Here is a 115343-nt window from a genome sequence, read left to right on the forward strand (position 1 = left end):
GAAGCTGGGTATGGAAATACCCACAATGGCGATAAACATCGAAATATAATCCAGTGGTCGATTATGGTGTAAAGCAGCCAATGTTCCAAGCGCAATACCGGCTATAATCGCAACCACGATGGATTGAATACCCAGCAGTGCAGAAGGTGGAAAGCCTCTGGCGATAAGCATATTTACGTCAGTCGTTTTCGATTGAATAGACGGCCCCATATCCAGCACGAGCAGATTTTTGAGATACAACACATACTGCACAGCGAGCGGCTTGTCCAGATTGTACCTAGCACGCATGTTTTGCAATACGGCCTCCGGAATCGTCTTGGAATCGTTCGAGAATGGATCTCCCGGAATGATGTGCATGATAATAAACGTTAAAGTGACGATAATCCATAACGTAATGAGCATCGTGAAAAGACGTTTTAAAATGTACATGGGACTTTATTTCTCCTGTCTATCAAGCTGATTTACATTCTATTGCTGCTGAATCTTCGAAATAAATAAAAGTATATAAGAATACTAGGAAATGATAAAACGGATAAGGTAACATGTCAAGGTAAGGTTTTACATTATAGAACACAGGTCAAATTTTCGTCACAAGTTTTCCATGTTTATAAGGTTAAGATTCCGCTGATTCCTCTCGACGAGTATCCTGCGGTATGGTATGATGATACTCTGATAACGTGTTAACGAACTAAAGCGTTTGCCGCCTGTTTTTGAATACGGGGGTCACCATTGTTGGAGGGGAATAAGATGAGAAAAGCAGCCATGTTTACGATGATGATTGGGTTGATTATGATCGTGTTGGCCGGATGTTCCGGCGCTAAGGATAGCAGCAAGTTGATTATTGGAATTGATGATAAATTCGCGCCGATGGGCTTTAGAGATGAAAATAATGAGCTGACCGGTTTTGATATTGATTATGCGAAGGCGGCAGGGGAACAAATGGGCAAGCAAGTGGAATTCCAGCCGATTGACTGGTCTGCCAAAGAATCCGAGCTGAACAGTGGACGTATTGATCTCATTTGGAATGGATACACCATTACAGATGAGCGTAAGGAAAAAGTACTGTTCACGAAGCCATATTTGAAAAACAGTCAGGTCATTGTTGTTCCAGCTACCTCCAGTCTTTCCAAGCTGGCTGATCTGGCGGGCAAAACGGTGGGACTCCAGACGTTGTCCTCAGCAGCCGATGCATTGGATGCGAATCCGATTAAAAGTAAATTGAAGTCAGTGTCCGAGTACCCGGACAACGTTCTCGCTTTGACAGACTTGAAAACTGGTCGCCTGGATGCAGTTGTCATTGATGAGGTTGTTGCCAAGTATTATATGTCCAAGGAACAAGGGACGTATAAGCTGCTTGATGAATCACTGGCTCCTGAGGAATACGGTATTGGCGTGAAAAAAGGGAACGAAGAGCTGTTGACGCAACTGCAATCTGCTTTGGATGAGCTGCACAAGAACGGAAAAGCGGCTGAGATTTCAAAAAAATGGTTCGGTGAAGATAAAGTATTAAATTAATATGTAGTGTAATGAACTAAGGGTTTAGGAGTCGAAGGTTATGAGTATGGAATATATTTTACGAATTATGAAGCCTATGCTTGAAGGGGCACAGATGACGGTCATTTTATTTTTTATTACGCTCATCTTGTCTATTCCGCTGGGGTTTATCGTTACGCTGCTGGCCAAAAGTCGGTTTAAGCCTATTGCCTGGCTGATGCACACGTACATTTATGTTATAAGAGGCACGCCGCTTCTGCTGCAATTATTGTTCTTTTGTTTTGGTTTGCCGATGTTACCTGTCATTGGCGAGTACCTGGTACTGGACCGGACAACGGCTGCGGTACTGGCGTTTGTACTGAATTATGCGGCTTATTTTGCAGAAATTTTTAGAGGCGGGATGTTGTCGATTGATAGAGGGCAATACGAAGCTTCGCAAGTGCTGGGCTTAAGCAAGTCGCAAACGCTGATTAGAGTCATTGTGCCGCAAATGGTACGGATTGCTTTGCCTGCGGTAACCAATGAGGCGACGACCCTGGTGAAGGATACAGCTTTGCTGTATGCGGTAGCGGTACCGGAACTTCTGCATTTTGCTAATACAGCTGTAAACCGCGATTTTACGATTGTGCCTTATGTTGTAGCGGCCGTTATTTATTTGTTGATGGCTTTGGTGCTTACCATATTCTTCAGAGCGCTGGAAAAACGCTTTAAATTTGAGTAAAAGGAATGTCGGATATGAACACTAATGCAATAGAAGTAACCGATTTGAAAAAATCGTTCGGCCAGCTCGACGTTCTGAAAAGAGTGAGCTTTAACGTGAAGTCGGGCGAGGTTGTAGCTGTCATCGGTCCTTCAGGCTCAGGGAAAAGTACCATGCTCCGTAGTTTGGTACACCTGGAAGATGTGACGGGTGGGACGATTCGCATCCATGATAAAGCACTGGTGGAAAATGGTCACTATGCTCCGGCAGGCGACATTAAAAGCATTACTACCGGAATGGGCATGGTGTTTCAGCATTTTAATCTGTTCCCTCATTTGACGGTGCAGGATAATCTGGAACTGGCTCCAAAGCTGGTGAAAAAGGTGAGCAAGGCTGAGCTGCGACGCCAAAGCGCCGAGTTGCTGGCTAAAGTCGGCTTGGCGGATAAAGCGGATGCGTATCCGTCCCGATTATCGGGGGGACAGAAGCAACGTGTAGCGATTGCCCGGGCAATGATGATGAACCCTGATATTTTACTGTTTGACGAGCCGACCTCGGCCCTTGACCCCGAGCTGACAGGCGAGGTGCTGCGAGTGATCAAAAAGCTGGCTGAAGAGCATATGACGATGGTCATCGTGACCCACGAAATGAATTTCGCGAGAGATGTGGCGGATCGCGTCATTTTTATGGATAATGGAGAAATTGCGGAATCTGGTACACCAGAGCAGATCTTTGGCAATCCGCAGTTGGAACGGACGAAGGTGTTTTTGAATCGGGTGGAGGCTTAAAAACATAGTTCTTTCCAGGGGAGGCGCTGTGCGTGCAGATTGTTCTTCCGATCGCTGTTGCAACGGGATTTTTCATTTATATGACACCTGGTAAGGTTAAAATCCCGTTGCAAAGGCGAACGCTCCGCCTCTTCAGAACAATTCTGCCCGCTCCGCTCACCAACCACCTGGTATGTAATATGTTTTTAAGCAGGAAGTGTGAGTAGGAATAAGAGAAAGGGAGATGGCAAAGCGCCATCTCCCTTTTGCAGTTGTTAGGTTGCAATAAAAGCTGACACTGGCAACTTCATTCCTTAATCATAAAATCATTTCTAAATTTGCGGAATTCTTTAGGTGTTTTATTATAATGTTTTTTAAACGACTGAATGAAGTGATTTACGTGATTGAAACCCGCTCTGTGGGCTATTTCAGTGATGGTATATTGTGTTGAGGTTAGTAATTCACTGCTTTTCTTGATGCGGTATTTAATCAAATAATCATAAGGTGTCATATGAATAGTTCGCTTAAAACTACGAGTGCACTCTGAAATACTTAAATGTGCTATATCGGCAATTTCTTGTAGTGTTATGTTGTTGAAGTAGTTTTGATGAATAAAGCTAAGCATCAATTGAAGTCTTTCCTGTTGTATTTTCACGTATTTAGGTGCTTCCTCACAAGAAAGCGAAATATTAGATATTAAGATGAACCATAATTGTGCCGTTTTGATGGATACCTCATATTCCCAACCCCATTTTTTTTTCATATCAAACTTCTGTTTCATATCCCACAGCATTTGTAGCATTTGAATTTGCCATTCAGCATCTCCTTTAATTACAAGTGACAGTAAGGAAGAGTTTGTATAAGGCAGTACATAATTTTTTTCCATCGCACTATCCGCATAAAAGGCCAACAGCTTCTCTGGAAAATTAAAGCTGACATATTGACCGTGATGTGAAAGCTGGGTAGTCACGTGAAGAACACCCTTATTGATTAAAATAGCTTGACCTGTGTCTAATTCATGATCAATCCCGTTCACTTGTATAACAAGTTTTCCCTTAGTAACCAAAGTGATCTGTAGTTCTTCATGCCAATGTAAATCGTTAAATCCTCTACCTTTAGGAATACTTTCATGAACCGAATGGGTGTACATGATGTATGGAAATGAAACATCGGGATAGAGAATGGTCTCGTGCAGTTGTTTTTCCATTGAAGAGAAGGTCCTTTCTTATGACGATATTCCTATATAAATGAAAGATATACTTACACAAAATAAATAAAAGCGGTGATATTATTATACTCAGTTCAGTTTATTATTCAATTGTTCTGTGCACAGACAATGGGTCAAACACATCTGAGAGGGTCATTATGAAAATAAATAAAACATCGCTATCTTTGAATCCGTATTTTTTGCTGTTCATCAGTATTTTGTCGGTTTCCGTCTCTTCCATCATGATAAAATCTTCACATACTCCAACCTCCGTGGCTGGAATGTATAGATTGTATATGTCAGTCATATTAATGCTTCCTTTTGTACCCTGGAAAATGCTCCGCACCTCAGATATGACCAAAAAAGATTGGGGTACCGTTTTCTTGGCTGGTCTTTTTCTCGGATTACATTTCTTATTCTGGATGGAATCTTTGGTATATACCTCAGTTGCGAGCTCCATGGTCATCTTATCCTTGCAGCCTTTATTCGTAATGATTGGTTCATACTTTATGTTCAGAGAACGAGTAAACCTATTCACTATTTTTTGCTTGATCGCTGCTCTTATCGGTTCAATCATTATAGCTTGGGGAGACATAGGGACTTCGAAAGGGGCATTAATCGGGGATGGGTTATCCCTATTAGGAACAATCTTGGTTTCGGCTTATATGATAGCAGGACAGAAGGTAAGCCACAAAATAAGTGCAAATTTTTATAGTGTGATTGTCTTTTTTCTTGGCGGCAGTGTCCTGCTAGTCTACAATTTGGTGAATCATTGTTCCTTGATCGAATATGACTCGTCGGATTGGACGTATTTCTTATTACTTGCAGTAATTCCAACTATTTTTGGTCAATATATTTTTAATCTGCTGTTGAAGTCAATGGGGGCAACTACGGTGTCAGTGGGTATTATTGGAGAGCCTGTTCTCGCCATCCTTCTCGCCTACTTATTCTTGGGAGAAATAATGTCTGCATTTCAATTCATAGGTGGAATCATGACTTTATTCGGTATGGGGATGTATTTTTGGGCAAAATCGCTAAAGTTTGCGGTTGCAAAATATTAAAATTGTTTACGGTTTATCGTGAAATTTAAGAAAATAATGAGGAGAATACTTACATGGCAACGATTGATGATTTTTTGAAACTCGATGTTCGGGTTGGAACTATAATTAAAGCTGAGTTTTTTGCAGAAGCTAAAGTACCTGCTATGAAACTTGAAATCGATTTTGGACAAGAGATTGGAATAAAAAAATCGAGTGCACAAATTACAAAAAGATATATGGCGGAGGAGATTATAGGAGAACAAATCATAGCTGTAGTCAACTTTCCTCCTCGACGGATAGCAGGCTTTAATTCAGAGGTATTAGTCCTTGGAGGTATCCCCGAGAAGGGGGACGTGGTCTTATTGAAACCAGATATTAAACTACCTGATGGAACACCCATCGGATAATAAATTGTTCCTGTTTCATCTGTGACCTTTTCATGAAGAAGGGAATTGGTTGCGAGTATAGAATTAATACCTTAGAAAACTACTAAATTTTGGAGGTTGGTAGCATGTCTGTAGTAGCTCAATATCTTCAGGAATGGCTAAGGCACAGATCGGTGTTGCAAGAATTGGTTGAAGTCATTCCTGATGAGCATATTGACTTTAAGCCTTGGGACAATGCGATGCCCATGGGTTCCCTAATCGTTCACATAGCCAGTTCTATGAAAATGTTCGTGGATACCGTAAAAAATGGTACCTTCACTCCACCGACAAAAATAGACGAATATCACACAATAGCCGATGTACGCAACATCGTCGATCAATTGACGGAGGAAACAATCCGAGAATTGAAGGAATTAAATGCTCAACAGCTAGAACAGGAGATTGAATTTAGGAACTTTCTCGGCACTGGGAGCTTCTGGCTATCCATGGCGAAAGACCATGAGATTCACCATAAAGGTCAATTGTTTACGTATGTACGAATGGTTGGAGTAGAAAATGTGCCTTTTATGATTAAGCAACCACCTCAAAATAAAAACTAACGTTCGATGTATTATCTAACGAGCTCAACACCTCAAACAGTAGATTCATAAATATAATGAAACGGCAGCCATAAAAACGGCTGCCGTTTTCTCCATTAAGGAGCAGCTTTATCCTAATGCCTCTCCATAAGCTTAGCTTACTCTGAGAGCGGGATATCTTCTTTTGATTGGTTATTTGAAGAAGGCTTTTTATTGAATGCCAATAACAATATCAGTCCGATGATACATATTACACCTACCCATTGAAAAAAACCAAAAGGCTCTTTTAACCAAAACACAGTTGTTAGAACAGCAGCTAGAGGTTCCAGACTACTTAGAAAGCTTGTTTCTTTTGGTGAAAGACTCTGTAAGCTTTCTATATAGAACCAAAATGCGATCATTGTGCCGAATATGATCACGAACGCTAGATATAAAATGGTTTCTAGTGTCAAGGTTTTAAAATCGACCTGCCAAGGTGGATGAATCAAGCTTAATCCAAAACCGCCGATAACCATCGCCCAACCCACAATAACTAGGGAATCGTATTGCTTCAGAAGAGGAATTGCGTATAAGGTATAAAAAGCTAGGGCTATTGCTGATAAGATCCCCCAAACGATTGCGATCGTTGGAACGGATAGCTGAGAAATGGAGCCGTTTGTTAACAAGAAGAAACAACCCACTACAGCAAGGAAGATAGCTGATAAATCCTTTCGTGTGAAGACAGTGTGCTTTCGCAGAATTAAATAGATGATAATCATTATAGGCGCTAAATACTGTAATAGTGTCGCAACAGCAGCATTACCTTGTTGGATCGATGCCATATACGTATATTGAACTGACAGCATACCAACCAAACCGTAGACAACGAGTTGGAAAGCAGTCCTTCTATTTTTCCACACACCCCATATTTGTGTACGGTCTTTTATTAAAAATTGAAGGGCCAAGAGTAAAACACCAGCTATGAGCAAACGTGTTGTTACAAGCCAATTTACATCGATTTGTTGAAAAAGTTTTTTTGCAACGGTCCCACTGATCCCCCAAAATATAGCTCCTGTGATAACAAGAAATAATCCTGTTTTTCTAGCTGATTTATCCATGAATGTTCTCCACCTTGAAATATAATAATAGTGTTATAATAGGTGAAAAAAATTTTAAATTATACCTGAATTTGATGTTAAAATATAAATATATTGAGGTCGTGATGATTTGCAAATAAAAGATTTCATAATTGGCCAAAACCTGAAAGAACTAACCGAGCATCGGACGGTCGTACTACCGGTTGCATGTTATGAAACAACGATTAGCCAAAATATACATGGATACATACCACTTCATTGGCATGATGAAATTCAATTTGTTCTGGTTGTAAAAGGGGAGGCGATCTTCCAAATAAATGAGGATAAACGAATCGTACGACAAGGTGATGGGTTATTTATAAATAGTGGCTGCCTACATATGGCGGAAGATCAGAATCAATCGGGTTGCGTCTATGTCTGTTTAAATGTTTCTCCTCATTTCGTTTTATCACAAGAGCTTTACACACCTTACGTAGCTCCTTACATTCAAGCGACAAATTTACCTTATGTATACATAGATTCTAACGAGCTTTGGGGGAAAAACATTTTAGATGCCATGTTGAAGATTAATCAATGTATTCAACATAAATCTCCATACTATGAAATCGATATTACGATGTATTTAACATTAATTTGGAAAAACCTAGTCATGAATGGTTTTCCATTAGAATACGACCAGGTGGAAATGGTAAAGAATCAACGGATCAAACAAATGTTAAACTGGATCTATTTGCATTATGCTGAAAAAGTCACATTAGATGATATTGCAAAAGCTGGTCAATTGAGCCGTTCTGAATGCTGCCGATATTTCAAACGAATTTTAAAGGTAACTCCGTTGAATTATGTAATGGATTATCGGATTCAAAAAAGCTTAGTCTTATTGCAACAAGCAGAATCTAACGTTACAGAAGTTGCCTATAAGGTTGGATTTAACAGTACCAGCTATTTTATAGAAAGATTCAGAAAAGCGATGAACATGACACCATTAGCCTACAAAAAAATAAAAATGGATGATTGATATTCAGGGCTTTTTTATCTACCACGCTAAGTAGCGGCGGAATCTAAAAAGACAGGATCGGTTAATGTCCTTATCCTGCCTTCTTGCATGTTATATGTTTTCTACTGTACTAAATGATCCAGCTCTGGCTGCAATCTGTTCCGCAGAACATACAGCATAATAGCTCCAACAAGGAACGCGACGGCATCCGCAATGACGAGCGACCAGACCACCCCGTGGAAGCCACTCATTCGATTGGCAATGTATAGCACGGGGATCAGAGTAATTCCCTGTATGACGGACATAATAAACGCAGCGGTTCCCTGCGCCGTTGCTTGGAAAATCCCCGTAAACAACGTGGTCATCCCCGTAATGAACAAGGATAAGAAGGTCACATGCAGAATGTAGCTGCCCATTACAATTAATTGCGGGTCATTGGTAAATAAACCAATTAGATGGTCGGAAATCAGATAGACGATGATGCCAAACACGACTGCCAAGGCCAAAATCGCTTTGATTGTAAATCCAATAGTTTGTTTCATTCGTAATTTATTCGCTGTAAAACTAAAGGCAATCAATGGTACAACACCCTCGCATAAGCCCATCAAAATAAACTCAGGAAATTGTAATAAACGTGAGGAAATTCCGTAAGCCGCTATGGCCTGATCCCCATACTCGACAAGAAAATGGTTAAAGACGAGTGACATTGCACCCATGAAGAGACTCATAATAAACACGGGAACTCCGATTTTGAATACATTGCTCAGAATATCCTTGGTAGCCTTGAACCATTTTATGGAGATAGTTAAAAATTGACTCTTATATCCCATATGGAAGGCGTAGAATATACTCGCAACCACATTAGAAATAACCGTAGCTGACGCAACGCCGATCACGCCCCAATGGAAAACGAAGATGACCAGCGCATCGAGAAAAATATTCACGACAACACTGAGTATCATACCGATCATCGACGTAATTGCAGCACCCTCCGAGCGCACGATATTCTCCAGTGTGAAGAATAATACGACGAATGGCGAACCTATAAGCATAATCGTGACATAGTCCTTCGTGAAGCCGAAGGAGTCAGGTGTCGCCCCCAGACCCTGAACGAGTGAATCGATCAACGGGAGACCAAGGGCCATCAAGATAAGACCGAGAACTAAACTGCTGTAAAAGGCGAATGAAGACACATTCTTTACATCAGCATACTTTTTCTCTCCCAGCAATCGGGAGATAAATGCACCGCTGCCGATGCCAACCAAATTTCCTATCGCCATAATGGCCGCGAATAACGGCAAGGTTAGTGCGAGTGCGGTTAACATGGCGGTATTGTGGAGAGTGCCAAGGAAATAGGCATTTAAGATGGAATAGATGACACTCATTGACGTACCTAGCATCATCGGTACAGCGAAGTGAGCTACGGTTTTAGCGATCGGTGCTTTTTCAAAGTAATGGAGGTTTTCTGCATCCATGCGAGTCACTGCTTTCTTTATTTATTTGGCCTAATCTAACACCGTTAGATTGAACCTTACAGTGTTAGATGTTATCATGAATTAATAAATCTGTAAAGAATAAACTTACACTGTTAGATTAAAGGGCGGATAACCGATGAAAAAGCAGCAACCTCAGATTTCGGAAGGTAAGATCTTAGAAGCTTCGTGGGAGCTTCTAGGGGAGGATGGTATCGAGAAATTCAGCTTGAGACGATTGGCCGATCGGCTGGGGATTCAGGCTCCCTCTCTATATTGGTACTTCAAAAGCAAGCAGAATCTCTATCAGCGTCTGGCCAACCAGGTATCGAAAACGATTCTGGAGGAGTTTCATTCCGAGGGGGACTGGAAGGAGCAACTGAGGGAGCTGGCGGTAACGATGCGGAGTGTACTGTATCGGTACCCCTGCTCCACGCAGCTCATGATGATGACGCTGCCCCACGAACCGGACATCATCCGGTTCACCAACCGTATGCTGCTCTGCGTGGAGTCGGCGCCGCTTGAGCAAGAGCAGAAAATGCAAGTGGTTACAACGCTTGTGAACTATGTCTCCTACTTCGTCCTGGACGATTATCAGCATGAACGTAATGTCTCCGCGCTCCTTAAGGATAAGGACAAGGGAGCACTTCCGGGTGAAGAGATGGTTCACCTTCTGGATTCCATGAGTGAGACAGAAGTAGGACTATTCCGGCGGATGTTCAAAAATGGGCTGTTCGAACTGATGGGAACCGATAGAGCATTTGAGTTCGGATTGAAGCTGATTTTGTTGGGGATTGAGCAGGTGATCAAGGAGCAGGAAAGTAGTATGTAAAAAAACAGCCCATCCATTAATGGATGGGCTGTTTTAATTAGATTTGCGTTTACCTTAAATTGTTATTGAATATATAACTTTATTCCCCACTATAGCAGCTCAATATAAATTTCTTGAAAAAATCTCGTCGCAACAGTGAGCGGAAGCACAATCTGCACGCGCGCTCACTTCCTTCGTCGTAACTCATCCCACGACACGATTAGGTTGAAATCCTATATAAATCGGTTGAAAATGTTGATTTTACCAATGGACAAGGATTTGTACAATAGAGTTGTAGCGCTTACATTTCCAAGGAGGTTGCGGCGAAATGAAGAGACTTCAGGTGATTGGCAAGCAAATCAGGACCCCGAGATCAAAAAGGAGGCCGTGTTGATGAAATTTAAGGGAATATTGGCGGCGTTTTTGTTTTTAACCACAGCGTCTGTGTTGTTTGGGGCGCATACGGCAGAGGCTCATGAGCTATCCAATGACAAGCTGACGATTCAGACAGGCGAGCATGGCGAGATTTCATCTATTCGTATTAAAGGAGATGCGTTTCCGACTGAATATGTCATGAACGCATCGGTGACACCTGAGCAGAACACGGGAGATCATCAGTGGCTAGGGGAGCTAATGTTCACGTACCGACTGGATGAAGGTAGCTGGACGAAGGCATGGACAAATAAGTCGGCAGACGCACGTAAGATTACGACCAGCGGCAACCGTGTTACGGTCACGTACGAGAACTCAAATAATGCAGAAGGCATACGTAATTTTAAGGTCATTGAAACCTATTCGGCGGAGTCGAATGGTTCGGTGCTGTGGAACATACAGGTACAGAATACGAGTGGCAAAAAATTAGAGATTGGCGATTTTGGATTGCCTTTACCTTTTAATGAGCAGTGGACCTATGGTGATGCGATTTACGAAACGAGAGTCGTGACGCATTCCTTTGTCGGCAATAACGGCTCCTATATTACAGCTGGGCGTCCGAGCGGCATTGGTTCTTCGCTGCTACTGATTCCTGATTCCACAACAGGAGCAGGCTTTGAATATCAAGATCATTGGCGAGATGAGGAGCATCCGGGCAGCAAGTGGGCCTGGAATCCGGCCAACGAAGGCAAATGGCTGGAGGGATTGAATGTATTTTATATTCATTCCAATGTCATCAAGTCCACCAACCGTGGATATTTACCCAACACAAGCCTGATCCTGAATCCCGGTCAAAGCAAAAACTATGGCTTCAAGTTTCTGGCGGTGAAGGACGAGCATGATGTAAAAGATACGTTGTATCAAGAAAACTTGGTGGATACTACGGTCGTACCAGGCATGATTGTGCCTACGAATCAAAAGGCGAAGGTGGATCTGCGTACCAAGCAAACGATCAACAAGGTGACCTATCCAGACGGAACCGTTATTCCGCAGACGGATAGCAAGGCCGGAGGACACCACATTTATGAACTGAAATTTACTAAGCTGGGCCCGAATTTCATTACGGTGGAATACGGCAATGGCAGCAAAACGGTTTTGCAATTCTATGCCATCGAGCCGATTGATCAGGCGCTACAACGGCACGCTACCTTTATGGTAGACAAAACCCAGTGGAACGTGCCAGGTGATTTGCGCGATAAGGTATTTGACGATTGGATGATGCATACCAAATCCAAACGCAACATTTTCAACGGCTATTGGGGCTGGGGGGACGATTGGGGTCTGACCCACGGACAGTTCCTGGCTGAGAAAAACACACTCTCTCCAGTCGCCAAAGAGGTGCGGGCTGTGGACGATTATTTGGAGACGGCAATCTGGACGAATCTGATGAATGGACATCATGAGGACTATTTAATTCATGATTTCCTGATGCCGGAGCCAAATGATACACCGACCTACCGGGGATATGCCTACCCGCATGTATACAACACGTATTTCAGTATGTATAAGATTGCCAAGGAATACCCGGATCTCGTCACTTACAAGCATCCGAAGGAAACCTATTTGCTGCGAGCCTATAACATTTTCAAAGCATTATATGAAGGACCCGTTGCGTACAACTGGGAAACAGGTTTGATGGGTGAGCTGACCACACCGGATATTATTCAGGCCCTTCATGATGAGGGCTACGATGATGAAGCGAATGATCTCAAGGAAAAAATGGATCGCAAATATAACAATTTTAAAAATACAAAGTATCCTTACGGTTCTGAATATAGCTACGACAATACAGGCGAAGAGGCTGTATATACGTTAGCCAAGCAGAATATAGATACAGAGGGCGAGCAAAGTAAAGCCCTGGAAATGATGGGGAAAATTAATGCCAAAACTCGTGCGTCACGCGGTCATATGCCTGTATGGTACTACTATACCGATCCGGTGACGATTACCGGGGAGAACTGGTTTAACTTCCAGTACACGACTTCACTTGCGGGATATGCGATGGATGACTGGATTCGTCATCATGAGGACAATCATCGCGAGGAGCAACAACGGCTGTCCTATGCTGCCAAAATTGCCAATGTCGGAGCGATTAACTCCGGGCAAATCAGCTCGGACCCTGAGAACATCGGGGCGGTCGCATGGACGTATCAAGCGGAAAAAGGCAATAACGGAACAAACGGCACCGGCGGCGGTAAAAACGTCCCGCTCTTTAACGGCTGGCGCGGCATGAGCGGTGAGGCTGACCTCGGATTGTTCGGTGCACTTAAAACCTTAAGCGCGGATATCGCGGTTGATCCGATATTCGGATTGACGGGCTACGGTGCAGAGGTGAGCAAAAGCGGTAACGTGTATACGATCAAGCCGCTGGACGGTTTGTTCAAACGGGTCAATTTGATCACGGAAAAGCTGTATATCGAGCTGGAAAAGGATCAGTATACTGAAGCCAAGCTGGCAACATCCAAGGATAATGTATGGCTTCAATTGAAAAATCAAACGCCGGGCCAAGCTCATTCTACGTACGTTACATTTGATGGTTTAAAGAAAGGAACGTACCTGGTTAAAGTGGGGGGACAATCGCAAGGCAAGTTTAATGCGTATGCACCAACCAATAAGCTTAAATTGGAAATTGGTACAGCATCCTCCTATACGGTAGAGCTGACACCAACCACACCAGATCCCAACAAAGCACCTGTCGTTGATGCAGGCAAAGATTCCAAGGTGAAGCTGCCGGATCAGATTATTCTGAAAGGTACAACTACAGATGACGGGCTTCCGCAAGGAAAAGTGACAAGCGAGTGGAGTCTGGTTGAAGGACCACAGAACGCGAAGGTCACATTCAGCAGCAAGACATCAATACGTACGAAGGTGGATGTTTCCGAGCCAGGAACGTATATCTTCAAGCTGACAGCCAGCGATTCCCAGTTATCAGGAGAGGCTAAAGTAACTGTGATCGCTGAACCGGCGGCACCGTTACCTGAACGGCTTGCCGTTTACAAGTTTGACGAAACAAGCGGTGCTCTTGCTGTGGATTCATCAGATAGCGGCAATGATGCTAACGTTAAGGGGACCGTGGCATGGGTTGCGGGTAAAACAGGCAATGCTGTCAGCCTGAACGGCAAGGACAGCTATGTGCAGCTTCCGGCAGGAATTGTCAGTCGGGCACAGCAATTGACCGTATCCGGCTGGGTCAAAGCGAACAGCCTGAGCGATTATGTGCGGATTTTTGACTTTGGCTCCGGGACCAATGAATATATGTTCCTGACCCCTAAAGCCGGGAACCGGATGCTATTTGCCATTACGAATCAGGGTAACGGGCAAGGACAGGAACAGACGATTGATGCCCCTGTATTGCCGACAGGCGTATGGAAGCATGTTGCGGTCACGCTTTCGGGCTCCACAGGTATTTTGTACGTGGATGGGAAAGAAGTGGGACGCAATACCAACCTGACCTTGAATCCAACCAGTCTGGGACAAACGAAAAATAATTTCATCGGTAAGTCCCAGTACCCTGATCCATATTTCAATGGTCTGGTGGATGACTTCCGGATCTACAGCCGCGCATTGAATGCAAACGAGGTGGCAGGTCTGGCCTCTGGTACAGCACAGAGTCTGGTGGCAACTGAGGACATCACTGCGTTAAAAGAGGTGAGTGTAACCACTCATGTGGGTGAAAAACCTGAACTGCCAAGCGTAGTGGAAGCTACGTATGGAGAAGGCTCCACGAAATGGGTAGCTGTGGAATGGGAGGATATGGACCCTGCACAATATGCTGCTCCAGGTTCGTTTGAATTGAAGGGCAAGGTGGAAGGGACGGAGTTGAAGGCAATAGCCAAGGTGACCGTAATGGAGGCAGGGGCCGTGGCTTCACCGGCAACATCAGTTAGCCCGGAGACTTCAACAACTCCGCCAACTACGACATCCCCGGTAACATCTGTCTTGCCGCCTCGGCTTATCAGCCCAGCTAAATCAGTGGGGGTATCCTGAGTGGGAGGCAACAACGCATAGTTATGGCTAATCTTTCCCATCGTCACTTTCTTCCTGCAAAGGGGAGAGTGGCGATGGGTATCCTTGCATTTGAGGTGCAAAGCTGCGAACAAAAAGCTGAATGGGGGACAAAGTATGAGCAAGATTACATTTCTGGGTGCAGGCAGTACGGTATTTGCTAAAAATGTACTTGGCGATTGTATGTTGACGCCTGCTTTGCAGGGCTTTGAACTGGCGTTGTTCGATATTGATCCCGTTAGGCTGAAGGATTCGGAAAATATTTTATCCAATTTGAAAAAAACAACGGGGAGTACCTGTGTGATTCGCTCTTACACTGATCGCAAGGAAGCACTGCGTGGAGCAGCCTATGTAGTAAATGCCATTCAGGTGGGCGGCTATGATCCGTGTACGATTACGGATTTTGAGATTCCCAAAAAATACGGTCTGCGCCAAACGATTGCCGATACGGTCGGCATTGGCGGCATTTTCCGCAATTTAAGAACGATCCCCGTGATGCTCGATTTTGCGGCAGACGTGCGCGAAGTATGCCCGGAAGCACTGTTCCTCAACTATACAAATCCGATGGCTGTGTTGACGAATGTAATGAACGTACACGGCGGTGTCCGGACAGTAGGGCTGTGTCATAGCGTACAGGCGTGTATACCGGAGTTGTTCAAAAGTCTTGGACTGGAGCAGGCAGGGGTAAAGGCGAAAATTGCAGGTATCAATCATATGGCATGGCTGCTCGAAGTGAGCAAGGACGGGGTGGATTTGTATCCTGAGATTAAAAAGCGGGCTGCCGCCAAGCAGCAGGAAAAGCATCATGATATGGTGCGCTTTGAAATGATGCTGAAATTCGGCTATTACATTACGGAATCGTCCGAGCATAACGCAGAGTATCATCCGTATTTTATCAAACGGACATATCCGGAGCTGATTGAACGGTTCAATATTCCTTTGGATGAATATCCGCGCCGCTGCGTAAGCCAGATTGAACGCTGGGAGACGATGCGTGAGGAACTTTTGGGCAATCAGGATCTGCGCCATGAACGGTCGAACGAATATGCTTCTTATATATTTGAGGCAATTGAAACCAATCAGCCTTTTGCCATTGGCGGTAATGTGATGAATACAGGTTTGATTACCAATTTGCCGAAGGAAGCCTGTGTGGAGGTGCCCTGCCTGGTGAATCGTAATGGGGTTACGCCGACCTTTGTCGGGGATTTGCCGCCCCAATGTGCTGCACTGAACCGAACGAATATCAACACCCAACTATTAACGATTGAAGCTGCGATTACGGGGAAAAAAGAACATATTTATCACGCCGCTATGCTGGACCCCCACACTTCAGCTGAGTTATCTATGGATGATATCGTTTCTCTGTGTGATGACCTGATTGCAGCGCACGGGACATGGCTTCCCGCTTATGTGTAAGGGAGGCCGATGAATGGGGGGCCGGGGTCGTCAAAAGTTTGCTGGGATTCCTACGATCCGTGGGAAATTTATTGTATTGACGCTGGTACTGACCGTCATTCCGATGGTAGTGCTGACCTTTACCTTTTACCGGATTGCGGCCCATTCTCTTGGTGAGAAGTCAGAAGCACTGGCAATGCAGTCCCGGCAAATGAGTGAAAATTACGTTAATGCGACACTCTCCGATTTGAATGATCTAACCAACGCCATTCTCAGCAATCCTGATGTGCAGTCCACACTGGAGACCAAGCCGGAAGATGATTATGAATACTTGCGGAACGACGAAACACTCAGCATGGTCGTTCGTACGCAAACCCAGACCAAGCCGTATATCACGTCCTCGCTCATCTATGCCGCCAATGGCGGACTCAAGCATTCTCTCTATCAAGGGAATGTTTCGGTCCGTTTTGGCGGCCTTCCTACATTAAAGGAAGCACGTGTGTACTACCGCCGTCTGCTCGCCGAGCAACCTATGATGTGGATGGCTCATCCGCCGTTTGAATCAGGACGCGGGATGGCGGAGGATCGTATATACGTTGGAAAGCTGCTGCGAAAAACGACTGGAGATTATGAGCCGCTTGGATTTTTGCTGTTGGAAATCGACAAGGCCAGTCTGTTTCGTGGGCTTGCTTTTCATGAAACAGACAGCAATACCCAGATGTGGGTGCTGAATCAGGAAGGCGAGCCTGTATACCGATTGCCGGAGCAGAGCATTGCGGACCTATCGCTATTGCGACAAATCGCCAAATCCGCTGTGGATAGACCCGTGCTTACGAAGGACTGGAGAACATGGAACGGCCGCCAGACGATGATTTCCTACGGACCGTTAAACGAGGGACAATGGACGCTCCTACAAAAAGTCGATCAGTCCGTGCTATTCGAGGACGCGCGGCAAATTGGGGCCTGGACCATCTGGACCTTTTTGATTGCACTGGTGTTGGGCTGGATGCTGTCTTATCGGCTAAGTGATACAATTCGTCGCCCCCTGCTTCAATTGAGCCGATTAATGGCGGTGGATGGGAGTGTGACCACCACGGCCTCAGCCCAAGCTCCTGAAGCTCCTGCTTCCGTTGTATTTAACCCTAAGGATGAGGTAGGGCAGATCGGGGAGCGATTTCTTCATATGATGCAAAAAAATCATGAGCTGTACGGGCAAGTATACGAAGCGTTGCTGTCGCGCAAACAGGCCGAGTTTCGCGCGCTTCAGGCGCAGATTAATCCGCATTTTCTGTACAACACACTGGAGTCACTGAAGGGAATGGCGCTGGCGAATGGGCAGCGGGATATGGCAGAGGTGATTGGTGCCTTCGGTAAATGCTTTCGCATTTCGCTAAGTTATGGTCGAGAGCAAATCAGTTTGGGACAGGAAGTCGAGCATGTAAGCGCCTATGTAAAGGTACAGCAGTTTAGGTTTCGGAATTCGTTCGAGTGGATTTGCGAAGTCGAGGAGGATATTTGCGGGTTTTACGTACCCAAGCTGATTCTCCAGCCACTCGTTGAAAATGCCATTTACCACGGTTTGAAAGGGCGTACCGACCGCGGCTATATTATGTTATCCGGTGCGAGGGAAGGCGATGCTTTGCGTTTAACAGTTAGCGATGATGGGGGCGGTATTGGAGCCGAGCGTCTGGACGATATTCGGAAATCGCTAGATGCCGAGCGGGGGAGTGCGATTGGCTTTGGACTCCGCAATGTACATGAACGTCTTCGGCATTATGGTCCCCAATATGGTCTGTCTGTGACAACCGAGTTGGGTCAGTACACCTCGGTTACCTTACTGGCACCCATTCGAACCGAATAAGAAAGGGGAGGATGGCATGTACCGGCTGCTGATTGTGGACGACGAATATCATATTCGGGAAGGACTGAGGCTGATGGTGGCGGAAAGTGGCCTGTCAGTGGAAGTCAGTGATATGGCGGAGGACGGCGCAACGGCATTACGGTTGTATACAGAGCGGCGACCGGACATGATTTTACTGGATATTAATTTACCGGATATGAGTGGGCTGGACATAGCCAAAACCATTCGGGAAAAGGATCAGCAGACCCCGCTGTTATTCCTGACAGGGTACGAATCCATGACGTATATTCGTCAGGCCGTTTCGCTTCAAGCGGTTGATTATTTACTCAAGCCAGTGACAAGCGAAGACTTTGAAGCAGCTCTGAGACGGGCTGAGGATCGCATTGCGCAATGGCGTAGAAGCGAGGAGGAAGCTATTCACCGTCATCGTTCATTGGAGCCATTGTACAGGGAGCACTTGCTGCTGGATCTGCTCCAGCAGCGGCGCCCCGCAGCCGAGGTCGTTCAGGAGATGGACGGGCTGGGATTTTTCGGCGAGACGAGCAGACCGCCTTATACTGTGCTGTGCTGTGAGCTGGAGGAGGCCTCGCAGCAGGTAGCATCCGCTCCTAACGAGTCGCAGAGTTCTGCCAATAAGAGCACGCATGTATTCGCTGAGTTGGCTTGGGAGGCTGCGGCAGCAGCCGGTACGAAGGCGCATGGTGCGGCGGTTTCCCGTGATCGGCGTGTTGTACTGCTGGCGGCGGCATCTTGCAGGGCAGCGGAGCAGACGGCCCGGCAGATTCGTCAGGCGGTGCAGGAACGATTGAGCCAGGGGATGTCCATTGGGATTAGCCGTCCCGTACAACGGATGGAGCAGCTTCCTGAAGCATATGAGGAAGCAGTACAGGCTGTGGAGCATCGGGGGTGGGTGGGCTATAGCCAGATCATCCCCTTCGAGAGCATTCAGGCGGCTGAGCCGAACAGTAGTCATTTGCTGGAGAAGGAATTGCTGATGATTACGGAAATTCGTGCCGGCAATGATGCTGCCGTACATGCGATTTTGCAGGAATGGTCTGGACAATTAGCGGGCTTGCCTGTCAATCAGGTGAAAATGATCGTCACTCAGCTTGTTCTGTTCGTTATGCGTATTGTTCAGAGCGATGCATCCGAAGGACAAACATCCATACAGCAGCAGGACCCATTATTGGAACTGTCCCGATTGCGGCACGGACCTGAGATGATTGATTATGTATCACGCTATTTTGTCCGGGTGGGTCGCCAAGTGCGGGAATCGCGCGAAAAGGGGATTCCGCGCAAATTCCAACGGGCCAAGGAATGGATTCGTGAGCACCTTCAGGAGGATGGCGGATTGAACCGTCTTGCAGCGTACATGAATATGAGTCCCAAGTATTTGAGTGCCCGTTTTAAGCAGGTTACAGGTGAAAGCTTCGCTGAGTACCAGACGCGTGTGCGCTTCGAGCGAGCCCGGGAATTGCTGTTGGACCCGAATCGCAAGGTGGCAGAGGTGGCGGAGGCTGTGGGCTTCGCAGATACGAACTATTTTAGTATTGCCTTTAAAAAGCATACCGGATTAACGCCAACGGAATTCCGCAAAACATTTTTGTAAACGCGCTGTTAAAAAAATCATACCAAAACAAAGAGAGTCTGGAGTCGTTAGGTGGTCGGCTTCGGGCTCTCGGCGCATAATAGGCTTGTAAGGAGAAACCAGTTCAGGAAGGGGCCGGTTGATTTGCGAAAACGAAGGTTACGGACATGGATGGCTCTGGTGATGACGGCGATGCTGACAGGGCTGACGGCGTGCAGTGGTAGCGCTGGCGAACCGGCTAATCCCAATGCGGTCGAACTCAAGTTTATGTACTGGGGGAGCAATGACGAAAAGCAGGCGATGGAAAAGATGATTCAAAGCTTTAATGCATCCCATCCGAACATTCGGGTGAAGGGCGAGCATGTTCCTGGTGACTACACCACGAAAATTAACACTTTAATGGCTGCCAATCAGCTTCCTGATATCGCCTACCTGGGCGATTCGCTCACGATGAAATGGGCAAGTGAAGGTAGACTCCTAGATTTATCCTCCTATTATGACGAATATCCCGAATTAAAAAACAAGCTCAAATCCTCCTATCTTTACAGCGAACCTGGCAAGTCTATCGGCAATTACACTGCGTTGGAAGTGATGCAGCTATTTTACAACAAGGAATTGTTTACAGAAGCAGGGGTACCCGTTCCTCCGGCTGATCCTGAAAAAGCGTGGACATGGGATGAATTCCTGGAGATTGCCAAAAAGCTGACCAAGGATCAGAATGGCAAGCACCCGGGAGACAGCGGATTTGATCCGAAAAATATTGTGCAATACGGCTTTGCCTTTGGCAACGACCGCAGCTCCTGGGGGCCGCTCTTAGCAAGCAATGGCGGAGGTTTAACCGACAAAACAGGCAAGAAGTATACTCTGAACCGCCCTGAGTCGGTAGAGGTGTTTCAGAAGCTGCAAGATCTGGTTTTCAAGGAGCATGTTTCTCCTGATTTGATCCAACAGCAGGACATGCCGTCCAATACGATTCGGCTCCAGACTAAAAAGGTGGCTATGGTGGTAGACGGAACATGGTCCCTGCTCGATTTTTCAAACAACAAGCAGCTGCAATGGAGTATCGGCGTTTTGCCGAAGCTTAAAGAGCCCAAAACGATGATCGTTGCGGGGGCCACAGTTATTTTCCAGAGCACCAAGCACCCGAAAGAAGCGCTCGAATTTTATTTGTACCATAACAATCCTGAAAAGGTGGATCTGTTCAAGTCCGGTCTGTGGATGCCTATCGAAGAAAAATATTATACCGACGAGCAGGCCATCCAGTCGTGGACGAATAATGCCGCACATCCACCGGAATTTCAACAGGCTGGCATTGAGTATGCCAGAGATTATGCGATCAAGCCGTCAACTTCGACTCTTCGCAACTGGCCTGATATTGGTTCCAAGCTGACCCCAGGGCTGGATCTAATCTGGACGAACAAGAAGACGCCGCAGCAGGCGCTGGATGAACTGGAACCCATTATTCAGCCACTACTTCAAGGAGTGTATCCGGATGAATAATGCGGCAGGACAGCTGCGAAAGGAGAACGGCCCATGAAGCGACCAAAATCAGGAATGATGCGCATGGAGCGAAACTGGGGTCTGCTATTCGCGCTGCCTGCCATCCTGGGATTAATGATATTTACGATTGGACCGATTGTGGCATCGTTCGTATTCAGCTTGACCGATTGGACGATTGGTGGACAGATGACCTTTATTGGATTGGATAATTACCGAACCATTTTGACCGAGGATACTACCTTTTCCCAATCCATGTTCGTGACCACGTATTATGCACTGGGCAGCGTACCTCTAGGCTTGGCGGCAGCTTTTATCATTGCACTGCTATTAAATCAAAAGGTAAAAGGTTTGTCGGTGTTCCGCACGATTTACTATTTACCTACCATTGTGCCGAGTATTGCCAACACGATGCTGTGGCTGTGGATGTTCAATCCTGATTTTGGTCTGTTGAATTCACTGCTGGAGAGTGTTGGCCTGCCGGGGAGCAAATGGATTTATGACGAGAATACTGCAATACCCTCGCTGATCATGATGAGCACCTGGGGGATCGGGAATACGGTCATTATCTTTTTGGCGGGACTTCAGTCGGTTCCCACCCATCTGTATGAAGCAGCTGAGGTAGACGGCGGCAATAGACTGCATAAATTTTTCCATATTACGATTCCCTCGATGACACCAACCATCTTCTTCAATTTGGTTATGTCTTTAATTAGCACCTTTCAGGCATTCAATCAGGCGTATGTCATGACAAACGGGGGACCTAACAATTCAACCCTGTTCTATGTGTTCTACCTGTGGCGCACAGCCTTTACGGAGACGAAAATCGGCTACGCCTCAGCGCTGGCCTGGATCTTATTTTTCGTCATTATGGTCCTAACTGTTCTGATTTTCTCCACGTCCAAAAAGTGGGTTCACTATGAAGGGGGGGAACGTTCATGAATCAGGTTACTTCTTCTGTCAAACCTTCAGACACACCGCAACATCCACTTCCACAGCCTGAACGCTCCCGAAGTCCTGCTACCGCCGCCCGTTCCAAACCATTCCAAATCAGTCGCATCGTACTGTATATCGTTTTAATGATAGGCAGTGTTTTAATGCTGTTGCCATTTGTATGGCTCATTCGTAGCTCTCTGATGGGAACATCGCAAATTTTCGTATTCCCGCCAGAGTGGATACCCTCTCCTTTTCAATGGAGCAATTACCCAGAAGCACTGACTTCGGTACCGTTCGGCAGGTATTTTCTGAATACGTTCATCATTGAGGTGTGTGTGCTGGCAGGAGTAATGATGACCTCGATTGTGTCGGCGTTTACCTTTGCCCGCCTGCGCTGGCCTGGACGTAATCTGATTTTTTCTCTGCTGATCGGATCGATGATGCTGCCTTATGCGGTGACGCTCATACCTACTTTCGTCATGTGGCGTGAACTGGGCGGGTTGAATACATTTCTGCCGCTGATTGTTCCTGCATGGTTTGGTGGAGGGGCGTTCAACATCTTTCTGATGCGACAATTTATGCTGACGATTCCGCGCGATCTGGACGAAGCCGCTTATATGGATGGAGGTACACCGCTAACTGTATTATGGCGCGTCATTATTCCTTTATCTTCGCCTGCATTGATCGTGATCGGGATATTTACCTTTATTGATGTGTGGAACGACTTTTTGGGCCCGATTATTTATTTGAGTGACGAAAAGCATTTTACACTGGCGCTGGGGCTGGCGACTTTTCGGGGATTGAACAATACCAATTGGCCTTACCTGATGGCGGCATCCAGCACGATTTTGGCTCCGATCGTCCTGATATTTTTTATCGGACAACGCTATTTTATTGAAGGCATCACACTGACAGGGATTAAAGGCTAGAAGGAGGCTGATGTAGCTTTGGATAAACCCAACGGTTCAGCAAAACGGTTACAGGGTGTTCCAGGCAGACTGGCTCGGTTACGCTCGGAATTCCCGGCTCTAGGGATAGATGCACTACTTATTACACATGGACCCAATCGACGATATATGACCGGATTTACAGGCTCCGCCGGAATTGCGCTCGTTACGCAGGAAGAGGCTTTGTTGGTGACGGATTTCCGCTATATGTTGCAGGCAACAGATCAGGCAGCAGAATATTCAGTTATTCGGCATGAGGCACAAATCTTCCAGACCATCGCTGACCTCACAAGTAAATTGGGTGTTCGTAGACTGGGTCTAGAGAGTCGGCATGTCTCACTTCAACAGTCAGGACAGCTTCAAGCCGCACTAGGATCGTTGGAATACGTGCCAACGGAGGATGTAATTGAACGGCTGCGTGACGTGAAGGACGAGGAAGAGATTCACACCATCCGTGAAGCTGCGCGCATTACCGATGCCGCCTTTACGGAAGTGCTGAATTATATTCAGCCTGGAGTTACAGAGCGGCGGATTGCGGCGGAACTGGAATATCAGCTCCGGCTCGCAGGCGCGGAATCAGGCGGTTTTGCGTTCATTGTTGCTTCAGGTGAACGCTCGGCCCTGCCCCACGGACTGGCCAGTGACAAGGAAATTGGTCAGAACGAGTTTGTCACGATGGATTTTGGCGCAAATGTGCGTGGTTATCTGTCTGATATTACGCGTACCGTATTCGTCGGCAATCCATCAGAACGGCACGAGGAACTGTATGCTATTGTGCTGGAAGCGAATATGACGACGATTGCAGGACTTCGCCCTGGCATGAGCGGTCGGGAGGGAGACAGTCTGGGACGGAATGTGATTGCCTCCTATGGCTATGGAGAACAGTTTGGTCACGGATTGGGCCACGGCTTTGGCTTGGAGATTCATGAGCAGGTGCGACTGTCCCGTGAGAGCCAATCTGTGCTTGTACCAGGACATGTCATTACCGTGGAACCGGGCATTTATATTCCAGGCTTCGGCGGAGTTCGGATTGAGGACGATGTACTGATCACAGATGACGGTGCCAAGGTGCTGACTGCCTCGCCCAAGGAGCTGCTTTTGTTATAAAACGCAGTGCATTATAGGTAACTATCCATAGTTTTAAAATCATCCCAAAAAACGAGATGGAGGGATCAAATGAACACGCGTAAAAGGAAAACCAAAGTATGGCTGATCACACTGGCAACTTCTCTCATTGTGGCTTTGACACCAGTTCTTCCGGGTCAACAGGCTTATGCCGAGGCAGAATCGGATGTAAAAGTCATCGACATCTTTAGCCGGACGGTGAACGACTATGGTATAGATCTGGTCGATTGGCAAGGGTATCTGGCGAACCCATATGTGAAGCTAAAAGTGAAGCCGCCTGCCAATGCCGCTTTTCCGTTAACCGTTACGTTAAAAGCGCAAGGCACGTCCCGACTGATGATGGATTTGCCAAGTACGCTGTCGGCGCAAGGAGCAAGCAAAACGCTGACCTTTGCCAATGCACAGGAGGAAAAGGATTTCCGGCTGGCCATTCATCCTGACCGGATTGGAGGAAACGGTGAAATAGAGAACTATACATTGTCTATGTCCGTTGCCGAAAATAACGGCCACACAACCACTCAGTCTATTCCGATTCGTGTGCTGGATCAGGACGATAATGAAGAACCCACAATCCCCCTCCATTTTGACTACAGATTCGATACGATCAAGCCTTATTTCAATGACGCGGCTACCAAAAAAGCCGCAGAGCTGGCAGTGAAGGACTGGTTCTATTTCTTTGATCTGAAGCCGTTTGATGAGGTTCCTGCCAATGCGGAAGTAAACCATCTGCCAGGAGATGATTGGCAAAATGAAATACAGGTGACGAATAACAAACCCTACAAAGGCATGTGGGTATTTATGAGAGGGCTAAATGGGCCGTATTCTACGGGCTTTCCGGCAGCGAATGGCAATTATCATACACGTAACGGTGTGACCGTCCCAGGGAACTTAAACCGTTCCTATAGTCTGATCCTGGATTTCTATGATGATGCCATTCCATTCACATCGGTGGACGATGAAGAATGGTATCAATCCGATCTGTCCAAGGTGACGGATGTGCATGGGCTGATCATGCACGAATTCGGTCATGCAATTGTATTCAGCGACACGTTCCCAGGCGTCAAGGCGCTGAAGGAAGCGGCTGGCAATGACCCCGATATTATGGCCTATCAGCCCAGACCGGCTGCATTGGACGACAGCTATCATCTCTCTGGAGAGCTTGCAGAGGTCGATAGATTGAGCGGACAAAATGGAGGCTGGCGCCACCTGTTCCCGACCCGGCGCTGGATGAACACGAAGCTTTCGCTGCTTGTAGCAGAAAAGGCAGGCTGGCCGCTGCGCAAGGACCTGACTCCTTTCCTCGCGCCAGAAATCATAACAAAGCAACTGCCAGCACCCGTCAAAGGAAAGACATACACGGCCAAGCTGGAAGCCAAGGGAGGCGTACCATTTTACGATTGGACGGTGACCGGCGGTCAACTGCCCACAGGCTTTACACTGAACCGCTTTACAGGAACGATTAGCGGAAAAGCAGACAGCGGAGCAGCCAACAAGACGTATACGTTCACCATACAGCTGCGGGATTATGACGAGCTGAGCAAGCCTGTCACACAAACCTTTACGCTCAAGCTGTAATGAATGCCCCCAAGAGGTGGCTGTCCCGAATGTCTTGACTGAACTTGGATGGGGCTGAATGACTATAAAGCAACTTGCCAAAATAGAGCTTTGGGGCAAGCCGCCGGATTGTTTTCCATTCATATGGAAACGGTTGAAGGGAGGGAAAACGAATGAAACACGATGCGGCGGATCTGGTCATTGTAGGCGGTGGAATCATCGGTACAGCTATCGCTTATTATGCAGCTAAATCTGGTATGAAGGTCGTGCTGGCTGAACGAGGGGAAATTGCTGGAGGTACTTCTTCCCGATGTGATGGAAATATATTGGCAATCGACAAAGAGCCCGGCTTTGACAGTCGGATGTCACTGTTATCACAGAAGCTGGTGGCAGAGCTGGCTAAGGAACTGGAAGATGAATTTGAGTATCGTGCGCCTGGAAGTATTCTGGTCTGTGAAAACGACCATGAGATGCAGGCCGCAGAGCAGTGGGTCACCCGCCAGCAGCAGGAAGGGCTTCCGTTTCGCATGCTGGATCAGCAGGATTTGCAAGAGGAATGGCCGCATCTAGCCAAAGATTTGCCGGGCGGACTGGAGTGTGCGACAGATTCTACTGTAAATCCGGTGCAGATGACGTATGCCCTGGCCAGGGCCGCGCGTCGGATGGGAGCCAGGCTATTGCCGCGCATGCCGATACAGTCGGTTCTCAAGGACGAAAGGGGAAACGCCTGCGGAGTGGAGACGCCAAACGGCGTGATCCATGCTGATGCAGTAGTGTTGGCCGCAGGTGTATGGACACGCAGCATCGGTGATTCGGTAGGTTTGGACCTTCCGATTATACCGCGCAAAGGACATATACTGGTGTCTGCCCGAATGCCTTCGATCGGAAACCGCAAGGTGATGGAGTTCGGTTATCTGATGAGCAAGTTCGGAGGTCAGCGGAGTGTAGATGAGGTTTATGAAAAATACGGTGTAGCGCTGGTATTTGAGCCCACCGCATCCCAGAACATTTTGATTGGCAGCAGCCGTCAGTTTGTCGGTATGGATACAGGTGTCGATCAGCAGGTGATTCGCTTAATCGCCCGCAGAGCCATTCGCTTCTTTCCTGCCTTAGCCAATGTGCCGCTGATGAGAGCGTATACGGGTTTGCGTCCATGGACCCCTGATCATTTGCCCATCATATCCGCAGTGGATGAAGTACCGGGGCTATTTATCGCTTCAGGCCATGAAGGAGATGGTATTAGCCTGGCGGCGGTTACGGGTAAGCTGGTGACCGAAATGGTACGCGGCGAACCCACTTGTATTCCGGTAGAGCCGCTGCGTTATGACCGATTCGGAGAGGCTTTTACCAGCCACGATATTCACGGGGAGGTAACTGGATGAGTGCAGCGGGCAGAATTACTACGATTGATACTCATACGGGAGGCAATCCGACGCGGACAGTCATCCACGGCGCGCCTAAGCTGGTAGGGTATACCATGCTAGAAAAGATGACTTATATGGCAGCGCACCATGATGATTTTCGCCGTCTGCTGATGTTTGAGCCGCGTGGTCATGAGGTGATGTCAGGCTGCATTTTAACAGAGCCTTGTCATCCAGCTGCAGATATGGGTGTGGTCTTTATAGAAACAGGCGGCTATTTGCCGATGTGTGGTCACGATACGATTGGCGTCTGCACGGCACTGGTGGAAGGTGGCCTGATTGCTGCGGATAAAAAATCTATATTGCTGGACACTCCGGCAGGCCCGGTTCAAGTACGGCTGGATATAGATGAGGGCAAGGTGAAACAAGTAACGTTCACCAATATTCCTTCCTTTGTGTACCGCCGTGAGGTGGAGGTTCAGGTAGAGGACATCGGTCGAGTTACTCTTGATATTGCCTATGGAGGAAACTTTTACGGCATTATAGAGGCGGCCTCCATCGGTCTTGTCCTGGATCAGAGCAATGGAGCAAAAATTGTACGAACAGCGGTACAGATTCGGGAGGCAGTGAATGCTGCTGTTGAGGTAGTACATCCTGAAAATCCGGTTATTCAAGGATTGACGCATATTGAATTTTACGGAGAACCCGTGGCTTCACAGGCCGATTGTCGCAATGTTGTCGTCATTCCGCCAGGCGGTATCGATCGCTCCCCTTGTGGCACAGGAACCTCGGCCAAGGTAGCGGTGCTGCACGCCAAGGGAAAGCTGGGCTTGCACGAGCCGTTTGTGCATGAAAGCATCACAGGCTCCATGTTTCGGGCTGAAATTGTGGGCGAGACGCAGGTAGGTCCTTATCCGGCCGTGATTCCGCAAATTACAGGCTCGGCTTGGGTGACGGGACATCATCAATTTGTGCTGGACCCTGACGACCCGCTGAGAGAAGGATTTTTGCTGATGTGAGCATTTTGCATCATTTAAATAAGAAAATAAAAATGGGAGAGGGTAGGTGAGCATATGGCACGTTTTGAAGGTGTATATGTGGCCTTGGTTACACCGTTCACGGCAGAGATGGAGGTCGACTACAAGCGTCTGACCGAGCTGTGCGAGCATCTGATTGCAAGCGGTATTAGCGGACTGGTACCTACGGGATCGCTGGGAGAGTATGCTGCTTTGTCTCCAGAGGAACGATCGCAGGTGGTGCATACGGTCATTGACGCTGCGGCGGGACGTGTTCCTGTTGTAGTCGGCTCGGCCGCTCCATCCACTAAACAGGCGGTACATTGGGTGCAGCATGCCAAGGATGCCGGGGCAGCGGGTGTCATGGCGTTGCCGCCCATTAATTATAATCCATTGCCCCATGAGGTAACGACTCACTATGAAGCATTGTCAGAGGTGGGCCTGCCGATCATTGCGTATAACAACCCCCATGATTACAAGGTTGACCTGACCCCGGATATTCTTGCGGACTTGTCACACATTGAGAATATTGTAGCAGTCAAGGAATTTTCCGGGGATGTACGGCGTATTCACGCTATTTTGGACCAGACAGAGCTGGAGGTCATGGTCGGAGTAGATAATCTGGCGATGGAGGGAGCATTGTTCGGCGCGACAGGCTGGATTTCGGGGGTACCTAATGCGTTACCAAAAGAAGGAGTAGAGTTGTTCCGGCTTGCGCAGGCGGGAAATTTGGCGGAAGCGTCCGCGTTGTATCGCAGACTATTGCCGCTGTTCCACTACGATGCCAGTCCGCAATTGGTGCAGTCCATCAAATATATGATGGAGTTGGCTGGATTCCCGGTCGGTCCGACACGGCCGCCCAGACTTGCGTTGCCACAGGCGGATTATGACCGGATTCGTGAAGCTTTTGAGGTGGCAGTTCGCCCGAGCGGGGTTTCATCTTGAATGGGGGTGAAGACGATGGAGAGCCGAAATTGGATTGGCGGTGAGTGGCTGAGCCCTTCCGGCGAGGAGATGGTGGTTCGTAATCCTTCGGCGTTGCAGGAAGAAGTGGGGGTCGTCCATTTCTCCAATGAGCGTGATATTGCCCAGGCCGGGGAAGCAGCACGACTGGCACAGGCAGGATGGGCAGCATTAAGCCCGGCAGCACGGGGAGCTTACTTGTTCAAAGCAGCCGGGTTGTTGGAGACAGCCGCACTAGAATTGGCTGAGCTGGCCAGCAGAGAAATGGGCAAGCCGATTACCGAGATGCGAGGAGAGGTGATGCGAGGTGTCCACCTGCTTCGATATTATGCGGCAGAGGGTGTACGTTCCATCGGTACAGTCATTCCTTCGAATGAGTTGGGAGTACTCCAATACACGAAGCGTATCCCGCTGGGGGTAACGGCTGTCATAACGCCGTGGAATTTTCCGGTAGCGATTCCGCTGTGGAAAATCGCTCCTGCACTCTTGTGTGGCAATACGGTCATTTGGAAGCCTGCCGAACATGCTTCATTAACCGCAGTACGGATCGCTGAGCTATTCGAGGCGGTGCAGCTTCCACCCGGCGTACTGAATCTCGTCATTGGGCAGGGGGGTCGTATAGGCGATGCCCTACTGGAGCATCCAGCATTGGAGGCGGTCAGCTTCACGGGTTCTACCGCTACAGGTTTGGGCATTGCTGAACGGTGCGCACGTCGGAACATCAAATACCAGACTGAGATGGGCGGCAAAAATGCTGCCGTGGTGCTGAAGGACGCGGATGTGTCGCAGGTGGTGGCGATGATTGCCAGCGGTGCCTTTCGATCAGCCGGACAAAAATGCACGGCCACCAGCCGGGTGATTGTAGAACGGTCTGCCTATGAGACGTTCACAGAAGCTTTACGCCAAGTGGTGGAAAAAATCCAGATCGCTCCAGCGCTTGACCCCGGTGCGTATCTCGGACCTGTGGCATCCAAGAGTCAGTACGAGAAGGTCATGTCCTATGTATCGCTAGCTCGCCGGGAAGCTGATATTTTGGCGGAAGGTGGAGCCGCCGCCGGGACAGATAACGGGTATTATGTGCGTCCACTGCTGGCGGCTGGTCTGGATTCGTCCCACACCTTGATTCAGGAGGAGGTTTTTGGCCCAGTCATCAGTGTCATACAGGCCGACGACTTTGAGGATGCGATTCGGCTGTGCAATGATTCTATTTATGGGTTAAGCGCTTCCCTGTTCACCCGCGATTTGCGGCTTGCTCATCGGTTTCTGGATGAAGCGGACGCGGGAATGGTACGGGTTAATCAGGAGACGGCGGGAGTTGAGTATCAGTCTCCGTTCGGTGGTCTGAAGCAGTCAAGCTCACATACCCGGGAACAGGGTCAGGCGGCGCTGGATTTTTATTCAGCGATTAAAACCTGTGCGATCAGCTATGCGTAAACGCGCGACGGAACGAAGTGTCACGGATAGGACGGAAGTGCAGGGGGAAAAGACCCATTATGCAGAAAATCAGTACGCAGAAAACCAGTATGCTGGATCTCCGGGTGTGCAATCAAAAACGTTTGGCGCGTCAGGCCATGTGCTTGTATGTCGATGTGAAGAAGTGAGTATTGCACAGATGGAGCAGGCTTGTCGCATGGGTGTGGATACTGTTCGCCAGCTTAAAATGGCTACGCGGGTGACCATGGGGGCATGCCAGGGCAGGGTATGCCGACAATTAGTGGAATCATGGTTTTACAATCAGGTTCCTGCTGCCCGCCGAGAGGCGGAGTTGTTATCACAAAGGCCCCCGGTGCGTCCCGTAACGTTCGGTCAGCTGGCAGAAGGAGGTTCCCTATGAGCCGTGCGCGTATTGTGAATCATCCGATTTTGGGACCCAAGCCAGAGCGGCGGCAGGTATCTTTCATGTTTGATGGTCGTCCCATGCAGGGATTGGCTGGAGAACCACTAGCGGCAGCGCTCCTCGCCGGCGATGTCCGTTTGCTGAGAAGGCATGAGGAATCCGGTACGGCCAGGGGCGTATACTGTGCTATTGGGCACTGTAACGAATGCCGTCTGACGGTTCATCCGTTTGGTACGGTTCGTTCCTGTCTGACCAAGCTGGAAGAAGGTATGGTGGTGGAAACCGGACGGCAGCTTTCGAATGAAATCACAGGGAGAATTGTGACATGAATAAAATGGCACATCTCATCGTCATTGGCGCAGGTCCGGCCGGACTGTCTGCAGCGGCATCGGCTGCTGAACAAGGATTGCCAGTCACGGTACTGGATGAGTTTACTGAGCCGGGTGGACGTATGCCCGGGCAATATCATGAGGAAGGCAGTCAAGGCTGGTGGATCGGAAAGCATGTTTCGGATGAGCTGATTACCCGTTGCGCGGAGCTTGGAGTGGACATTCGCTGTGGCGTTTCCGTACATGGCATGGAATATACGACAACGTGGGAAATTTCCACTTCCTGTGGATTGCTCACGGCTGAGTACGTATTGCTGGCAACCGGAGCGGCTGAGATTCCCGTTCCGCTGGATGGCTGGACGTTACCGGGTGTAATGTCCATCGGGGCTGCGCAGGTGCTGACCAATGTTCATTACGTCAAGCCGGGAGAACGCGGCATTATTGTAGGCATGAACGTATTGTCGATGGCGATTGCCCGCGAGCTGTCCGTCGCCGGGGTGAAGGTAGCGGCGATTACACTGCCGTGCGCGGGTCCGCTGGCTGGTGCAGCGGCAGATCCGACAGCCTCCGCGAAGCTGCTGCTTCAGCTGTCGGGGTTGGCGCCTGCCGCCTGGATGCGCGCCGGCGGCAAGCTGGCAGCGACGATGCGGATGGAGAAGCTCATCGCGCGCTGCTATCCCCACAGAGGCTTCCGTCTGTGGGATATCCCGATCCGTTTGCGGACAGCAGTGCAGTCCGTCAACGGGCAGGACCGGGTCGAATCCGTGACCCTGGTCCACGTTAAACCGGACGGCTCGCCGATTGCTGGCAGCGAGCGCGTCGAACCCGCCGACTTCGTGGCGCTGAGCGGCGGCTTGTATCCGCTCGCCGAGCTGGCGGCGGTAGCCGGGTGCAAATTCGTGTACAGCCCTGAGCTGGGTGGGCATGTTCCACTGCATGGTGAGCGAATGGAAACCTCGCTCAAAGGACTGTACGTTGCCGGCAATATTACCGGCATCGAAAGCGGGCTGGTCGCCATGGCTCAAGGGCGATTAGCAGCCGCTTCCATGATCCATGCTGCTGGACTTGGCGGAGCAGGCGGGGAACAACGGGTGCAGGAGGCGATCCGTGAGGTTCATTTTGCACGGAAACATGCGCTAATTCAATTTCATCCCGGCATTACAGAAGCGAGAACGCAGCTGTACCAGCAGTGGGGGCAAATCTCTTCTGGGAGCGGCGCGTAACGGCTCGTTAGGTTGAATATACGTTTTTTACTCCAAATTTGCCTTAAAGGAGGAACGGAAGATGACTCTTAAAGCAAAGGCTCATATGAAAGCAAAGCCGTTCGCACTGAACGAGGTGGTATTGGCTGAAGGTCCCTTCAAGCAGGCGATGGAGCTAAACCGATCTTACCTGTTGGAGCTTGAGCCTGATCGTTTGCTGGCGCGTTTTCGGGAATATGCCGGGCTTGCGCCCAAAGCGCCTCAATATGAAGGCTGGGAAGCGATGACTATTTCTGGTCATACGCTGGGACATTATTTGTCCGCTTGCTCCATGATGTTTGCTTCAACAGGCGATGAACGTTTTAAGGAGATCGCACATTACATTACGGATGAACTGGATGTTTGCCAGGCGGCGCATGGTGACGGATATGTATCTGGTATTCCTGGGGGAAAGGAACTTTTTGAAGAGGTATCTGCCGGAAATATTCGTTCGAAGGGCTTTGACCTGAACGGTGCCTGGGCTCCTTTGTATACACTACACAAGTTATTCGCTGGTTTGCGTGATGCGTATCATTTGACAGACTGTGACAAGGCATTAGGTGTAGAGTGCAAACTGGCGGACTGGCTCGAAGGAATTTTGAAGCCGATGAGCGATGAGCAGATGCAGCAGATGATGTTTTGCGAATATGGAGGCATGAATGAGGTATTGGCGGATTTGTATGCGGATACCGGGGAAGAGCGCTACTTGCGGCTGGCTGAGTGCTTCTGGCACAAGCTGGTGCTGGACCCGCTTAGCTCACAGGAGGATTGCTTACAGGGCATTCACGCCAATACACAGATACCGAAACTAATCGGGCTTGCCAAGGAATATGAGCTCACGAATGACACGAAGCGTCGGAAGACGGTAGAATTTTTTTGGGAGCGGGTGGTGGATCATCATTCGTATGTCATTGGCGGCAATAGCTTTGGAGAATATTTTGGCGCGCCGGATGGCTTGAATGATCGCATCGGACCGCATACGACGGAGACATGCAACACCTATAACATGCTCAAGCTGACTAATCACCTGTTTCAGTGGAATGTTTCTGCCAAGGAAGCGGACTTTTATGAGCGAGGTTTATTCAATCATATTTTGGCTTCTCAGGACCCGGTTCACGGGGGTGTTACGTATTTTCTGTCGCTGGCCATGGGCGGGCACAAGCATTTTGAAAGTAAATTTGATGATTTTACATGCTGTGTGGGCACAGGGATGGAAAACCATGCGAGCTACGGTAGCGGCATATATTTTCACGATCACGATAAGTTGTATGTCAATCAGTTCATTGCTTCTACGCTGGCATGGAAAGACACAGGTGTTATGCTAAAACAAACGACGTCCTATCCAGACACGGATCATACCACGCTGGAAATTCAATGTGATCAACCTGCACCATTTATGCTGCTCATCCGCTATCCTTATTGGGCTGAAAAAGGGATCACTATCTGTGTAAACGGCAAGGAACAGTCGGCTGAATCAGAACCGGGCAGCTTTGTCTCTATCGCTAGAACCTGGCTTGATGGTGATGTTGTTGAGGTGACAATTCCGATGTCGCTCAGACTGGAGCAGATGCCAGATAACCCGGATCGGGCGGCTGTCATGTATGGACCGCTGGTGCTGGCAGGTGATCTGGGACCTTTAGAAGATCCTAAAGCCAAAGAGTTCCTCTATACCCCGGTATTCATCCCTCCAACAGAAGAACTGGATCATTGGATACAGCCCGTGGAGGGCAAAACGAATACATTCCGTACCTTAAATACAGGGCATCCCCGAGATGTGGAACTGTCTCCGCTGTATAAAATGCATGACCGTACCTATTCAGTCTATTGGGACATTTTTACGAAGGAAGCATGGCAGGAGGCGGAAAAGGAATACACAGCAGCACGCGAAAAGCTGGCGATTCTGGAGCAGTGCACGATTGACTTTGCCCAACCCGGAGAAATGCAGCCGGAGCGGGATCACAACTTTCAGGGAGATGCTTCGACTCGCACCGGATATGTGAATAACCGACCTTACCGGAATGCGGGAATTGACGGCTGGTTCTCTTTCGATTTGAAGACAGATCCGATTGCTCCAATGCTGCTGGTTATCACCTATACGGCTACGCTGGAAATGCCAAACTGTGATTTTGATATTTGGATTAACGGTCATCTGCTTGAGCATTTTAGTGAAGGCTTTGATGAGGCTGACAAGTTTTACAACGTGAATGCCGCTATTCCGGCTGCATATCTGGAGGGTAAGGATATAGCCACAGTGACCTTCAAAGCCAAGCCTGGACAGCGTATCCGCAGATTGTTTGGGCTGAGGATGGTTAACAAGGATGTGTATGAGCAGCTATATCAAGCTGGGAGTCCAGGTGCACATGGATAATTTTTCGAGCTATTTCGTGAGAAAAAAGTAACGTTTGATTTTTAATCAGTAATGATTTAGAATGTAAGAAATATTGGATGATGCTGGAACAATCCATAGGGTATGAACTGATATATTCATAGTTTTTGCGCGTGAAGCACACGGGCTGTTTCTTCCTTCAGAGGGAAGAGGCAGCCCTTTTTTGACGAGATTTTGTAGAAATATAAGTTATATAAGGAGGCAATTCTATGATTTAGAGCGGGAGATTTCTCATAGGAAATGATTTTTAGAGTAGTTATATTAGTTATTTTTCTTATAGATTTTGTAATTGGGAAACCCTATAATATATAAGTTGTATCCAGTATTTTCCGAAAGTGGGGATGCGATGAGTTTATGAGATTAGAGTTGATATACATAGTTTATAAGTTTAAGCAGACAAAGGGGATCGAGAGATGAGTATGAAAAAATGGGTGTTGAGTTTGACCGCAGTCACGTTGCTATGGGGCGGGGCAAGTACGATTCCAATGGCGGAGGCGGCAAGTAGCACCAAACCCATTGAAGTCTTATTAAATGCGAAAAAAATACAATTCCCGGATGCCAAACCTTTTCAGGATAGTAACGATTATGTGATGGTTCCAATCCGGTTTGTATCCGAGGCATTGGGTGCTAAGGTGGGCTGGGAGAAAACAGGCGGCCAATTAGCCGTGTCGATTAATAATGATGCACATGCTGTTAATATGACAGTGGGGCAAAACACCGCTACCGTGGATGGGCAAACGAAAACGTATGAAACGAAGATTATCTTGAAGCAAAACCGTACTTTTGTGCCGCTGCGGTTAGTGAGTGAGGGTTTGGGACAGACGGTAGAATGGGATAAGGTCAGCCGCTGGGTCTGGATTGGGAAGAAGGAAATCGCTGCGCTAGAGGATACGGGGCATCAGGCGGTGAGTATTGAGCCGTATAAAAAGGCGATTGGGACAATGCCGGGACTTTTAAACAATGTTGTAGGTCAGCCGTATAACAAAGTGGTAATCTTTAAACGGTCCGACTTGCCTATTAAGTTGTTGCGCGACATTTATTCAGTCGAACCTTATACAAGTCCAAAGGGAGTTCCATACTTGAAAGTGCGGGCCAAAACGAAATCTACAGCAGGCAGCCTTTTTTATCTGACTAAAAGCAAGGATGTACGCCTTCGCCCTGCCCTAGACGAAATGACGCAAGACAATGGAGACGGTACAAAGATGCTCTATTACAAAATATATTCGTATGCTGACGCTAACCTTTATGGCAACAAGGATTATAAAACCTTTAAGCTGCAAGACATTGAGTACATTGGTTTTGACCTTGCATCGAGGGACTATATCCCAATGATGGTTAATCCTTGGAAAGGGGATTAACCATATGAGTAACACCAAACGCATTTTGGCCGTATTGCTGGTGGGGGTAATGTTACTATTGCAGCTCCCACCTTTTTATTTTCCCATCAATAAGGCGGCAGCCGATACAGAAATTACTCCGCTGTCCTACTATGCTGACAAGAATAATCGCTACTTTGTCGGTATGATGTATTTCGATATGTGGAAGAATATCGCAGGGTCGTGGGTTACAGATGGTGGTAAACAGCCTGGAAAAGGGATGCATGGTGAAGCTACTTTTACCTACAAGTTTAGTTTCCCGGGTAGAAAAATAAAAAGTGTTGAAGCATCACTTTATAAACCTAATGACGAGAAAAATAAACTGAATCCACTCTATATCAAATATTTTGAGAAATCCCGTTCTGATGGCTATGAAGAATATGTACGTTACATAAGTAAAGGCACAGTGAAGGACGATATTCGCCCCTATCAAATACAGGGGGTTGGAACAGACTCCACCATTATTCCAATTACAGTAAACATGATGCTTAATGCGGAAGTCATAGCCAAAGATATAAAAGAAGAGAGCTGTCCTACCTGTGCCAAAGAAGTAGAAGCTTGGCGCATCTACCAGCCCATTCTATTCAAAATCGAACTAGAGAGCGCACTCATCGTCAAGCATTTTACAACTGATGGAAAGTCACTTAACAACGTATTTACACCAATAGAAGATGAGCTAAAACCTAATCAACCGTATGATTTCACCCCGCCAACCAATCCGAAATATGAGTATGTGGGTTACAAGAAAAGCACGACAGGTAAACCGCCAAGCGGAGATATTTTGCCGGGAATTGTGCCTGGATTTACTTATGACGGTTCTTTTGAGCAGTTTACCGCTTATTTGTATTACAAAGAAGCTCAGGGCTGTCCTAAGCCTGGAGAAAGCCAAGAGGGAGCGCCCTCAGATTGCCAAGATCATGAACAGCCAACGAAAGGTGTTGTCTGCTCACGTCCCGTTCCAGGGTTGCGCCTGGAAACCGCCGAACTGGACCCAGTAGTATCTGCCGTGATCAAAGCGGACCAGCGTGGTCGGGAACGATTTGACGTATCCAAAGGTATTCCTACCTCTGAAAGCCTGTACGGTCATGTACAAGCCAAGAGATACCTTTTTCAACATAAGTTTGTGAACATGACGGGTCAGTGTACATATACGGTGAACGTAAAACGGGAATATCGGTTGACCTGGCGGCCTAAGAAAAAATCTCGGCGGAATGAGACTGTGAAGCGAACTTATACTTACCAAATCGTCCGTCCGTACTCCTATTGGAAGATAGACAATTTGGAGGTATATGGCATCAAGGAGGCTACACTCCGAAACTATGCGTTACCCAATGAAGCAATCACCCTGCGTCCGCAATCCTATACTCCCCCTTCTTATATTGCGGCGACCCAGGGTAACTTTTATCCGCCCCCTGCACCAGGCACAGTGGACGGAGGTAGTCGCAGCAAAAATGGCGGCAGCAGCAAGCCCAGTGTGCCTGATGATCGCAGTGTACTGAAATCTAAGGCAGAGGAGGCAGTTAAGGAAATCGAAGTGGAGAACGATACTTTGACCTTTGAAAACAAGATCATTATGAATCCAGAGCGCGTCAAGGTAAATGGCCCTAAACCAGGTGTGATTCCCTCTTCCGGAGCGATTGGGGCCGATGTGCTGTACAGTCCGAATCATGTGATTGATAAGCATAAGATCAATAAGCCCAACACGCCCAGCAGTGGTAACATCACTTACGCTATTCTCAAAGGAAATATCAATGGAGGTGCGGATAAAACGTTGCCGATACAGGGAATCAATACGGTGACTGTCCACACTCCCGTAGTGAATCTGTCTAAAGTGTCGGATGATGCTGCTCATAATCAGAAAACCCAACCTACGAAGGGGCGATCGGCACTTATTTTGGAGCGTCCTTTTCGAGTGACGATTTCGACAGCAGGTCCGCATTTGAATATTCCCGGCTATGGTGATCGGGAGTATGCCAAATATGTACGAACCAAGCAGGTGCGCTTTCCGTTCGATGTGTACGACCAAGGAAAGACGCATTTTTATCCGCGAGGTACCTGGATCGACATTCCGGTGCTGCAGTTGGACACAGACTTTTATTTACCCGTATGGGTCGATGAGGGGAATTATACAGTTGAGTTCCGCACCATTGCCGAAAATGCACCGGATGGATTTACCGAACAGCGCCATGCTAACACGGATATCGCCCATCATGTTGCCAATGATGTGGTGAATATTGAAGTCATCGGACGGATGTATGATTTTCATATCACGGATATTGCTGATTACCATTGGGAGCGAGTATTTCGGCAGCAAAAAGGAAGCCCAATGCATAGCGGCCTGTCCTATTGGACAGGGCTTGGCAATATTGACGGGTTGCCCAGAGGGAACACGCAGCCCTTCACATTGCCTGTTCGCCCAGGTAGTCACCCACATGAAGGTTACGCAAATGTGGCGGTCAAGACAGGCTACCATTTCAAGTTTGACCTCAAAACCAAAGGCAATATGTTCGGCGCACAGGATGGAATTCGTATTATGCCTTCATTTTATTGGGTGAGCAAAGATGGACGACAGCGCGAAGAGGTGGATCTGTATACACATGCCAGCAACCGAAAATTGATCCGTATAGGATCGGCCGAGGACCGAGAGAAGCGATATGTTGTTTTGAATGAACGGTTACGCAATGTCCCTATGGAGGAAATGCAGGATACAGCAGCCTATCAATATCAACATGGACTGAGTGAAGCAGAGCGAAGTCAGTTAATGCTGGAACGTTATGTGGCGCTGTATGTCCAGCGTATTACACGTAGCAAGACCTGGGTTGGACGCTACGACTGGCTAGTGCTGCCTGCTGCTGTGCGTACCTTGATCGGTCCAAAGACGGACCTGCCGGAGGGGGTTGATGCCGATCGTGCGAATGCGGCGATTCAGCGCTGGTATGGCGAGTATAGTCTGCCTGCTGATGTGTACGCCGTTACCAAAGGGACGGATTTACACGAGGTCAGTCACCGTCAGGAGCTAAACGAGCATACAGATATATTCAAGAAGACAGGCTTTATAGTGGTTCACTTTAATTTGGAATCACTCCGTCAGGGGGACACCAAGCATCCACATTTGCAATATATTAATGGCCCGCTTTTGAACCAATGGCAACTGGAGGGATATCGTAGAGAGATAAAGGACCCGTACGGACACACCTTTCATTTACAGGATGGAGATGTCGTGTTTTATCATGCAGACCAGTCCAGTCGGGATGATTTTCGTTCATTTGTCCCTCACTAATTGGGAAATATACAAATTAAAGATAACCTAAACTTATCCTTTGCTTGTATAACCAGTAAAAAACAGTTGAATAAGCAGGAGAAGGGACGGGTTAATGTAAATCGAGCCAAATGAGCAAGCCTGGATTCTCATCCAGGCTTCTTACTCTTGCATTGATGTTATTGGGCTGGCACAGGGATTTTCATTTCCAGTTCTTTGATATACGTTTTGTCGCCTTTCTTCACTTCGTTGCCAACCTTGTCATTCACTTGTCCCACAATGCTCCAGTCGGTAGGCTTGACGGTCAAAGTGAACGGCTTAATCGTCACGTATTTCGTGCCCGGCTTAAGAGCATCGTACAGCTCATCCACATGATATTTTGTCTTAGGCTTGCTGTGGAAATAACCGAATTTGCGCTGCTCTAGAATGTTGCCCTGATCATCTGCAATATCGTAATACATCATCGTTGGCGCATACTCTCCCGTCTGCTCCTGGGAAGCAGGTACTTCACCTGTACTGTCCAGCACTAGACGAGTTGTAGTTGAGGTAGCTTTCAATTCCTTCACGGTATAGCTGAAGTTATTGCTGGTCTTCGTCTCATTCGGTTGGACCACAATCATGGTGTTGTCGATTTTCACCGGAACTTTGAATTCATAGGGCTCGTTGACACCTGTCATCGAAGTTTTAACCGTCAACTCAAACTCGTCCGGCAAAGATCCTAACTGCATGAATTCCCCCATGACGGAATTCTTTTTATGCGGATCATCACCGTATATGAATTGTTGAGAGTCAACCTTTTTTTCATTAATCTGTACTTCGGGATGCTTAAAGTAGCCCTTAAGCTGATTCTTCTCAGGCACTTGATGGGCTTTTAACCATTCATCATTACCACTACTTTCAGCATTCATAGGTACATAAGGACTTATAGAGCCTTCCGGCATATTCTCGCCTTGACGCTCAATGGAAAAGGACAGGCGTGTACCGTCATACAGAACATCGCTTAATGTCAGCGTAATTCCGTCATGCGTCACACTTTCATTAGGATGACTGAGAATGCCCTTATCTACAGCAGTCTGAATTTCATCCGAGCTCAATCCATAAAAAATACTGCCAATTCCGGGAATCTGCTTGAGTGTAGCCGCCATCGTGGGTGATACAAACCCGGCGCCTACCACTCCTGCCCCTAATATGCCAACTACGGATGCCGCCAGGACAGCCCGTTTTGCAAACTTTGGTTTCGTCGTCTTTCTTTGTATGGCTCTATTTTCAATCTCCTTCATAATTTGATCACTCATACTGCCTCTGGGCATGACAGATTCATGGATCCAATTTTCCAACGGGTCCATTTCACGCTCATAAGGTGGTGTTAGATGTTTGTCCATTAACAAGTCCTCCTTTGCTTCTGTGGTCCAGCAGCTTGCGCCGAAGCCGCTCATATTTTTTGCGGATGGTTGCCGACTTTAAGCCCATGATGCTGCTAATTTCCTCAAAGCTGTATTGCTCGACAGCCTTCAGTAGCAGAATATGACGTTCTTCTGGGGTAAGATAAGTCAGCAGCTCTTCAATCACACTTTTATAAGGTGATACTTGGGCGATGGACTCTTGTTCCTTGACCTGCTGAACCAGTTTGAGCCAGCGGCTGTGTTTCCTTTTGATGTTCATTAAGTGATGATAGGCTATCTTGTATAGCCATGCCGAGAAGCTGGTCTGTCTGCTGTATTGATGAAGATGCTCATAAGCTCTGATAAAAATGTCCTGAACCGCGTCCTCTGTGGCTTCATGATTCTTCAAAATATAAAAGCAGTAGGTGTACATCTGACGCTCGAATTGCCGAATAATGATTTCATAAGCCTGCTGTTCACCAGCCTTGATACGTTCTATGGCCAGCTCAATCTGGCTGTATTTGTCCTGTGTATCCCCGGGGATGGTTGCCTGCAAGAGCTCACCTCCTTGTATTTATGTCTATATAACAATCGCAACGGGTCATTTTGTGACATCATTTTTGTGGAACCTTGATAGGTATGTATGTTTGATCACAGCTCGTTCATTTTATCATTTTATGATATTCGGATATTCTCACTTCAACTAACATGGTCGACTCACAAAATGGACCGTTTTAAACGGGCTAATGGGGTCATTTCAATAGAAACGGGCAACAACACGGATTTGTGTAGAGAAATACTCGGATATTTAAACGCGTTTGGGGGAACAGCAAAACTATAATAATAAGGAATTTAAATTATGTAAGCGCAATCATTTTCTGTATTTGCTTGTCATCACAATACAATTGAGGAGGACGAATTGGATGGCTCAAAGGAAAGGCGCATGGCAAAAGGGAACCTTGACCGCCGCGTTGGCAGCAATGCTGGCGATGACGGGCACGACTGGAGGAGTGGCTGCGGAAGACTTATCCGAACCCACGCTGCAGGCAGAATCAGCAATCGCAGTAGAACAAAACCGTAGTGGCAGCATTCAGCTGGAAAAGCTGGATCGCGGTCTGGTAGCTGCGGCGACGCAAGAGGGTGTATTTTTAAGCTGGCGGTTATTGGCCCAGGAAGTGAATGGCTACAGTTCAACAGGGCTGACAGGAGCGGACTTTAACGTATACCGTGATGGCAAGAAAATCGCGACGGTGACGGATAGCACTAATTATCTGGATAAGGAAGGAAACGGAAATGCGGTGTACAGGGTCGCTTCAGTCGTTAAAGGGAAAGAAAAGGATCGCAGTGCCAAAGTGAAGCCATGGCAGCAGGGTTATTATGAGCTTCCTCTGCAAAAGCCTGCTGATAGCGTAACACCCGCAGGTGAATCCTATACTTATTCGGCCAACGATATGAGTGTGGGGGATGTGGACGGAGACGGCCAATATGAATTTTTTGTAAAATGGGACCCATCCAACTCCAAAGATGTATCTCAGAAGGGGTATACCGGAAATACGTATGTCGATGCGTATACGTTCGAGGGCAAGCTGCTGTATCGGATTGACCTCGGTGTGAATATTCGCTCAGGTGCCCATTATACACAGATGATGGTGTATGATTTTGACGGCGATGGCAAAGCCGAGCTGATGTTCAAGACCGCTCCGGGGACCAAAACGATTACTTTTGACAAGAAGGGCAAGCCCAAAAAAGAAAAATATATTACCCTGCCCCGTGAGGATCGCAAAGCTGGAATTACACATAAGGATGATTATCGTTTGAGTCGTACGGATTATTATGAGCATGTAGTGAATATGTTCATGAACTGGACGAAGCATGAAGAAGTGGTGAAGGGGCAGTGGCCTGCTACGCTGGAGGAATGCTTTGGTATTGCTCCAAAGTATAGCTACCCGTTATCCCGCAAGGATGCGGAAAGCCTGACCGATTACTTTATGGATGTGTATGCTCCTGCGCGGAGCGACAAAAACAAGCTGAGAGAATATGAAGGTTTCATTGTGGATGGACCGGAGTATTTGACCATTTTTAAAGGGAAAACAGGTACCGAGCTGGAGACGATTCGCTATGAGCCAGAGCGCCATGATGACGGTCTTATGTGGGGAGACTACGCTATGGCCCGGATTGAACCTGCTAACCGTGTGGATCGTTTTCTGGCAGGAGTAGCATATCTGGATGGACGCAAACCATACGCCGTATTTGCACGCGGCTATTATACGCGTTCCACCTTGGTCACTTATACGTGGGATGGTCGCCATCTCCAAAAACATTGGATGGTGGACAGTGGCTGGGCACCGATGACCAATCCGTTTAATGATAGTCCGCACGGACGGGATGGAACGGACCCGAAATTCGGCACCTTGACTACACAAGGAGCGCATTCGCTGAGTGCCGCAGACGTGGATGGAGACGGCAAAGACGAAATCGTATATGGCTCCGCCACGATCGACCATGATGGCAGCCTGTTGTACAGCTCGTTTGATGTTATGCCTCCTGAAAGCGCAATTCCGGGCCAAACCGCCAGATTGGGACACGGTGACGCGCTGCATGTGACTGATATTGACCCTGATCGGCCAGGAAAAGAAATCTTTATGGTGCATGAAGGCGGCACCTATGCCCCTTATGGTTATTCGCTGCGGGATGCCAAAACGGGTGAAGTCATCTACGGTGGATATTCCGGTAAGGATACAGGTCGGGGGATGGTCGGTGACATAGACCCGAATCAGCGAGGACTGGAGACTTGGGCCATAGGCTTGTGGACCGCTGCGGGCAAACAATTGGATACCAAGATGCCGGGTACCAATATGAGTATCAAATGGGCGGCTGATATGACCACACAAATCGTGAACGGGGCGATCGACGTAACCCCAACCATTGAAGATTGGAAACGAGGCACATTACTCACCGCAGCAGGTACCAAAACGAACAATTATACCAAAGGAACGCCATCGTTGGTCGCTGACATTTTCGGAGATTGGCGCGAGGAAATGCTTGTCCGTACAGCGGATAGCTCGGCGATTCGTATCTATTTGAGCACTGAGCCGACAACGCATAAATTGTACACGTTGATGCATGACCCGCAGTATCGTGCGGATGTGGCGCGTCAAAATACCGGCTATAACCAGCCGTCCTACACAAGCTTTTACTTTGCATCCGATATGAATTGGGTGAACGTGCCGATTCCCAAGCTCTATACACCAAGAGCCTTGATGAATGAAGAGAGCAGTGACGAAGCGGATGAGGTAGAGGCAACGGAGGTAGATGAAAAAGAAGTCGATGAAACGAAAGTTGATGGAACAAAAGTCGATGGGGCAGAAATAGATGAGAAGGAAATAGAAGGAGAGTCAGCGGTCCCTGTAGTTCCTGTAGTTCCAGCAGAGGATCTATAAACGATTAGCCGGAGACTAAAACTGTAGCACCCCATCCATTAGTTAATAGACTTAGTAAAATGGCAAGCCTCTTAATCATCAGAGGCTTGCCATTTTACATTCTTAAAGTTTAAGAGTATAGACGTTTTTTCTTGCGAGTAAGCATCAGCGGTCGCCTTTATTTTTACAGATGAGGTCTCTTATATTTACGTATAAAGGCTCGGAACAGGCGCATGCTCAATCACTTCATCCAACAATTTGAGCATATGACCCCAAATATAGAAGAACCATCGGTGTTAGGAGTAATTCTCCAACACTGATGGTTCTTATTACATCTGATCACATATTAATTCCAACCGTGATTAGATGGTGAAAATATTGTCATTGATCCAGTACTGCCGCTTGTAAAGGCACTTAGGGGTACACATGAAATACAAAAAAAGAAAACTCCAAACCGGGTCAAGGTCGGAGCTTTCTTTGTTTTGTTTAGCTATTATTTGGCATCCGATGGAAGTGAACCGGCTACGCCCCATAATTCCACATTTACTTTGTTTGAAGCACCACGGAATTGAATTGTATATCGCCCGGAACGCATAGCATCAGCACTTCTCCAAACAGTTTCACTGTTTTTGCTGATTGTCTGGCCGTCAACATACGATTTCCCGGAATCGTTGTGCTCTACAGTAAAGTCAACGGAGGTATTAGCGTAGTTTCTAATGCGCAATTTAACATACCCGAAACCCTTAGGAACCTCGAAGCTGCCTGATGCAGTTGCACTTCCCCCTACAGTAAAGTTAAAAGAATTTCCCACGCTTTGAGGAGTTATTACATGGTCACCAGTAGTTGTATTACCAGCATCTTGGGTCGCCGTAGTGGATGTATTTGCAGAATCAGTTACAGCATCTGAATCCGCAAAGATCGCACTGGGCACGGCAATAGCTCCTCCTAATAAACCTAAAGATAAGGCTGATGCAATTAAATGTTTTTTCTTCACAGAATAATCCTCCTTGTAATTGTATAAAACTGCTACATCATTATACCAAAAGATTCCATCGAATGTAATATTTCGACAAAAAATATTAATATATTATCAATTACATTATTTATTTCTATATTAATCCTGGATTTAATATTCGGATTTACTCAAAAATCTGTCAAGTTCCACTGGATTCACTTCACTCTTACTACGCCGAAAATCCGAACAAATCGAGTCATCCTAATCCAAATTTTGATGATTGCGTCACGATAGTTGAGTGGGAGCTGAAATAGGAGCTGCAAGTGGTCTTTGGGTTGCTGCAGCGGGTGCGGCATTAGGGGCAGAATGTAAAAATCGTTTGTATATTTTCATAAGAAAGAGACAGTCATGTAAACGACTGCCTCTTCTGTTCTCAGCGTGACTGAGTACTTGCCAACAGCTGCCTGAAGAGACCGAATCACGGACCAGGTTTCCAGGCAGAACTGTAATATGCAGTGAGTGCGGCTGGCATGCCGTTAAATAATATCCGGATACAACAGCGATTGGAGCAACGTTCCGTTCGCGGAGCGTCGCCAGACCCCCTTTTTTACTTTTCTATTTGTAAAGGAGTCGATTCTCTAAATATCGGCTCAGTTCTGATATGCGTAATCTGATAAGGCCTGGAAGGATCTTTGACCCGCGCCAATAGCATCTCAGCCGCCATAATTCCCATTTCGTTGTTGTAAATATGCACGGTGGATAAATGAGGCTCTACAATCCGGGATTCAGGAGCGTTATCAAACCCAAACACAGCAATATCTTCGGGAATTTTCAAGTTTTTGTTTTTGAGCGCTTTCATGACACTGACGGCGATAAAATCATTGGCGCATACGAACGCAGATGGAAGCACGCTCATGCCCTCCAATTGTTTATCCATCCAATCCGATTCGGAGAAAAAATTTCGGTCCTGATCAACGATGCAGCAAGATAAATCCACACTTTGGCCTGCTTCGATTAAAGCACGGTTATATCCAACCCACCGCTCGTTGAAGCTTTTGCAATGTTTATAATCCCCAATAAAACCGATCCGCGTAAATCCACGATCAATCAGGCTTTTGGTAACAGAATAAACGCTATGTTCGTTTTCCATCAACAATAAATCCGCTTTCAAATCAGGACAAAAAATGTCCACCGAGCAATCAATAAAGATTGTAGGCAGTCCCAAACTCGTAACGAGCTCACTATACTGTGGATCGAACATTTCAATACAAATGATTCCGTCAACCTTAGAGGCTTCAAAATTATTAGGCAGTGTTCCCGCTTGGATTTCGTTTTCCCGCACAATATGAATCGACAAATTATACCCTTCTGCACTTATTCTTTTTTCCAGCCCACTGATCAGAAAGGAGCCAAAATGCGAGCTGTTCGGCAGATTGCATGTGAACAGAGCAATGTTACCTTGGTTCTTAGGGATGATACTGTCTGTTTCCACATAGGCAAATTGCTTATATTTGAGCTCGATCGCTTTTTTAATGACCTTGTTCCGAGTATCAACCGGGATGCTCTCACTACCGTTAATCGCTTTGGATGCGGTGTTTCGGGAGATTCCCAAAGCGTCAGCAATGTCTTGAATGGTGACTTTTTCTTTCTTCATAGACAGGTTCCACCTTCACTTAATAAATGGATTGCCTGAGAGGTACAGTTGCCTCTGCCAGCTTTCCGTTCAGACCTAAAATGTATCCTAAATGTATAATAGTTCGCATAAAATAGCAATGTTGAGATTACAAATGTATAAAATATTTTTACATTTGTAAAATTTATTTAATAGCCTGTATTTATCTTTATCAGATCGAAAAATGAACTGAAATTCAAATTTGTATAAGCTGGATAAAAAAATGCTCATTGAAACAGAGAGGGTACATTAGGGCCGCATAAGTGAAGCGGTCATTGTTAATGGGGAACTTTCAGATTTGGATCATAGGAGATGATTATTTTTGTTTTTGTTACAAAAGCTCAGAATGACAATAATATTTTGGTCAAATGTAAATAAAATATTTTACAAAAGTTATTGACGAATGATAATTTGATTTGGTAAATTGAAGATGAAAAATGTAAGCCTTTTCAGTTGTCTTGTACAGACGGTTATTACAGATGGGGGGAACGCAAATGGCAAACTTGGCTAAGGCAGCTCAGAGACATGCAGCACTGGGGGAGCAAAGGTCCATTCGCAGCAAGCTGGACTATATTCGCAAAAACTATTTTCTTTACGTACTGCTGGCGCCTGCACTGATTCTTACGATTCTTTTTAAGTATGTTCCGATGTATGGGGCCATTATTGCATTCAAGGATTTTAGCCCGCTTAAAGGGATATGGGGAAGTGACTGGGTTGGACTAAAATACTTCACTAAATTTTTAGAATCGCCCAATTTTACGGATATTTTCTTTAATACGCTGAAACTGAGCTTCTATGGACTTGTACTCGGGTTTCCTGTACCAATCCTGTTAGCGGTCATGCTGAATCAAATCCGCAAGGCGGGATTGAAAAAGAATATCCAGCTTGTGTTGTACGCCCCTAATTTTATTTCAGTTGTTGTCATTGTGGGTATGTTGTTTATTTTCTTGTCTCCGACAGGGCCCCTGAATCAAATCATTGCATCGGTGACCGGCAACCCAGTGATCTTTATGACAGAGCCTGAATATTTTCGCTGGATTTATATTCTGTCTGGAATTTGGCAGGGGGCGGGGTGGTCTTCAATCATTTATGTAGCTGCGCTCGCTAATGTTGATCCCGAGCTGCATAATGCAGCAAGTCTGGACGGGGCCAACCTGCTTCAGCGCATATGGCATATTGATTTGCCGACGATTAAACCGATTATGGCGATTGTTTTTATCCTGGCAGCAGGAGGAATTATGTCGATTGGATTTGAGAAGGCGTATCTTATGCAGACATCCATGAATTTGCCTACTTCTGAAATTATTCCTACCTATGTGTATAAAGTCGGCTTGCAATCCGGCAATTATGCTTATTCTGCGGCGGTCGGGCTGTTTAATTCGGTGATTAATGTGGTTTTGCTGCTGACCGTTAACTTTATCGTCAAGAAGCTCAATGAGGGAGAAGGGCTTTATTAGGAAAGGAGCCTCTTTATGCATGTCAAACATTCCAATCTGGACCGCTTCATCCTAGGTGTGAATTACATTGTGCTCACTTTAGCTGTTTTGATTATTGTAGTTCCCTTGGGTTATATCGTGATTGCTTCGTTTATGGACCCGACCGTTTTGTTAAGCAAAGGCCTATCCTTCCGTATTTCGGATTGGAGTGTGGAGGGATATCGGAAAATTTTGTCCAACCCGGCGATGCTCCGTGGGTTTGCCAATTCGGTGTTCTATTCTTCATGCTTTGCCTTGATCTCTGTGACGGTTTCGATTTGCGCTGGCTATGCCTTATCGGTGAACAGCTTGGTAGGGCGGAATTTCTTTATGACATTGTTTATCATCACCATGTTTTTCAGTGGAGGTCTGATTCCAACCTATTTGTTGGTCAAAAATTTAGGGATGCTGGATACCGTATGGGCTATTCTTCTTCCCGGTGCAATCAATGTGTGGGATCTGATTTTGGCACGAACGTTCTTTAAAGGTGTACCTAATGAATTAAAAGAGGCCGCCAACGTGGACGGAGCCTCGGACTGGACGATATTTTTTAGAATTGTCCTGCCGCTGTCCAAACCCATTATTTTTGTCATTGCGCTATATGCCTTTGTTGGTCAGTGGAATTCTTATTTTGATGCCATGATTTATCTGGATAATGCACAGCTGCATCCGCTTCAATTGGTGCTGAGATCGATCCTGATCCAAAACCAGACGATGCCTGGCATGATTAGTGATCAATTAGCAATGGCGGAACTGAAACGTCTTTCGGAAATGATCAAATATTCATCGATTGTCATCTCCAGTCTTCCACTGCTTGTGATGTATCCTTTTTTCCAAAAGTATTTTGAAAAGGGCGTTATGGTCGGCTCTTTAAAATAACAGATGCCGCACACTTCATTTACTATATGTGCTTTTTACCATTATCCGATGGAGGTCATCCAGATGAAAACAGTCAAAACTGCCTCATTTGCCGCACTGGCGGCGATCTTAGTTCTTTCCGGCTGCGGCAGCAGCAATTCTTCTAATGAGAGCGATGCAACAGATGTGAATGGAAAAGTGACGCTCAACTTTATAACCCAAAGCTCTCCACTCGCTCCGGCAGACCCGAACGACAAGCTGATCAACAAACGGCTGGAAGAAAAAACGGGCATTCATATTCGTTGGAAGAACTTTACCAGTGACCAGTTTGTGGAAAAAAGAAATCTGGCTATTGCCAGCGGCGATTTGCCGGATGCAGTGTTCGACGCGGGCTACTCGGATTATGACTTGCTCAAGCTAGCCAAAGACGGTGTCATTATTCCGGTGGAGGATTTGATTGAACAGCATATGCCGAATTTTAAAAAGGTATTGGAGCAATCCCCAGAATATAAAGCGATGTTGACTGCGCCGGATGGACATATTTATTCCTTTCCGTGGATTGAAGAATTGGGGACAGGAAAAGAAGCGATCCAGTCCGTGGATGATTTGCCGTGGATTAATGTGGAGTGGCTGAACAAGCTGGGCTTGTCCATGCCAACAACGACCGAAGAGCTGAAGCAGGTCCTAATTGCCTTTAAAACAAAGGACCCCAACGGCAACGGGCAGGCAGATGAGATTCCATTATCGTTTATCGATAAGCCTGGCGGCGAGGATTTGGCCTTTTTATACGGGTCCTTTGGGCTTGGAGAGAACTGGGATCATACAGTAGTGACGAACGATGGGAAAGTCGTTTTTACAGCAGCGGATAACGGATATAAGGAAGCAGTCAAATATATTCATGATTTATACAAGGAAGGGCTGGTGGACATAGAGTCTTCCCAGCAGGATTGGAACACTTATCTAGCCAAAGGGAAGGATCACCGCTATGGTCTGTACTTTACATGGGATAAGGCCAATATTACAGGCCCGAATAAAAAATACGATCTCATGCCGCCGCTGGCTGGACCGGATGGACATGTGAATGTTACACGAACGAATGGCATCGGCTTCGATCGCGGGCGCATGGTGATCACCAGTGCTAATAAGAAGCTGGAAGCGACTGCCAAGTGGATTGACCAGCTGTATGATCCGATCCAGTCTATACAGAACAACTGGGGAACTTACGGGGATACCAAGCAGAAGAATATTTTTGAGTATGATACGGCAAAGGGAATGCTGAAGCATCTGCCGCTGGAAGGCTCGGCTCCGGTAGAAATCAGACAAAAGACGAACATTGGTGGACCGTTAGCTGTATTGGATGAATACTACGGAAAATACACAACCCAGCCAGAAGATGCGACATGGCGATTGGGTTTGCTCAAAAAGGTGATGGTTCCGCATATGCAAGCGGATCATAATTATCCTAAAGTATTCTTCTCTATCGATGAGCTGGATCGATTATCGACCATTGAAACCGATCTATTCGCCTATGTTCTTCGTAAACGTACGGAATGGTATCAGAACGGCAAGGTCGAAGAGGAGTGGCCGGAATATTTGCAGGAGCTGAATAGTCTGGGATTACAGGAATGGCTGCAAATCAAACAAGCGGGTTATGACAGAAGCACAAGTAAATGAATCTTTTTTCGAGGGAGATGAGTATATGAACGTGATTAGACAAGAGAAATACCGCCCATCCTATCACTTTTCACCAAAAAGCGGATGGATGAATGATCCGAATGGAATGGTTTATTATGAAGGACGCTATCATTTGTTTTATCAGCATCACCCATTTGGCACCACATGGGGACCTATGCATTGGGGGCATGCTGTCAGCACTGATTTGATGAATTGGGAGGAGCAGCCAATTGCCTTGGAGCCGGATGAGCTAGGAACGATTTTTTCCGGGAGCGCTGTAGTGGATGAACAGGATAGATCCGGATTTTTTGGCGGCAAGCCGGGCTTGGTAGCCATTTTCACCCATCATGCTTCGCTTCCGGGGACGAAACAGGTGCAGCAGTGCCAAAGCCTTGCCTATAGTACCGATTCGGGGAAAACCTGGATTAAATACACAGGCAACCCGGTGCTGGAGGATAAGGAATGCATTGATTTTCGGGACCCGAAAGTGTTTTGGCACAAACCTACAGAGCAGTGGGTGATGGTGCTGGCCTGCGGTCAGACGATTCGAATCTATCATTCTCCGAATCTGAAGGAATGGACTTTTGCCAGTGAATTTGGACACGGCATCGGTAGTCATGATGCGGTGTGGGAATGCCCGGATTTATTTCCGCTATATGTTGATGAGAAACGCGAACAGGTGAAGTGGGTCATGCTCGTAAGCATTGGCGATACCCCGGGGATTCGGGAAGGGTCTAGAACACAGTATTTTACGGGTGAATTTGATGGGGCAACATTTGTGGCAGATGCGGAAAGTGAAAAAGTCCGCTGGCTCGATTATGGCAGAGATAACTACGCAGGTGTGTGTTGGTCGGATATCCCGGCAGAGGATGGACGACGCCTGTTTATGGGCTGGATGAGCAACTGGAGATATGCCAATCAGACACCGACGGAGCGCTGGAGAGGTGCCATGTCCATTCCGCGAGAACTCGCACTGGAAACGAGAAAGGGCACAGTTGCGCTTGTTCAGCGCCCTGTTCGGGAGCTGGAGGGATTAAGAACCCCTGTCCTCTCACTCACAGAACCATCTTGGGAGGAAGTGCGAAACGCATTGTCTGCCTTGCAGCTGGATTGCTACGAACTTGTGGCTGAATTTGCAACCACTGGAGACTTTGGCTTTAAAGTGCGGGTATCGGATGAACAAGAAACACTCGTCGGTTACACTTCTGCCACGCAGGAGGTATACGTGGACCGGACACGGTCTGGTCGCTCGGATTTTCATGAAGACTTTGCAGGCAAACATGGAGCCTCATTAACAATCTTACCGGATCGCATGGACATCCGTATCTATGTAGATCGCTCGTCTATCGAAGTGTTTTTCGATCGCGGACAGGTAGCCATTACCGATTTAATATTTCCTGATGCAGAAGCTAAGGGTCTTGAAATATTCGCAGCAGAAGAGCGGGTTACGTTATTTTCGCTGGAGCTTTATGCGCTAAAATGAGGTTTTCTTCATAATCCGTACTGGAAGGTAGGAAATTGGCGATGAGGATAGAGCTCACAAACACGCGCACGAATTTGACGGACTGGCATATTAAAGGGCAGGGACACATAGAAAATAACATCCAGGGACTTTTGTTGAGGTCGGAGCCACAGGAAAACGTGATGGCTATGTCTGGAACCACATCACAGGATTTTACTTTTGAAGCGGATGTGATGGTCACAGACATACAGGCAGATGCTACCCTAGTTTTCCGTTCCAGTGAGGACGGATGTTCTTCCTATATGCTTCAAATCGTGCCAGATGCCGGATTATTACGGTTGCGCGATGCAGCCGGGGATATCGAAAGACTCAAAGAGGAACGGCCAGTAGAATTACAAAAAGGAGATATTTATCATCTCAAGGTGAAGGTAGAAGGCTCGCGTCTTAAAGTGTACTGGGATGAAGGGTATAGCCCGATTATAGATGTGGTCGATACGACGTATGCATCAGGATATTTGGGACTGAATGTCTGGAATGGGTCGGCATTATTTCAGAACATTCAAGTCAGTGATATGGATACGAATGTAGATGAACCGTTCTTGATCCGTGGAAAATGGCAACCGGACCTCAAAGGGCAAAAAGCTGAGGGAACAAGTTCTGAAGGAGCATTGAAAATATTTAGTACGACAGCTGCCGATCTGGTCATGGAAGGTAGTGTGACGCTGAACCCTTCCCAACCGGGAATGGAAGCAGGACTATTTTTCAGAGGGAATCAGGTGGGAACAGAGGGCTATATTGCTTCTGTGCAAGGAGAGAATCATCAGATCCGGATACATCTGAGAAAAGCGAACGGAACGTTGATTACAAGCTCGGTGATGACGTATCTGGATACATCGGGCAGTAAACACAGTCTAGAAATCATTACACACGGAGAGCGGATTTGCGTGTTTGTAGATGGCTACACGCCTGCGGCGATTGACATCGTGGATAGCAGTTATTCCGGTGGTTTTATAGGCATAAAGGCAACTGGGGGTACGGCTTATTTTCAGGATATCTACCTTACCTCCGTCTCGAATTACTATACAGAAAAATATCGTCCGCAGTATCATTATTCCCCTGCCAGAGGCTCGGCCAGCGATCCGAACGGATTGGTATATTTCGAGGGAGAATATCATCTATTTCATCAGGATGGTGGACAATGGGCACATGCGGTCAGTCTGGATTTGCTGGATTGGAAAAGGCTTCCCTTGGCATTAAAGTGGAATGATTTGGGCCATATCTGGTCCGGCTCGGCTGTAGCTGATCTCACCAATACTTCCGGCTTGTTCAGCGACTATGGCGGGAAAGGGCTGATTGCATATTACACCTCCTATAATCCCGATCAGCCCAAGGGAAACCAGAGAATTGGCCTTGCTTACAGCACAGACCGGGGGCGGACATGGCAATACCCAGTAGACCACTCGATTGTAATTGAGAATCCGGGCCAAAATGAAAACGATCCTGGTAACTGGGATTTTCGTGATCCGAAAGTGGTATGGGATGAAGCGCATCAGCGCTGGATTATGGTCGTGTCGGGAGGTGACCATATCCGCTTCTTTACCTCCGCCAACCTATTAGATTGGAGCTGGACGGATAATTTTGGCTATGGCGATTATATACGGGGTGGGGTATGGGAGTGCCCGGATCTATTCCCGCTCGCGGTAGACGAGGGTAACACCTCTAAATGGGTGCTGATGATTAGCACTGGAGCCAGTACGAACACTCAAGGCTCGGATGCGGAATATTTTATCGGTGAACTGACATCTGATGGCAAATTTCAAAATGATCTTCCGCCGGGGAAGGTGTTGAAAACCGATTGGGGCAAGGAATTCTATGCCTCGATGTCCTTCTCCAATGTACTCGGCGGGCGGCGTATCATGCTGGCATGGATGACGAATTGGGACTACCCGTTCAGCTTCCCTACTTCACCCTGGAAGGGGCAGTTCAGCATCCCGAGAGAGCTAAAAACAACCCATGAAGGCATCCGCTTGATACAGCATCCGATATCCGAACTGACTTCGCTACGCTCTCATTTATTTTCGCTAGAACATGCAAGTATCACGGAATCTTCTCCGAATATACTGGAAGGTTTAAAGGCGGGTGCCTATGAGATTGAGGCGGAGTTCGAATTTCCTTCCGTTGGGATGGCATCGACTTTTGGGTTTTGCGTACGGGAAGGCGGTGAGCAAAGAACGGTAGTCGGCTATAAAACAGATGTACAACACATGTTTATAAACCGTACCGATTCAGGGCTTACCGATTTCTCTCCCCTATTTTCAACGCTTCATGAAGCATCGTTGGCACCGGTCGGGAATCGAATTCAAATGCGTATATTTGTGGACGAATCCTCAGTCGAGGTGTTTGGTAACCATGGGGAAGTCGTATTTTCCGATGCCATTTTTCCAGATTCGGCGCGTAGAGGAATGAGCTTCTATGCTCAAGGTGGTGAGGTGAAAATTGTTTCTCTTCATGTGTATGCGCTACACAATAGCTGGAGGGTTACAGAGGCTTCACCCATCAGACTGATCATGGATTACACTCAGCTGGAGCTTGCGGAAGGACAGTCGAAACGTCTGTATGCGAGTGTGGAGGATCATTCCGGGAGAAAAGAACATTTGCTGAATTGGGAATCCAGCAACCCCGCAGTCGTCAAGGTGATCTCGTCAAATGAAGGCTACGCGATCACGGAGGCACTTTCCCCTGGAGAAGCCGTAGTTACAGCCTCCATTCCGGGAGATACGGTAAGAGCAAGTACCTCTGTCACTGTGCATGGCGGGAAGTTTTATACCAACCTTTCAGGTTGGGTGCCGGATGTCTCCGCATCCCGCTGGATGGTGACGACGGATGGTATGCGCGGAAGCTATATTAGCGATGCAAATTATATGGCTTCTGAGCAGGCGAAAGATTTTACGTATGAGGCTGATATGAAGCTGTATGGAAATGGGAGCGCTGGGTCCATGATTTTTCGTGCCAATGCTGACGGGTCGAGTGGCTATTATTTGAATTTGGACCCGAACATGAAATCCATTCGTCTTTTTTATAAAAAAGAGGGTCGATTTGAGGAGCAGCAAGTGCTGGCCAAGGTTCCAAGATTTGTACTGCCGGGAGTAACCTATCATATTAAAATCCAAGCAGAGGGATTACGCCTTCGTATAGAGATTGATAACGAACAGGTAATGGACTTGGAAGATGATACATTTGCCGAAGGGCATTTTGGTATCAATGTATTTGGAGGGCAGGCTTTTTACCAACATGTAAGGATCGAGAAAATGTGATATGAATTTCTTAATGTCAGAAGGAGAGCTGTATTTTACGAGCTCTCTTTTTTGTGCTTTTTTTAGCCGGAGCCTGCAATTTGCTGGTTAAACGAAAACCTTCAGGGGGGTATAATAAAATATAGTGCTATATCAAGTGCGTATACATGGTGTTACAGCAGATTTGGATTCATACAACCATTAGATGCTGATCTGGAAGGACGGCTAGGGGCCATTGGAGGAATGCTTGTGGGGATGATGTTCTCTTTTCTAAAAAAATATCGGGTTCCAGCTATCGCGGCGCTCGTGATGATGTTGCTGGAATTGACGGTAGAGTTATCGCAGCCGTATTTGATCTCCAAAATCATAGATGAGGGCATTCGACAGCAGGATTTGCCCGTCGTCTGGTTATGGGGCGGTGTACTGGTGGGCAGTGCCGTTATCGCTTTTATGGCAGGGATATCCAGTTCCTTTTTTGCTTCACATGCAAGTCAGGGTTTTGGCTATGATGTGCGGGAAAAGCTATATCAAAAGGTGCAATCCTTTTCTTATCCGGTGTTCAAACGGTTTGCTACTTCGTCGCTGATTACTCGCCTGACGGGAGATGTCACGCAAGTACAAGATACAGTGTTTATGAGCCTGCGATTTATGACACGAGTTCCGCTGGTGGTGATCGGCAGTATTGTGATGGCCTTGGTTGTACATTTTAGGCTTGGGCTGCTACTGGCGGTTATGGCCCCGGTGCTGTTCGTATTTGTGCTGGTGATGATGCGGAGGACTGTCACTTTGTTTAAAAGTGTCCAGCGGCGCTTGGATGACGTTAATGGAGTAATTCAGGAGAATCTGACAGGCATTCGGCTTATCCGGGTTTTTGTGCGGATGCGACATGAAATTGAACGTTTTGCTCATTACGGAAGTGAATTGATGAAAGGGACGGTGTCCGCTCTACGCTGGACAGAAACGACGATGCCGTTCATTTTGTTTACGATGAATGCAGGGATTATTGCAGTACTTTGGTTTGGGCGCGGTCAAATTTCCACTGGAGATGCCAGTGTAGGACAGGTGGTTGCAGTCGTTAATTATTCCCTGCGGACGATTGGAGCTTTGTCTGCTTTATCCGGTATCGTTGTGGTATTTTCCCGGGCTACTGCATCTACAGGGCGGATTCGAGAGGTTTTGGAAACACCTAATGAAGAGGGGAGAGAGCTGAAGGGTGTTCCAACACAGGATACACGGATTGAGGGACAGGTGGAAATGGATCGGGTGAGCTTTCATTATCCGGGCAGTGATTTGGCTGTATTAAAGGACATATCCTTTAAGGCACGACCGGGTGAGCGAATCGCTATTATGGGAGCTACTGGTTCGGGCAAATCCTCACTTGTACAGTTGATTACACGTCTATATGAAGAAGATGCAGGTCATGTGCGCTTTGACGGAAAGGACGCTCGTGAACTGGATGGCTCCATACTACGTGAGGCGATTGGCTATGTCCCCCAAGAGGTACTGCTATTCACCGGTTCGATTCGGGATAATATTGCCTGGGGGCTAGAGCATGCCAGTCTGGAGCAGATTCAAGAAGCCGCGCGCATGGCACAAATCCATCCTATGATTGAACGCTTGCCACAAGGCTATGACACCATACTCGGACAGCGTGGTGTTAATCTGTCCGGCGGACAGAAGCAGCGGCTGTCGATTGCCCGCGCACTGGTGCGTCAGCCGGCAGTGCTGATTCTGGACGACAGCACAAGTGCGCTGGATGTGGGAACGGAAACCGCATTGCTGAATGCACTCGATGGCCTGTCTTGTACGACATTTCTCATTACGCAGAAGATCAGTTCAACTGCATCAGCAGATCAGATTTTACTGCTGGATGAAGGGCGCCTGATCGCAAGTGGAAACCATGATCATCTCATGGATAGCTCGGATTTGTACCGGCGAATCTTTGAATCACAATACGGAAAGGAGGAGTCGCATGCTCAAGGAACTCATTGAACCGTTCCGTCAGCCTACGCCGGAATCCGGTGTGCTGCGAAACCCGGCTGGCGCTGAAGGACGACGCAAGGCCAAAGCGAAGAACTGGTCTGGCACGGTAGGGCGAATATGGGCTTATCTGGCCCGTCGCAAGGCCAAGCTAATGCTGGTCCTGTTCATGGTGTTGCTCAGCTCCGGGCTGTCGCTGTTGGCTCCATATCTGGTCGGTGTAGCGGTGGATGATTTTCTCGAAGGGCCGGGTGGACGCACGTGGATTTATTTTCTCATAGGTTTAGGGGCTGTGTATCTACTGAACTCGCTGACCTCCTGGCTGCAAAATATCTGGATGATCGAGATTGCCCAAGAGACGGTGTACCGCATGCGTTTCGATCTGTTTTCACATTTGCATCGACTCCCCATTCCTTTCTATGGCAAACGTCAGCAGGGAGAAATTATGAGTCGTCTGACCAATGATATCGAAAATGTCAGTTCTACGCTGAACAGCTCAGCCATTCAGATTTTTTCGAGCATATTGACGTTAATCGGTACACTCACTGTGATGCTGTGGTTAAGCCCGCTGATGACCCTGTTAACCTTTATCGTGGTGCCGTTAATGGCAGCCGGGATGCGCTGGATTACACGCCGCACCGGGCCTTTATATAAGGAACGGCAGAAGAACTTGGGCGAACTGAACGGATACATTGAAGAAACGCTGTCCGGTCAGCAGATTATCAAGGCATTTTCACAGGAGAAGAGAGTCATCCGTGGTTTTCGTGAGCGTAATGACCGTATTCGGCTGTCGGGTTTCTGGGCACAAACGATTTCAGGCTTTATCCCCAAGCTGATGAACGGACTGAATAATCTCAGCTTTGCTATTGTAGCAGGGATCGGCGGGATTTTAGCCATTCGCGGCTCGATTACGATAGGGACGATTATCGTATTTGTAGAATATGCTCGTCAGTTCACTAGACCGCTGAACGATTTGGCTAACCAGTGGAATACACTGTTGTCCGCCATTGCCGGAGCTGAGCGCGTATTTGAAATATTGGACGAAGACGAAGAGTCCAAGGATGAACGCGGCGCAGTAAAGGTGAAGCATGTGGAGGGAGCTGTACAGTTTACGGATGTTTTCTTCGGTTATGATGAGGGAAACGCTACGCTGGAAGCCATCTCTTTTGAGGCTAAACCTGGTGAAATGATCGCGCTCGTCGGCCCGACCGGGGCAGGAAAAACGACACTGATCCAGCTCCTTTCCAGATTCTATAGCCCAGACAAGGGAACGATTACGCTGGACGGGCGTGACATTACGACCATAGAGCGTGAAAGCTTGCGCTCCCGTATGGCGTTTGTGCTACAGGACACCTTCCTGTTTCAGGGGACCATTCGTGAAAATATCCGCTTCGGCAGGCTGGATGCCACTGATGAGGAGGTTGAACAAGCATCGAAACTGGCCAACGCCCACTCCTTTATCATGCGGATGAAGGACGGGTACGACAAGGTGCTGGAAGCGAACGGTAGCGGCATCAGTCAAGGGCAAAAGCAGTTGCTGGCGATTGCTCGTGCGATTTTGGCCAACCCTTCTATCCTGGTGCTCGACGAGGCGACCAGCAGCATTGACACCATCACCGAGATGAAAATTCAAGAAGGACTGGAACGGCTCATGCAGGGGCGAACAAGTTTCGTTATTGCACATCGGTTGAATACCATTCGTCAGGCTGACCGGATTTTGGTCTTAAAGGACGGTCGTTTGGAGGAGCAAGGTTCTCATGAGGAGTTGCTGGCTCACAAAGGCTTTTACAGTAATTTATATTATGGTCAGTTGAGAAAACAAAGCTCATAAGCTGGCTTGATCAACAGACTTACAGGCATACTTAAAAAGGGCTACCGTGGGGTGGCCTTTAAGTATGCCTTTTTATAGGTATGTATAATTAAAGACTTTACATAGATATTGCACAATCCGTATTTGTGATCAGAGACGTTTGAAATTGAGATACTTACTGATTTCACATTTAATTAGTATACCCATACCCCGTATATGTATGTTAACATGGGCGTGCAACAATAAAATTTCGCCTCAAAGGAGAGAGATCCTCATGAAAGTCGCCATCATGCTTTTCGATGGAATCACAGCATTAGATGCCATAGGTCCATATGATGTATTTGCTGCTACACTGAAATGTGAAGTGAAGTTTGTCGCTAAGAAAAAAGGGTTAGTCAAACTGGACTCAAACATGGGCTATTTGCATGCCGATTATAGTTTTTCTGAAGTACCTTCAGCTGACATTCTTGTTATTCCAGGTTGCAGTCCGCCAAATTATAAAACTCCAATGAATGACGAAGAAACATTAAATTGGATTCGCCAAATACATGAAACTACAAAATGGACCACATCGGTTTGTAATGGCTCTCTGATTTTAAGCGCTGCAGGCTTGTTAAATGGAACCATAGCCACAAGTCATTGGGGTTCCTTAGACCTGCTCCAATCTCTTGGAGCCATTCCAACAGATGAGCGAGTGGTCCGTCAGGGCAAAATCGTTACAGCAGCTGGTGTCTCCTCTGGTATTGACATGGCACTCCAGCTCATCGCATGGGAACTGGGAGAAGATATGAGTAAGGGAGTCCAATTGATTTTGGAATATGATCCTCAGCCTCCGTTTGACACGGGTTCACCCCAGAAAGCACCTGCTATATTGGTAGAACAAATAAGAGGTATGCTGCAAGAGTTTGCAAAACGGGAGCCTTATGTGTAAGTCCTGCATTAGGTTCTGTATTTTTATTTACAAAGCCCCCTAATTCAACTAATATGGTTTACACATAGTAAAGGATTACAAAATGTAAACCATTGGAGGGGGTTACAAACATGAGCAGCTTACCTAAGTCTGCTACATTTCCGCTTTTCATTTTGATGCTGAATCTGTTTATTGCTTTATTGGGTCAAGGCATGGTGATTCCCATTCTGCCTGAATATTTGAAACAATTTAATGCGGCAGGAGCTGCTGCGGGGTATCTTATTGCCGCTTTTGGAGCAGCACAGTTTATTTTTTCACCTCTGGGTGGGCAACTTTCGGATAGATACGGGCGTAAATCAATGATCATCACCGGTCTGTTTTTAACCGTCATTTCGGATCTCATGTTTGCTGTATCTACGACATTGCCCCTTCTATATATTGCTCGGTTTATTGGAGGGATAGGTATTGGATTAATGGTTCCTTCCAATATGGCCTATGTCGCTGATATTACCACTCCTGAAACTCGCGCTAAAGGAATGGGGTACTTGGGTGCTTCCATGAATTTGGGGATGGTGCTTGGTCCGGGGTTAGGCGGTATGATCGCTGAGTTGGGCATTAGGGTGCCTTATTTTTTTGCTGGTGGACTTGGACTTGTAGCAACGCTGCTTAGCTTATATATGCCAGAGACACTGCCCAAGGAACAACGAAAACCCGTTGGTCAACGGGTTCGTAGGGAGCCGATTCGAAAGCAAATTCTGAATTCATTTCGGACGTCCTATTTTCGTTATCTCCTCCTTGTATTGATCATGACATTAGGCTTGATGAATTACGAAACGGTGTATGCTCTTTTTGTGGAACGAAAATACGGTTTTGATGCCACTAAAATCTCAATGATCATTACGGTTGGTGCCATCATAGGCATCGTGGTGCAGGTATGGCTGCTTGATTACCTCATCAAGAGACTTGGCGAGATGAAGCTTATACGCCTCTCTTTAATTATGACAGCCATTGCTTTACTGTTCATGCTTATTAAGATCAATTTAGGTTATCTGCTGGTGGTATCGGCTCTGTTCTTTGCTTTTAATGCCTTCTTAAGGCCCACAGTAAGTACAATGATTGCCAACTCGGCTGGAGATCGTCAAGGATATGCCGCCGGACTGAATATGACGTATACCAGCCTAGGCAGTATATTGGGGCCTATTTTAGCGGGTTTGTTGTTTGACAAACACATTCATATTCCTTATATTTTTGGTGCACTAATCCTTGCATCTGCCCTTTTCTTAACCTTTCAAACATCAAAAAATGAGAAACGGATGGTTGCTAATGACTGAGAACTGGCACCAGAACTTGAAAAACAAAAATCGGGAAGAACTCATTGCGGCTGCGAAGGAACTTTTTATGAAGCAGAGCTTTCTCAAAGTGAATATTAAGGATGTATGCCATGTGGCTGGTGTAAGCCGGGTTACATTCTATAAGCATTTTCAGTCCATGAATGAAATAGTTTTTGAGGTCCAAATGGAGATCCTTGAGAGCATGACTGAATTTGTTAGAAGAGCACCTACAGCCGAAATGAATGGTAAGCAGATGCTTACTTCGATGCTTGATGCATGGATTGATTATGCGGGGCGACACCCGGAATATATCAAGTTTATTCTGTTATTCGACCTGCATTACGAAGGTTATGATTCAAATGAAGAACTCAAAGAACGATATAAACATTTTGTTAACCAAGGAAAGGAACGACATTTCCTGATAGATGCTCTGGAAGCTGGAATCCAAGATGGATCCTTAAAGTCGGATGCTGAACCTTTACAGACTGCTCATTTTGTCTTTACCTCTATGATGGGTTTACTCCAGAAAATGAGTCTAACTTCCAAGGAAGATTGGAGTGGCGAATCTCAGGATGTACAAATGGCTAACCGATTTGTAGGGATGCTGGTTCAGTATCTAAGTTCAGAAAGTGATGAATCCTCTATTTAAGACAGGTGGACGCCATAGAACAACAAGGCTCAGTCTGCTAAACTGTGAAAATAGAACGGGTACATATACGTTGCCATATTAGCCTGATTTATTTTGCGGAGGTGCGGGGATGAACGGAAGTCTGTTTGAGCCAGGACTGCGGGACGGGGATTATATTCCCCGTTTTTTTGCTTACTATTACAAGCAATGGCGTGACTATACGATGTCTTACCACGATCATCATTCCACTGAAATTATGTATATGATTTCTGGCTTGTGCAGGATAGATGTACAAACCGGAAAGAATACGGAAGAAAGCATTACGCTGCGCAAAGGCGAGTTTATTATGCTGGATGCAGGCGTCCCACATCGGTTGGTGGTGGAAGGAGAACAACCGTGCCGGATGCTGAATGTAGAGTTTGGTTTTAAGGAAGGGGTGAGGGTAGGACCATCTATCCAACAAATAGCAGCGGAGGAGCAGGAGGTCACGGCCTTTATGTCGCGACCATTCCCGTATTTGGTGCTATCAGACCCGGAAGAGGTATATTATGCGCTCAAAAGTCTCGTGCTGGAGCTGGATCAACGTAAAGAACAGCCGGGTGCCATGGCAGAAATGCTTTTTATGCAATTGCTTGTACGAATTGCACGTCTACGGGAAGAGGCAGAGCGCAGCAATACGCAGCAAACGGATATGTACGTCAAGCGATGCATTGAATTTCTCCATCTGAACTATGACCGGGATATTGCAGTCAAGGACATGGCCGCAGCCGTCAATCTGCACCCAGGGTATTTGCATCGAATTTTCAAAAAACATACGGGGCTAACGCTTACCGCGTATTTAACGATGCTGCGAATGGACAAGGCCTGTATGCTGCTTCAGCAAACGGACATTCCCATTCAGGAAATTGCCGATTATGTTGGCGTCGCCAGCAGACAGTATTTCCACATGTTGTTTAAAAAGCACACAGGCAAAACTCCTGTTGAATACCGCACCGCCGTCGAGCGTGATGTGAGGAATTATGCGGAGGAGGGTGGAAGCTAAAAAAAAACCTCTGAACCATTACCGATTTAGGTCGGTATGAATTCAGAGGTCGTGTGATTTCAAGCATTATAAAACGTATCAGGCTTCTTGAGAGCTAAAGTTTGGATCATTTTTCGAGCCACATATTTTCCATCTGTTCAAGTGATCTCCCCTTGGTTTCGGGAACTTTACGCCATATAAAGACTACGACGAACAGCGAGATGGCTCCGAATATCCAGAAGGTATTGGACGGACCAGCTGAACTCAGCAGAGGGGGGAATGCCTGGGAGACCAGATAATCGCCGGCCCATAATGCCATCGAAGCAATGGCGACAGCTTTGCCGCGAATACGGTTCGGAAAGATCTCCGAGATCATGACCCATACGATTGGCCCAAGTGATATAGCGTAGGAGGCCACGTAGATCAATATCATGATGAGCACGAGCGGTCCAGTGGTTAGACCCATTTTGAATGCGGCTCCAATAATGATCAAGCAGAGGGTCATCAGCGAGGTACCGATCATTAGTAGAACTTTTCGTCCCGCTTTGTCGATCAGCCATACGGATACGATGGTAAACAACACATTGATCAACCCGATCCAGATGGTCTGGGTCAAAGAAGCGTCCGTACCGAGCCCCATTCCTTTAAAGATGACCGGTGCATAATACAAAATGGCATTGATGCCGGTAATATGCTGCATAATGGCGAGCATGATACCGATAAAGAGAGCGACCCGAATACCGGGAGCGAACAATTGTCTCAATGAGTCATTCTCATTTTTGAACGATTCCTTGATATCAAGTACTTCCTGTTTAGCGGCTTCTTCACCGTGAATTTTCAGCAGAATTGGCAGCGCTTCATAAGGCCGATTCTTTTTGATAAGCCATCTCGGGCTTTCGGGTATGAAGAGCATCAGGAGCATAAAGATCAGTCCCGGAACAGCTCCTACTCCGAACATCCAGCGCCAGGCTGTTGAGACACCCCAGGCTTCATCCCCCAGGCTGACGATCCACGAATTCTGAAAATAAACAAGGAAAATACCCGTTACGATCGCCAGCTGATTTAAAGCAACCAAACGGCCACGGTATTTGGCGGGAGCGATCTCCGCGTTATACACCGGACAAATAGTGGAAGTGATTCCTATGCCGACGCCGCCGATCATACGAAAGATAACATACCCGGTGAACGTATCTTGAATTGCAGAGCAGATCGAGCCGATGACAAATAAAAATCCGGCGGCCAGCAATACCTTTTTTCTGCCGATCCTTTCACTCATGTAGCCGGAGAGAGCCGCACCCGTGATGCTCCCTACAATCAGACTCGACACCGCCCAACCGACCTGAAATTCGCTCAGCGAAAAACGCTGCTGTAGGAATTCAACTGCTCCCGAAACTACCGCGATATCAAAACCGAACAGTATGCCTCCAAGCGCAGCTACGATGGATACCAACGTCACAAAAAGCATATTGGGTTTTTCTGATTGAAGCGCTTTCTGTTGAGCGCTTTCATTATGGATGATTACTCCCATATGATCATCTCCCCTCCAGATTCCTAGAACCTCATTCCGTTCTTCGAGGAGAAGTATAACATGCGCTTATAAAAGAAAGGCTGGTGATCGTCTTCAATAAACGGACCTTTTCACGCACGATTTTGGCTTCGCTTCCCGAATTGGAGACGGAGGGGCTAAATCTAGCATTACCTTGTCATTCGAGCTTAAAAAAATCCATGCCGATGGTCGGCATGGACGAAGCTCTACGATTTTTGACCTTTGAACTCCGTGGGAGGAACGCCCGTTATCTTCTTAAAGACACGGCTAAAATAGTTTGGGTCCTTATAACCCACTTCAAAGCTGATTTCCTTCAGGGCAAGGTTGCCCTCCTTAATTAAAGCAATAGCTTTATCAATCCTTAACCTGGTTACGAAGTCGATGAACGTTTCTCCATATTCCTGTTTGAAAATTTTACTGAAGTAGTGAGGATTCAAGTGGACGAAATCAGCCACTTCTTCCAGTGAAAGGTCATCGTTGAACCGTTCCTCGATATACATCTTTGCTCTGCCCAGCATAGTCAGTGTTTGAACCTCCCGCTGTTCGCGTATCCGTTGTAATGCTGACATGACGTACGTCTGCTGAAGCATTCCATTCTCCTCTTTGACGGCAAGCACAGAGGCGTTTCCAGCCTCTGACGACTTCAGTTCATCAAAGTGGCAGTAACCTCCATCGCGCTTGCGTAGGGTGGAGGCAAAAACGGCTTCGAAATAGGACTTGCGAAGTCCTTCCTCGCCGCTATGAAGCGAGCCGATTCCAATAGCTGTCTTTATGCCAAATTGCTGCTGGGCCAGCTCGGAGAGCTGTTGAACAAGATGCTTAATCCGCTGTTGCCAGTCGTTTTCGCTGGTGGCAGGCGGCTTTTGTAAAAAAGTGGCCACATGATGGTCGATCAGGGAGCTCACAATGGAATTGGGGCCATGTGTTTTTACATAGCTTCGGAAATGATCGTAAATTTTCTTTTTGTCCTGCTCGTCTGCATATCCTTCAAAGGCAGCAATGATGGCGCTTCCCTGATCAAGAGGAAAGTCCAGCCATTCCGACAGTTGAGAAGCGCTCGAATCCACCGTCTGGTCGACCATAAGCATTAAAGCCAGCTCATTTTCTGCGAGCGGCATCAGCTGTGAGATTTTGTGCCTAAGCTCCAATTCTTCCGTGCGTGCTCGCTTCTCGCATTCAATTTCTTCAATCAGTCGTTTCAGTGTACTGATGATGAGTTCTCGCTTCGCTGGCTTCAGAATGTATTCTTTTACGCCCAAAGAGAGCGCCTCACGTGCATAAGCAAAATAATCATAGGCGGTGACGAGCACGAAACGGGTATCAGGAAGACGCTCCTTTAATTCACGAAGCGCCCCAAGCCCGTCAATTCCGGGCATATTAATATCCAGAATGGCAATATGAGGCCGGTTCTCTTCCGCATATTCGATCGCCATGCGGCCGTTGTCGGCATGAATAAACCGAAATACCCCCGGCATTGCCCGTTCCACTATCAATTCCAGTCCTTCCCTCTCCAAAGCTTCGTCATCCGCGATCAACAACCGATACATTCGTCTGCTCACTCTCCTTCTTGACTGGAATTCGTATTGTTATGGTAGTACCTAATCCGATATGGCTTCGGATTTCAACCATTCCTTCCTTTTCGTAGAACAATTGCAGCCGCCTAAACACGTTTTGCATTCCAAGTCCTGTTGAACTGCTGCTTTCAGCTCCACCTTCTAGACGGAGCACGGACAGTCGGGTTTCCTCCGTCATACCCTTTCCGTTGTCTGAAATTTTAATTTGCACATCCTCGCCCGCTCTCGACAGCGTCAATGTGATAATGGCTCCGTTTTCCATATCAGCTACACCATGAAGAAAGGCGTTTTCAATAAATGGCTGAATCGTCAAGGCCGGAATTTGCTGCTGAAGTACGGAAGCGTCAAAGTGAAGATCAAAGCGAATTCTGTCCCGGAAACGCGCCTGCTGGATGGTTACGTATTCGCTTATATGGTCTAGTTCTTCCTGGAGCGTTACAGGTTTGTCCAGCTTTTGCAGACTGTACCGTAGTAGATTGGACAGCGAAACGATCAGGTCGCTGGTCTTCTCCGCCCCTTCCAGGATCGCCAGTTTGGAGAGCACATTTAAGGTATTGAACAAAAAGTGCGGGTTAATTTGATTTTGCAGAGCCAAAAGCTCTAGCTCTTTCACAAGCCGCCGCATTTCCAGACTCTGTTTATCCTTTTCGATAAGGATGCTCAAATCAGCGGACATTTGCAAAATGGCGTCTGCCAATACGCCTAGCTCGTCATCTCGCCGCGGTTGGGGCTCGATATTCAGATCACCTGTGGCGATTCGCTTCGCCAGTCCGACCAGTCTGCCGACAGGGCCCGTAATGCTGCGCGAGACCCAGATGGCAAGCAAAACCCCCATCAGCGCGTTCATGCCGAACAACGCCACTCCCAATCCGTTCATTTGCTCATTCTTGTTCCGAATGTTCTCGATGAGCGGCTGGTAATAAGCCAGTTCAGCATCGATCAGTCGCTGGCCCTCCTCATGAATATAGCCGACGGTTTTCTCCGCTTCAATGTAATGCTCAAAAGCCGATTGAGGATCTTGTGCCTTTGCATCCAGAACTGCAGCTTGCTTCTGTTCAAGAAAGGTGGCTAACAGATTCATGTAGTCCTCCTCGGCAAAAGAAGGATCGGTCGAGTCAGAGACTTCCTGGATTCTGCATTTCAGCTGTTTCAATTGGTATTCCGTCGGGCCCTGCACACCCGTCTCGTCTCTTGGATTGAGCAGATAGGTGTAGAGGAGATTTAAGTTACTCTCCGCCGATTCGGAGGTTTGTTCGATGAGAAGAATGCGGCCAAGCATTTCATCGTAGCTCTGTTGGACGACCTTCCCGCTTTGGAATACAAAGTAAGCGATGATATTGGCGAACACAACTAGAAGAGGGATGAACAGAAGCAACTTCGTTCTGATCGTCATCGTCTGTCATCTCCAGACATGTTGTCAGGAGTGTCCGCATGCACTTCATATACCCTGGTGTATGTTAATTCCTGGGGATCATGTCCCTTTAGATAATCATTCAGCAATTTTATAGCCTTAGCCCCCATTTCCATTGGCTGTTGAACAAGGGTGAGCTCGATTTTGCGATGTTTGATAGCTTTCAACGTCTCGGCCATATCGTCAAAAGCGAAAATCTGCAAATTCCGCACGCCGCGCCGCTCCGAGGCTTCCAGAATGCCAAGGCCGTCCAGCGCACTGAATCCGACCATGTAGTGAATCTGCGGATAATGGGTGAGCATGTTCTGAGCTTGCTGGGCTGCCTGAAGCCGTGAAATGTTGGAGGAGCGAATCTCCACAATGCGGAGCTTGGGATAGCGGCTGATCACAGAACGAAATCCCGCAAGTCTGAGCCGCTGATTCTCGACGCGCTCGCTGCTGATCATAACTCCAATATCGCCATGCTCCCCAGAGGCCTTCGCCAACAGCATGCCCATCTGTTTTCCTGCTCCTTCGTTATCCGTTCCGACGTAAGCCAGCCTTCGGGAGTCCGGCTCATCCGTATCGATCGTGATGACAGGTATGCCAAGTGCGGCAGCCTTGTTGATTAATCGTCGATACTCTGGATCATTTATCCCTTGAACCAGAATCGCATCTGCCTTGGCGGCGATCGCTTTATCCAGCAGTTTGATCTGCTCGGACGGATTAATGCGGTCCGGTCCGATATAATCGAGCCTCATACCGTACTGCTCCGCTTCCTTTCGAGCTCCTTGTTCAATGGACCGCCAATAATAATTGTCCAGCTCTTGTGATATCAATACCACTTTTGTATCGGAACCCCCGTCGTTTGGTGAAACCGTCTTCAATTGTTCTGCAAATTGGTGAATTTGAAGAGAAGACAGAGTGAACTGAAACAACAGCCAGGCAAATAGCAGGAAGACGGGAATAAGGATAAATGTCCATTTACGGTTTGACATGTCTTGCTCCTTTGGGAATATTTAGAGACACAACTCATTATACAGTAAACAAGAGAAGCACACGCAGCTTCGTCAACGGCAAGTAGCATCTGTTGATGCGAAAGTTAGGATTTTTGACACCTAAGTTTGAATCTGGTCATGATTTTGATAACTCTTTCTACAGGCATATTGCTACAATGACGGTATATTACAATTCTAATTACCGGAGGTTGAATGCCGTGTCATTTAAAGTAGCTTTTATTGGAGCAGGAAGCATCGGTTTTACCCGTGGAATTTTGCGAGATCTGTTATCAGTACCGGAGTTTAACGATATTGAAGTGGCTTTTACGGACATCAGTCAGCACAATCTGGATATGGTTACTGAACTGTGTCAGAGGGATATTCGTGAGAATGGGTTGTCCATACAAATACAGTCCTCTACGGATCGAAAGGTAGCTCTAAAGGATGCCAAATACGTCATTTGTACAATCCGTGTCGGCGGTCTGGAAGCCTTTGCGACCGATGTGGATATTCCGCTAAAATACGGTGTGGATCAATGCGTGGGCGATACATTATGTGCAGGAGGCATCATGTATGGCCAGCGTGGTATCGCTGAAATGCTGGAGATTTGCAAAGATATCCGTGAGCTAAGTGCACCGGATGTGCTGCTGTTGAACTACTCGAACCCAATGGCGATGATGACCTGGGCCTGCAACAAGTACGGTGGCGTGCGTACGGTTGGTCTATGTCACGGCGTCCAGAATGGGCATCACCAAATTGCCGAGGCGTACGGTCTGGAGAAGCAGGATGTGGACATTGTATGCGCCGGAATCAATCACCAAACATGGTACATTCAGGCCTCGCATAAGGGTAAGGATCTGACAGCCGGACTGCTGGAGGCTTTTGAACAACATCCTGAATTTAGCCGCACCGAAAAGGTACGCATCGATATGCTTCGTCGTTTTGGCTATTACAGCACAGAGTCGAATGGTCATCTCAGTGAATATGTGCCTTGGTATCGGAAGCGTCCGAATGAAATTCTGGACTGGATTGATCTGGGCAACTGGATCAACGGAGAAACAGGCGGCTATTTGCGTGTATGTACGGAAGGACGTAACTGGTTTGAAACAGATTTCCCTAACTGGATGAAGGAAGATCCACTGGAGTACAAGGCAGAGCATCGAGGTGAAGAGCACGGCTCATACATTATTGAAAGCCTGGAAACCGGGCGTGTGTACCGGGGGCACTTTAATGTCGTGAATAACGGTGTAATTTCCAACTTGCCGGACGATGCGATTATTGAAGCTCCTGGATATGTGGATCGGAACGGTATTTCTATGCCGCAAGTTGGAGAACTGCCGCTGGGTCCTGCTGCCGTGTGCAATGTTAGTATTTCCGTTCAGCGTTTGGCTGTTGAAGCGGCTGTACATGGAGACGATAAGCTGCTGCGCCAAGCGTTTATGATGGACCCGTTAGTGGGCGCGGTGTGTAACCCGAAAGAAATTTGGCAGATGGTCGATGAGATGCTAGTGGCACAGGAAGCATGGTTGCCGCAATACGGGGCAGCGATTGCCGAAGCTCGCCAACGTTTGGCTGCAGGCGATCTGATTCCAACCCAATCTTATGAGGGAGCAGCACGGCTTAAGGTGAAGACAGTTGAAGAAATGCAGCTGGATCGGGATGCTGCCAATAAAAACGCAGGACAATCTGACAAAGGCAAGGATCGCGAAAAAGTACAGAACAGCAATGCGTAACAACTATTTGGTACAATTGCAGTAACGCTCATTCCATGGACCTGCTAATGAGCAGAGGGGGATTGAACAACAATAAAAGGGTGTTTTCATGGTCGTAGGCCTGAAACATCCTTTTTTTGCTGTCGATAGGTTAACGATTGGCGTAGATAGCAGCCTAAAGTTTATCCTTGTCGATTTGGGCTGACGGAAATTAAAGAATACAGTCTTGTTTTTTATGAATCCACACTTTTACTGTCGACTCTGAATCTCCTGAGGGCTTGTCATAGCAGGGAAGTTCAACAAATGATAGAACCAATCTCAAAAAAAGAGAGACCATGCCGAACCGTCGGTGTGGCAATTCATATGCCGAATTAATAATTGTAGTCCTTAATTTATTCAATTTACAGCAGATTTCCAGCTCACTATAATCTAACATAGGAGGTGACAAAAAGGGGAAAAATGTGAGCGCATGAACAAAAAGAAAGCGCTTACCTTTCGCAACTATGAACGCTACTTTTTCTAGGGAGAGAGTAGGCGTAACACACATTTAATCATATAACAATCAGGTGCCGACATAGGAAGATTCAACAAAATCTACGGAAAGATAGGTGAAGCAATTGAAAACAAAGCAAGTGCTTCGTAAAGGAATGAAGTATGCTTTTGCGCTATCACTCGTCGCAAGCAGCTTTCTACCAGGTGCAGGATTTACGGATAAAATACATGCAGAATCCCATGTCGATAATCCTTACCAAGGGGCGACAAAATACGTTAGCCCTGATTATGCAGCTAGTGTCGACACATCGATTGCCAAGGTTACGGATGCGAATCTGAAGGCAAAAATGCAAACGGTCAAAACATTCCCGACAGCCGTTTGGCTTGATCGTATCGCCGCTATTAACGGCGGTGGAGGCAAGCTTGGCTTGGAGGCACATTTGGACCAAGTATTGGCGCAAAAGAAAGGCAACACACCGATTACGGCGGAGTTCATTGTGTATGATCTGCCCGGACGGGATTGTCATGCCTTGGCTTCCAATGGTGAATTGCCGCTGACCCAGGCAGGTCTGGAAACTTATAAAAAGGATTATATTGACAAAATAGCTTCTATTTTTGCAAATCCTAAATATAAGGATATTCGTATCGTTGCGATCATTGAACCGGATAGCTTGCCAAATCTGGTAACCAATCTGGATGATCCGAAATGTGCGCAAGCCAAGTCCACAGGGATTTACGAAGCTGGTGTTAAATACACAATGAATAAGCTGAACGAGATTCCTAACGTGTACAAATACGTAGATATCGGTCACTCTGGTTGGTTAGGCTGGGATAACAACCGTTCAGCAACGGTATCCCTGTTTACAACTATTTTCAAAGACACAAGCAAAGGTCTGTCCAGTGTAGATGGTTTTATCACGAATACAGCCAATACTTCACCGCTGACAGAACCTAATTTGCCTGATCCAAATCTGAATATCGGTGGACAGCCGATCAAATCGTCCAAGTACTACGAATGGAATCCTAATTTCGATGAATCGGATTTTGCAGAGTCCTTGCATAGAGATTTTGTCAGCGCAGGCTGGCCAAGCTCACTCGGTATGTTAATTGATACAGGCCGTAATGGATGGGGAGGACCTAACCGTCCGACTTCCGCAGTCGGCAATGATATTAACTCCTATGTAAACTCCGGTCGTGTAGACAAACGCTCACACCGTGGTAACTGGTGTAATAACAGCGGAGCAGGTATGGGAACGCCGCCACAAACGGCTCCAGCTGGTCATATCGATGCCTATGTCTGGGCGAAACCTCCAGGGGATTCCGATGGTTCCAGCTCACTCATCCCGAACGATGAGGGTAAAGGCTTTGACCGTATGTGTGATCCTACCTATACAACCAAGGATGGCACATTAACAGATGCTTTGCCGAATGCACCTATTTCAGGAGCATGGTTCCATGATCAGTTTGTAATGCTGGTACAAAATGCGTACCCTGCAATCGTGCCTTCCACTGGTGGTGTAGACCCAGCGCCTACTGCTCCAGCAGTACCGTCAGGCTTAAAGGCTGTTGTGGGCAATGCTCAAGTAACGCTGACTTGGAATGCGTCTACTGGTGCCGAGAGTTACACGGTAAAACGCGCGACTAGTGAAGCAGGTCCTTTTACAACCGTTGCGCCTCTTGTAACGGAAAGAGAGTACACGGATAAGGGACTGACGAACGGAACAACTTACTTCTATGTTGTAAGTGCTACGAATGCGAAAGGAACAAGTAAGGATTCCGCAACGGTAAGCGCTGAGCCAAAAGGTACACCGACAGATCCAACGAATCCTACAGATCCAACAGGTGATCTGGTTGTAATGTATCGTGCTGGGGACACGGATCCAGCGAATAACGCTGCCAAGCCTTTCTTTAACCTCAAAAATAAAGGGACAACACCAGTGAAGTTGAGCGAGCTTAAAATCCGCTATTACTTCACGAAAGATGACAGCCAAGAGCTGCAATCTGCGGTAGACTGGGCGCAAGTAGGTAATGATAACGTGCTGCGTACCATTAAAGACAACTATATTGAAATTGGATTCAGTGCTGCTGCCGGCACGCTTGCTGCTGGGGCGCAAACAGGTGATATTCAGATCCGCATGAACAATAGCGACTGGTCTAATCTGAACGAATCCAATGACTACTCCTTCGATCCAACCAAAACCTCTTATGCTGAATGGAACAAAGTAACATTGTTCCACAACGATAAGCTGGTATGGGGAATCGAGCCTTAGGAATAGGTGAATATATACACTTGAATAACTGATAATTGTTGAAAAAGGGCTGCGGCACAACTGCTGTAGCCTTTTTTAACGTCTTCAAATAAAGAATTCGATGACCAAGGGAATAAGCATTCAAATTGTGTATAATGAAGAAAGAATACTAATCTACTGTGGGGGTCAACAACCACTTTTGGCAACATCTCGGTAGAGAAGGCAATCGCAACTCACTGCTGAGCGATTTTTGCGTCATTTTCTTAGCCGGGTGGTATAAAAAAATAATCTAGAGATTGCCGATGAACCTGCATCGGCAATCTTTTGTGCATACATGTTTTAATGTCTTTCATATAGAGGAGGAGATTCATTTGTTTTCTGCTGCTCAACGACTGCCTTTGCTGGAACATATGTATAATCATGCCCCGACAGGAATCGTGATTTTGTCGAAGGAGGGGAAGTGTCTTTATGTCAATCCCGCCTTTTGCAAAATGGTCGGATATGAGCAGGAGGAATTACTGGATATCCGATATTACCATCTCTTGTATAATGAGGCTCAGGATCAGCAAGGGCTGAGGGAGGCCTATGCAGGTTGGCTAAAGGCTACGGATCAAGTCTACAAGACAGAGCTGCGTTTAAAGCATAAACGGGGAACAACTGTCTGGCTATCGCTGGAATTAACCATATTTGATGATGAGGCTACCGAACAATCTTATTTGATTGCGTATGCAATGGATGTCACGGAGAAAAAGGACATGGAGCAGGTGCTTTCGGACAATGAGGATTTGTACATGTTGATTACCGAAAATACGCCGGATGTCATCTCTTACAGCACGGCAGACGGCATACTTCAATATATTTCTCCTTCGGTGGAAAAACTCCTTGGCTATACGAAGCAGGAAATGCTCGGCAAAAAACGGCTTCAATTTTACCATATCGAAGATGCCGATTACATGCGTGTACATGGAATGTTCAAGGAAACAGGCATCATGAAGCGGCGTGTACGTCATAAGGACGGGCATTATTTGTGGCTGGAAGTATCGTACCGTATTATTCGGGATGAACAGGGCAAGATCAAGCGAGTTCTATCCATCGGACGAAATATCACAGAGCGCCAGAAGAGCGAGGAGAACCTGGCAAAAGCTCAACAGTTGGCGATGTTCGGCTCATGGGACTGGGATCTGGTCAACAATGTTATGCATTTTTCCAAGGAATTTCGCAGCATATTTGGCTATCGTGTCAAGCCGGTTGAAACAAGTATTGACGCTTTCATGAAGGCAGTTCATCCCGAAGATACTGAACGGATGAAGCAAATTATCAACAACGTGATCTTAAAGGGAATTCACGAAGAAACCTTTTACCGGATTGTATTGCCCAATGGGGAACAGAAGGTACTGCGCTCGATCTGGGAAGCTGAGATGGACGAGCATGCAGGCAAGCCTGTTCAAGTAGTCGGGATGATACAGGATGTTACAGAGCACCGGGAAATCGAGCAGCGTCTTCGTGAAAGTGAAAACCGTTATAAGTCACTATTTCAGCATAATCCACTCGGGATATGCGCCATGAATATGGAAGGTCATATTTTGAGCGTGAATCCGAGTTTGGAGAAGCTTACGGGTTATACGAGGGATGAGCTGCTTGGAGCTGAAATACTTGTCATGGCTTCCTCTGAGGAACAGGACAAAATCAAACGACATATCGAAATGGCCAAACAGGGGGAGACACAAACCTATGAATCGGAATTCATACATAAGGAGGGGGAGCGTCTATTCATCAAGATGACGAATATCCCGATTTTCGTACAAGAAGAAATTGTAGGCTGTTACGGGATTATAGAGAATGTTACCCCTCTTAAAAACTATATTGCTCAGATTGAAAAGCTCAGTAACGAGCATTCGCTGATTTTGAATGCAGTATCCGAAGGAATTGTGGGTTTGAATACCGAAGGACATGTCCGCTTTATGAACCCGGCAGCTGTTGAGATGTTCGGCATAGGATCAGCCAACCCGCTGAACGGTTCATGTATAGACGTCATTCGCCATGCTGACGAAATAGGCAGCCATTTTCCGGACGAGCAGGCTTCTATTCTCCAAGCGATTCGCAGCGGCGCTTCTTATCAGGCAGAGGAAGCTGTATTTTGGAAAAAAGACGGGTCCAGTTTTCTGGCCTCCTATCGAATCAGCCCTTTGATGGATAACGGCGAACGAAAAGGAGCGGTGATGGTATTTGTAGACAGGACGAATGAAAAGGAGATTATTCGGGCCAAGGAGTCTGCCGAACGCGCCGATCGAGCCAAGTCAGAATTCCTTTCTGTGATGAGTCATGAGCTTCGTACACCGATGAACGGCATTATAGGCATGGCAGGATTACTGGCAGACACGGAATTAGATGAGGAGCAGCGTAGCTATATCGATATTATTACCAGCAGTAGCAACGCTTTGATGCAGATATTGAATGAGATACTGGATTTGAGCAAAATCGAAGCTGGCAAAATGTCGTTGCTGCATGAGTCTTTTGTGCTGGAGGATGTGGTTGGCAGTGTAGCGGACCTATTTATGACGCAGGCTATGGAAAAAGGCATCCAGCTAGAATGGCATATAGATCAGGAAATGCCAGGGATGCTAGTCGGTGATCATGTGCGTATCCGACAGATATTGGTGAACTTGGTGAGCAATGCGATCAAATTTACGGAGCGAGGGCGTGTAAATATTTTTGTGGAGAGAAAGGCTTACAGCCGCCGTAAAAAGAAATGCCTGATTGAGTTTAGTGTAACGGATACTGGAATCGGCATCCCGGCAGACCGTCAGCATTTGTTGTTTCAGCCTTTTTCCCAGCTTCATCCGGCACTGAACCGGAAATATGGAGGGACAGGTCTTGGCTTGTCCATCTGCAAAAACCTGGTCAAGCTAATGGGGGGTTCCATTGGTGTAGATAGTGACGAGGCCAGAGGAGCAACATTCCGGTTCCAACTGGATCTAAAACTGCCGGAAGGGCACACACTTGCGAATATAAGCCGTGATCAGCCTTATGATTCAAAGGAAGGCTAAAAAGAAATAGCCGTGATGCATTCTGCATCGCGGCTATTTTTTGTAAGAAATGTCCAAAGAAAAGATTGACAAACTGTTCTAACTGTACTATTAATGATAGTACAGTTAGAACAGTTGAACATGTATACATGAATTTGAGCCAGTGTTGAAAGGAGGAAGTCCATGTTCGAGCTGGATATCCGCAGCCGTAAGCCGATCTACGAACAGCTTATGGAGAAGGTTAAGGAAATGATCGTGTACGGATCGCTTCAGCCGGATGAGCAATTGCCTTCTGTACGGGCATTGTCCGCTCAACTTACGGTGAATCCGAATACGATTCAGAAAGCGTATCGCGAGCTGGAACGCGAAGGATATATTTATTCCGTCCAGGGCAAAGGCAGCTTTGTCACGCCTACCCAGCAGCAGCCGCAACAAATAAAGCGGGATGAGATTCGGGCGGCATTGTTAAAACTGATGATCGAAGCTGTCCATTTCGGTTTTACACAGCAGGAAGTGGACGACATATACGTGGAAGCTATGCAAACAAAGGAAAGGGGGGTGTCCCTTGATTGAATTAAGGGAAGTCACAAAGACATTTACGGAAGAAAAGGCTGTCGATCAGCTCGCCCTGACGGTAAAGAAGGGCTCCATTTTTGGACTGCTGGGCTCGAACGGGGCAGGGAAAACGACCTTGCTCAAAATCATTGCCGGGATTTACCGGCCGGATACTGGTAAGGTGCTAATCGGTGGACAGCCGGTGTATGAGCAGCCTGCAGTCAAGCAGCACATTCTGTTTTTGCCGGATACCCCTTATTTTTTCCCGCAAGCGACAATTCGTCAGATGGCCCGGTTTTACCGCTCCATTTATCCAAGTTGGAGTGAAGAACGCTACACACAGCTTACGGAGATTTTCAAGCTGGACCCGAAGCGCAAACTTCACCGTTTTTCCAAGGGGATGAAGCGCCAAGCCGCTTTTTTGCTTGCCTTGAGCTGCATGCCAGAGCTGCTGGTTTTGGATGAACCCATTGATGGTCTGGACCCCGTGATGCGTAGAATGATCAAAAATCTCTTGTTCCAAGAAACCGCAGCACGTGAGATGACCGTCGTGATCTCATCTCATAATTTGCGTGAGATTGAAGACATGTGTGATCATGTCGGCATTATGCACCAAGGTCGGATGCTGTTGGAAAAAGAGGTGGATGACCTTAAATCCGATACGCATAAGGTGCAGGTTGCCTTTCGGGACAGCATGCATGAGGAAGCTGTCTGTGGCCAACTTTCGGTTGTACATAAGGAGCGGAGGGGCAGTGTTCTGCTGCTTATCATCCGGGGTGAGCGAGAGCGGATTGCAGAAACGATTGAAGCGTATGAGCCGCATGTGTTCGATTTGCTGCCGTTGACGCTTGAAGAAATTTTCATTTATGAAATGGAGGACGCAGGTTATGACATCCAACCGATTCTTCTGTAGCGGCGGCGTAATTCGCCAATGCCTGAGACAGCATGGCTGGATCGGTCTATTGTACTTGGCAGGATTGCTGTTTACAGTACCGCTGCCACTGTTTATGAGCACTGGTGATGAACAACCGCGAGTGGTTTTAAAAAGCTTGTTCGATAGCACAAACTCGGGTAATGAATTGCAAAAATTAATTTTAATGACCGTACCCGTGCTGGCAGGTGTGATGCTGCTTCGTTTTGTTCAGCGACAGGGGCCATCCGATTTGTATCATAGCCTACCTTTGCGTAGAGAGCATCTATTAACGTCACATTTAATTAGCGGTCTTGTTCTTTTACTTGTACCTGTATGGCTGACTGCGGGAGTAACTGCTTGGGTTAACACGTCAGTCGAACTGCCTTATATTTTTCAAATTAATGACGTTGGATCGTGGGCTTTGGTTGTGTCCGTCCTTACGATTTTCTTGTTTACTTTTACTGTGTTTGTAGGGATTTGTGTGGGACAATCGTTGCTACAGACCGTAGTAGTGTATGTTTTGCTGCTATTGCCTCAGTTTCTATTCATGATGATAGGGCGTTTTCTGGAACGTAATTTATACGGATATGTGCGGGTGCGAGAAACCATTGTTCAATATATTAATGGCTCGGAGTTTCGCAGCAATAATAATGTTTGGGAAAACTTATCGCCGTTTGTACGCATTATGGACAACTTGCCACAGCGCGCCTTTTCTTACATGGAGCTACTCGCCTATCTAGGTATCTCTGTGCTGTTTGTCGCCTTGAGTTATGGTTTGTATCGTAAACGCTTGGTCGAAAAGGCGACTCAGGCTATAGCGTTTTCTTTCTTTCAACCTTTGTTCAAGGCAGGGGTTATACTATGCGCCATGCTTGTACTAGGCGATTATTTTTATAATGCAGGTACAAGAGGAGCTAATTGGTCGATTTTCGGGTATGCACTTGGAGCTATTTTAGGCTATATCGTTGTAGAAATGGTCGTCCGCAAGACGTGGCAAATTGTGCGTGTTCGTGCTTTGGTGGAAATGGTCGTTTACGGTGTGATCATGGGGCTGGTACTGTATATCCCGATTTCAGGTTGGTTGGGTTATGAGGGACGGATTCCAACAGCACACTCCGTAGAAAAAGTCTATGTCGGGCAAGAGGAGCCTCTAGGGGGAGATGCAGAAAAAGAAGCTTATTACTCCCAAGATAGGGCCTATATCGCCTCTGTACTGAATTTACATCGAGAACTCGTACGTGCACATGCAGCTGGCGAGAAAATGTTGTCCAAAAACCTGGCCGTCGAATCGGCATTCATAGTCTACCGTTTGGATGATGGTTCCACCATGACTCGCCGCTATACATTCCCGGAGAAGCCTTTCCGGACAGAACTGACTAAAGTGATGGAAGCAGAGCCTTATAAAACGGTAAGATACAAGCTGGATAAGCTGCAAGGAAAAGCAGAGACGATCAATATCGAATCTGTAGATGATAATGAAAGACGAGTGGTTTTAACCAATCCCAAAGAAACTCGTGAATTTGAAGCTGTACTCAGAGAAGAAGTATTAAATATGAGTTATAGCGAAATGCAATCACATCGATACCCTCTGGGGAATGTTTCTATTACAAATAAAGAGTCATCCTCTACCAATAACGAACCGAGCTGGCATCGTGAAATTTCATTTAATTGGCCGGCTTCATATCACAAGCTTACAGATTGGCTAGAGCAAAAAGGGTATGCGGATAAGGTCATCATTGATTCCAAGGATATTTTTTCGATACGGGCTGTTCCTATTATTTCTCAGGAAATGGAGCCTTATCAACCCAATCAATATATTGAAGACTATAAAATATTTAGAAGCATTCAACAAAAGCACAAAGCAATAACGATTGAAGATCCGAAGCTGTGGAGCACTGTACTGGAAAAGCGTAGATCTAATAGCTATACTCCAGATATGGCGAAAGGAACTTACTTGGTTCAAGTCAAGATCAAACCTTTATTTAGTTCAGATCCCCATACACGCTATTACTATTTTACTCCGAACGATATGACACCGGAGCTTGCCAAGGCATTACCGGCAGTTCCTTAAGCTCCTACGAGGGACAGTATCTGGTTTAGAGGGAATATGGACGGAGGTAGATGAACATGGGATGGTTCGGACACGACATATAACAACCTCATCGACGGGCAAGAGCTCCTCCACATTAGAACGGACATAAATAGAGACCAGAGTGATACAACGTAGAACATACAGAGAGAAGAGTTCAATATTGTACAGTCCAATAGTGGAGGAGCAAAAAAATATGAAATATACAGAAGATCGTGAATTTCTACAGTTGTTGGATCATCATAAACAGTCATTTTCCGGATGGGATTTTTCATTCATTTCGGACACGGGACGAGTGGCGAGCGAACCTTTGGACTGGTCTTATGCCAGCAAGGCTTTGGCGTTGATGCATGCCTCGAAGGCGATGCTGGATATGGGAACAGGCGGGGGAGAGTTCTTGTCGCAGTTGCGCCCTTTTCCAGAGATCATATGTGCGACAGAGGCATATGCACCGAACGTACCTATCGCCAAGCGAAGATTGGAGCCGCTGGGTGTGCGCGTGATGGCTATTCATGATGACGATTTTCTTCCGTTTGACGATGCTGGGTTCGACCTTGTGCTGAACAAGCATGAGTCATTTTCGCCAGCGGAAGTGCACCGTATTTTGCGTTCAGGAGGTACGTTTTTGACTCAACAGGCAGGAGGCTTGGATTGTGCAGGCCTTAACGCCCGCTTGGGAGCACCTGATTACGTGTATGCGGACTGGACTCTTCCTCAAGCAATTGCAGGTTTGAAAAGTAATGGTTTTGAAATCGTAGAGCAGCGGGAACAGTTTCCGATCCAGCGCTTTTACGATATTGGAGCGATTGTCTATTACTTAAAAGTTATTGAATGGCAGATTGCAGACTTCCAGCCAGAGAAATATATAGAACAGCTGTATAGTCTGTATTTGGATATTAAACGTGATGGTTATTGGGACGTGAAGCAGCATCGTTTTTTAATCCATGCCAGAGCGATATAGAGAAGATTCGATACCAAAGAGGCCTATCCTGTAGGGGAGGCCTTTTTGTCATTTTTACTACCCTTTCGTATACTAATCTTTACCATAATTGTACAATGAAGAAGCAATAGCTTACAGACTCATTTCATTTATAAGATATAGGGGGATGTACATGTCTGAACCAAAGGAAGTTATAAGCAAGCCGAAAGAGGGCAATTCTGTGCGGATAGCATGGTTTTGGCCATGGCTGGTCGGTACGTTTATGTTTGGATTGTTTTCAGTCATGTTTAATATTATTTGGAGTATGGTTGTAGCACCTCAAGTGCAGTATTTGCTGAGGCATGAAGGTGTGACGGATATAACCGTGGTTGTAATATTGCTGCTATATGTATGGCTGGTCGGTCTCATTTTTGCAGCTTATGGTGCTTTGAGTGCGCGTATGTCCAACATGGGCAAGCTTCCGTTGATGCTGACAGGGCTAGCATCCTTATTATGCGGGCTGTGGTTGTGGATTATAGGACTACGAGGATCTGGCGGCCAACTTGCCGAAGTATCTGGAGGAGCGTGGGAGCTTTTTTCACTCTATCACGCTTGGGCGGAACCTATACTGGAAGTATTGGGGTCATATACACAGCTCGGTGGAATCTGGTTTCTGCTGACCGCACTGCTGCCCATAGCTGGCATGGTAGTCGGTGTTGGGGTAGATCGCTATCCAGCGGTGACCGACCAGCACGGAAAGGTGGACCATAGATGGCAATGGGTTGTAGCTGCAATATCTGCTGCGCTCATCATTGTGCTGACGATTACGCTCATGCTTCCTCAGCGTCCGTACATTGCGGAGAGGGATTTTCCGGTAGTAGATGGCGCTACAGCGGCCATTCCATTCGCACAGGATATGCTGCATGAATTGACCGGAATGAACAAGGTTCGTGCGGCTCACGAACTGAGATTCAACACAACGCATCAGGCTTATGTCAATCTGATTGAAAAGAAGGCGGATCTGATACTGGTGGCGGGTCCATCCGATGAGGAATTGCGCCTGGCGAAAAGTCGGGGAATTCAAATGAAGCTTACACCTATCGGGTGGGATGCGTTTATTTTTCTCGTTCATAGAGGCAATCCGGTTAACGGACTTTCTTCGGAGCAGGTGCGCAGCATATATGAAGGATCTATTCGTAACTGGCGTGAAGTAGGGGGCAAGAATCAGCCGATCGTTGCTTATCAGCGGGAGGAAAACTCAGGAAGCCAAACATATATGCAGAAGAAAGTGATGAAAGGTCAGGACATGGCTGAACCGCCTCGGGAACTCCGAATTGGTATAATGGGTGAGATGATTAATGCAATTGCTGATTTTGACAAGGATCACAACGCGCTCGGTTATTCATTTTATTATTTCGCAAATGTGATGCATAATCGTCAAGAGGTCAAATTTTTATCTATTAATGGAGTGGAGCCCGACAAAGAACACATTCGTTCGAAACAATATCCATTCACAGCCCAACTGTTTGTAGTTACACGCGAAGGCGAAAAGCCACGTGCTTCGATGCAACGATTACTCGAATGGCTGCAAAGCGAAGCAGGAACTCAGGCCATTGAAAAAGGCGGCTTTGTTCCTGTAAACTCGTAATCCTATAACGATTCGAATACAGTCAGTATCGTATATTCACCGCAAGAGTGAAACCAATACAGCAGGGTAATACATAGAATATGCTTTGCTGTGAATACAATACCCGCGCAGCAAGTATATCAACAACTTAAGGGGATGAACAAAAATGAAGAAAAAAACATCGGTTTGGGTGCTTTTACTCGCCGTAGCCATAGTAGCAGCAGGTTGTGAAACAGGATCACAAACAGGACAAACGGCTCAGAATAAACCAAAGGATTCTGCATCGACACAAGTCAATGATTCGGGAGCCACTGTAGATACACCGGAACAGCAGACTGCTTCTGACGGCAAAAGCAGCACATCCCCGTCCAGCACTGACAAAGCAGTGGAGACAGGCGGGCAAACGAAGACAGATGCTAGTATAGCGAACGTCCGCATGGACAATATTACCGCGCTTCGATTAATCGACGGCCAATCCGGTTGGATCGGCGGTAATGGATGGATTGCCCGAACAGACGCGGCTCCATCCGGTTCAGTCGGTTCAGTTTGGAATGTGCAGTATCAAGGCAAAGGTACGGTTCAACAGATTTTTGCCTTGAATGGAGAGCAGGCTTGGGCTGTTATGGAAGATAGCGGTTCACTGCTGGCAACTCACGATGGCGGCAAGCTTTGGGAAGCTGTCGGGACTGTACCTGAGCAAGGACAAGCGGGCTTTTTACAATTTGTATCATCCAAGGAAGGATTCAGTGGCAACCAATATACCAAGGATGGTGGACAAAGCTGGTCTTCGCTCCCTGTGCCTAGCCACATGGTAGGACAGCCATATTTTCATGATCGGCAAAACGGCTGGGCAGTAACCCAGAAAACAGATCGCTCGATCCAAATTTTGCACACCGTTAACGGTGGTCAAGATTGGACTCCTGTCATGTCGCGGACAACCGAGGGGCCTCTGAACGGAGTAACTATTCGATCGGTAGAACGGGGCAACGCATGGATTGAGCTGGTTGGAGATACAGGGATGAATCAGACGTCGTATTCGCTTTGGCATACGGCTGATAGCGGACAAAGCTGGCGTACTGTACTGGCGAATTCTACTGCCGGCGGCGGTCCTGCACCAGGTGTTAGCCAGCAAGACAATCAGGTTACCAAAAATGAAGGGACGGCACCAGGCATGCTCTATGCGGTTAACAGCAGTACCGCTTTGATGGGTGGGTACTGTGCACCGTGTGACAAGCCTAATACGATTGGTTGGACCAATGACGGAGGCAAGACGTGGAACAATGGCAAACAAGGCTTTGATGGTTATGGCGGTCAGCAAATCGGGATGGCCAATGCCAAGGAAGGCTGGGCTATTTTCTCGGATTCAGAGCAGGCCCCGATCCTATATACCACCTCGGATGGTGGTCAGCACTGGACGCAGAGTCATGTATTTGACAAGCCTGTGACACCAGGCTCCTAAGGAGGGAATGTAGTTGAGTCAACATAAGAGAAGTGCGATTACATGGACGGACGGTCGTGAAGTACCACTCATTGGGCAGGGCACGTGGTATATGGGCGAAAAAGCCTCCCTTCGCCAGGAGGAGGTGCGTGCGCTTCAACTTGGCTTCGAGCTGGGGATGACGCTAGTAGACACGGCTGAAATGTATGCGGAGGGCGGCGCAGAAGAGATCGTCGGGGAGGCCATTCGAGGCCGCCGGGACGATGTGTATCTTGTCAGCAAAGCCTACCCTCATCATGCGGACCGTCAAGGATTGGCTCAAGCCTGCGAAGCAAGCCTAACCCGAATGGGAACCGAACACGTGGACATGTATCTGCTGCATTGGCGCGGGAATATTCCACTAGAAGAGACAATACAAGGTATGGAAAAACTGCGTGAGCAAGGCAAAATCCGCAACTGGGGCGTGTCCAATCTCGACAAATCCGATATGGAGGAGCTTTGGAGCCTGAGTAATGGCAAAGCCTGTGCTGTCAACCAAGTGCTGTATCACGCGGCTTCGCGAGGTATCGAATATGATCTGCTTCCTTGGAGCCGTACGCATGGGGTGCCTGTAATGGCCTATTGCCCGATTGCCCAAGGTGGACGCCTGCGACGAGGACTACTGGAGCATCCCGTTATGGTAGACATTGCTGCCAGCCACGGAGTAACTCCATCGCAAATCGCACTTGCATGGGTTATACGGGACGGTGATGTGTGGGCAATCCCCAAGGCGGTACAAGAATCGCATGTACGAGAAAATGCAGCGGCAGCAAGCATTCGGCTCACCCCTGAACAACTTCAACAAATAGACGAGGCTTTTCCTCCGCCAACGAGGAAGCAGCCGCTGGATATAGTTTGAGGAAGGAGGGGCCCGATGACAGAAATAGAGACAGAACTACACGAGGTAGATGATCATCTCGACTATGGATTATCCGTTGTATTTATCGGCTTTAATCCCAGTCTGAAATCCGGCGAGGTAGGACATCATTACGCTAATCCGCGCAACCGCTTTTGGCGCATACTGGAGGGGGCTGGCTTGACCCCTCGCTTATACGATCCATCGGAAGATCGGGAGCTGCTAAAGCTGGGTTTCGGTTTTACCAACATTGTCTCCCGTCCTACCAGGGGAGTGGAGGACATTACCCGTGAGGAATACGCCGAAGGGCGTCTGAAGCTGCATGCGAAGCTAATGGAATACCGCCCCAAGGTCGCTTGCTTTGTCGGCAAAGGCGTGTACACCGAATATAGTAAAAAATCCAAAGCGGATTGGGGATTTCAGCCTGAACCACTAATCCCCGAAATGCATGAATTTGTGGCACCTTCGTCTAGTGGACTGGTGCGCATGTCGCTGGAAGAAATCACGGATATTTATAGCCGTCTCCAAACGTTCCTTTCGTCAGAAGCCGTCTAAAATGCGGCTACGTTTGGTAGATGCAGCATACAAAGAACCATACACTTTAATCCTTACTGGGAAAAGTGTATGGTTCTTTGTGCTGCTTCTTTTCTATTGTAGGGTTTTGGTCTGCCATGCCTGTTCCACAGGAACATAAGGATACCCCAGATCACGGGCGACTGCTTCGTAGGTGATATGTCCGTTCAGGACATTGGTACCGCTAAGCAGCGGCTTGCTTCTGCGAAGTGCCTCTAGCACACCGAGATCCGCAAGTTGGAGAGCAAAGGGGAGCGTCGCGTTCGTCAGAGCGAGCGTGGAGGTTTGTGGTACTGCGCCAGGCATGTTCGCTACTGCATAGTGAATAACGCCATGCTTTACATAGGTTGGCTGATCATGTGTCGTGATGTGGTCAATCGTCTCAACAATGCCACCTTGGTCAATGGCGACATCGACGATCACTGAACCGGGTTGCATTGTCTGCACCATGGCCTCTGTTACGAGCCGCGGGGCTTTGGCACCAGTGATCAGGACAGCACCGATCAGCAAATCACTTTGCGCCACGGCTTCAGCAATGTTGGGAGGGGTGGACACCAATGTATGGAGCTGATTGCCAAAAATATCGTCCAGTTGGCGCAATCTTTGCAGGCTTAGATCGATCAATGTAACATCTGCGCCGAGACCGATAGCGACCTTGGCAGCATTGGTGCCGACCACCCCTCCGCCAATAATAGTTACTTTACCGCGTTTGACCCCTGGCACACCTGCCAGTAGGATGCCTTTACCGCCTTTTGGTTTTTCCAACAGCTGTGCTCCGATTTGTACAGCCATTCGGCCTGCAACCTCGCTCATGGGGGTAAGCAACGGTAGGCTTCCTTCCACATTTAGCGTTTCATAGGAAATGGCGGCTACGCCGTTGTCTGTTAAAGCCCGGGCCAGTGCGGGCTCGGCAGCCAGATGCAGATAGGTGAACAAAATCAAACCTGGTCGAAAATACCTGTATTCAGAGGGGAGCGGCTCTTTTACTTTGATAATCATATCCGCCTGGGACCATACATCTGCGGCTTGCTGAACAAGGATCGCACCCGCAGTGGCATAATCTCCGTCTGTATAGCCACTTTCAACCCCTGCATGGCTTTCTACAAACACTTGATGTCCGTGTTGAATCATTTGAGCAGCACCCGCAGGTGTCAGAGCGACACGATTTTCATTGTTTTTAATCTCTTTTGGAATCCCAATTCTCATTCGTTTCACCTCTCCTAAAAATAATTGTTATCCAACGGCAAATAATTGTTTTTAGGGCAGCTACGCTGCAGAATCAATGTTTGTTGATCATGTTCTCTAGGGCAGCTACGCTGCAGAATCAATGTTTGTTGATCATGTTCTCTGGGGCAGCTATGCTGCAGAAACAATGTTTGTTGAACGTGTTTTAGGGCAGCTACCCCTGCTATGGTTTACTGTTGGATGCGACCAAACGAGCTTAGAAAATGGCACTATCATTTGTATGCAGCCTGCTGATTAGTTACATGGACTCAAGCCGATAAATGCAATTCATGTTAGATTAGGTACAGTTTACAAGGGGTGCGACTCCTTCGCATCATACATTTTGTCGGATTATCTGACTTAAAGGCTCGACTTTTTGATGAATATATGTCATATAAAATGACATAAAGACATACACATAGGGAGAATGCCGATGAAAGGTAAAAAAACATTTACCATTGCGGATGTGCTGGAACGTCCTGTTTTCCGGCGGGCGAAGCTGGCAGCGGGGGAACAGGGCGTAAATCGCCGTGTGGGTTGGGTTCATGTGCTAGAAATCACCAATGTATCCCCCTTTGTGAGCCGTCATGACCTGATTTTGACGACCGGCCTGTGGTTAATCCGGAAGGGGGAAGAGCGCGCCGAGTATATGGAGCAGCTGATCCGCTCGGAAGCCGCAGGATTGTGTGTGGAGCTGGGCACGAGCATCCATGAGATCCCCTCTGAAATACTGGAGCTGGCGGAACGGCATCACTTCCCGGTCATCATATTTGAGCAGCCGGTGCGTTTTGTTGAAATTACACAAGATATTCACTCCCTACTTATTAACCGACATCATGAACTATTAAAAGATCTGGAGCGATTTTCACGTCAGCTTCAGCAGGAAACCCTACGCAGCACCGATATGAATGCCCTCTTGCGTGTGCTCCATGACTACGCTGCCCGGCAGGTCATCTACATGTCCTCCATTGATACCAATCGATTCGTGCCTTCCGTCCAGCCGGATGTGGCAGACCATATTGCGGATTTTTATGCCAATGAAGTGGAATCCAGTATGACTGCCGATCGTGAAGGGCACCTGCTGTTTCACCTAAATGAATCCACTGCCGTCTTGTTTCAGCCTGTTGTATGCTTCGGTCAGGTGTTTTCCGCTGTAGGTGTGGTACTGCATAATGAAATGCCGACGGAAGAAATGTCGCTGCTCATTGATTACACAGCCAAGGCGGCCGCTACATTGGTACTGAGAACACAGTTTCTTGAAGACAGATTGCTACGTAATCAAAATGAACTGATTCAGGATGTATTGAACGGCCAGCTTCCCAATGAAGAACAGGCCCAGACCCGGATGGGACTGCGATTGTTAACGAAGGGTCGGTATTTATTTTGGGCAGGAGTCATCGAGGTAGAGCATCAGGACAAGGACGCAAGTCAGGTGCGCAAGGAATCCATCAATCAGGATGTATTAGTGCTGCTTCGTTCTCTGTTGAAAAAAGAAGCGTTGCACAATCTGTTGATGATGAAAGGAAGTCAATGCTACATCCTTTGTGCCAAGGAGGAATTAACGCTGCGTTCCGAAGCGCAGATGAAAAAAGTGCTGGCCCATACGGTCCAATATATTCAGAACTATGCCGCAGGACAGCTTGATAAAGTGCGCATTCATGCAGGCTTTGGTAAGGTAAGGCACCGCATGACCGGGACGGACCGCAGTTTTGAAGAGGCATATCAGGTCATTGAAGTCGCGCGAAGCGTCCCGGTCATGCAGGATCAGCTATTTTACGACAGCATCGGAATCTATCAATTGTTGAAAGCAGTGCCTCGCATTCCTTTTCTACAAGAATTTGTACAGGACCATTTGGGCGAGCTGATTGCGCATGATCGTGAGCATCATATGCAGCTTCTGGATACGCTGGATGCCTACTTTCAATGTCATGGCTCCAAGCGTGATACCGCCGGAGTTTTGTATATTCATAGGCAGACTCTTTATAATCGACTGGATAAAATTAATGAAATCGTAGAGGGAAATTTGGCAGACCCTGACAAACGTCGCTGTCTGGAGATGGCACTCCTGGCTTACCGGATGCTTCAGGCTGAAAATTGATCCTAAATAACTAGTTCTATTTTCTATTCTACTCATTTACAATGCGTGTTAACACTGAGATAATAGAAGAGATAACGGAAATATCTTGAAAGGGGATTAATATGAATATAAAAAAATGGATTGCCGTCCCTCTTATTCTGTTAATGGTAGCTTTGACAGGTTGCCAGGCAGTAGGCGGATTTGATGTAAGTAAGAATTTTTTGGGAACACTTGATGTGAAATCCCAGCAGACAACGGAGAAAATTTCTCTTAAATTAGCTCCAAAAGAAGGAATCACGCAAGGAGATCAACAAATCGTAGATTTGATTAATTCGATTTCGGTGACTGTAGATGAAGCTAAGGTACAATCGGAGGAAGTTGCTTCCGCCAAGGGTACTTTACACATTGATAAGTATAATTTGCCATTTGAGCTTGCTTTGGATCGCCAAGGTATGGCTATTCACCTGGAAGGTGCCAAAAAACCTTATTACATATCTTTGAACTCGCAAGAGCGTTTGAGCGGTCTGCCTGCTGGGTTTGATCCGTATGCATATTCCAAAGACGTGAGAGATCTGACCAAAACAGCCGCTGCACTTATGCTCAAGCATGCTCCTAACCCTTCGACCATTTCTGCAACATCTGTAACCGAAGAAGTATACGGTGAAAAAGACAAGGTGAAACTGACCCGTCTCCATACAGAACTGCGCGGTGATGAACTGGTTGCATTGGTAAAACCATTCCTGACGAATCTGGCCAAGGATGAAGCTGGCTTAAAAGAATTGATCGGTCAAGCTATTGATGTGACTAAAACCATCGCTTCCGGCGTAGCTATTGAGGGTAGTGATAAAGTAACAACAGAACTAAATGAAAACAAAGAAAAGCTGGTCAACGAGGCTTACACTGAGGTTAAAAAGTATTTGGACCTGGCTGTGGCACAGTATGATGTAGGAGTCAGCACTATGTATGCACAGGCACCTGAAATCAAAACAGTCCTGAGTGCCAACACGGTGCTGAAAAACGACATGTATTTTGATGAAAAAGGAAATGTTCGCAAAGCGCTGACAGACTTGACAGTCGCGTTGCCAGATGTGGACGATCTTCCGGTGAAGTCCTTTACCATTCTGACCGAGACTCAAGCCTGGAACGTCAATGGTAGTGTAACAGCCGATAAAGTAGATCTTTCTAACGGCGTTATTGACTTGAATACACAAGCTGAATTAACTCCGGGAGCGACGCTGCGCAATTTTGAAGCAAATTCTCCGATCTACAATATTTTAAAAAATGATTTGGAAATTACAAAAGTAGAAACAATTTTCGATCCTAAAGACGATTACTACGTTTTGGAGAATCGTGGAGGTACGGCCTTCATCCCACTGCGTGAACTGACAGGTGAATTGAGCTCAGAACTAAAATGGGATGCAGCTGCCAAACAAACAACTGTAATTGATGATATTACTGGTAAAACGATTAAGCTGAAAAGCGGCTCCAAGCAGGCTGTACTGGAAGGAAGCACATTGACGTTGCCACAAGCTCCATACACGGATGAATATGGCACATTGTATGTTCCTTTCAAATCTGTTGCAGAGGCACTTGGCGCTACTGTAACTCGTAACAATGCTGGAGAATATGTACTGAAACGCGATTAAAAAGAAATCAAAGTACACCTTCTTCTTCTTAATGGTTATTACATGGAATGAATCAGGTATAAATACAGGAACCAGTCCGGATTAGGGGCTGGTTCTTTTTTAGTTATATTGGTAAAATGCTCATAAAAGCGATTAAAATAAGCGCTTACAGATTAAAATTGTGCCATACTTTTACACAGGAAAAATTGAGATAATTAAAGCATCATTCTGAGTGGAAAACACATACAAGTAGGGGGATATACGATGAAAGATATGGAGCTATTGAATTCCAGCGAGGGACAGATGGTGCTTGCTCGAATGTACGGTCAACAACAAGTTTCCGAGCAAACTTCTAGATATCAATCACTTATACAGGCGTATCAGGAGCATTTTGGTGTAGGGGATATTGAATTATTTAGTGCTCCAGGGCGATGCGAAATTGGAGGGAATCATACAGACCACAACCACGGGAAGGTGCTGGCAGGCAGTATTACACTTGATACGATCGCTGTAGCTGCTAAAGTAGAGGAATCCGTTATAACATTCTTTTCTGAAGGCTACAAAACGAAATACGTCATTGATTTAAACGACTTGGCACCAAAACCGGAGGATGACGGTACGATGCTGCTGATCCGTGGCATTGCAGCTGGTTTACTTGAATTCGGGTATCGCATCGGAGGATTTCAGGCTTATATATCGAGTAATGTATTCTCTGCTTCAGGATTAAGCTCTTCCGCTTCGTTTGAAATGTTGATATGTACAATATTAAATCATTTTTATAACGAGGGAGCATTAGATACTGTTGCTAAATCCAAAATTGGTCAGTATGCGGAGAATGTCTACTGGAACAAGCCTTCGGGGCTGCTCGATCAGATGGCTTGCGCCTATGGCGGCTTGATTTCCATTGATTTTGAAAATCCCAAGGAACCGATCATTAATCCAGTCCATTGGAATTTTGAACAAAACGGGTACTCCCTGGTTATTGTAAATACAGGTGGAAATCATGCTGATTTAACGGATGACTACGCAGCGGTGCCGAACGAAATGCGTGCTGTGGCTCAGTCTTTAGGCGCTTCTGTTTGCCGTGACTTAATGCCCGAGAATCTGTATGCCAATCTCAAAATGGTTAGGGAAAAAGCGGGGGATCGGGCAGTGCTCCGTGCTTTGCATTTTTTTGAAGAAAACAAGCGTGTAGATGAGCAAGTGAAATCGCTGGAGGAAGGACGCTTTTCTGATTTCTTAAAGCTCGTCACCGAATCTGGCAACTCTTCCTGGAAATGGCTGCAGAACGTTTATAGAAGTGGGATTGATCGGGAACAAGACGTATCGGTTGCACTGGCTTTAACAGAAATGTATTTAAAATCAATTGGTGATAGCGCATGCAGGGTACATGGTGGCGGCTTTGCTGGTGTGATCTTGACGATTCTTCCCAATGATCATGTGGATGATTACAAGGAGTGGATCAGCGGAATGCTGGGAACTCCGGTGCTCGTTGTCAACGTCCGTGAGGATGGTGCTGTTAATGTAAGTGAATTGATCAATGCTGAACGGACTCGTAGCTAGTGTACTAACTAATCGAATCAAAGACTTTAACCTAGGGGTTAAAGTCTTTGTTCTTTTTATGGCCGATACAGCTTAGGCATGCGTTATAATAGAGAGATGGAAGTTCTAATGAAGGAGGGCCTGTCATGGCAATATATCCGTCCTGGTCCTATTCACAATCAAGGGCCCAAACGTTCGACGAATGCTTACGCAAATACTATTATCATTATTACGGCTCGCATAATGGCTGGAATTCGGCACAGGGCACTGAAGAACAAGTTACGTTGTACCGGCTTAAGCAACTGAGCAACTTATATATTTTATTCGGGAATATTACGCACCAAATGTGTGAATCGGTCATACGTGGGTGGATGGAAAAAGGGGCTGTCCCGCGCACAGCATTTCTGGAGACCGCTATGAAGAGCATGTTGAATGACAGCTACAAGGAATCCTTACACCGTGAGCTATGGCTGCAAGATCCCAAAAATCGGGTCATGCTGGCCGAAATTTACTACGATGATGAAGTGCTTCCGGAACGGATTGCCCGGATTAAGGAGCGACAGCACGCGGTGGTACACAATTTGTACCGTACCGCAGTTTGGCGTGAGCTGCAACAGGGCCAGGCCCGAATCGTTGAGGTGGAAAAATGGGATACGATGCTCCTACATGAGACAAAAGTATATGTCAAAATGGATTTGCTCTATCGTAGAGACAACGGAGACATGGTTATTGTAGATTGGAAAACAGGTAAGGAAGGCGACTTCTCCGACCAGTTATTTTTGTATGCTTCCTATGTGCAGGAGCATTATCAGCTTCCTTTGGAGAAGATTGAGGTACGGGTAGAGTATTTGATGACAGGAGAGCATGAAGTATATCGCCCCACAGTAGAGGATATCGACAAGGTAGTTGGCAATGTAGGACGTTACATCGAGGAAATGAAGTCCTGCCTCGATGATGATTACTATAATCGACCCAAGCCCGAGTCTTTCTTTACCCCGATGCCTTCACGCAGGGTCTGCGGCGGCTGTAATTTTCGCGAGGTGTGTAAGTACCGCGCGGTCTGAAATCGAGAAATTAACATAAAAACGGAGTAGGTGAAATGGTGCTGCACAAGCAATAGCGGTGGGAAGCACCATCCACCTGCATAATGGCTATAACTCTCTCAAATTCTGAAACCGCTTTCCAATTCGGAGAATACAAGGTATGATAAGGGTATTATTGGAAATTGTGAAGGGGGACAATGGAAAATGCCGAGTACAGGACACACACGTATTCTTTTTCAAGGAGATTCCATTACAGACGGAGGAAGGGGACGGAATGAGGACGCGAACCATTGGCTGGGTCAGAGCTATGTGTATCTGATCGCTGGGACACTCGGGAGTCGACTGACTGCTACACAACCGGAATTTGTAAACCGGGGTGTTTCGGGGGATCGGGTTTCGGATTTGTATGCTCGTTGGAATGAAGACACGTTTAGCCTACAGCCGAACCTGCTCAGTATTCTAATCGGAGTGAACGATGCCTGGCGGATCGTGGAGCAGGAGCCGTCCGGGGTGACGGACCGATTTGAACGAGCCTATTGCCACCTGCTGGAGGAGACGCGTGAAGTGATGCCAGATACCGGGCTGATACTGTGTGAGCCGTTTATTTTGAAAACGGGAGCTACCGAGGCGCGCTGGGACACTTGGCAAGAAAAAATAACGGGCTACCAGCGTATTGTACGTCAATTTGCCGACAAATATGGGGCCGTATTTGTGCCGCTCCAGAGCATGTTGAACGAGGCCGCTACCAAGGCGGACGCTTCCTATTGGCTGCATGACGGGGTTCATCCGACAGCGGTCGGGCACCAGTTAATAGCTGATCAATGGATAGATATCGTGCAAAAGAGTCCGCTGGCGATTCGTTAACAAAGTTATACATAGTCTATTCCTTGTCATTTTTGGGTAATACACGATTATGGACATCATTACTTATGTTATGGTTCCAACCAAAAATGAATGTCAAAGGGGGTGCTTCTTGCTTCGTCATCAACGGAGCAAGAGAGGGCTATGGAAACGATAAATATCATTCTAGTTATTTTACTTATCACCTTAACAGCTTTTTTTGTGGCCTCAGAGTATTCCATTATCCGTGTTCGGGTATCTCGTATCAACCAATTGGCCTCAGAGGGCAACAAAAATGCGAAAGCCGTTAAAAATATTCTGTCTCGGCTCGACGAGTACTTATCCGCTTGTCAGCTTGGAACCACATTAACTTCAATGGCGCTAGGCTGGTTAGGGGAATCTACAGTTGAGAAGCTGCTACATCCCCTGTTTGTGTTGGCGCATATTCCAGCTGGACTAACGGGAGTGCTCTCCTTTTTGCTGGCTTTTCTGATTTTGACCTATTTCGAGGTGGTCGTTGGGGAACTGGTACCCAAAACCTTCGCCATACAAATTGCCGAACCGATGGCATTGTTTTTTGCCCGTCCGATTACGGTATTCTATAAAATAACGTATCCTCTGAATTGGGTGCTCAGTCGTTCTTCACGTGTCATTACGGGGCTTTTTGGGCTAAAAAAAGTATCCGAAGAAGATGCAGCACTCAGTGAAGCCGAGCTTCGACTGGCGTTATCTGAAGGGTTTCGTAGTGGTGAAATTACACCGACAGAATATCGATACCTGAACAATGTATTTGATTTTGACGACCGTGCGGCGCAGGAAATTATGGTACCGCGCATCCACATCCGTTCTATATCTCACCAGGCAACGGTAGCCGAGTTTATGGAGCTGATCGAGGACAAAGTTTATAATTTTCTACCTGTAGCTGAACATGGGGACCGGGATCGTATTATCGGGATGATTCGTGTGAAGGAAGCTCTGCATGATTTGGCCCGTGGGCATAGCACAGGAAATACAACGATGGCTTCTTACATTCATCCGGTGCTTCAGGTGATTGAGACGGTTCAGGCTCGGGATCTGCTGATTCAGATGCAAAAACGACGTATCCCAGTAGCGGTGCTGGTGGATGAATATGGTGGAACGTCTGGGCTTGTCACCCTAGAGGACATTATGGAGGAAATTGTTGGAGACATTCCTTCCTATACGGATACCGAAACCCCCACAGCGCTAACACCACTCATTACAAAAACAGATGATCATCGTTACATACTCAAATCACAGGCGCTTATCCATGAGGTCAATCGGCGCTTGGAGACAGATATTGAGGCCGGGGACGTATATACGATTGGCGGTTGGATGCTTTCCGAACGTTTTGATATCCAGCAAGGAGACAAGCTGACCAGCGGATTATGGGAGTTTACTGTACTGGAAAAAAACAGTCACCAAATAGACACAATTGAAGCGGTTAAAAAGGCGATTGTTGAACAGAAGGATGACAGTTATTCTCAATGATGGAAAATGGCATGGCGAAGCAATAGATCGCTTCAGATGTGGCGAATGGCCTGCAACGTAGGCGGCAGAGCGATTCGTCCACTTTTTTTGACGCAGTTTGCTGCCTGAATAGAAGGTTGTTTTTGTAGTTAGGTCAGGAGACTTAAGGCTCTGCATCTTTATGCTTATAAATATAGGTGTCTGTGAAAAATACTACTAGAAATGTAGCAATTTTATGGTAAAATGGAATCAAATTTGAGTTTTTTGGGGTGGGCTACAGTACATGAAGATGTCACTAGGTACGAAAATGGTTACTGCATTTGTCTTGATTTCAGCAATAACCTATGGAACAAGCGCTTTTTTTATTTTTGTACTCAAGGACTGGCTTGCTCATGGTACACAGGAATGGGTATACACCTCGATTATTTTGTTATTGGGTGTCCTGTGGAGTGGCATTTTGGGCTGGTTGATCTCAAAATTACTTACACGGCCGATTGTTAGATTGGCCAAGGCGGCAGAGGAAGCTTCGGCGGGCAACCTGTCTGTCGTAATTCCAGAGCGTCGTTCAGATGATGAAATCAAAGTGTTGTACGATGCATTTCGGCATCTGATGTTGAACATTAAAGATATGTTCAATGAGATCTCGTATAGCACCAGAACAACTTCGCAAAGTGCAGAAAATCTGAGCTTGGCTATTGTACAGGCTACGGCGCAAATCGAGTCCATGTCTACGGTAGTAGAAGATATTTTGGATGGCGTGGAGCAGCAAAAGCAAGCATCTGCCCAATCTATTAAAACAGCGGATCGAATGCTGGGTGATTTTAAAATGATGCGTAGCAAATCGGGGCATATGCTTGAACTGTCAGGCCATATGGAGCATTCGGTGGATTCAACGCAGACTGTATTTTCATCCCTGATGGATGGCATGGGTGAGCTGACAGCTTCACATAGTCGTTCACAGCAGGTGATTGCACGACTGGAAAAAGAAGCTTCACAAATTGAAGCGATTACAAGCACGGTGAAGGATATTGCCGAACAGACCCATCTGTTGGCGCTGAATGCTTCTATAGAAGCGGCACGTGCGGGAGAAGAAGGGAACGGCTTTGCTGTAGTGGCGCACCAAATTCGCGCACTGGCCGCCCAAAGTACGGAGTCTGTACAGCAAATTAATGCTATCGTTAGCCGTGTACAGTCACAAATCGTAGAGACCGTGGAGTTGATGCATCAGCAAACGTCTTTAGTCAGTGCTGAGGCGGAACGGACAAGCTCTGTCGACCAGACGCTGAACCGTTTGAACGCTATTGTACGTGAATTTGTCGAAAGCATTCGCACCATGGAAGAAGCCGTAACAGAGCAGACGAATCGGGTGGATCAAACCTTTGAGCAGATTCATCGTATCCAGCAAATGTCAGGGGCGTTCTCTGAAGGTGCTCACAAAATTTATACGGCTGCTCATGAGGAGACGGCTATTATGCAGGAAATTTCATCCTCTTCCGAGGACTTGAAAGTGCTTACGAATAAACTCATGATGAAAACACGTGGAATCAACTATAACTAAAAACGTCATGTGAGGCATGATGCATACCCATAAAAACGTAGCTGCTACACACCGGAAAACGAAGCAAAATGGTTCTCCGGTGTGTGGTGGCTATTTTTTAATTTCAAAAAATTCACATTGTTTTCTGGGATGGTAAGCCAGGTCACTGACGCTAGACTGCACAACGATGGTCTGATCGTCAAAACGGATTATCGTCCCGCCTGAGCCAATCAATTGGTCATCTTGAAATACCCGGACACGAAGATGACGTTCCAGTGCCTCGCTGAAATCCTGATCTGTAATTAATCGGCGATTAATCGGCATGAGTGTTCTCCTTTGAATATAATATCTTTTATCATAAAGGTTAAGGTATTGAACAAGCAAGAAAGACGGCTAGAACATATTCAACTATTTGGTATAAAATAGAAGATACAAAGAGAGAAAGAAATCGAAGGGGGCTTTCTATGGACTGGCTATGGTCAGGGTCTTGGTTCGATGCGTATGCGCCGGAAGGGTTCGAAGCCTTTACTCCGTCACATGGGTTGGCTATACTGGGGCTCATTGTATGTGCTTTGCTGCTGTGGCTAACGCGGGGATGGGTTCGGTCAAATAAGCCTGTAAGTGAGGGAATTCGCTGGTTATTAATTACGGTCCTCATTCTCTCAGAGGTGACTTTGAATATATGGTATGTGGCACAGCATATTTGGGATGTCCAGACATCGTTGCCCTTAGAATTGTGCAGTGTGACACTGCTGTTGTCCATCCTGATGCTTATGTTCCGCAGCCGTTGGTTATATCCGGTCGTCCTGTTTGCCGGAATTGGAGGAGCGCTCCAAGCAGTACTCACGCCTAATTTGGCTTATGCCTTTCCGCACTATCGTTTTATCCATTTTTTCGTAGCTCATAGTGCTATTATTTTGGCTGCCCTATATATGACCTGGATCGCAGGACTCCGACCGACATGGAAGAGTGTAGGGGGAGTTATGCTATTCCTCAATGGCTTGGCGTTGATGGTGTGGATTGTAGACCGTACTTTCGGTGCCAACTACATGTTTCTGACCGGAAAGCCGTCGACACCATCGATATTGGATGTTTTGGGGCCATACCCTGTTTATATTTTGGCAGAAGAGGTCATTGCACTGCTATTCTTTTCTCTTCTGATGCTGTTGTTTGAGGTGCTGCCAGGAGGCAGATTGTATGTCCGCCTTCGCAAAGGAGCTGTGCATGGTGCTGACAGGGCGCTATAAAATAGTTGTAAAGCCATGCAAAAGCAGCCTTTTCCACTAGTAATGACTTGGGATAAGGCTGCTAAGAATGTCTGAGCAGTAGCTTATACGGGGACAACGATCCCCTTTATGCTTAACGCAGCAGCGATTCTGCTCCGTCTACATAGATCTCTGTACCCGATACATGAGATGATTCATCTGAGGCGAGAAACAGGACCAGATTGGCGACCTGCTCTGGCTCACCGGGAGCATCCTCCAGCGGATGCTCTCCGCCCTTCGGAAATTCGACTGGAATTTGTACCTTCTTCAAGTCTTCGGTAGGGTACGTGTTATCATCAATTTTCGTGTCGATAGCTCCTGGGCATATCGCGTTGACCCGGATTTTGTAACGCGCCAGCTCCAGCGCTGCCATTTTCATAAAAGCAACCTGAGCCGCCTTGGTAGAGGCGTAAGCTGAAAACCCAATACCCGAAAAGGTTCGGTTACCGTTGATGGAACTGGTGATAATAATGCTGCCGCCGTGTTCTTTCAGGTATGGAACAGCATATTTAACGGTGGCGAAGGTGCCGCGTAGATTAATATTTATTGTGCGGTCCCATTCCTCCAGCTCCATGGTCTCGATAGGGGCCATGGTGCCATTAATGCCTGCGTTGGCGAACACGATATCCAGCTTTCCGTATGTTTCCACGACTTTAGCGAATCCCTGCTGAATCATGTCTGGCTTGGCAATATCACATTCCAGCACAAGTGCTTCACCGCATGCCTGCTCAATGATTGCTTTGGTTTCCTCTGCATGCTCAGGTGTCCGATCCAGCATGACTACCTTGGCGCCTTGTTCTGCAAAACGAATGGCGGTTGCTTTACCGATTCCTGAACCGCCGCCGCTGACCACTGCTATCTTTCCTTGCAATCTCTGCTCTGCCATTGACTATTCCTCCCATTCCGTTCATAAGCTAAACCTGACTCGTTATTCCAATACCTCTGAACGTTGATGGTGAAACAGTAGCCGCTGTATTTCACCCCATTTGCGAAATATGGTAACATAGGCGAACCAGTAGAAACTTATAGCCCAAATATATAGATTCTGAGCAAGTATCGGAGAAGACGCGAGTGACGGAGGTGGATCGAATTGGACAATAAAAGAAATGACCGACCCGAATCGTCAGACGCTATAGCACAAATTGGAAAAATGAAACCATGGGTCATGAGCGGTTCCAGCATTCAAATTGATCCGTTGTTTCCCTATTATGCCAATCGGTCGCGGGATAGCATAGCGGATGAGATCGCCCTTGCAGGCTACCAGACCGTGCATTATTTTGTCGTGCGTGAGAATGAAGTGGACGGAGCGCTTGTTGCTGCATTCCAGCGTAGAGGCATCGCGGTGTGGGCGATGGTGCTGGGCAACGGTTCTTTTGGTGTGTCCCAGCTGCCGCCAGCGTGGAAGGAATGGCGCATGGAGCTGCTGCGCGAACCCAACGATGGCTTTCAGCGGCTTTCACATTTTGCCCCAGAGTATGTGGAATGGAAAAAGAAAGCCGCTGCCCGGCTCGTCACCGATATTCCGTTTGACGGCTTTGAGGTGGCGGAGCCTTATTTCCCCGAATGGAACGGGCTGCGCAGTGGAGTGTACGGGGATATTGGGCCGCATGCACAGCGTGCCTTCCGCGCGCGCTACGGTGAGGACATTCCGAATTTTCGTGATAAGCATGCGCGGAACTACTACCGGAAGGTCCCGAAGCTGTACGCGCAGTGGGTCGATCTGCGCGTGGACGCCGTGAATGGGCTCATCCGTGAGCTGGTGAACGGCGCAGGCGGTGTGCGTGATGTCCGGCCGGACATCTGCGTGGCGACATGGTCGCTCGCTGTGAGCGGGCGTGGCGATATTCCCGGTCAGCTGCGGGAATGGCAGGGTCTGGACGCGGTAGCCATGATCGGGAGCGTAGCCCCGGATATGCACGTACTCCAGACCCATTGGCCAGACTGGATGCGTCGCCGTCTGCCGCCACAGTATATTCGCGGCTATGCTCGCATCGCGCAGTCCATACGCGCCGCATATCCGGGCTTGCCCCTCGGAGTGCAAGCGGATATCGGTTCGCTCGCGCGGATGGTTCGGGACCGCGAGTGGACGCAGCAGTTCGGGGCTGCCACCCTGGAGAGCGACTACGCCGCCTGGACTGCGTATGAGTACCATCTGGGAGGCTACATGTACGATGAGCCTCCCATACCTCTCAAGGCGGAGCGTTCCGCCGAAGATGAAGTGGTTATTTCTTTTAGCAAGCGGATTGCAGCCCCGGTTTTGGGTGAACTTCGTATTTGGAGTAGGGAGAACAACGCAGATTCAACTCGCGCTGTGAACCGCAAGCTAGCGAATGATTCACTAACACTGCTAGAGCTTGTGGAGGCAGCAGCAGACGGAAACCGTCTATTGCTCCGTGTACGTAATTTACCATCGAGAACATTTAGTATGCGTATAGACGGTGTGCAGGATACACCAGAGCTGTGGCTGCTCAAGGGAAGAAAGGCACATCGCAATCTTCCCGAACACGAAGTAAAGGTTCCTTAAAATTTGGGTAATAACAAAATAACAGCTGTATAACGGCTCATTTGCCGGAGCATCATGAATTATATGTATTAAGGCAACATCTTTTCATAACATAAACAATAGTGGAGTGAAAAAGGTATGTGGGATTGGGATTACCTGATTCGGGTCATGTTTGCCGGATTGTGCGGCGCATTAATCGGCTATGAACGCAAAAGTCGGATGAAGGAGGCAGGCATTCGCACGCATTTCATTGTCGGGATCGGAGCGTCGCTTATGATGGTGGTATCCAAATATGGTTTTCAAGATCAGACTGTATGGTCTAACCTGTCGCTGGACCCTTCCAGAATAGCAGCACAGGTTATAAGTGGAGTTGGCTTTATCGGCGCAGGAATGATTTTTACACAAAAAAATAGAATCAAAGGGCTAACTACCGCTGCGGGCATCTGGACTACCGCCGGGATTGGTATTGCTGTCGGTGCAGGAATGTATGGGCTTGGCGCGGGTGTAACGCTGTTTATTTTGGCGGCTCAGTCCTTGCTCCATAGTCGTTTTTATCAGATGGCTACCCCGTCCACACGGCAAGTGGTAGTTCAGGTTGATAATGAGCCGGGTGTACTGAATCAAATTAAAGAACTGCTGGAGAACAAAAAACTGACCATTCACAGCTTTCACGCCGAGCGCATCGATAACGGTGAGCAGTTGATGGTTCATATGCTTCTAAAACTGTCTCGGTCAGAGGGAGTGGAGGAATTGTTGTCACTGCTGCAAGAGATGGAAGGCATCCGCTCAGTCGAGACCAAATCCAATTAAACGAGTTTACTGCTTATTAAGTAACTTTTGTCGAACGCTGTAGACTCATTTAACAGTAAAAAAATCTAAAAATAATGATTGAAAACGCTTCCTTTTGTGTATATACTCTTACTACATCACAGAATCAGCAGCTTAGAAAGTATCAGGGGATAAGCAAAAACGACCTCATGCGTATGCACAAGGTCGTTGCGGTTATCCCGTTATGAAAGACGGATTATTTTACTTTGACGGGTTCTGGATATTTTTTACCCAGCGTATCTACAGTAACTTTTTTCATTGTAGCTGGTTTGGTAGGTTTGTCATTGCTATCCCGTTTGGAGTTGACGATAGCGTCGACCACGTCCATTCCGGACGTTACTTTACCGAAAGCGGCATACTGACCGTCGAGGTAGTCCGCATCGTCAACCATGATAAAAAATTGCGATCCGGCTGAATCCAGATCCGCTGAGCGGGCCATGGATAATACGCCACGTGTATGTTTGAGTGTATTGTTAACGCCGTTGCTCTTGAATTCCCCTTTGATACTGTAGCCGGGGCCGCCTGTACCGTTACCTTGCGGATCACCACCCTGAATCATAAAGCCGGGGATGACGCGGTGGAAAATGGTACCGTTATAAGCTCCCTTTTGCACCAAGGAGATGAAATTGTTAACCGTGTTCGGTGCTACTTCCGGATACAGCTCAAGCTTGATTTTCTTGCCATCGTTCATGACAATCGTGACAACTGGATGTGAAACAGCCTTGCTTTTGTCTTTAGTTGCAGCGGGAGTTGTGGTGCTTGTCCGGCTTGCAGCTTCCACATCGGTGGCTTTTGTGCCACATCCGGCAACCAGCACGAGCATGATGGCCAGCAGGCACAATGTGTACCATGGGCGTATCGATTTTCGGTTCATTAATATTCCTCCTGAAAGGTTGGATGGTGTAACATCCTAATTTATAGTTTGGGGACAGCGCAGAACACTTTTCCATTTACTATCATACCTTTTTTGTTGGGGATAAGGAAATACGGGTTTGAAAGCCGTATTCTTGACCCATACTGCTGCTATTCCCAAGGAAAGGGGCAGGATCATGATGGAGGTAGACAAAAAACTGGCTAAAGGTCTCATATGGGGTATGGCGTTCAGTCTGCCAGTTTGGGTAGGGGTGCTGTACTCAGTACAACATATTCGTGACTGGCTATAACATAAAGTGTAAAGATAGGCCAAAACCGCAATGGTTTTGGCTTATTTATATTTGTGCCAGTCCAAATTGCTGTTATTCAACAGATGTTCAAAGTTGTTGTCCAGCTTCTTTTGTTCAGCTTTTTTTGCTTCAAGGGCACGTTGCCGTTCGTCTTCTTTACGCTTGTCTTGTTCTGCTTGCGCTTCATTGGCTTGAGCCTTAAGCTTGTTCAGCACGTCCTGACTCAACAGATCCTTTAAGGTAGCAGGTTTGTCCTGAGCCGCAGGAGTAGCAAAAGACGAATTTCTCTTTTTAGCCATATCATCATCTCCATTCCATTCGATTATATCAGCTTCTTCGTGGTTGTTCCACGATGAAAGGCTAAGGTTTACGGTAGACTTTTCTAATTTAGAGGGTAATAATGGAATGAACAGAAGGGACGTGTGGCAGCATGCATCTATATTGGAAGCGAAACCTGATTGTTTTGTGGATCGGAGTATTGTTTTGCAGCATGGCCTATTCCGTGTCGATTCCGTTTTTACCTATTTTTCTGAATACGGAATTGGGGGTTAACGATCAACTGGAATTATGGTCAGGAATTGCCTTTGGAGTTACTTTTTTAGCGAGCGCGCTGATTGCCCCGTTTTGGGGCTCGCTGGCAGATAAGTATGGACGTAAGCCGATGCTGATTCGTTCAGGGTTTAGCCTGGCTGTATTGTATCTGGTATGTGCTTTAGTGACAGACCCATATGTATTTGTAGGAGTTCGCTTGTTTCAAGGACTTCTCTCCGGATTTATTCCTGCGGCGATTGCGCTGGTCGGAACGGGCTCGCCTGAAGAAAAAACGGGCTATGCCCTTGGCATTATGGCGACTGCTGGAGCGACTGGCAGCATTATAGGTCCGCTGATCGGTGGTGTGGTGAGCCATTATTATGGCAATCGAAATGCCTTTTTTTTCTCAGCGGCTCTTGTACTGGTATCTGCGTTCATCGCGACATTTGGCGCTAGAGAGGATAGCTTCAAGGGCACCAGTACCCGCTCGCATGTTCGGGATGATATCAAAGAGGCTATTGCTAATCGGCCATTGTACTTTTTGCTTATTCTAGCTGGATTAAGTACCTTTTCTGTTATGATCTTGGAACCGTTAATTACGGTGTATGTGCTTGAAATGGGTGTGGACCGTAGCCATGCGTCTTTAAGTTCCGGGATTGTATTCTCAGCTGTAGGCATCGCGGCAGTGCTGATGGCTCCCCGATGGGGCCGGATTGGAGGGAAAATCGGCTTTGCCCAAGTGTTGCTGATTGGGCTGATCGGTTCGGGGATTGGGAACATCTTGCAGTTTTTTGTAACCAACTTTGTTGGTTTTGGTGCGCTTCGGTTTGGATATGGATTGTTTTATGCGTCTGTCATGCCGGCGATTAATGCAATGACTGTGGAAGTCACCAAGCCAGAGTTTCGCGGACGAGCCTTTAGCCTGAATCAATCAGCTACCCAGCTCGCGACGATGGCGGGGCCGCTGATTGGCGGCATGCTTGGTAGCTGGATGCCCATTCGCTGGATCTTCGTATTAAACGGTGGCATCTTGCTGGTTGCAGCGTTGTTGCTATGGGCGAAGGGAAAAAATGTTTTCCCGATTTCAGCCCAAAATAACGCAACGGATCAGAATATTCATTCTGCCGGATAGGCCAATTAGATAATTATCCCAAACCCTTATTTTTAGTATATTATTCATAACCCTTTACACTGATCATATGACAGGGAGGGATATATTATGATAAGAGACGACATTTTGCGTCAACAGCTTGAGAATGCCCGTCAAAAGCTGTATATTTTACAAGCAAAACATGGCTTTAATCATGCCAGTGTGCTCAAACAGTCTGTAATTATGGATAACCTCATCAATCAATATAACCACCTTTTTTATATAAAAGAAAAAAAGCCGACTGCATAGATATAACCAACTGGGCGAGATCTTTTAAAAAGGCCACTCGCCCTTGTATTGTAGGGCTGCAATATTTTTAGGTACGGTTAGTTTGATGCGCACTCATCAAGACCCCTATAATAACGACCAAGCCGCCAATGATTTGGCGCCATGTAATCGTTTCGTGCAATAGTAAGACAGAGAACAACACCCCAAATATCGGAACCAAATTCATTAAAGAAACGGAACTGCTCGGTGACAGCTTGATTAATCCGTAATTATAAAGCAAAAATGCGATAACGGAGCAGAACACACCCAGATACATGAGCAACATAAACGATCCCGTTGTCGGAGCCTGCCAGCTATCCTTTTCTAATAGGGCTAACGGTATGAAAAAGATACTACCTGCAACGGTTTGATAAAAAGATAACGTCACCGGCGGATATTTGTCCACAACCTTACGCGTCATGAAAGTGTAGAACGCCCACGCAAATCCGGTGCCAATCAATATTAAATTTCCGATGAGTTGATTCTTACCATCCGAGCTTTCGCCAACGGAGGTTAAGAAATATACCCCGATCATGGCCAGTGCTATGCCGCAGACTTTATATTTGGATAATTTGACTTTATACAAAATAAATTCAAGCAGCGATGTAATTGCAGGATACGATGCGACAATTAATGCTGCGTTGGAAGCGGTCGTCAGGCTAACCCCTATATTCTCCATTGAAAAATAAAGAGTGATTCCCAAAACCCCACTAAACGAAATCGTAGCCAAATCCTTTGGCTTTACTTTGACATGTTCTTTTTTGATCAGCAGAACGATACCTAGTACGATGGAAGCTATGATAAATCTGGATAGACCCAAGGTAAGAGGAGGGAACGTCGTATAGGCTGCTTTGGTGGCAATAAACGATGTGCTCCAGATCAATAGGGCTAGAATCGTAGAAGTATAGTAAATCCGGTTGCTTTCGCTGTGATGAGCTATGACTTTGTTCAAGTTATATCCTCCCTGAGTTCATCCCCTATGAAATATGATAGTGATAGTAGCTACTATAGTTACTACTATGAAAATGCTACTAAAAAGATAATTTGTATATCAGTTTTTGTCAAGGGGAAGTGATATAGTAAGGAAGAACATGAATTGAGGAGAAGACGTCATGAAATCAAAACCAAACATATTAGAAATTCTACGTGATTTGAATTTTAGTGAATATGAAGCCAAGGCTTATGTGACCTTATTGGAAAGCTCACCACTTTCGGGATATGCCGTTTCATTGAACTCTGGAGTACCGAGATCCAAGATTTACGAGGTTTTGTCGGGAATGGTCAACCGTGGGGACATCATGGTAAGTCAAGAAAATACACCTCTATATGTGCCGCTTCCTCCACATGAATTGATTGCCCAGAGAAAGCGCAAAGCAGAGCAGATTTTCAACGTGGCGCAAGAGAGTTTGGAGCAGTACACAGCATCGTTTCAAAACAGAGAGAACATTTGGAATATTTCGGGGTATGAAGCCATTATCAATCGCATTAATGAAGGCGTGAAGGGAGCAAAACACCGAATTTTACTGGAAATTTGGAAAGAGGATGCCGAGGTGTTCCGGGATGCCTTAGAGCAAGCTGCTCAGCAAGGAATTGAGGTGATCCTTGTAGCATATGGTGATCTTAACTTTGATTTTGCTACTGTTTACCGCCATGATATGAGTGAGGAGATTACGTCCGAAATCGGTGGTCGATGGATTGTGCTTAGCGTGGATGACCGGGAGGTTGTAGCTGGCATACTTTCACTTGGTGATGACAGCCGTGCTGCATGGACGCTACATCCGGGTCTTGTGATGCCGATTACGGAAGTGATTATTCATGATATTTATATCATGGAAATCCTATATGAGTTCCGTGAAGAATTGGAGGCCAAATTCGGCCCTAATCTAATCCATCTTCGTAATAAATTCGCTATGGGTCCGAATGGAAAAGGATATTATGTTCCTTTGACTGAAAAAAGTATTAAACGTGTATAGAGATTGTCCGAGGTCCGATACGCAAAAATAAACAGGCCCATGGAGTATGATTCCATGAGCCTAATTTATTGAGTGCTGTCTTCTGTTATTTTACGGTTACAATCACACGCTGATAATGTTTCAAAGAATGTTTACCATTGTCCTGTACTTCTGCAATGATATGAATCGTATCCCCAGACTTCGCATCTGCCGGAACTGTAAAACTTGCAGTATTTGTGTCGCTACCTTGCAGGTCAATCGTGTTTACTTTCTCGCCTTCAGCTAATTCTCGGTGAAGCCCAAGCTGCATATCACCCAGCATTTCAGGTTTAACTTGCGCGGGTTTGACCTTAGAATCTTCATAGGTGTCAGCTTCGAAATATCTCCACCATTTATAGGTCAATGCATCACCGTCAGGATCTGTTCCTTCTGCATGTAGTGTTATGTTCTCCCCTGGACTAGCCGTTAGATCTAATCCTTCTTTAATGGTCAATGTTGGATTATGGTTGGCATCTTTATAGTCGGAAGCAATAGCCCAATCTGCACGGGCAGCAAAGTCATTTTGAATATCATCAAACCAACGCATCAGAGAGTACTCTGCTTCGAATTTTTTCGTATGCACATCATAATCTAACACCGTATTTCTAAATAATTTATCGTTAACGACACCAAAACGACCTCCCCAGCCACCATAGGTTGGGTTTTCCATGCTCCGTAATCCGTTATCAATTAAATAGAAGAAGGATGGAGAATCTCCTTCGGAAATAAAGTCATACTTGTCGTATTGTGGATTTTTCTTCAAGTAGGCTTCACTGCCTCTTTGTTCTTCATCCAATTCACCTTTGATGATATTGCCGTCGCCCATCAAGGCATACATATTCAGCAGCTTGCCATGACCGTCTTTAATGTTTTTGAAGTTCCATTCCCCGTGTAACTTGCTGTTTACTTCTTCCGTGTGCATTTTCCAAGCATAAGCGAAATGCCAGAAGTTAGATTGGTCATTGATAATTCTGATGTCAGGCCAATTTTTGGCGATGTAATTATTGTAGCTATCGTCCTGATCCAAAATGATGTATAGAACGAGTTTATCACTTACTTTTTTCCGAATCGTTTCCCATTGATCTGTATTTTTATATTCGTCTTCAATGGATTTTAGAGCTCTGGCTGTGGTATTGGTTCCACCCCAAGTTTGTACATACAGATCTCTTTGGTCATCGTCTAGGAAAAGTGTTTTCAGGAAATTCGAGCCTTCCGTTTCCTTGTCCATTTCACCTTTGTTTGAAATATTTCCGATCTTGGTAACGCTTTTAATATATTCTGGTTTTGGATATCCTTCAGCATGTTTGATTAGGTTGGGGTAAATCTCTCCGTAGGCATCAATCATATCTGTTACCCATTGGGTTCCGGTCCATCTGAATGGCTTGATGCCGGCCTTTTCATCACCTGCATAATGATATACGGAGCTAGTCAGTACAATCCCGGACAAATCCATTTCGTTAGAGTAGAGAAGAAAGCGTATGACTGAGTTCATATCATCTACTTCTCCGTCAGTAGTAATAACCGTTCTAGCCTTGGTCGCTTTATTTTCCACTTTATTTCCCGCTGGTTGTTCTGTTGGAGCAGCGCTTTCATCCTTTACGACGGCTGGCGACTTACCACTGCAACCACTGATGATTAAAATACATATCATAGCTAACAAAAAAATGCTTAACCCTTTTCTTTTTCTCATTTCTGTTCCCCTCTCTGAACGTTTCTATGATGATTTTTTAGGATTATAACCATGTAGGTATTGTTATTATTCAAGATTTAGGCATAAAAAAAACCTAAACATATATATGTCTCAACAAAAGTCGAGCATATATACATTTAGGTTTTGCCTGCATGATCAGTCACAATCCTGATTAGATTCTACATCATAATCTGACAAAATGAAAGCGGTTTATGATTCTTAGCACAAAATTAGTTTTACGCTTTGAATAAACCGGATTCTTTAACTTCAGACAGGAAGTTGTGGAATTCAGGGATGTTCAGCTGTTGCTGAGCATCGGACAAAGCGACTGCCGGGTTCGGGTGAACTTCTACCATGATGCCGTCGGCACCAGCAGCCAGGGCAGCTTTGGCACAAGGGGCCAGGATGTCTTTACGTCCTGTAGAGTGAGTTACGTCCACCAATACAGGCAGATGGCTTTCCTTTTTCAAAATCGGAACAGCGGAAATATCCAGCGTGTTACGTGTCCATTTTTCATACGTACGAATACCGCGTTCAATCAGCATGACTTGTGTATTACCACGGGATACGATGTACTCAGCAGCATGAAGGAACTCTTCCATGGTGGCAGCCAATCCGCGTTTGAGCAGAACCGGAGTTCTCGTTTCACCCGCAGCTTTCAGCAATTCAAAGTTGTGCATGTTGCGCGCGCCAATTTGAATGATATCGATGTAAGGGATCGCTTCCTCCAAATGTCTTGGATCGACGATCTCACTGATTGTAGCCAGCCCGAACTCGTCGCCAACGCGTTTGAGAATTTGCAGGCCTTCAATACCCAGTCCTTGGAAATCATACGGAGATGTACGTGGTTTGAACGCACCACCACGCAGAATCGGCACACCGGCTTCCTTGAGAGCTGCTCCTACCTCGCGCGTTTGTTGATAGCTTTCCACCGAGCAAGGTCCTGCAACCATGATGGAGGCTTTGCCACCTACCAGTGTGTCTTTAACCTTGATAACCGTGCTATCCGGCTGATTTTTGCGGCTGACAATCAAATGTTTTTTGTGTTCTTCTTTTTGATAGTTCAGAGAAGCCTTGAAAATATTTTTGAACAACTGGCGAATTGTAGCATCGTCGAAAGGTCCACGATTAGCTGCAATCAGCTTGTCCAGCATTTGTTGCTCGCGCACTGGATCAAAGTCAGGCACTCCTTGAGCTTCTTTCAATTTTCCAAGCTGTCCCGCCAGTTCAGCGCGTTGGGACAGCAGCTCCAGCAATTGCAAGTTTGTAGCATCGAGCTGTTCCCGCAACAGCTCCAAAGAATTTTCATTGGTTGACATACAGTACACCCTTCCCGAATTTAAATTGTTTTTTCTTTCAGCCCTTGGACTTTTTGCAGAAAATAACACAAAAAGGCACTCGTCGCAAGGGACGAATGCCGTGGTACCACCCTAATTACAGAAGTATACATGCAAGTCGTCAACGTCATTCAATCGACGGCAGTAACCTCTGAGCTTGATGCCCGTAACGGGGGCTTCCGGAAACCTCTACTGCGGTCAAAGGAATGAATCCTTCTGTCGTCGGTTCAAGGCTCGACTCGGGAGTGAATTTCAACGCGGGATAGCGGTACGCTCTCAGCAATACGTACCTTTCTGTGGGAATCCGATGACGCTTACTTGTCTCCGTCTATGTCTTTGTTCATGGTATTCAAAAGATTTGACCTTATTTTAAACAAAGTGGATGCAGAAGGCAAGCCCTGATTTCCGATTCTAGTTTTTGCATTCCCTATCTGTTCTTTCATCTTGCTTGATCTCTGGGTTCGGGCTTCGCTGATGCGACTCCTCGTGGGTTATCTTCGGCTAAGGTATCATCCGTATGAGTCTTGTCCGCAGTCCTGCGGTCATCCTCTTCTACAGGATTCAAGGCTTTATAGCGTTTGTACTCCATATCAGCCTGAGACATCGGATCTTTATACATAGGAGATTGGTCAACTCCTTTCGGTGTATATACTTCATTACCCGCATAGCAGGATGAGAAATCGCTTTCTTATATCCTGTCATATGCAGTAATTAATCCAGAATATCGTCACTGTCCAGTTGCTCTTCTTCATCCCCGTCTGTACCGTTCAGCAAATCTGTACCATGCAGGAATTCAGCAGGCGCAGAGGGATCAACAGGACTATTCGGTGTTAGTTCATCGGCATCAGGCACGTCCTCCAGAGGAGTATCCGGCCCCTCAATCAGATTCTCCCAGTTTGTTTCTGCATTTTGCAGGGAAGGCTCAAAATCATGATCCTGTAGCTCAGTCTTTTGATTGTCGCGATTTGCCATCTAACTCAGCTCCTTTACTTTTTGTTGCTTATTTCGACCTTACCCAAACCGCAGAATGGCTAAACTTAGAGTTAGTGTGTCTGTAAGAAGTTAAAATCATGCGAATAGAGATATGCTCTTTCCCAATTAGCGTTTTTTTGGTAACTGCTGTGATATGATAAAGAGGAGTTGGAGGGATATGAATTGGAATGGTACATGTTTGGTCCGATGATTAGCCGAATCCGAGTCGGTCAAAAGGCGTCTACTCCAGGTTATTCGCGTACCGTTATTCGGCGTCCGGATGGTTTATATTGGACAGACGGCGGACAGGCCGGAAAAATAGTAGAAATACGCGATTATTTATTCTCCGATATTTGGACGATCTATGAGGATGAAGAATGTGAACCTTGGATAGGGCTTAGAGAGCAGATGGAGCAACGCGAACAGGAAATGATCATTAATCAATATGAAGATTTTACAAATAATGATTAAAAAGAACATGATACCCTTATTATGAAGAAGGTATGAACATCATCGTATAGAATAATATAATTTCAGGAAGATAAAAATGTTAAAACATATACAAATTTGTAAATCCTACTACGTAACTTTGAGGTGCTTAATATGAGGCATGTGCCCAAAGCTGTCGCCGCTCTGCTAGCGGTCATTGTGATACTATTGTCGCTGGACCACATTGGCTATGCGGCCAAAATGACCCCGGAAAGGGAGTACAAGATCCCCTCCTGGGATATGAGATGGGGAGCAGAAGACGAGGATGGCTCTTTAGATGAGGTAAATGATCACAGTAAGGTCTGGATGCATATTGAAGATGATACACAGCTACTCAAGCAGCCAGGCAATAGAGGCACCGCCTGGATTCGTATTAAGCTACCTTCGTTAAATGATGAAACACCAGCGGTGCTTTTTGAAAATATTTATGGCAGGCACATTACGCTGTATAAGGATGGTACCAATTTTTATGAATCGTACCGTGGCTATAATTATGAGAATAATCGTATTCTGATTCCGCTGAAGCCAGAAGACAGTGGTAAAATATTATACATATGGACGGAAAGCAGCAAAAATAGACTGGGCATTATCGGAAATGTGATGACTGGTGATTATCGTGACTTGTTGGGAAACTTGGTCAGAATGGATGTCTTGGATATTGTACTAGGCAGTACATTTATCTTTATCGCCCTGGTGCTATTGATTTGCTCGTTCTTCCTGTTCCGTCCAAGTATGGCGATGTGGTTGTCCCTAAGTGCGATTGTATTGTCTATCGGTCTGATGATTGTAACGTATTCACCGTTTTTATATACGTTCTATCGCGGCTATGGCAAGCTGTATTTACAACTTTTTGATGTGGCGCTATTTATTCTGCTGCCTTCATTAGCCTTCTTTTTTGAGCAAAATATCAATTCGATTTTACTGATTCGGAAATTCAGAAAATTGTTAACCGCCTACTCTTTGTTCTGCTTCATCATCATGATTGTGAATTTAGGAGCACAGGAGCGACTCAACGATGTATATTATTTCTTTAGTGTAATCGTCCTCGGTATATTGCTCGTAGCTTTGATGGTACTTTTGGTATTTGCTTCGGTTCGCATGGCGCTTAAGGGAGACCACGAAGCGATCATTTTATCGACAGGCTTTGCATTTTTTGCAGTCATCACTATCGCAGAACTCAGCTGGTTCTTTATCCGGGACGGACACTACAATATGTTTTTATGGAAATGGGGCGTGTTCGGTTTTGTCCTAGCATTGATTGCCATCTTGGGCAGAAGGCTGGCGGAAAAGCACAAACAGGTGGTTCGGTATTCCAGAGAACTGGAGATGTTCAATAATGAGCTTCAACGTTCAGAGAAAATGGAGATTATTAGCGATTTGGCTGCATCTGTAGCTCATGAAGTGCGCAATCCGCTTCAGGTTACACGTGGATTTCTTCAGTTGATGAGCAAGCAGGAGGATGGTAAAAACAAAGACTATCTGCATATCGCTCTGGAGGAGCTGGATCGAGCGTCCGCGATTATTACCGATTTTCTGACTTTTGCCAAGCCAGAGTTTGACCATACCAAAACGTTGACCATATTGGATGAGTTCAAGCATATTGAAGGAATTATCAGTCCAATGGCAAATTTGCAAGGTGGCAAAATTTCGCTGGATATTCCCCAGGAAATTAAAGTGCGTGGGAATTCCTCCAAATTCAAGCAGGCATTTATCAATATTATCAAAAATAGTATTGAAGCGCTGCGAGAACAGGGACATATTCATATATGGGCTTATGTGGACAATGGAGAAGCAGTCATTCATATTCGGGATAATGGTGAAGGGATGGATGCTCAGACCTTATCCAGACTAGGTGAGCCTTATTTTTCGAATAAGACTAAAGGCACGGGTTTGGGGATGATGGTGACATTTCGGATTATTGAAACGATGAATGGTAAAATATCTTTTACAAGTGCAAAAGGGGTGGGAACAGAAGCGACCATCCGCTTCCCCGTAGCCGGATAACATCCGGCTTTTTTGCGTTCGGAGAAAACGGAGGGAAGCTTGCTGAGCCCACCCGCCTGAGATTAAGAAGTATAGATTAAATAAGCTACAAGTGCCAATCTACCACATCGAGCGAGGCTTCTGGGATGTAGCAAGCACACCTGAAGGGTTTGGAGGGATTACTAGATAGAACTGGTCAGACGTTTCCTCTACCGTTTTGATTTGGATATGATCGGGGATCACGACTCCTAACACATCACGAATTGCAGATTTGGGATCTGCCATCAGTTTTTCTCTGAAACTGGCATCCTCCCAAGCTTTTTGAATGACTTGTGTTTGAAGAACTTCAGTAGCCATCAAAAATCACCCTCTCATTCGATTGGTTATATTTACCTAGTCAGTATACCACGTAAGACTCAGAAAAATCTAGCATTACTTCATATTTTTGGAGAGCCAATAATCAAGCCCGCCTCTTCGCAAATGTGATCGTCCGCCTTCAATTTCTGCTGCCTCTTCGCTGAGTTCTGCTGCAATGGAATGTGCGAACCTATGCAGGCCGTGGATAGTAGGCTCCATCGTCTCTAGCTCCTGAACGGCTTGATTCGCAATATTCACATAGCTAGCGAGTGCGCCTCGGACATAAATCGCTTCCTGAATTTCTTGTGGTCCTAGTCCTTCACAGTACGGCTTCTTCCGTTCGGCGCTAATATGGGACAATAGGCAGTTATAGCTATGCTCCATCAAATCCTCTGCCCAATCTGCCCAATCATCCGACATTTGGAGCACGAGCAGGGTCAAATCCGTCATCGCTGTAACGATCTCGATCAGGTCAGCATGGTCTGCGAGCAGTAGAGCACCCGTTCCGGCCATTTTTAATGGACTGGCTTTCAGTGCGACCTTATTTCTGTCACCTTGAAAATAGTCTGCTGCTCCTTCGGATACCACACTAACGGCCCATTCGTCCACATACGTCCGGGCATATGTCCAAAAAGGAGAGGTTGCCGGAAAAAGCTCCTGATAAATGTTTTGGCACTCGGTATAGAAAAGCTGGCTTAAGGCAAGTTGCGTTTTACGGTTGTCTGCTGCTGTGTCCATCACGTCGTCTTGGATTAAATAATGAGCCATGACGAACACGTTGCCGAGTGACAGCTTGCGACATGTTTCGGGAGGTAGTCCGGTGAGTTCCTGCAGCCAAAATGGAAGCAAATAGCATATGTAATTACGAGTACTGTCTTCACGCAACGGATTAAACCGTGCCAGGTAGTCTAACCCCTCTTGCTGAAAGGGAGCCGGAAATGTGGCCGTCCGTTCCTCCGCTTGACGAAATACCTTTTCCAATTCTTCTTTGTATGCAAAATACCACTCCATGGCCATCACCCGCATCTCTTATAAATGTTTTTGTAGCGACTTCTAGTTGTTACCCGCCATTGTACAACAGAATGCAATTTTCAAGAATTTGTTATTTTTAAATAAGGAATGTTGTGAAAAACATATAAAATGAATAAAAAAAGCTGAAAGAGAAAATATAGATGAAAAAGGATGAAAGGAGGGGCCACAACATGAAAAAACAATGGAAATTGACCGCTGCTATCCTATATGGAGGAGTGATGATGTATGGTACTGCGAGTGCAGGAGCATCTGGTATTGAATCGGGTAATCCGTTGCAAGCTCTCACTCCCAACGATTCTGTCCAAGGAGAAGCCCACCAGTGGAATGTTGATCCACAGGATGACCACGGGCACGGACATGTGCATAGACATAGACACGGCAAAAGGCCGGGCGGCTTGAATCACCATCTTAACGAGAAAGTAGCTAGGCTGCTGGGTATCACCCCTGTCCAGTTAGAGAAAGAACTGGGACAAGGGAAATCGTTGGCTGAGGTAGCTAAAAGCAAAGGCATTCAAGAGGATCAACTCATCGATAAATTGAAGAATGAAATGACCGTGGATTTGAAGCGGCTTGTAAATCGTAAAGGTCCGATTACCTTCGATCGTAAGTCCGGGACTTCGAATGAGGCTCAATTGAAGCGTTAGTCTGAAGTAGAATCGTTTTACGACAAAAAAGGATGGGGAGAACCCATCCTATCCTTATATTTCAACTTCCTTCATAAAGTGACTGTTGTGAGGAGAGTCAGCTATCTTTAAAAAGCTTAAAAAAATCAATGGTTTCTTTAAAATCTTCATCATCCGTATAAATGTTCATGATCTTGCCTATTTCGATTGCAAAATCTACATACTTATTGGGTTTAGCAGATATGATATTCTTGTGTATCTCCAGACCCGATGGATGACTCACA

The 115343-nt window shown here is 46.7% G+C and carries 92 protein-coding genes and 1 other annotated feature (2 of these 93 running past the window's edge); of the genes, 66 read left to right on the top strand and 26 right to left on the bottom strand.

All coding sequences use genetic code 11. The features are described 5' to 3' along the window. Nucleotides 1–429: the 5' end (the start) of an ABC transporter permease gene (locus MKX36_RS04835; protein WP_019686283.1), read on the bottom strand. The gene continues 498 nt to the left of window position 1, outside the view; the window shows 429 of its 927 coding nt (coding positions 1–429); the start codon lies at nucleotides 427–429; its stop codon lies beyond the left edge, outside the window. 318 nt (nucleotides 430–747) lie between these two features. Here MKX36_RS04835 and MKX36_RS04840 point away from each other — a divergent pair, with 318 nt between their 5' ends. Genes MKX36_RS04840 through MKX36_RS04850 form a run of 3 tightly spaced genes read left to right on the top strand, consistent with a single transcriptional unit; the run spans nucleotide 748 to nucleotide 2982 of the window. After that, nucleotides 748–1515: an amino acid ABC transporter substrate-binding protein gene (locus tag MKX36_RS04840; protein WP_016821455.1), complete on the top strand. Its 768-nt coding sequence runs from the start codon at nucleotides 748–750 to the stop codon at nucleotides 1513–1515. Between the two features lie 40 nt (nucleotides 1516–1555). Then, the gene (locus tag MKX36_RS04845; protein ID WP_016821454.1) at nucleotides 1556–2215 is read left to right on the top strand and encodes an amino acid ABC transporter permease; all 660 of its coding nucleotides are present in this window, start codon (nucleotides 1556–1558) and stop codon (nucleotides 2213–2215) included. A gap of 14 nt (nucleotides 2216–2229) precedes the next feature. After that, nucleotides 2230–2982: an amino acid ABC transporter ATP-binding protein gene (locus MKX36_RS04850; RefSeq protein ID WP_019686286.1), complete on the top strand. Its 753-nt coding sequence runs from the start codon at nucleotides 2230–2232 to the stop codon at nucleotides 2980–2982. A 286-nt stretch (nucleotides 2983–3268) separates the two neighbouring features. Here MKX36_RS04850 and MKX36_RS04855 read toward each other — a convergent pair whose 3' ends face one another. Both MKX36_RS04855 and MKX36_RS04860 read right to left on the bottom strand, forming a co-directional pair. Further along, complete coding sequence (locus MKX36_RS04855; protein WP_340864309.1) at nucleotides 3269–4168, bottom strand: AraC family transcriptional regulator; 900 nt, start codon at nucleotides 4166–4168, stop codon at nucleotides 3269–3271. Between the two features lie 103 nt (nucleotides 4169–4271). Next, on the bottom strand, nucleotides 4272–4475 hold the full coding sequence (locus MKX36_RS04860; protein WP_017426317.1) for a hypothetical protein: 204 nt from the start codon (nucleotides 4473–4475) through the stop codon (nucleotides 4272–4274). Here MKX36_RS04860 and MKX36_RS04865 point away from each other — a divergent pair. From MKX36_RS04865 to MKX36_RS04875, 3 genes are all read left to right on the top strand, one after another. Beyond that, complete coding sequence (locus MKX36_RS04865; protein WP_340866074.1) at nucleotides 4411–5229, top strand: DMT family transporter; 819 nt, start codon at nucleotides 4411–4413, stop codon at nucleotides 5227–5229. The genes MKX36_RS04860 and MKX36_RS04865 overlap by 65 nt on opposite strands. A gap of 53 nt (nucleotides 5230–5282) precedes the next feature. Next, the gene (gene csaA, locus MKX36_RS04870; protein WP_290404622.1) at nucleotides 5283–5615 is read left to right on the top strand and encodes a chaperone CsaA; all 333 of its coding nucleotides are present in this window, start codon (nucleotides 5283–5285) and stop codon (nucleotides 5613–5615) included. Between the two features lie 104 nt (nucleotides 5616–5719). Beyond that, nucleotides 5720–6193: a DinB family protein gene (locus tag MKX36_RS04875; protein WP_017426319.1), complete on the top strand. Its 474-nt coding sequence runs from the start codon at nucleotides 5720–5722 to the stop codon at nucleotides 6191–6193. A 137-nt stretch (nucleotides 6194–6330) separates the two neighbouring features. On the opposite strand, the gene MKX36_RS04880 is transcribed toward MKX36_RS04875, so the two are convergent. After that, nucleotides 6331–7269 (bottom strand): EamA family transporter, encoded by a 939-nt coding sequence (locus MKX36_RS04880; RefSeq protein WP_340864310.1) that lies wholly within the window; start codon nucleotides 7267–7269, stop codon nucleotides 6331–6333. Nucleotides 7270–7378: 109 nt separating this feature from the next. On the opposite strand from MKX36_RS04880, the gene MKX36_RS04885 reads away from it, so the two are divergent. Then, complete coding sequence (locus tag MKX36_RS04885; RefSeq protein ID WP_016821440.1) at nucleotides 7379–8266, top strand: AraC family transcriptional regulator; 888 nt, start codon at nucleotides 7379–7381, stop codon at nucleotides 8264–8266. A 101-nt stretch (nucleotides 8267–8367) separates the two neighbouring features. Here MKX36_RS04885 and MKX36_RS04890 read toward each other — a convergent pair whose 3' ends face one another. Continuing rightward, nucleotides 8368–9720 carry an MATE family efflux transporter gene (locus MKX36_RS04890; RefSeq protein ID WP_340864311.1) on the bottom strand — a complete coding sequence of 451 codons (1353 nt, stop codon included), beginning with the start codon at nucleotides 9718–9720 and terminating at the stop codon, nucleotides 8368–8370. Nucleotides 9721–9856: 136 nt separating this feature from the next. Between MKX36_RS04890 and MKX36_RS04895 the strand changes: the two genes are divergently transcribed. From MKX36_RS04895 to MKX36_RS04990, 20 genes are all read left to right on the top strand, one after another. Beyond that, nucleotides 9857–10549, top strand: coding sequence for a TetR/AcrR family transcriptional regulator (locus MKX36_RS04895; RefSeq protein WP_103042222.1), 693 nt, complete (start codon nucleotides 9857–9859; stop codon nucleotides 10547–10549). Between the two features lie 372 nt (nucleotides 10550–10921). Further along, nucleotides 10922–14947 (top strand): DUF5695 domain-containing protein, encoded by a 4026-nt coding sequence (locus tag MKX36_RS04900; protein WP_340864312.1) that lies wholly within the window; start codon nucleotides 10922–10924, stop codon nucleotides 14945–14947. 135 nt (nucleotides 14948–15082) lie between these two features. Continuing rightward, nucleotides 15083–16381: an alpha-glucosidase/alpha-galactosidase gene (locus tag MKX36_RS04905; protein ID WP_025364150.1), complete on the top strand. Its 1299-nt coding sequence runs from the start codon at nucleotides 15083–15085 to the stop codon at nucleotides 16379–16381. A gap of 13 nt (nucleotides 16382–16394) precedes the next feature. Then, nucleotides 16395–18221 carry a sensor histidine kinase gene (locus tag MKX36_RS04910; RefSeq protein WP_016821435.1) on the top strand — a complete coding sequence of 609 codons (1827 nt, stop codon included), beginning with the start codon at nucleotides 16395–16397 and terminating at the stop codon, nucleotides 18219–18221. A gap of 16 nt (nucleotides 18222–18237) precedes the next feature. Then, nucleotides 18238–19830, top strand: a complete 1593-nt coding sequence (locus tag MKX36_RS04915) for a response regulator (protein ID WP_167438328.1) — start codon at nucleotides 18238–18240, stop codon at nucleotides 19828–19830. Nucleotides 19831–19953: 123 nt separating this feature from the next. After that, nucleotides 19954–21309: an ABC transporter substrate-binding protein gene (locus MKX36_RS04920; RefSeq protein ID WP_225164849.1), complete on the top strand. Its 1356-nt coding sequence runs from the start codon at nucleotides 19954–19956 to the stop codon at nucleotides 21307–21309. Nucleotides 21310–21342: 33 nt separating this feature from the next. After that, nucleotides 21343–22248: a carbohydrate ABC transporter permease gene (locus tag MKX36_RS04925; protein WP_017426328.1), complete on the top strand. Its 906-nt coding sequence runs from the start codon at nucleotides 21343–21345 to the stop codon at nucleotides 22246–22248. Then, nucleotides 22245–23171 carry a carbohydrate ABC transporter permease gene (locus MKX36_RS04930; protein WP_016821430.1) on the top strand — a complete coding sequence of 309 codons (927 nt, stop codon included), beginning with the start codon at nucleotides 22245–22247 and terminating at the stop codon, nucleotides 23169–23171. Before MKX36_RS04925 ends, MKX36_RS04930 begins: the two co-directional genes overlap by 4 nt. Before the next feature lie 18 nt (nucleotides 23172–23189). Then, nucleotides 23190–24296 carry a M24 family metallopeptidase gene (locus tag MKX36_RS04935; RefSeq protein WP_016821429.1) on the top strand — a complete coding sequence of 369 codons (1107 nt, stop codon included), beginning with the start codon at nucleotides 23190–23192 and terminating at the stop codon, nucleotides 24294–24296. 69 nt (nucleotides 24297–24365) lie between these two features. Continuing rightward, nucleotides 24366–25889 carry an Ig domain-containing protein gene (locus tag MKX36_RS04940; RefSeq protein ID WP_340864313.1) on the top strand — a complete coding sequence of 508 codons (1524 nt, stop codon included), beginning with the start codon at nucleotides 24366–24368 and terminating at the stop codon, nucleotides 25887–25889. Between the two features lie 152 nt (nucleotides 25890–26041). Next, nucleotides 26042–27250: an NAD(P)/FAD-dependent oxidoreductase gene (locus MKX36_RS04945; RefSeq protein WP_340864314.1), complete on the top strand. Its 1209-nt coding sequence runs from the start codon at nucleotides 26042–26044 to the stop codon at nucleotides 27248–27250. Continuing rightward, complete coding sequence (locus MKX36_RS04950; protein WP_340864315.1) at nucleotides 27247–28248, top strand: proline racemase family protein; 1002 nt, start codon at nucleotides 27247–27249, stop codon at nucleotides 28246–28248. The genes MKX36_RS04945 and MKX36_RS04950 overlap by 4 nt, the downstream gene beginning before the upstream one ends. Before the next feature lie 54 nt (nucleotides 28249–28302). Next, nucleotides 28303–29190 carry a dihydrodipicolinate synthase family protein gene (locus MKX36_RS04955; protein ID WP_025364158.1) on the top strand — a complete coding sequence of 296 codons (888 nt, stop codon included), beginning with the start codon at nucleotides 28303–28305 and terminating at the stop codon, nucleotides 29188–29190. Between the two features lie 15 nt (nucleotides 29191–29205). Next, nucleotides 29206–30642 carry an aldehyde dehydrogenase family protein gene (locus tag MKX36_RS04960; protein ID WP_340864316.1) on the top strand — a complete coding sequence of 479 codons (1437 nt, stop codon included), beginning with the start codon at nucleotides 29206–29208 and terminating at the stop codon, nucleotides 30640–30642. Then, entirely contained in the window at nucleotides 30635–31042 is a 408-nt protein-coding gene (locus MKX36_RS04965; RefSeq protein ID WP_340864317.1) for a (2Fe-2S)-binding protein, read from the top strand. Before MKX36_RS04960 ends, MKX36_RS04965 begins: the two co-directional genes overlap by 8 nt. Further along, the gene (locus tag MKX36_RS04970; protein ID WP_340864318.1) at nucleotides 31039–31374 is read left to right on the top strand and encodes a (2Fe-2S)-binding protein; all 336 of its coding nucleotides are present in this window, start codon (nucleotides 31039–31041) and stop codon (nucleotides 31372–31374) included. The genes MKX36_RS04965 and MKX36_RS04970 overlap by 4 nt, the downstream gene beginning before the upstream one ends. After that, nucleotides 31371–32597 (top strand): NAD(P)/FAD-dependent oxidoreductase, encoded by a 1227-nt coding sequence (locus MKX36_RS04975; protein ID WP_174820619.1) that lies wholly within the window; start codon nucleotides 31371–31373, stop codon nucleotides 32595–32597. The genes MKX36_RS04970 and MKX36_RS04975 overlap by 4 nt, the downstream gene beginning before the upstream one ends. A gap of 61 nt (nucleotides 32598–32658) precedes the next feature. Further along, nucleotides 32659–34983, top strand: a complete 2325-nt coding sequence (locus MKX36_RS04980; protein WP_340864319.1) for a glycoside hydrolase family 127 protein — start codon at nucleotides 32659–32661, stop codon at nucleotides 34981–34983. 431 nt (nucleotides 34984–35414) lie between these two features. Beyond that, entirely contained in the window at nucleotides 35415–36359 is a 945-nt protein-coding gene (locus MKX36_RS04985) for a copper amine oxidase N-terminal domain-containing protein (RefSeq protein WP_090888303.1), read from the top strand. Between the two features lie 4 nt (nucleotides 36360–36363). Further along, a complete protein-coding gene (locus MKX36_RS04990) occupies nucleotides 36364–39657 on the top strand; it encodes a DUF5704 domain-containing protein (RefSeq protein WP_340864320.1) in 3294 nt (1097 codons plus the stop codon). A gap of 158 nt (nucleotides 39658–39815) precedes the next feature. Here MKX36_RS04990 and MKX36_RS04995 read toward each other — a convergent pair whose 3' ends face one another. Next, nucleotides 39816–41018: a DUF4179 domain-containing protein gene (locus MKX36_RS04995; RefSeq protein ID WP_340864321.1), complete on the bottom strand. Its 1203-nt coding sequence runs from the start codon at nucleotides 41016–41018 to the stop codon at nucleotides 39816–39818. Next, nucleotides 40990–41574 (bottom strand): RNA polymerase sigma factor, encoded by a 585-nt coding sequence (locus tag MKX36_RS05000; RefSeq protein ID WP_025364164.1) that lies wholly within the window; start codon nucleotides 41572–41574, stop codon nucleotides 40990–40992. The genes MKX36_RS04995 and MKX36_RS05000 overlap by 29 nt, the downstream gene beginning before the upstream one ends. A gap of 367 nt (nucleotides 41575–41941) precedes the next feature. Here MKX36_RS05000 and MKX36_RS05005 point away from each other — a divergent pair, with 367 nt between their 5' ends. Then, nucleotides 41942–44458, top strand: a complete 2517-nt coding sequence (locus MKX36_RS05005; RefSeq protein ID WP_340864322.1) for a rhamnogalacturonan lyase — start codon at nucleotides 41942–41944, stop codon at nucleotides 44456–44458. Nucleotides 44459–44930: 472 nt separating this feature from the next. Here MKX36_RS05005 and MKX36_RS05010 read toward each other — a convergent pair whose 3' ends face one another. Both MKX36_RS05010 and MKX36_RS05015 read right to left on the bottom strand, forming a co-directional pair. Beyond that, nucleotides 44931–45431: a hypothetical protein gene (locus MKX36_RS05010; RefSeq protein WP_340864323.1), complete on the bottom strand. Its 501-nt coding sequence runs from the start codon at nucleotides 45429–45431 to the stop codon at nucleotides 44931–44933. Between the two features lie 568 nt (nucleotides 45432–45999). Next, a complete protein-coding gene (locus MKX36_RS05015) occupies nucleotides 46000–47046 on the bottom strand; it encodes a substrate-binding domain-containing protein (protein ID WP_340864324.1) in 1047 nt (348 codons plus the stop codon). A 512-nt stretch (nucleotides 47047–47558) separates the two neighbouring features. On the opposite strand from MKX36_RS05015, the gene MKX36_RS05020 reads away from it, so the two are divergent. From MKX36_RS05020 to MKX36_RS05070, 11 genes are all read left to right on the top strand, one after another. Continuing rightward, the gene (locus MKX36_RS05020) at nucleotides 47559–48521 is read left to right on the top strand and encodes an ABC transporter permease (protein ID WP_016821412.1); all 963 of its coding nucleotides are present in this window, start codon (nucleotides 47559–47561) and stop codon (nucleotides 48519–48521) included. A gap of 15 nt (nucleotides 48522–48536) precedes the next feature. After that, nucleotides 48537–49418 carry a carbohydrate ABC transporter permease gene (locus MKX36_RS05025; RefSeq protein WP_013369666.1) on the top strand — a complete coding sequence of 294 codons (882 nt, stop codon included), beginning with the start codon at nucleotides 48537–48539 and terminating at the stop codon, nucleotides 49416–49418. 63 nt (nucleotides 49419–49481) lie between these two features. After that, a complete protein-coding gene (locus MKX36_RS05030; RefSeq protein WP_340864325.1) occupies nucleotides 49482–51071 on the top strand; it encodes an ABC transporter substrate-binding protein in 1590 nt (529 codons plus the stop codon). A gap of 25 nt (nucleotides 51072–51096) precedes the next feature. Then, nucleotides 51097–52554: a glycoside hydrolase family 32 protein gene (locus tag MKX36_RS05035; protein ID WP_340864326.1), complete on the top strand. Its 1458-nt coding sequence runs from the start codon at nucleotides 51097–51099 to the stop codon at nucleotides 52552–52554. A 41-nt stretch (nucleotides 52555–52595) separates the two neighbouring features. Then, nucleotides 52596–55847 carry a GH32 C-terminal domain-containing protein gene (locus MKX36_RS05040; protein ID WP_340864328.1) on the top strand — a complete coding sequence of 1084 codons (3252 nt, stop codon included), beginning with the start codon at nucleotides 52596–52598 and terminating at the stop codon, nucleotides 55845–55847. A gap of 234 nt (nucleotides 55848–56081) precedes the next feature. Then, nucleotides 56082–57818 carry an ABC transporter ATP-binding protein gene (locus MKX36_RS05045; RefSeq protein ID WP_340866076.1) on the top strand — a complete coding sequence of 579 codons (1737 nt, stop codon included), beginning with the start codon at nucleotides 56082–56084 and terminating at the stop codon, nucleotides 57816–57818. Then, a complete protein-coding gene (locus tag MKX36_RS05050) occupies nucleotides 57799–59637 on the top strand; it encodes an ABC transporter ATP-binding protein (protein ID WP_016821407.1) in 1839 nt (612 codons plus the stop codon). Before MKX36_RS05045 ends, MKX36_RS05050 begins: the two co-directional genes overlap by 20 nt. 253 nt (nucleotides 59638–59890) lie before the next feature. Then, nucleotides 59891–60547 carry a DJ-1/PfpI family protein gene (locus MKX36_RS05055; protein ID WP_031463013.1) on the top strand — a complete coding sequence of 219 codons (657 nt, stop codon included), beginning with the start codon at nucleotides 59891–59893 and terminating at the stop codon, nucleotides 60545–60547. 110 nt (nucleotides 60548–60657) lie between these two features. Next, nucleotides 60658–61857: an MFS transporter gene (locus MKX36_RS05060; protein WP_340864330.1), complete on the top strand. Its 1200-nt coding sequence runs from the start codon at nucleotides 60658–60660 to the stop codon at nucleotides 61855–61857. Next, complete coding sequence (locus tag MKX36_RS05065; RefSeq protein WP_340864331.1) at nucleotides 61850–62506, top strand: TetR/AcrR family transcriptional regulator; 657 nt, start codon at nucleotides 61850–61852, stop codon at nucleotides 62504–62506. Before MKX36_RS05060 ends, MKX36_RS05065 begins: the two co-directional genes overlap by 8 nt. A gap of 109 nt (nucleotides 62507–62615) precedes the next feature. Then, nucleotides 62616–63527 carry an AraC family transcriptional regulator gene (locus tag MKX36_RS05070; RefSeq protein WP_016821404.1) on the top strand — a complete coding sequence of 304 codons (912 nt, stop codon included), beginning with the start codon at nucleotides 62616–62618 and terminating at the stop codon, nucleotides 63525–63527. A gap of 106 nt (nucleotides 63528–63633) precedes the next feature. Here MKX36_RS05070 and MKX36_RS05075 read toward each other — a convergent pair whose 3' ends face one another. The 4 genes from MKX36_RS05075 to MKX36_RS05090 all read right to left on the bottom strand — a co-directional run bounded on the left by MKX36_RS05075 (nucleotide 63634) and on the right by MKX36_RS05090 (nucleotide 69014). After that, nucleotides 63634–65034 (bottom strand): sugar porter family MFS transporter, encoded by a 1401-nt coding sequence (locus tag MKX36_RS05075; RefSeq protein WP_340864332.1) that lies wholly within the window; start codon nucleotides 65032–65034, stop codon nucleotides 63634–63636. 224 nt (nucleotides 65035–65258) lie between these two features. Beyond that, nucleotides 65259–66599 (bottom strand): response regulator, encoded by a 1341-nt coding sequence (locus tag MKX36_RS05080; protein WP_340864333.1) that lies wholly within the window; start codon nucleotides 66597–66599, stop codon nucleotides 65259–65261. Next, nucleotides 66574–68019 (bottom strand): sensor histidine kinase, encoded by a 1446-nt coding sequence (locus MKX36_RS05085; RefSeq protein ID WP_340864334.1) that lies wholly within the window; start codon nucleotides 68017–68019, stop codon nucleotides 66574–66576. The genes MKX36_RS05080 and MKX36_RS05085 overlap by 26 nt, the downstream gene beginning before the upstream one ends. Beyond that, entirely contained in the window at nucleotides 68016–69014 is a 999-nt protein-coding gene (locus MKX36_RS05090; protein WP_019686311.1) for a substrate-binding domain-containing protein, read from the bottom strand. Before MKX36_RS05090 ends, MKX36_RS05085 begins: the two co-directional genes overlap by 4 nt. Nucleotides 69015–69232: 218 nt before the next feature. Between MKX36_RS05090 and MKX36_RS05095 the strand changes: the two genes are divergently transcribed. The 11 genes from MKX36_RS05095 (at nucleotide 69233) to MKX36_RS05145 (ending at nucleotide 85484) form a co-directional block, all read left to right on the top strand. Next, nucleotides 69233–70747, top strand: coding sequence for an alpha-glucosidase/alpha-galactosidase (locus tag MKX36_RS05095; RefSeq protein WP_113050942.1), 1515 nt, complete (start codon nucleotides 69233–69235; stop codon nucleotides 70745–70747). A 587-nt stretch (nucleotides 70748–71334) separates the two neighbouring features. Then, nucleotides 71335–73488 (top strand): glycoside hydrolase family 6 protein, encoded by a 2154-nt coding sequence (locus MKX36_RS05100; RefSeq protein WP_340864335.1) that lies wholly within the window; start codon nucleotides 71335–71337, stop codon nucleotides 73486–73488. Between the two features lie 350 nt (nucleotides 73489–73838). Further along, the gene (locus MKX36_RS05105) at nucleotides 73839–76514 is read left to right on the top strand and encodes a PAS domain S-box protein (RefSeq protein WP_340864336.1); all 2676 of its coding nucleotides are present in this window, start codon (nucleotides 73839–73841) and stop codon (nucleotides 76512–76514) included. Nucleotides 76515–76676: 162 nt separating this feature from the next. Next, nucleotides 76677–77066 carry a GntR family transcriptional regulator gene (locus MKX36_RS05110; RefSeq protein WP_107734097.1) on the top strand — a complete coding sequence of 130 codons (390 nt, stop codon included), beginning with the start codon at nucleotides 76677–76679 and terminating at the stop codon, nucleotides 77064–77066. Then, nucleotides 77059–77961 carry an ABC transporter ATP-binding protein gene (locus MKX36_RS05115; protein ID WP_250248962.1) on the top strand — a complete coding sequence of 301 codons (903 nt, stop codon included), beginning with the start codon at nucleotides 77059–77061 and terminating at the stop codon, nucleotides 77959–77961. The genes MKX36_RS05110 and MKX36_RS05115 overlap by 8 nt, the downstream gene beginning before the upstream one ends. Continuing rightward, on the top strand, nucleotides 77936–80032 hold the full coding sequence (locus tag MKX36_RS05120; protein WP_025364177.1) for a DUF6449 domain-containing protein: 2097 nt from the start codon (nucleotides 77936–77938) through the stop codon (nucleotides 80030–80032). The genes MKX36_RS05115 and MKX36_RS05120 overlap by 26 nt, the downstream gene beginning before the upstream one ends. Before the next feature lie 214 nt (nucleotides 80033–80246). After that, the gene (locus tag MKX36_RS05125) at nucleotides 80247–81011 is read left to right on the top strand and encodes a class I SAM-dependent methyltransferase (protein WP_340864338.1); all 765 of its coding nucleotides are present in this window, start codon (nucleotides 80247–80249) and stop codon (nucleotides 81009–81011) included. Nucleotides 81012–81162: 151 nt separating this feature from the next. Continuing rightward, the gene (locus tag MKX36_RS05130; protein ID WP_340864339.1) at nucleotides 81163–82617 is read left to right on the top strand and encodes a PstS family phosphate ABC transporter substrate-binding protein; all 1455 of its coding nucleotides are present in this window, start codon (nucleotides 81163–81165) and stop codon (nucleotides 82615–82617) included. Nucleotides 82618–82762: 145 nt separating this feature from the next. Further along, a complete protein-coding gene (locus tag MKX36_RS05135; protein WP_340864340.1) occupies nucleotides 82763–84055 on the top strand; it encodes a hypothetical protein in 1293 nt (430 codons plus the stop codon). A gap of 13 nt (nucleotides 84056–84068) precedes the next feature. Next, nucleotides 84069–84932, top strand: coding sequence for an aldo/keto reductase (locus MKX36_RS05140; RefSeq protein WP_340864341.1), 864 nt, complete (start codon nucleotides 84069–84071; stop codon nucleotides 84930–84932). A 15-nt stretch (nucleotides 84933–84947) separates the two neighbouring features. After that, the gene (locus tag MKX36_RS05145; protein ID WP_340864342.1) at nucleotides 84948–85484 is read left to right on the top strand and encodes a mismatch-specific DNA-glycosylase; all 537 of its coding nucleotides are present in this window, start codon (nucleotides 84948–84950) and stop codon (nucleotides 85482–85484) included. A gap of 93 nt (nucleotides 85485–85577) precedes the next feature. Here MKX36_RS05145 and ald read toward each other — a convergent pair whose 3' ends face one another. Next, entirely contained in the window at nucleotides 85578–86708 is a 1131-nt protein-coding gene (ald, locus tag MKX36_RS05150; protein WP_340864343.1) for an alanine dehydrogenase, read from the bottom strand. Nucleotides 86709–87159: 451 nt separating this feature from the next. Here ald and MKX36_RS05155 point away from each other — a divergent pair, with 451 nt between their 5' ends. The 7 genes from MKX36_RS05155 to MKX36_RS05185 all read left to right on the top strand — a co-directional run bounded on the left by MKX36_RS05155 (nucleotide 87160) and on the right by MKX36_RS05185 (nucleotide 96899). Then, nucleotides 87160–88824 (top strand): PucR family transcriptional regulator, encoded by a 1665-nt coding sequence (locus tag MKX36_RS05155; RefSeq protein WP_017426362.1) that lies wholly within the window; start codon nucleotides 87160–87162, stop codon nucleotides 88822–88824. A 101-nt stretch (nucleotides 88825–88925) separates the two neighbouring features. Further along, complete coding sequence (locus MKX36_RS05160; RefSeq protein WP_340864344.1) at nucleotides 88926–90449, top strand: copper amine oxidase N-terminal domain-containing protein; 1524 nt, start codon at nucleotides 88926–88928, stop codon at nucleotides 90447–90449. A 243-nt stretch (nucleotides 90450–90692) separates the two neighbouring features. Further along, a complete protein-coding gene (locus MKX36_RS05165) occupies nucleotides 90693–91991 on the top strand; it encodes a galactokinase (RefSeq protein ID WP_340864345.1) in 1299 nt (432 codons plus the stop codon). Nucleotides 91992–92116: 125 nt separating this feature from the next. Beyond that, nucleotides 92117–93034, top strand: coding sequence for a PD-(D/E)XK nuclease family protein (locus MKX36_RS05170; protein ID WP_126666087.1), 918 nt, complete (start codon nucleotides 92117–92119; stop codon nucleotides 93032–93034). 183 nt (nucleotides 93035–93217) lie between these two features. Then, nucleotides 93218–93877, top strand: a complete 660-nt coding sequence (locus tag MKX36_RS05175) for an SGNH/GDSL hydrolase family protein (RefSeq protein ID WP_260846433.1) — start codon at nucleotides 93218–93220, stop codon at nucleotides 93875–93877. Between the two features lie 141 nt (nucleotides 93878–94018). Then, nucleotides 94019–95362, top strand: a complete 1344-nt coding sequence (locus MKX36_RS05180; RefSeq protein ID WP_340864346.1) for a hemolysin family protein — start codon at nucleotides 94019–94021, stop codon at nucleotides 95360–95362. 262 nt (nucleotides 95363–95624) lie between these two features. After that, nucleotides 95625–96899 carry a methyl-accepting chemotaxis protein gene (locus MKX36_RS05185; protein ID WP_016821381.1) on the top strand — a complete coding sequence of 425 codons (1275 nt, stop codon included), beginning with the start codon at nucleotides 95625–95627 and terminating at the stop codon, nucleotides 96897–96899. A 90-nt stretch (nucleotides 96900–96989) separates the two neighbouring features. On the opposite strand, the gene MKX36_RS05190 is transcribed toward MKX36_RS05185, so the two are convergent. After that, nucleotides 96990–97202, bottom strand: a complete 213-nt coding sequence (locus MKX36_RS05190; RefSeq protein WP_016821380.1) for a hypothetical protein — start codon at nucleotides 97200–97202, stop codon at nucleotides 96990–96992. 140 nt (nucleotides 97203–97342) lie between these two features. On the opposite strand from MKX36_RS05190, the gene MKX36_RS05195 reads away from it, so the two are divergent. Next, nucleotides 97343–98125, top strand: a complete 783-nt coding sequence (locus tag MKX36_RS05195) for a YwaF family protein (protein WP_340864347.1) — start codon at nucleotides 97343–97345, stop codon at nucleotides 98123–98125. A 112-nt stretch (nucleotides 98126–98237) separates the two neighbouring features. Here MKX36_RS05195 and MKX36_RS05200 read toward each other — a convergent pair whose 3' ends face one another. Then, nucleotides 98238–99029: an SDR family oxidoreductase gene (locus tag MKX36_RS05200; RefSeq protein WP_340864348.1), complete on the bottom strand. Its 792-nt coding sequence runs from the start codon at nucleotides 99027–99029 to the stop codon at nucleotides 98238–98240. Nucleotides 99030–99233: 204 nt separating this feature from the next. Between MKX36_RS05200 and MKX36_RS05205 the strand changes: the two genes are divergently transcribed. Further along, a complete protein-coding gene (locus tag MKX36_RS05205) occupies nucleotides 99234–100667 on the top strand; it encodes an N-acyl-D-glucosamine 2-epimerase (protein ID WP_340864349.1) in 1434 nt (477 codons plus the stop codon). Nucleotides 100668–100784: 117 nt separating this feature from the next. Next, nucleotides 100785–101456 carry an MgtC/SapB family protein gene (locus tag MKX36_RS05210; protein WP_340864350.1) on the top strand — a complete coding sequence of 224 codons (672 nt, stop codon included), beginning with the start codon at nucleotides 100785–100787 and terminating at the stop codon, nucleotides 101454–101456. A gap of 214 nt (nucleotides 101457–101670) precedes the next feature. On the opposite strand, the gene MKX36_RS05215 is transcribed toward MKX36_RS05210, so the two are convergent. Then, a complete protein-coding gene (locus MKX36_RS05215) occupies nucleotides 101671–102348 on the bottom strand; it encodes a peptidylprolyl isomerase (protein WP_017426371.1) in 678 nt (225 codons plus the stop codon). Nucleotides 102349–102678: 330 nt separating this feature from the next. Next, complete coding sequence (locus MKX36_RS05220) at nucleotides 102679–102936, bottom strand: YqkE family protein (RefSeq protein WP_025364192.1); 258 nt, start codon at nucleotides 102934–102936, stop codon at nucleotides 102679–102681. Between the two features lie 131 nt (nucleotides 102937–103067). Between MKX36_RS05220 and MKX36_RS05225 the strand changes: the two genes are divergently transcribed. Further along, the gene (locus MKX36_RS05225) at nucleotides 103068–104300 is read left to right on the top strand and encodes an MFS transporter (RefSeq protein ID WP_019686325.1); all 1233 of its coding nucleotides are present in this window, start codon (nucleotides 103068–103070) and stop codon (nucleotides 104298–104300) included. A gap of 87 nt (nucleotides 104301–104387) precedes the next feature. Further along, complete coding sequence (locus MKX36_RS05230) at nucleotides 104388–104567, top strand: aspartyl-phosphate phosphatase Spo0E family protein (protein ID WP_013369715.1); 180 nt, start codon at nucleotides 104388–104390, stop codon at nucleotides 104565–104567. 67 nt (nucleotides 104568–104634) lie between these two features. Here MKX36_RS05230 and MKX36_RS05235 read toward each other — a convergent pair whose 3' ends face one another. Further along, on the bottom strand, nucleotides 104635–105537 hold the full coding sequence (locus tag MKX36_RS05235; RefSeq protein ID WP_016821372.1) for a DMT family transporter: 903 nt from the start codon (nucleotides 105535–105537) through the stop codon (nucleotides 104635–104637). Between the two features lie 160 nt (nucleotides 105538–105697). Here MKX36_RS05235 and MKX36_RS05240 point away from each other — a divergent pair, with 160 nt between their 5' ends. Further along, nucleotides 105698–106558, top strand: a complete 861-nt coding sequence (locus MKX36_RS05240; RefSeq protein ID WP_013369717.1) for a TrmB family transcriptional regulator — start codon at nucleotides 105698–105700, stop codon at nucleotides 106556–106558. A gap of 85 nt (nucleotides 106559–106643) precedes the next feature. Here the strand turns inward: MKX36_RS05240 and MKX36_RS05245 are convergent, their stop codons facing one another. The 4 genes from MKX36_RS05245 to MKX36_RS05260 all read right to left on the bottom strand — a co-directional run bounded on the left by MKX36_RS05245 (nucleotide 106644) and on the right by MKX36_RS05260 (nucleotide 110575). Beyond that, complete coding sequence (locus MKX36_RS05245) at nucleotides 106644–108266, bottom strand: DUF1593 domain-containing protein (RefSeq protein ID WP_107734086.1); 1623 nt, start codon at nucleotides 108264–108266, stop codon at nucleotides 106644–106646. Nucleotides 108267–108502: 236 nt separating this feature from the next. After that, nucleotides 108503–109585 (bottom strand): bifunctional 3-deoxy-7-phosphoheptulonate synthase/chorismate mutase, encoded by a 1083-nt coding sequence (locus MKX36_RS05250; RefSeq protein WP_013369718.1) that lies wholly within the window; start codon nucleotides 109583–109585, stop codon nucleotides 108503–108505. A gap of 84 nt (nucleotides 109586–109669) precedes the next feature. Beyond that, nucleotides 109670–109943 (bottom strand) — a binding site (T-box leader). A gap of 99 nt (nucleotides 109944–110042) precedes the next feature. Next, entirely contained in the window at nucleotides 110043–110222 is a 180-nt protein-coding gene (locus MKX36_RS05255) for a hypothetical protein (protein ID WP_016821368.1), read from the bottom strand. 92 nt (nucleotides 110223–110314) lie between these two features. Continuing rightward, nucleotides 110315–110575: a hypothetical protein gene (locus MKX36_RS05260; protein ID WP_013369720.1), complete on the bottom strand. Its 261-nt coding sequence runs from the start codon at nucleotides 110573–110575 to the stop codon at nucleotides 110315–110317. Between the two features lie 183 nt (nucleotides 110576–110758). Between MKX36_RS05260 and MKX36_RS05265 the strand changes: the two genes are divergently transcribed. Both MKX36_RS05265 and MKX36_RS05270 read left to right on the top strand, forming a co-directional pair. Next, the gene (locus tag MKX36_RS05265) at nucleotides 110759–111046 is read left to right on the top strand and encodes a hypothetical protein (protein WP_013369721.1); all 288 of its coding nucleotides are present in this window, start codon (nucleotides 110759–110761) and stop codon (nucleotides 111044–111046) included. A 132-nt stretch (nucleotides 111047–111178) separates the two neighbouring features. Further along, a complete protein-coding gene (locus MKX36_RS05270; RefSeq protein ID WP_340864351.1) occupies nucleotides 111179–113068 on the top strand; it encodes an ATP-binding protein in 1890 nt (629 codons plus the stop codon). 99 nt (nucleotides 113069–113167) lie between these two features. Here the strand turns inward: MKX36_RS05270 and MKX36_RS05275 are convergent, their stop codons facing one another. After that, nucleotides 113168–113404, bottom strand: coding sequence for an NHLP leader peptide family RiPP precursor (locus MKX36_RS05275; protein ID WP_016821365.1), 237 nt, complete (start codon nucleotides 113402–113404; stop codon nucleotides 113168–113170). Between the two features lie 75 nt (nucleotides 113405–113479). Then, a complete protein-coding gene (locus tag MKX36_RS05280) occupies nucleotides 113480–114415 on the bottom strand; it encodes a hypothetical protein (protein WP_025364196.1) in 936 nt (311 codons plus the stop codon). Between the two features lie 191 nt (nucleotides 114416–114606). On the opposite strand from MKX36_RS05280, the gene MKX36_RS05285 reads away from it, so the two are divergent. Next, nucleotides 114607–115080, top strand: coding sequence for a hypothetical protein (locus tag MKX36_RS05285; protein WP_045244123.1), 474 nt, complete (start codon nucleotides 114607–114609; stop codon nucleotides 115078–115080). Between the two features lie 97 nt (nucleotides 115081–115177). Here MKX36_RS05285 and MKX36_RS05290 read toward each other — a convergent pair whose 3' ends face one another. Beyond that, nucleotides 115178–115343 carry the end of a DJ-1/PfpI family protein gene (locus tag MKX36_RS05290; protein ID WP_045244122.1) on the bottom strand. Its footprint extends 341 nt past the window's final position, so the window shows 166 of its 507 coding nt (coding positions 342–507); its start codon lies off the right edge, out of view — the gene reads right to left on this strand; the stop codon is at nucleotides 115178–115180.

The sequence above is a fragment of the Paenibacillus sp. FSL W8-0439 genome (assembly GCF_038008995.1).
Taxonomy (GTDB): domain Bacteria; phylum Bacillota; class Bacilli; order Paenibacillales; family Paenibacillaceae; genus Paenibacillus; species Paenibacillus polymyxa.

Bases quoted from the DNA above. Each gene is read 5' to 3' on its own strand.
- MKX36_RS05270 (WP_340864351.1), top strand. From the start codon at position 111,179: ATGAGGCATGTGCCCAAAGCTGTCGCCGCTCTGCTAGCGGTCATTGTG.
- MKX36_RS04910 (WP_016821435.1), top strand. From the start codon at position 16,395: ATGGGGGGCCGGGGTCGTCAAAAGTTTGCTGGGATTCCTACGATCCGT.
- MKX36_RS05005 (WP_340864322.1), top strand. From the start codon at position 41,942: ATGGCTCAAAGGAAAGGCGCATGGCAAAAGGGAACCTTGACCGCCGCG.
- MKX36_RS05070 (WP_016821404.1), top strand. From the start codon at position 62,616: ATGAACGGAAGTCTGTTTGAGCCAGGACTGCGGGACGGGGATTATATT.
- MKX36_RS04855 (WP_340864309.1), bottom strand. From the start codon at position 4,168: ATGGAAAAACAACTGCACGAGACCATTCTCTATCCCGATGTTTCATTT.
- MKX36_RS05085 (WP_340864334.1), bottom strand. From the start codon at position 68,019: ATGACGATCAGAACGAAGTTGCTTCTGTTCATCCCTCTTCTAGTTGTG.
- MKX36_RS05030 (WP_340864325.1), top strand. From the start codon at position 49,482: ATGAAAACAGTCAAAACTGCCTCATTTGCCGCACTGGCGGCGATCTTA.
- MKX36_RS04990 (WP_340864320.1), top strand. From the start codon at position 36,364: ATGAGTAACACCAAACGCATTTTGGCCGTATTGCTGGTGGGGGTAATG.
- MKX36_RS05145 (WP_340864342.1), top strand. From the start codon at position 84,948: ATGACAGAAATAGAGACAGAACTACACGAGGTAGATGATCATCTCGAC.
- MKX36_RS05275 (WP_016821365.1), bottom strand. From the start codon at position 113,404: ATGGCTACTGAAGTTCTTCAAACACAAGTCATTCAAAAAGCTTGGGAG.
- MKX36_RS05055 (WP_031463013.1), top strand. From the start codon at position 59,891: ATGAAAGTCGCCATCATGCTTTTCGATGGAATCACAGCATTAGATGCC.
- MKX36_RS05125 (WP_340864338.1), top strand. From the start codon at position 80,247: ATGAAATATACAGAAGATCGTGAATTTCTACAGTTGTTGGATCATCAT.
- MKX36_RS04905 (WP_025364150.1), top strand. From the start codon at position 15,083: ATGAGCAAGATTACATTTCTGGGTGCAGGCAGTACGGTATTTGCTAAA.
- MKX36_RS05060 (WP_340864330.1), top strand. From the start codon at position 60,658: ATGAGCAGCTTACCTAAGTCTGCTACATTTCCGCTTTTCATTTTGATG.
- MKX36_RS05045 (WP_340866076.1), top strand. From the start codon at position 56,082: ATGATGTTCTCTTTTCTAAAAAAATATCGGGTTCCAGCTATCGCGGCG.
- MKX36_RS05280 (WP_025364196.1), bottom strand. From the start codon at position 114,415: ATGGAGTGGTATTTTGCATACAAAGAAGAATTGGAAAAGGTATTTCGT.
- ald (WP_340864343.1), bottom strand. From the start codon at position 86,708: ATGAGAATTGGGATTCCAAAAGAGATTAAAAACAATGAAAATCGTGTC.
- MKX36_RS04980 (WP_340864319.1), top strand. From the start codon at position 32,659: ATGACTCTTAAAGCAAAGGCTCATATGAAAGCAAAGCCGTTCGCACTG.
- MKX36_RS04875 (WP_017426319.1), top strand. From the start codon at position 5,720: ATGTCTGTAGTAGCTCAATATCTTCAGGAATGGCTAAGGCACAGATCG.
- MKX36_RS05075 (WP_340864332.1), bottom strand. From the start codon at position 65,034: ATGGGAGTAATCATCCATAATGAAAGCGCTCAACAGAAAGCGCTTCAA.
- MKX36_RS05220 (WP_025364192.1), bottom strand. From the start codon at position 102,936: ATGGCTAAAAAGAGAAATTCGTCTTTTGCTACTCCTGCGGCTCAGGAC.
- MKX36_RS05185 (WP_016821381.1), top strand. From the start codon at position 95,625: ATGAAGATGTCACTAGGTACGAAAATGGTTACTGCATTTGTCTTGATT.
- MKX36_RS05035 (WP_340864326.1), top strand. From the start codon at position 51,097: ATGAACGTGATTAGACAAGAGAAATACCGCCCATCCTATCACTTTTCA.
- MKX36_RS04940 (WP_340864313.1), top strand. From the start codon at position 24,366: ATGAACACGCGTAAAAGGAAAACCAAAGTATGGCTGATCACACTGGCA.
- MKX36_RS05285 (WP_045244123.1), top strand. From the start codon at position 114,607: ATGAAAAAACAATGGAAATTGACCGCTGCTATCCTATATGGAGGAGTG.
- MKX36_RS05110 (WP_107734097.1), top strand. From the start codon at position 76,677: ATGTTCGAGCTGGATATCCGCAGCCGTAAGCCGATCTACGAACAGCTT.
- csaA (WP_290404622.1), top strand. From the start codon at position 5,283: ATGGCAACGATTGATGATTTTTTGAAACTCGATGTTCGGGTTGGAACT.
- MKX36_RS04945 (WP_340864314.1), top strand. From the start codon at position 26,042: ATGAAACACGATGCGGCGGATCTGGTCATTGTAGGCGGTGGAATCATC.
- MKX36_RS04845 (WP_016821454.1), top strand. From the start codon at position 1,556: ATGAGTATGGAATATATTTTACGAATTATGAAGCCTATGCTTGAAGGG.
- MKX36_RS04975 (WP_174820619.1), top strand. From the start codon at position 31,371: ATGAATAAAATGGCACATCTCATCGTCATTGGCGCAGGTCCGGCCGGA.
- MKX36_RS05160 (WP_340864344.1), top strand. From the start codon at position 88,926: ATGAATATAAAAAAATGGATTGCCGTCCCTCTTATTCTGTTAATGGTA.
- MKX36_RS05210 (WP_340864350.1), top strand. From the start codon at position 100,785: ATGTGGGATTGGGATTACCTGATTCGGGTCATGTTTGCCGGATTGTGC.
- MKX36_RS05245 (WP_107734086.1), bottom strand. From the start codon at position 108,266: ATGAGAAAAAGAAAAGGGTTAAGCATTTTTTTGTTAGCTATGATATGT.
- MKX36_RS04915 (WP_167438328.1), top strand. From the start codon at position 18,238: ATGTACCGGCTGCTGATTGTGGACGACGAATATCATATTCGGGAAGGA.
- MKX36_RS05025 (WP_013369666.1), top strand. From the start codon at position 48,537: ATGCATGTCAAACATTCCAATCTGGACCGCTTCATCCTAGGTGTGAAT.
- MKX36_RS04965 (WP_340864317.1), top strand. From the start codon at position 30,635: ATGCGTAAACGCGCGACGGAACGAAGTGTCACGGATAGGACGGAAGTG.
- MKX36_RS05190 (WP_016821380.1), bottom strand. From the start codon at position 97,202: ATGCCGATTAATCGCCGATTAATTACAGATCAGGATTTCAGCGAGGCA.
- MKX36_RS04860 (WP_017426317.1), bottom strand. From the start codon at position 4,475: ATGACTGACATATACAATCTATACATTCCAGCCACGGAGGTTGGAGTA.
- MKX36_RS05170 (WP_126666087.1), top strand. From the start codon at position 92,117: ATGGCAATATATCCGTCCTGGTCCTATTCACAATCAAGGGCCCAAACG.
- MKX36_RS04840 (WP_016821455.1), top strand. From the start codon at position 748: ATGAGAAAAGCAGCCATGTTTACGATGATGATTGGGTTGATTATGATC.
- MKX36_RS05260 (WP_013369720.1), bottom strand. From the start codon at position 110,575: ATGGCAAATCGCGACAATCAAAAGACTGAGCTACAGGATCATGATTTT.
- MKX36_RS04960 (WP_340864316.1), top strand. From the start codon at position 29,206: ATGGAGAGCCGAAATTGGATTGGCGGTGAGTGGCTGAGCCCTTCCGGC.
- MKX36_RS04970 (WP_340864318.1), top strand. From the start codon at position 31,039: ATGAGCCGTGCGCGTATTGTGAATCATCCGATTTTGGGACCCAAGCCA.
- MKX36_RS05015 (WP_340864324.1), bottom strand. From the start codon at position 47,046: ATGAAGAAAGAAAAAGTCACCATTCAAGACATTGCTGACGCTTTGGGA.
- MKX36_RS05225 (WP_019686325.1), top strand. From the start codon at position 103,068: ATGCATCTATATTGGAAGCGAAACCTGATTGTTTTGTGGATCGGAGTA.
- MKX36_RS05155 (WP_017426362.1), top strand. From the start codon at position 87,160: ATGAAAGGTAAAAAAACATTTACCATTGCGGATGTGCTGGAACGTCCT.
- MKX36_RS05020 (WP_016821412.1), top strand. From the start codon at position 47,559: ATGGCAAACTTGGCTAAGGCAGCTCAGAGACATGCAGCACTGGGGGAG.
- MKX36_RS04865 (WP_340866074.1), top strand. From the start codon at position 4,411: ATGATAAAATCTTCACATACTCCAACCTCCGTGGCTGGAATGTATAGA.
- MKX36_RS05080 (WP_340864333.1), bottom strand. From the start codon at position 66,599: ATGTATCGGTTGTTGATCGCGGATGACGAAGCTTTGGAGAGGGAAGGA.
- MKX36_RS05180 (WP_340864346.1), top strand. From the start codon at position 94,019: ATGGAAACGATAAATATCATTCTAGTTATTTTACTTATCACCTTAACA.
- MKX36_RS04850 (WP_019686286.1), top strand. From the start codon at position 2,230: ATGAACACTAATGCAATAGAAGTAACCGATTTGAAAAAATCGTTCGGC.
- MKX36_RS04880 (WP_340864310.1), bottom strand. From the start codon at position 7,269: ATGGATAAATCAGCTAGAAAAACAGGATTATTTCTTGTTATCACAGGA.
- MKX36_RS05120 (WP_025364177.1), top strand. From the start codon at position 77,936: ATGACATCCAACCGATTCTTCTGTAGCGGCGGCGTAATTCGCCAATGC.
- MKX36_RS04925 (WP_017426328.1), top strand. From the start codon at position 21,343: ATGAAGCGACCAAAATCAGGAATGATGCGCATGGAGCGAAACTGGGGT.
- MKX36_RS05215 (WP_017426371.1), bottom strand. From the start codon at position 102,348: ATGAACCGAAAATCGATACGCCCATGGTACACATTGTGCCTGCTGGCC.
- MKX36_RS05230 (WP_013369715.1), top strand. From the start codon at position 104,388: ATGATAAGAGACGACATTTTGCGTCAACAGCTTGAGAATGCCCGTCAA.
- MKX36_RS05135 (WP_340864340.1), top strand. From the start codon at position 82,763: ATGAAGAAAAAAACATCGGTTTGGGTGCTTTTACTCGCCGTAGCCATA.
- MKX36_RS05250 (WP_013369718.1), bottom strand. From the start codon at position 109,585: ATGTCAACCAATGAAAATTCTTTGGAGCTGTTGCGGGAACAGCTCGAT.
- MKX36_RS04950 (WP_340864315.1), top strand. From the start codon at position 27,247: ATGAGTGCAGCGGGCAGAATTACTACGATTGATACTCATACGGGAGGC.
- MKX36_RS04985 (WP_090888303.1), top strand. From the start codon at position 35,415: ATGAGTATGAAAAAATGGGTGTTGAGTTTGACCGCAGTCACGTTGCTA.
- MKX36_RS05240 (WP_013369717.1), top strand. From the start codon at position 105,698: ATGAAATCAAAACCAAACATATTAGAAATTCTACGTGATTTGAATTTT.
- MKX36_RS05255 (WP_016821368.1), bottom strand. From the start codon at position 110,222: ATGTATAAAGATCCGATGTCTCAGGCTGATATGGAGTACAAACGCTAT.
- MKX36_RS04895 (WP_103042222.1), top strand. From the start codon at position 9,857: ATGAAAAAGCAGCAACCTCAGATTTCGGAAGGTAAGATCTTAGAAGCT.
- MKX36_RS04955 (WP_025364158.1), top strand. From the start codon at position 28,303: ATGGCACGTTTTGAAGGTGTATATGTGGCCTTGGTTACACCGTTCACG.
- MKX36_RS05090 (WP_019686311.1), bottom strand. From the start codon at position 69,014: ATGTCAAACCGTAAATGGACATTTATCCTTATTCCCGTCTTCCTGCTA.
- MKX36_RS05130 (WP_340864339.1), top strand. From the start codon at position 81,163: ATGTCTGAACCAAAGGAAGTTATAAGCAAGCCGAAAGAGGGCAATTCT.
- MKX36_RS04995 (WP_340864321.1), bottom strand. From the start codon at position 41,018: ATGGACAAACATCTAACACCACCTTATGAGCGTGAAATGGACCCGTTG.
- MKX36_RS05040 (WP_340864328.1), top strand. From the start codon at position 52,596: ATGAGGATAGAGCTCACAAACACGCGCACGAATTTGACGGACTGGCAT.
- MKX36_RS05065 (WP_340864331.1), top strand. From the start codon at position 61,850: ATGACTGAGAACTGGCACCAGAACTTGAAAAACAAAAATCGGGAAGAA.
- MKX36_RS05050 (WP_016821407.1), top strand. From the start codon at position 57,799: ATGCTCAAGGAACTCATTGAACCGTTCCGTCAGCCTACGCCGGAATCC.
- MKX36_RS04900 (WP_340864312.1), top strand. From the start codon at position 10,922: ATGAAATTTAAGGGAATATTGGCGGCGTTTTTGTTTTTAACCACAGCG.
- MKX36_RS05165 (WP_340864345.1), top strand. From the start codon at position 90,693: ATGAAAGATATGGAGCTATTGAATTCCAGCGAGGGACAGATGGTGCTT.
- MKX36_RS05195 (WP_340864347.1), top strand. From the start codon at position 97,343: ATGGACTGGCTATGGTCAGGGTCTTGGTTCGATGCGTATGCGCCGGAA.
- MKX36_RS05175 (WP_260846433.1), top strand. From the start codon at position 93,218: ATGCCGAGTACAGGACACACACGTATTCTTTTTCAAGGAGATTCCATT.
- MKX36_RS04930 (WP_016821430.1), top strand. From the start codon at position 22,245: ATGAATCAGGTTACTTCTTCTGTCAAACCTTCAGACACACCGCAACAT.
- MKX36_RS05200 (WP_340864348.1), bottom strand. From the start codon at position 99,029: ATGGCAGAGCAGAGATTGCAAGGAAAGATAGCAGTGGTCAGCGGCGGC.
- MKX36_RS04890 (WP_340864311.1), bottom strand. From the start codon at position 9,720: ATGGATGCAGAAAACCTCCATTACTTTGAAAAAGCACCGATCGCTAAA.